The following is a 112278-nucleotide window of genomic DNA, read 5'->3' as shown; positions in this document are numbered from 1 at the left end:
CGGGGGGCGGGCCGAGCGCGGTCGCTTCAGCCATCCGCATCTCACCTTTCATCCGGCTACCGCGAAGCACGCCGCAGCGTTTCATAATGCGATATACGCACCGTATTGCGATAAACGTAGGGTGGCGCTCGTCTCACCGCCATGTCAAGAGGCTCTCCGCGCGGCGGCCCCGAGGTGATCGTCCCGGCCGTCCGCGGGCGGGGCGTTCCGGTGATCTCGCAGGTGCGCGGGCCGGGCGGAGTCTTGACAGCGGGGAGCGCGGCCCAGCATTCTCGAACCGTTCCGTTATACGGGGAAGATTCCGCGATACGGAACGCACGGTGCGGCCCGCCGCCACCGGCAACCCCTGGGCATCCTCTGGGAGGGACGAAGCGTGACATCCGACATCCGCCGCCGGGGCCGGTGGCTGGCCGCGGGGCTGTGCGCGCCGCTGCTCGCCTCCGCCTGCACCCTCGCCAGCGCCGAGAACCCCGTGGTCTTCGCCGGCACCGGCGGCAGCATGAACGAGGCGCTGCGCACCGCCGCGTTCGAGCCGCTGCGCGAGCGCGAGGGCGTCACGGTCCTGGACGACTCGCCGAACAACGAGGCCAAGCTGAAGGCCATGGTCGACTCCGGGCACCCGACCTGGGACGTGTTCTACTCCAGCCCGTACCGGTCGATCGCGATGTGCGGCAAGCTCTTCGAGAAGATCGACTACTCGGTGGTGGACCGGTCCGCGCTCGACCCGTCCACCGTCAGCCCGTGCGGCGTGCCGTTCATCAAGTCGGCCTTCCTGCTGGTCTACAACCGGAAGAAGTACGGCGACCGCCCGCCGCGGTCGTGGGCCGACTACTACGACACCCGCCGCTTCCCCGGCCGGCGCGGGATCATGAACTACGCCAAGGACGCCGGGATGGAGACGGCCCTGCTCGCCGACGGCGTCCGCCCCGACCGGCTCTACCCGCTCGACTACGCGCGCGCGTTCCGCAAGCTCGACACCATCCGCGAGGACCTGACGTTCTTCACGACCGGCGCCCAGCAGACCCAGGCGCTGGAGACCGGGCAGATCGACATGATGCTCGCCTGGCCCGGCCGCGCCTACGACGCCAAGCGCAACGGCGCCGACCTCGGCGTGACCTGGAACGGCGCGCTGCGCTACTCCGACACCCTCAGCGTCGTGAAGGGCTCCAAGCACAAGGACCGCGCGATGCGGCTCATCAACCAGATCGTCAGCGCCCCGGCGCAGACCGCCCTCGCCCAGGCCCTGCCGTACACGCCCGCCAACACCGCCGCCAGACCCGCCCCGACCCCGCTGCTGCGCGAGTTCATGCCGAGCTACCACACCGGCGGGACGGTCGTCTCCCGCGACAACGGCTGGTGGGCGCGCAACCTCGACGAGGCCACCCGGCAGTGGACCACCTGGGCCAACTCGTAGCACCGTAAGGAGACCACGTGAAGATCGTCGGCTATGCCGACCGGCTGTCCGCCGCCCCCGGCGACGTCGTCGAGTTCAAGATCAGCACCACCCTGCCGCGGTACCGCGCGCGGCTGGTCCGGCTCGTGCGCGGCGGCGCCCCCGGCCGCACCCACGACATGGTCGAACGGGCCGTCCCGTCCGCGCTCGACGGCGCCTACCCCGGCCGCGAGCAGACCGCGCGCGCCGGATCGTACGCGCGGGCCGCACTGCCCGAGCCGGTACCCGCGGACGGCTTCGGCGCCGCGGCCTGGATCTGGCCGACGCTGCCCGGACTCGACCGGCCGCAGGCGGTCCTCACGGCGTCCGCGCCCGGCGGCCGGTCGTTCTCGCTCGCGCTGACCCGCGACGGGCTCGCCCTCCTCGGCCCCGGCGGCGACGTCCTCGCCGCGACGGGCACCGCCCCGCGCGAACGCGAGTGGTGCTTCGCGGCGGCCGGGTACGACCCGTCCACCGGCGAGGCCGTCCTCCTCCAGGCGCCGCGCCGCGGACCGGCCGCCGAGACGCGCGTCCGGCTCACCGCCGCCGTCCCCGCGCCCGCGCCGGTCACCGAGGTGCTGGCCGCCGCGGCGCCCGGAGGCGGCGCGCCGTTCAACGGGAAGATCTCCCACCCCGCCCTGCTGACCCGCGCGCCGTCCCGCGACGAGGCCGAACGGCTCCGCGCCGGCGGCGACCCCGCCGCGGTCCTCGGGGACGCGCTGCTCGCCGCCTGGGACTTCTCCCGCGACCAGCACTCCGTCCGCGTCCCCGGGCGCGGGCCGCGCCCCGTCACCGCGACGCTGGTCAACATGCCGACCCGCGCCATGACCGGCCCGCACTGGACGGGCCGCGAGATGGACTTCCGGGCCGCGCCCGAGGAGTTCTCCGCGATCCACTTCCACGACGACGACCTCGCCGACGCCGGCTGGGACACCGACCTGCGCTTCACCGTCCCGGACGACCTGCCGAGCGGCGTCTACGCCCTGCACGTCCGCGCGGACGGCTCCGGGCCGGACGCCGAGGACGGACCGGAGGAGCGGACGGAGGACCGGATCCCGTTTGTCGTGCGCGAGGCGCCCGAGGCGGGCCCCGCGCCCGTGCTGCTCGTCCTGCCGACCTGGACGTACCTGGCGTACGCGAACTGGCGCACCTACGTCGAGCTGCGCGAGCAGCGCAGGGAGATGTACGGCGAGGACCGCGCCCCCGACCCGGTGGACGAGTTCCTCGTCGAGCACCCCGAGTACGGCCGGTCCCTGTACGACCACCACTCCGACGGCAGCGGCGTCGCGTACTCCTCCCGGCTGCGCCCGATCCCCAACATGCGGCCCACCTACTTCACCCCGACCACCAAGGGCCTGCGCCACTTCGCCGCCGACCTCTACATCGTGCACTGGCTGGAGGCGCTGGGCGTCCGGTACGCCGTCGCCACCGACGACGACGTGCACGAGCGCGGCGCCGAGCTGCTGAACCGGCACCGCGTCGTGCTCACCGGCACCCACCCCGAGTACCTGTCGGGCGCGATGCTCGACGCGTACGAGGAGCACACCTGGTCCGGCGGGCGGCTGATGTACCTCGGCGGCAACGGGTTCTACTGGGTGACCGGCCGCCACGCCGAGGCCCCGCACGTCGTGGAGATCCGGCGCGGCAACGCGGGCGTGCGCGTGTGGGACTCCGACCCCGGCGAGGTGCACCTGAGCACCACCGGCGAGCCGGGCGGCCTGTGGCGGTACCGGGGCCGCGCCCCGCAGCGCGTCGCCGGCGTCGGGTTCACCGCGCAGGGCTTCGACAAGGCGTCCCCCTACCGCCGTACGGACGACTCGCGCGACCCGGCCGTGGCGTGGGTGTTCGACGGCGTGGACGCCGACGAGTTCGGCGCGGTCGGACTCGGCCTCGGCGGCGCCGCCGGCGACGAGATCGACCGCGCCGACCCGCTGCTCGGCACCCCCGGCGACGCGTGGATCCTGGCGGGCTCGTTCGGCCACTCCGAGAAGATCGTGCTCGCGCCGGACGAGCTGACCCGCAAGGTGTCGGGGGCGGCGGCGCCCGCGTTCGGCGACCCGAAGGTCCGCTCCGACGTGGTCCTGCTGCGCCGTCCCGGCGGGGGAGCGGTGTTCTCCGTCGGGTCGATCGCCTGGATGAGCGCGGTCGCCTACGACGACTGCGACAACGACACCGCCCGCATCACCGGCAACGTCCTGCGGGCGTTCATCGACAAGGACGACCCCGTCCCGCCCCGCGACCCGCGCTGACCGCCACGGAAAAGGAGGCGCCCCCTGGTGGGGGGCGCCTCCTTTCGCGGTCGGTGCGCGGTCCTCGGGTCAGCGGCGGGCGAGCGCGGCGAACGCGTCGTCGGTGCGCTCCAACGCGTCGTCGATGTCGGCGTCGCCGTGCGCGGCGCTCATGAACCAGTTGTGCCACGGGTGCAGGTACACGCCGCGGCGGGCCGCCTCGTCCGTCCACGCCCGCGTGAGCGCGAAGTCCTCGTCGCCCGCGAAGCGCAGCACCGGCATCTGCACCGGCCCCGTCTGGACGACCTCGAAGCCGTGCGCGCGCGCCTGGGCGTCCAGGCCCGCGCGCAGCCGCGTCCCGGCGCGCTCGATGCGCGCCAGCGCGTCGGTGTCGCGCAGCTCGGTGATCGTCGCGATCGCCGCCGCCATCGCGGCCGCCGAGTACCAGAACGACCCGGTGGTGTAGATCCGCTCGGCGCCCGCCCGGAAGCGGTCCGAGCCGGTCACGGCGGCCAAGGCGTGCCCGTTCGCGATGGCCTTCGACCACGCCGACAGGTCGGGGCGGATCCCGAGCGGCTCCCAGCTCCCCGCCAGGTCCAGCCGGAACCCGGCGCGCACGTCGTCCAGGACCAGCGCGGCGCCCGTCGCGTCGCACAGCTCCCGCACCCCCTTGGCGAACGCCGGGTCGGGCGGTTCCTGGTCGCGCCGCAGGTCGTGCCGGAACGGGCACACCACGACCGCCGCCAGGTCGTCGCCGGCGTCGGCGACGGCGGCGCGCAGCGAGTCCAGGTCGTTGTACTCGAAGTGCCGCAGGTGCGCGCGGTCCTCGGGCAGCACGCCCGCGTCGCGCGGCGTGCACCACGGCGCCGCCCCGTGGTACGCGCCGCGCGCGGTCAGCACGCGGCGCCTCCCGGTCGCGGCGCGCGCGATCGTCACGCACGTGGTCGTCGCGTCGGTGCCGTTCTTGGCGAGCATCGCCCAGTCGGCGTGCGCGACCGTGCCCACCAGCAGCTCGGCCAGCTCGACCATCGGCGGCGACCCGCCGTTCAGGCAGTCGCCGAGCGCCTGCTGCGCCGCGACGGCCTCCTGCACGCGCGGGTGCCGGTGGCCGAGCACGATCGGCCCCCACCCGCACATGAAGTCCAGGAACGTGCGGCCGTCCACGTCGGTGATCCGGCAGCCGTCGCCGCCCGCCATGAACTGCGGGTGCGCGTCGCCGAACGCCCGCACGTCCATGTGCCCGTACATCCCGCCGGGGATGACGGCCTCGGCCCGGCCGCGCAGTTCGGCGTCGATCGTCGTCATCCGAGGACCTCCCTGGCGACGGCCGCGATCCCGGCGGCGTCCAGACGGTAGTGGGCGTACAGCGCGGCGGGCGGCCCGACCGGGACGTACTCGTCGGGGACGCCGTGCCTGCGGAACGGTACCCGCGGCGCGCCCGACTCCAGCAGCGTCTCGGCGACCGCCGTGCCGAGCCCGCCGGTCACGTTGTGCTCCTCCACGGTCAGCACCGCGCCGGTCTCGCGGGCCGCCGCGACGACCTCCTCGCGGTCCAGCGGCGCGATCGTGTGCATGTCCACGACGCGCGCCGCGATCCCGTCGGCGGCGAGCGCCTCGGCGGCGTCCAGGGACGGCCGGACCTCCGTGCCCGTCGCGATGATCGTCAGGTCGGCGCCCTCGCGCAGCCGCACCGCCCGGCCGATCTCCAGCTCCGGGACCTCCGGGTACACCTCCGGGTCGCGGCCCCGGCCGAGCCGGATGTACATCGCGCCGGGGCGGTCCATCGACAGCCGCAGCAGCGCCCGCAGGTGGTTGGCGTCGGTCGCGCACACCACCGTCAGGTCCGCCATGGTCCGCAGGATGCCGAGGTCCTCCAGCGCGTGGTGGCTGGTGCCGTAGAACCCCATCGACATGCCGGCGTGGTGCCCGACGACCCGTACCGGCATCTTCGGGTACGCGCAGTCGGTGCGGATCTGCTCGTAGCACAGCAGCGCCGAGAACGACGCGAACGTCGCCGCGAACGGCACCAGCCCCGTCGAGGCCAGCCCGGCCGCGGCGGTCACCATGTTCTTCTCGGCGATGCCGAGGTTGTAGAAGCGGCCGGGGTGCCGCTCGGCGAAGTCGCCCGCCCGGTTGGAGCGCGCGAGGTCGGCGGTCAGCACGACCACCCGCTCGTCGCGGTCGGCGATGTCGGCCAGCTCCTCGCCGAACACGAACGCCGGGATCGCCCGCGTGTCCGTCCCGTCGAACGACTTGGCGTCCTTCAGCGAGGTGACGCCGCTCGCCGTCCCCCGGAAGATCTCCGCCTGGTCCTGCGCGTCGAATCCCGCGGTCATCGCGCCGCCCCTTCCGTCCCGGCCGCCGCGGGCTCGACCGGGCGCAGCCCGGCGGCCAGCTCGGCGACCACGTCGTCGTAGTCCTGGCCGACGAGGTTGCCCACGTGCCAGTCGGCGCTGTACTCCATCCGGCGGACGCCGCGGCCCTTGACCGTGTCCGCCACGATCACCGTCGGCGGCCCGTCCGGCTCGTCGGGCAGCGCGCCGAACGCGTCGAGCAGCGCGTCGAGGTCGTGGCCGTCCACGCGCCGCGTCCGCCAGCCGAACGCCGCGAAGCGGTCCTCGATCGGCTCGACGCCCATGATGTCGTCGGTCAGCCCGTCGATGCACAGCCGGTTGCGGTCCACCAGCGCGACCAGCCGCCCGAGCCGGTAGTGCCCGGCCGCCATCGCGGCCTCCCAGATCTGCCCCTCGTGCAGCTCGCCGTCGCCGAGCATGCACCACGTCCGGTACGGCAGCCCCGCGCGGTGCCCGGCGAGCGCCATCCCGAGCGCGACCGACAGGCCGTGCCCGAGCGACCCGGAGCTGAAGTCGATCCCGGGGATCCGCTTCATGTCCGGGTGGTCGCCGAACGGGCTGCCGAGCCGGGTGTAGGTGTCCAGGTCGGACGCCGGGAAGAAGCCGACGTCGGCCAGCAGCGGGTACAGGCCGATCGCCGCGTGGCCCTTGCTCAGCACGAACCGGTCGCGTCCGGGCAGGTCGGGGCGGGACGGGTCGTAGCGCAGCGCCGCGTAGTACAGCGCCGCGAACATCTCCGCCGCGGAGAACGCCGCGGTGTAGTGGCCGGCGCCCGCGATCCGCGACAGCCGCACCGTCTCCAGCCGGACGAACCGCGCCCGCTCGGTGAGGCGGCCGACCAGTTCGGCGCGCCCGGCCGTGCCGGGGGTGGGATGGTCATCCTTCGAGCTCCTCCATCGTCGCCGTGTGGGCCTCGGCGAGCACGTCGCCGAGATGCGTCAGCTCCGCCTCGGACACGACGAACGGCGGCGCGAGCGCCACCGTCCCGCCGTCCGCGAGGGGCCGTACGATCAGTCCGAGCCGCCGGCAGTGCCCGGCGAACCGCGCCGCCGCGCCCGTCTCCGGCGGGTACGGCTCGCCGGTCGCCACGTCCTTCACCAGCTCCACGCCGCCGATCAGCCCGAACGTCCGGACGTCGCCGACGCCGGGCCGGCCCTCCAGCCGCCGCAGCCGCGCGGCGAACAGCGGCGCGAGCTCCGCGACCCGTTCGACCAGCCGCTCGTTCTCCAGCGCGTCGAGGGTGGCGAGCGCGGCGGCGCAGGACGGCGGGTGCCCGTCCCAGGTGTTGCCGGTCGGGAACTCGGCGCCGGCGGTGTCGCGGCCGGTGACGGCCTCGTAGACCGCGTCGGTGGTGACGGTCGCGGCGAGCGGCATGTAGCCGCCGGTCAGGCCCTTGGCCATCAGCAGCACGTCCGGGACGACCCCGAAGTGGTCGACCGCGAACCAGCGGCCCGTGCGCCCGAGGCCGGTCATCACCTCGTCGGCGACCAGCAGCACCTCGTGCCGGTCGCACAGCTCGCGCAGCCGCCGCAGGTAGCCGTCCGGCGGCGGGATCACCCCGCCCGACCCCATGACGGGCTCGACGATCACCGCGGCGATCCGGTCGCGGCCCTCCCGTTCGACCAGCGTCTCCAGCTCGTCCGCGCAGGCCAGCGTGCAGGACGCGGGGCGCGGGCCCGCGCAGGACCGGCAGCGGTACGGGTGCGGCGCGCCGATCCGCCGAACGCCGGGCAGCGTCGGCTCGAACGGCAGCCGGTTGGCCGCGATGCCCTGGAGGCTCGTCCCGCCGTACGCGGTGCCGTGGTACGCGCGGTCCCGCGTCACGATGATCGTCTTGTCGGTCCGGCCGCGGGCCCGCCAGTACAGCCGCGCCAGCTTCATCGCGGTCTCGACGGCCTGCGCGCCCTGGAGCGACAGGAACACCCGGTTCAGCCCGCCGGGCGACAGCGCGGCGATCCTCTCCGCGAGCCGCGCCGCCGTCGGGTGCCCCTGCCCGAACAGCGACGCCGACGGCAGCGTCTCCAGCTGCCGGTGGATCGCCGCGACGATGTCGGCGCGGCCGTAGCCGAGGTTGACCGACCACAGCCCGGAGAACCCGTCGAGCAGCCTGCGCCCGTCGAGGTCGGTCACCCAGGCGCCGTCGCCGGAGGCCACCATCCGGGCCGGGTCGTGGTCCCGCTGCCGGGTGAACGGATGCCACAGGTGCGCCGCGTCGGCCGCCACCACATCGCTCATAAGATTTCACAATCCGAAACGGAATCTGTAATACGGAACAGGATGAGGATGTAACGCCCCGACAACCCGTGTCAAGTGACGCCGAAACCGCCACCGCCCGCACACGCGCAGCGCGCGGCGGCCCATGCCGGGCCGCCGCGCGCGAAGCGTCGGGAACGTGTGTCGGTGTGCGTCGGAAGCGAAGGAGGGGAGCGGGGGAGGGGGTGCGGGTCAGGGGCGGGGCGGTGGCCCATCGCGGCGGACGCCTCGTCCGCCGCCGCCGCGACCGCGTCCAGGACGTCCGTCTCGGCCTCGTCGGCGATGTGCGCGGCCATCCCGCTCAGGCTGAGCGCCGCCACGACACGTCCGGTGTGGTCGCGCACCGGCGCGCCGAACGCCTTGACCCCCGGGACCACGTCGTCGCGGCTCACCGCGCGGCCCGCCGCGCGGATCCGGGTGATCTCCGGCCACAGCTCCGTCGCCGTCGCCGGCGTGTCGGGGGTGTTGCGCTCCAGCGGGCGGGCCAGGTAGGCGTCGACCTCCGCGTCCGGCAGGGCCGCGAGCAGCACGCGCGGCGCCGCGCCGATGTGCAGGGGCAGCGCCCCGCCGAGGCGCAGGAAGTGCGTCGAGGCGTACCGGCCGTCCAGCCGCTCCACGCAGACCGCCTCGCCGTCGCGCGGCACGCACAGGAACACGGTCTCGCCCGTCGTGCGGTGCAGGCCCTCCATCGCGGGCAGCGAACGCTCCCGGACGTCCAGGTGCCGGGCCATCGCGCTGCCGACCCGGAACACCCCGATCCCGAGCCGGTAGCTGCCGGGCGCCGCGCGCTCGACGAACGTCCCGCCGACGAGGGTGTTGAGGATCCGGTGGCAGGTGCTCTTGTTGAGCCCGAGCCGCGCCGAGATCTCGTTCAGCGGCACCGGCCCCTCGGACTCGGCCAGCAGTTCCAGGACGGCCATGGCCTTGGTGAGCACGCGGACCGAGTCCGGCTGGCCCTTCGGCTTGTCGGCGTCCATGGCCCGACCACCCCGGCTTCCCGTTCGATCCCGCTCGTCCGCACCGTCGTGTTTCAGCATACGGAACCTGAACCGTATAACGGAAGCGCCGTGCGGATGGCGGGAACGGGCGGGAACGGGGGCGGGCCCCGGGGACTGCCCATGCCCCGGGGCCCTGGGTCTCCCGCTCGACTGCACACGCCGGCGGCTTTTAAGGGAACGGATCAGTCGTCATGTCGCCGCGTCTTTCCTTTAGACCACCGCCGCACGAAGAGCGGCGAGCCAGAATTGAACTGGCATCTCGGCGAACCCCGCCCGTTCCCGTTCGATCCGGCGATGAACGGAAGGAATGCTGAATCTGGAGCGAGAGCCTGAAGTTGACCCGGCCCGCCTCTACCTGCTTGGGCTATCCGGGCCCGAATGCCCGGAGGAGGATTCGAACCTCCACTGACGGCCGTTGAATCAGACTGAGCCTCATCCTCAGCTTCACGCCCCGTGAATCCTGTGGGGCGCGCCCCCGCGCTCCAGCGGGGGAGTTCGTGGGTTCAGGAGAAAAGGTACGCGAACACCGCTTCGCCCACATGCCGTTCGGGCGCCTCGGCCGCGTTCGCCTCCTCCCTGGCGTACTTGACCGCCGACTGGAGCTTCTCGACGCGGTCGCGCAGCTCGTTGACGCGCCGCGCGGGCAGCGCCCCGGAGAACGCCACCTTGGTCCAGGTGCCGACGATGACGTCCTCGGTGTAGGTCTCGACCTGCGCCGGGTGCTTGTCGGTCGCCTCGTACAGCACGTGCGCCCGCGGGATCTTCTTGGTCCGCGCGGTCTCGACCGCTTCGGTCCGCCACACGTCCTGGCCCTCGTCGTAGGACCACGACTCGGCGGCGTCCAGCACGGGCAGCTTGCCGACCAGCGTGTGCAGGTCGGTGAGCTGCTTCTCCAGGAACAGCAGGTACGTCACGGGGACCGACTCCACGATCGTGCGGCCGTCGACCACCACGTCCGCCCGCGCCTCGCGGTTGGCCCAGTCCTTGGTCGCGACCACGTCGAACAGCCGGGTCAGCGCCTTCGCGGCGTCGCGCAGCGCGTCCTCCGCCTTCACCTGCACCTTGGTCGACTCGGGCGGCAGCGTCTCGCCCTCCTCGTCCTTCGGCCGGTACGTCCGCGAGATGCCCGACAGCAGCGCGGGCTTCTGGAGGGCGTGGTAAATGTCGGTCAGCTCGCGCTGGCTGCGCGTCTTGGCGCCCTTCTCCACCGCGATGATCTGATTGAGCCTGGCCATCGGCGACCTCCCCGTGATCGAACAGAGGAAACCGTACTGTCCCCGGCCCCACACCGCATTCCGAATTTCCAACGCCGAACCGGACACCGGGCGCGGAACGGCGCGTGACGGTCTGTAATGATCGGAACATGCAGCCCGACCACCCAGCCGGACCGCCCGCCGAACGGCCCGCCCGACCGCCCGCCGAGCCGTTCGCCGGATCGCCCGACGGACCGTTCGCCGAGCCGTTCGCGCAGGGGGCCTCCGACCCGTACGTCCGGGTGCGCGGCGCGCGCGAGCACAACCTGCGCGGCGTCGACACCGCGATCCCCCGCGACGCGCTCGTGGCGTTCACCGGCGTGTCCGGGTCGGGGAAGTCGTCGCTGGCGTTCGGCACCCTGTACGCCGAGGCGCAGCGCCGCTACCTGGAGTCCGTCGCCCCCTACGCGCGGCGGCTGCTGCACCAGGTCGCCGCGCCCGCCGTCGACGAGATCACCGGCCTGCCGCCCGCGGTCGCCCTCGAACAGCGCCGCTCCGTCCCCTCCTCGCGATCGTCCGTCGGAACGGTCACCACCCTGTCCAACTCGCTGCGGATGCTCATGTCCCGCGCGGGCGACCACCCGCCCGGCGCCGAACGGCTCGACTCCGACGCGTTCTCGCCCAACACCGCCGCCGGCGCGTGCCCGCGCTGCCACGGCCTCGGCGAGGTCCACGAGGTGACCGAGGAGTCCCTGGTGCCCGACCCGTCGCTGAGCATCCGCGACGGCGCGATCGCGTCCTGGCCCGGCGCCTGGCAGGGCAAGAACCTGCGCGACGTCCTCGACGCGCTCGGCTACGACATCGACCGGCCCTGGCGCGACCTGCCGCGGGAGCAGCGCGACTGGATCCTGTTCACCGACGAGCAGCCGGTCGTGACCGTCCACCCCGTCCGCGAGGCGCACCGCATCCACCGGCCCTACCAGGGCACCTACTCCAGCGCCCGGCGCCTGGTGCTGCGCACCTACGCCGAGAGCAGGAGCGAGCCGGCCCGCCGCCGCGCCGCCGGATACCTGGTCAGCGGCGTCTGCCCGCTGTGCGGCGGGCGCCGGCTGCGGCCCGAGGCCCTCGCCGTCACGTTCGCCGGGCGCGACATCGCCGAGCTGGCCGCCCTGCCGCTGTCCGAGCTCGGCGCCGTCCTGCGCCCGTTCACCGGCGGCGACGGCCCGGCCGGGGCGCTGGCGCGCGACCTGACCGCCCGCGTCGCCGTCCTCACCGAGCTCGGGCTCGGCTACCTGAGCGTCTCGCGCGCCGCCCCCACCCTCTCGTCCGGCGAGCTCCAGCGGCTGCGGCTCGCGACCCAGCTCCGCTCCGGCCTGTTCGGCGTCGTGTACGTGCTGGACGAGCCGTCCGCCGGGCTCCACCCCGCCGACACCGAGTCGCTGATGGAGGTCCTCGAACGGCTCAAGGCCGCGGGCAACACCGTCTTCCTCATCGAGCACGACATGGAGATCGTCCGCCGCGCCGACTGGATCGTGGACGTCGGCCCCGCCGCGGGCGCCGCCGGCGGCCGCGTCCTGCACAGCGGCCCCGTGCCGGGCCTGCGCGACGTCCCGGAGTCGGTCACGCGCCGCCACCTCTTCGGCGAGGTCCCGCGCCCCGCGCGCACCCCCCGCGAACCCGCCGGATGGCTCCGCCTGCGCGGCGTCACCCGCCACAACCTGCGCGGGCTGGACGCCGACGTGCCGCTCGGCGCGTTCACCGCCGTCACCGGCGTCTCCGGCTCAGGCAAGTCCACCCTGGTCGACGTCCTCGCCGAACGAGCCGCCGCCGACGACGGCCGACAGGACGAGCCATCGGACGGCGGGGAGGCCCGCGTCGAACGGGTCGTACGCGTCGACCAGCGGCCGATCGGACGCACGCCCCGCTCGAACCTGGCCACCTACACCGGGCTGTTCGACGCCGTGCGCAAGCTCTTCGCCGCGACGGACGAGGCCAGGGCGCGCGGGTACGGGGCGTCGCGGTTCTCGTTCAACGTGCCCGGCGGGCGCTGCGAGCACTGCCAGGGCGAGGGCCACATCAGCGTCGAGCTGCTGTTCCTGCCGACCACGTACGCGGTGTGCGACGTCTGCCACGGCGCCCGCTACAACCCCGAGACGCTGGAGGTCGCCTACCGGGGCGCGAGCATCGCCGACGTGCTCGGCATGACCGTGGACGAGGCCGCAGCGTTCCTGGACGACGTGCCCCCGGCGGCCCGCCCGCTCGGCACGTTGCGCCAGGTCGGGCTCGGCTACCTGCGGCTCGGGCAGCCCGCGACCGAGCTGTCGGGCGGCGAGGCGCAGCGCGTCAAGCTCGCCGCCGAGCTCCAGCGCGCCCGCCGGGGCCGCACCCTCTACCTCCTCGACGAGCCGACGACCGGGCTGCACCCCGCCGACTCCGACCTGCTGATGCGCCAGCTCCACACGCTGGTGGACGGCGGCGCGACCGTCGTCGTCGTGGAGCACGACCTGGACGTCGTGGCCGCCGCCGACCACGTCATCGACCTCGGACCGGGCGGCGGCGACGAGGGCGGACGCGTCGTCGCGCGGGGCACCCCGGCCGAGGTCGCCGCCGCGCCCGGCAGCCGCACCGCCCCGTACCTCAAGGGCCGCCTGCGGTGAACGCCGTCCGCCCGCCCGCCGGCCGTTCAGCCGACGGACGGGCGGCCGGCGGGCGGGCGGACGGCGGGCGGGCGGACGGCGCGCCGCTGGTCAGCGGCCGAACGCGATGGCCGTCCCAGCGCTCACCACGACCGCCACCACGACGAGGACGAGCGTGGTGCCGAGCGGGTCGCGGCGCTCCGGCAGCGGCTTCGCCGCGTGCGCCCGCGTGTGCGGGGTGGCCTTCGGCCGGGGACGCGGCTTCGGTTTCGGTTTCGGTTTCGGTTTCGGAGGGACGGGTGGGGGAGCGGGCACCGCCGCCGGGGGTTTCGCGGCGGGCGGAGGCTGCGGCCGGGGCGGGGCCGGCGGCGGCTGAACGGGCGGAACCTGCGGCGGCCTCGGAGGCTTGGGCGGAACGATGTGCGGAGGCTTGGGGGGCTTGGGCGGGACGATGTGCGGCGGTTTCGGAGGCACCGGGTGCGGCGGCTTCGGAGGCTTCGGAGGAACGGGATGCGGCGGCTTCGGCGGGACGGGCGGCTCGGGCTTGGGCGGCACCGGGACGGGCGGCGGCGGATGCCCGGGCCGTGCCCTCGACCGGCAGGCGGAGCCCGTACCGCCCAGTTCGACGTCCACGCTGAGGACGGAGCCGACGCCGAGGCACAGGCCCACCCCGCCCACCGCGCCGGAACGGGGCCCGGCCCTCTCGGCCGCCCCCGCCCCGGCACCCGTCCCCGCCGTCAGCGCGATGCCCGGCCGCGGTGACGCCCGGTCGCCCCGCCGCTCGCCCCGCGGCACGGCCCCGCGTTCAGGCCCGGCCGCGGGCGGAGCGGGCGCGTCCTGCGGCCTGACCACCGGCGTACGCCCCGAGGCGGCGCCGGACGAGGCGCCGGGCGGAGCTCCGGACGAGGCACGGCGCGGTTCGGGGGCCGGCGCGGAGGTGGACATCGCGAGGACGGCGGTCGGCAGGGCCAGCGCCCCCGCGAGGAACCCGGCGGCGACGAGCGGGACGGTGCGCCGCCTCGGGATGCGGCGCACGGTCAGCCACCCCCGGAGATGCGCCGCAGCTCGGCCTGGACGCCGTCGAACGCGTCCGGATGGACCGCGAGGGCCCCGGAGAACACGTGCGAGATGTCGATCGTCAGGTACGTGCCCGCGGCCAGCAGCGCCGCCATCAGCGCCAGCGGGATCAGCGCCATGCCGCGCGGCCGCGCCCCCGCCAGGAACGGCAGCAGCACCACGACGACGCCGGTCAGGATCGTCACCCAGAGCAGCGCGGACGGCGGCGTCACCCGGGCGTCCATCGCGCGCTGGTGCCGCGCGGCCGAGATCTCGGTCAGGTGGTCGAGGACGGACGCGCGCGCGTCCTTGGCCTCGTCCTTGTCGCCGGGGTCCACCGCGATCACCTCGCGGCGCATCCGGTCGATCCGCGCCCAGCCCTCCGAGCTGAGGTCGCCGTGCCGCATCCTCGGCCACTCGGTCTCGCGGACGAGCCGCACGTAGTCGCGCAGCCCCTGCTGCGTTCGGGTCGAGGCGGGCGCGGGCAGGCGCGACGCCGACCAGAACGCCTCCACGACGGCCTGGCTCTCGGAGTAGGTGTTGGAACGGGCCGAGTCGGCGTTGGTCCACGGCACCACGACCGCGATCGCGAACGCCAGCAGGAACAGCGCCGACAGCATCGCGCCGGTGTGCGCGGCGGTCGGGCCGTCCGGTTCGCCGTCGTCGGTCGCCTGCCTGAGCCGGCGCATCATGACGCTCGCGACCAGCACCACTCCGACCGCGCACGCGGCGGCCAGCAGATAGAGGAGCATGGCCCTCCCTTCGACTCGTTCGTGACGAGACGTGATTCTAGTTTTACTTACAGTGATCAACGGTGGGTTTGCCGTGACTCGTCCGTGGGGCAGGCTGAAGGGAAAAGAGCGGCTGGATAGTTCTTGCGGTTCGCGGCTTCCATACCGGAAGATCTTCCGTAAGGAACTCGCTAAGACGGACGATTGTTCGCGATCGTCCGCCGCAGTGCGCACGAGGGTGAGGGGAGGCGGCAATGGCGCCGCAGGGGAAGCTCGATCTCGATCCGGAGGCGGTGCGCGCCGCCCGGCGGCTCGCCGCCCGGGCCGCCGAACCGGTCATCCGGATGGCCCGCACCCACACGACCGTCTCCGTCGAACGGGCCCTGCTGCGGCTCGCCGGCCTGACCGGCGCCGACGACGGCGGCCGGCCCTGGGTCAACCACCTCGCCGACGCGGTCCGCGACCAGGTCGGCCTGGAGGGCGGCGTCGCCCTGCCCGTCTGGGACGCGCTGCTGAACGGCCCGTACGGCACGCTGCGCGACCTGGCGGAGGCGACCGCGCGCGGGCGCGTCACGTTCCGGCACCCCGGCGGGGCCGACGCCGGGCACGCCCGCGACGCCGCCCGCGCCGCGGCGCGGGGCGGCATGGACCGCGTCGACCGGCGCCGCGCCGAGCGCGACCGGATGCTGCGCGAGGTCGGCGACCCGCCCCAGCCGTGGATCTACCTCATCGTCGCGACCGGCGACATCTACGAGGACATCCCGCAGGCGCAGGCCGCCGCCCGCGAGGGCGCCGACGTCGTCGCGGTGATCCGCTCGACCGGGCAGTCGCTGCTGGACTTCGTCCCCGAGGGCGCGACCCGCGAGGGCTACGCGGGCACCTACGCCACGCAGGAGAACTTCCGGCTGATGCGGTCGGCGCTGGACGACGTGTCGCGCGAGCTCGGCCGCTACGTCCGGCTGACCAACTACGCGTCCGGGCTGTGCATGCCGGAGATCGCGACGCTCGCCGGGCTGGAGCGCCTGGACATGATGCTGAACGACTGCATGTACGGGATCATCTTCCGCGACATCAACCCGCGCCGCACGTTCATCGACCAGCGGTTCTCCCGGCAGATCCACGCGCGCGCCGGGATCGTCATCAACACCGGCGAGGACAACTACCTCACCACCGCCGACGCGGTGGACGCCGCGCACACCGTGGTCGTCAGCCAGCTCCTGAACGAGCGGTTCGGGCACGAGGCGGGCCTCGCCGACGGGCAGCTCGGCCTCGGCCACGCCTTCGAGATCAACCCGTCGGTGCCGCAGTCGTTCCGCATGGAGCTCGCCCACGCCCAGCTCGTGCGGGAGCTGTTCCCGGACGCGCCGCTGAAGTACATGCCGCCGACCAAGCACATGACCGGCAACATCTTCGCCGGGTACCTCCTCGACGCGTTCTTCAACCTCGCCGGCGTCATGACCGGGCAGTCGATCATCCTGATCGGGATGATGACCGAGGGCATCCACACGCCGTGGCTGTCGGACCGCGACCTGGCCCTGGAGAACGTCCGCTACGTCCGCGACGCGTGCGGGTCCCTCGCCGAGGACTTCGTGCCGCGCCCCGACGGGTTCGTCGCCGAGCGCGCCCGGCGCGTCCTCGCCGAGTCGGTCGACCTCCTCGAACGCGTCGCCGACGACGGCCTGCTCGACGCCATCGCCCAGGGCACGTTCGGCGTGACGCGCCGCCCCGCCGACGGCGGCAAGGGCCTCGACGGCGTCGTCGAGCGCGCCGACGGCTACTTCAACCCCGCCATCGAGATCCTCGACAGCGAGGACCCGCACACCGCGCACGCGCAGGAGGAGGTGCCCGCATGACGATCCAGAGCCCAGCGGGGAACGCCGCGGCCCCGGCCGGCTCGGGCGAGGCGCCGGCCGAGCCCGCCGACACCCGCCAGGTCATCCGCCCGTACGGGGACACCACCGGCGACGGCATGGTCCAGATGTCGTTCACCCTGCCCGTCCCCGCGGGCAAGCGCGCCGAGGCCGCCGCGCTGCAACTCGCCGGGAAGATGGGCCTCGAACCCGCCAGCGTCGTGCACGCCAAGCCGATGGGCCCCGACTTCACGTTCTTCATCGTGTACGGGCGCGCGCAGCACCTCATCGACTACGCGAGCATCCCGGCGCCGCCCGAGCGCGAGTTCCCGCTGCTGAGCGCGAAGGAGGCCGACCTCGCGATCCGCGGCGCCCTCAACCGGCGGCTCGTCGTGGTCGGCGCCTGCATCGGCACCGACGCCCACACCGTCGGCATCGACGCCATCCTCAACGTCAAGGGCTTCGCCGGGGAGAAGGGGCTGGAGTACTACCGGGAGATCGAGGTGGTGAACATGGGCGCCCAGGTCACCGTCGCCGAGCTCGTCGAGCGCGCCAAGGAGCGCGACGCCGACGCCGTCCTGGTCTCCCAGGTCGTCACCCAGCGCAACGCGCACCTGCACAACACCAAGCAGATGGCCGCCGCGTTCCACGCCGAGTACCCGACCGCCGTCGCCGCCGGGATGGGCCGCCCCCTCCTGGTCGTCGGCGGCCCCCGCTTCGACACCGTGTCCGCCGAGGACCTCGGCGTCGACCGCATCTTCGGCAAGGGCACCACGCCCGCCGAGGTCGCGAGCTACCTGGTCCACGCCCTGCTGCCCCGTGAGGAGAACCGATGACCGACGCGCCCGCGGACCGCGACCCGCGCGAGGGCCTGACCGTCACCCACCGCCGCTACGTGCCGTACTCCCACGCCCACTACGCCGGGAACCTGGTGGACGGCGCGTACGTGCTCGTCGCGTTCGGCGACGTGGCGACGGAGGTCTGCGTGCGGACCGACGGCGACGAGGGGCTGTTCGCCTCGTACTCCGACGTGCAGTTCAAGGCGCCCGTCCGGGCCGGGGACGTCCTGGAGACGACCGCGAGGGTCGTCCGGGTGGGCCGGCGCAGCCGCACCCTGGAGTTCGAGGCGCGCGTGGTGTGCCGGGGACGTCCCGACAAGGGCGAGTCGTCCGCCGAGGTGCTCGCCGAGCCGATCGTGGCGGTCACCGCGACGGGAACGGTCGTGGTCCCGCCCGCCGAGTGAGCCCCGCCGGACGCCCCGGCGCGTGCGCGCGTTCGCCGCGCGGGCGTGCGCGAACGCGCGGGACGGCTGTTGCCGGTGTGCCGCCGGGGATTTCCGGAGAAGGCTCGATCATGGCTCCGACCTGGTGAAACAGGGAGTCGCCGCAGGGCATGCGGCGGTTGACAAGGACGTGGAAGTCGGTAGTTTTGCTTGCAGTCCAGCACGGGACTCACCGATCGGCCGCTCCAGGCGCCACCGGACACCGCGCCGCGACGGGGGCGAGAGCGGGATTTCCACCGGATTCCCCGTCCGAGCCAGTGCGGCGACCGGCCGCCGCGTCGGAGCGGAGCCGCCCGATCGCGCGGGGGGTTGGACCCGGGAAGGGCCCGGACATCCAGTAGAAAACGGAGCACTGTTCTCACCGCCTGTGGGACGACTCCGGCCCGACGGATGTCACGGGCCCTCTTCCGCGCCTTCCAGGCCACCGCTTCCACGCCGCTCCACGCCGCTCCGGGGGCGCCGCCGAGCCGATGGCCCTCCCTTCCTCGTGCACCTGGCCCGCCCTCCCGTTCACAGGCGGAGCGAATGAACGACAATGGGCCAGGTCAGTCGCGGTCGGTCCCGGCCTACGGGGGCGCGGCCGCCGGCGATCATCGAATGGTCGCTCCGGAGGGCCCGGGCCGGTAGCGTTCCCGCCAGTGGCCCGAACGAACGAGGTGGCGAGTTGGCGCAGGAGACGCTCCCGGAACGGCCGCCGGCCGCCGAGCCGGCGGACGGCCGCGCCCGCCCGCCGCGAACGGTCCGCGCCGCCGCCTGGCTGAGGGCCGGAGGCCGCGCCGGATGGCCCCGCACCCTGACCGCCCTCGCCGCCGGCCTCGTCATGTGGCTGGCGTTCCCGCCCGCCGACCTGACCCCGCTCGCGCCGCTCGGCGTCGCCGCGCTCACCCTCGCGCTGCGCGGCCTGGGCGCCCGCACCGGCGCGTGGCTCGGCTTCGTGTCCGGCGCCGCGTTCTTCATCCCCGTCCTCGACGGCATCGTCAAGATCGGCCCGGACGGCTGGATCCTGCTCAGCCTCGTCCAGGCCCTCTACTTCGTCCCCCTCGGCGCCGGCGTCGCCCTGGTCGCCCGGCTCCCCGGCTGGCCCGTCTGGACCGCCGCGCTCTGGGTCGCGGAGGAGTACCTGCGCGGCCGGGTGCCGTTCGGCGGGTTCCCCTGGGCGCGGCTCGCGTTCAGCCAGACCGCCACCCCGCTCACGCCGTACGCCTCGCTCGGCGGCGCCCCGTTCGTCACCTTCCTCACCGCCCTGGTCGCGGCGCTCGCCGCGTACGGCGCGCTCGCCGTCTGGCGCGCCCGCCCCCGCCCCGCCGCGCCCGCCACCGGAACCGACGCGCCCACGCCGGCCGCCGACGGAGGCACGCCCCACGGACCGCAGGGCGCCAGGAAGGCGATCAAGCCCGTGGCCATCGCCGCGGCCGCCATCGCGGCGATCATCGGCGGGGGACTGGCGCTCCCCACGCCGACCGACGGCAGGCCCGTCACGGTCGCGGTCGTCCAGGGCAACGTCCCGCGCCTCGGCCTCGACTTCCAGGGCCAGCGCGAGGCCGTCCTCAACAACCACGTCGCCCGCACCCACGAGCTGGCCCAGCGGGTCCGCGCCGGGAAGCTCGCCAAGCCCGAGCTCGTCGTCTGGCCCGAGAACGCCAGCGACGTCGACCCCTACAGCGACCCCGAGGCGTACGGCCGCATCGACGGGGCGGTCAAGGACATCGGGGTCCCCGTCCTCGTCGGCGCCCTCACCGACACCCCCGACGGCGAGAAGGTCGAGAACCGCGGCATCGTCTGGGACCCGCGCACCGGCCCCGGCGACTACTACGTCAAGCGCCACCCGGTGCCGTTCGGCGAGTACATCCCGTTCCGCGACATCCTCACCAAGCTGATCACCCGGTTCGAGCGCGTTCCGCGCGACTTCGCCAAGGGCACCCGCAGCGGCGTCATGGGTCTCGGTCCGATCACGATCGGCGACGTCATCTGCTTCGAGGTGGCCTACGACGAGGAGGTCCGCGACGTCGCGGGCGGGCAGGTCCTGGTCGTCCAGACCAACAACGCCACCTACGGCCGGACGAGCCTGCCGCCGCAGCAGATCGCCATGTCCCGGCTGCGCGCCGTGGAACATGGCCGTACGATCTTGGTGGCGGCGACCAGCGGCATCAGCGCGATCGTCGCCCCGGACGGGCGGATGGTCGCGCGGTCGCGGGAGTTCGTGCCCGACATCCAGGTCGCGCGCGTCCCCGCCCGCACATCGCGTACGCTGTCCGACCGGTTGGGCGCCCTCCCGGAGTGGACGCTCGCCGCGCTGGCGCTGGGGGCGGCCGGTGCGGCCGCATGGTCAGCACGCAGGAAGCAGAACGAGGGGAACTGACACCGATGGAGATCCCAGCCGACCTCGGCCGGGTGCTCGTGATCATCCCGACGTACAACGAGCGGGAGAACATCGAGGACATCACCCGCCGAGTGCGCGAGGCCACCCCGTCGGTGGACGTGCTGGTCGTCGACGACAACAGCCCCGACGGCACCGGCGACCTCGCCGACGCCCTGGCGGAGGCGGACGAGCGCGTCAAGGTGCTGCACCGCACCGGCAAGAGCGGCCTCGGCACCGCCTACATCGCCGGTTTCCGCTGGGCCGCCGAGCACGGCTACGACGTCATGGTCGAGATGGACGCCGACGGCTCGCACCAGCCCGAGGAGCTGCCGCGGCTGCTGTCGGCCCTGGAGGACGCCGACCTCGTCATCGGGGCCCGCTGGGTGCCCGGCGGCCGGGTCCGCAACTGGCCGAAGCGGCGCGAGGCCCTCTCCCGCGGCGCCAACACCTACGCCCGCCTCATCCTCGGCATCCCCATCCACGACGCCACCGGCGGCTACCGCGCCTTCCGCGCCGCCACCCTCGACAAGATCGGCCTCGACGGCGTCAACTCCCGCGGCTACTGCTTCCAGATCGACCTCGCCCTGCGCGCCCTGCGCGAGGGCCTGCGGGTCGTGGAGGTCCCGATCACCTTCGTCGACCGCGCCCACGGCGTCAGCAAGATGAGCCGCGACGTCGTCGCCGAGTCCATGTGGCGGGTCACCGAGTGGGGCGTCAACGACCGGCTGGACCGCCTCCGCGCACGCCGCTGACCGGCGCTCCCCGGCGGGCTCTGCGCCCTGGGCGGAACGGCCCGCCCGCGCCGCCGCCGGGGAAACGTTCGGGGCGCCGGGGGCGTTGAGAAAGGCAGAGGTCACACCGCTACGCGAAGATGGAGCCATGCTGCCGCTCGTTATGGTCCTGGCGTTCCTGCTGACGCCGGTCCTGGAGATCTACCTGCTCGTCCAGCTCGGGCAGGTGATCGGCGGCTGGTGGACGGTGCTGCTCCTGCTCGCCGAGACCCTGCTCGGCGTCTGGATCGTCCGCCGCGAGGGCCGCCGCGCCTGGCGCGCGTTGCAGGAGACCCTGCAACGCGGCGTCATGCCCGAGAAGGAGATCGCGGACGCCGCGCTCGTGCTGTCGGGAGGCGTCCTCATCGTCGTCCCCGGCCTGATCACCGACGTCGTCGGCCTGGTGTTCGTGCTGCCGTTCACCCGGCCGCTCGTACGGTCGCTGATGTCCCGCTGGGCCGCGCGCCGAGTCCGGCAGGCGGAGGCCCGCGGCGTCGGCCCGATGTTCCCGCCCGGCCTCGGCCCGTTCGGGCCGCAGGGACGCGATGAGGGCTCCGCGGGCGTCGGCGTCCCCAAGGGCCCGGTCGTCCGCGGCGAGGTCGTCGACGAGGACCCGCCCAAGAACCCCTGACCACCGCCATCGGCCACCCCCGCCCCGCAGTCCGGGACGGGGGTGGCCGGGGCTGAGACGGGCGTGGGCGTACGAACGGGCCCGCACCGCCGTGGCGGTACGGGCCCGTCCCCCAAAAGCCCTCAGTCGATCATGCGGTCTTCCTGCGGCCAGCCCGCAGGATCGCCAGGCGCTCGGCGAGGACCTCTTCGAGGTCCTCGAGCGTCCGGCGCTCCATGAGCATGTCCCAGTGGGTACGCGGCGGCTTCCCCTTCTTGGCTTGGGGAAGTTCGCCGTCGACCCGCAGGGCCGTGGCGCCGCAGCTGCGGCATTCCCAGGTCATCGGCACCTCGGCCTCAGCCGCGAGCGTCACGGTGAACCGGTGGCCCTTCGTGCAGGTATAGTCCACCTCTTGCCGAGGGGCCAGATCGGTGTTGCGATCGTTCTCGTAGCTCGTCGCTCCGAGTCGGGTGCCGCGAAGTGCGCGCTCGGCCATCGTCACGTGCCTCCCAGACGGCTTGCGTTCTCGTCCTGACCAACGCTGTTGACCGTCACAAGATTCCCGTCCCCGGCCCGATCCAACCCTGCTCTTTGCGGCCCGCACGCGCCACCGGCGGGAAACCCGCGCCCGCCGTTCCCGGCGGGGTTCTCAGCGGGTGGTGAGGACCGCGTCGATCAGCCCGTAGTCCTTGGCCTCCTCCGCCGTGAAGTAGCGTTCGCGGTCGAGGTCCCGGCGCACGGTGTCCTGGTCGCGGCCCGTCGCCTCGGCGAGCATCGCCTCCATCTGGTCCCGCAGCCGCAGCACCTCCCGGGCCTGGATCTCCAGGTCGCTGGACTGGCCCCGGGAGACGTCGATCGCCGGTTCGTGCAGCAGGATCCGGGCGTTGGCGAGGGCCCCGCGCCGGCCCCGCGTGCCGACGGCCAGCAGGATCGCCGCCGCCGATCCGGCCTGCCCGACGCACGTGGTCTCGACCTCCGGCTTGATGTAGAGCATGGTGTCGGCGATCGCCATCATGGAGGTCAGCGACCCGCCGGGCGAGTTGATGTACAGGGAGATCGGCCGGTCGGGGTCCATGCCCTCCAGGGCCAGCATCTGGGCGGTGACGTCGTTGGCGCTGGTGTCGTCGACGGGCGTGCCGAGCCAGATGATGCGTTCCTCGAACAGCTTGTTGTAGGGCGAGCTCTCCTTGACCCCGTACGAGGTCCGCTCCACGAACGACGGGAGCACGTAGCGGGCCTCGGCCATCACGACCCCACCCGGTCGGTGCTCTCGACCACGTGGTCGACGAAGCCGTACTCGCGGGCCTGCTCGGCGGTGAACCAGCGGTCCCGGTCGCCGTCGGCCTCGATCTTCTCGATCGGCTGGCCGGTGTGGAACGCGGTCCGCTCGGCCAGGGTCCGCTTGAGGTAGAGCGACTGCTCGGCCTGGATCTTGATGTCGGACGCGGTGCCGCCGATGCCGCCGTGCGGCTGGTGCATCATCACCCGGGCGTGCCGGAGCGCGTACCGCTTGCCCGCGGTGCCCGCGCACAGCAGCGTCTGCCCCATGGACGCGGCCATGCCCATCGCGACGGTCGAGATGTCGTTCGGGACGAACTGCATCATGTCGTAGATCGCCATTCCGGCGTCCACGACGCCCCCGGGCGAGTTGATGTAGATCGTGATGTCCCGGCGGGCGTCCTGCGCGGCCAGCAGCAGGAGCTGCCCGTTGACCCGGTTGGCGACCTCGTCGTCGATCTCCTGGCCGAGGAACACGATCCGCTGCGCCAGGAGCCGTTCGTAGAGCTGCGCCTGCGCCAGCACCGGGGCCTCCGCCACCCGGGCCGTCGACCTGCCCACGTACGTCTCCGGCTGGAACCGCCCGAACTCGGGCCTTGGCTCTTCCCGCATGAACCCTCCTTGGTCAGAATAGGTAGAGCGTACATTTTGAGTGCTTGCCGCGGCGAGGGGGCGGGGGCGGCGTTCGCTATAGGATGAACGTGTGGAAATCGCGGTGACCAAGGCCCGGAAGATCTTCGCCGAGCTGCTCAACCGGGTCATCTATGGCGGTGAGGAGGTCGTGCTCACCCGCCATGGCAAGCCGGTGGCGGCGCTCGTCACGGCCGACGACCTGGAACTGCTCCGCCAGGTGCGGGCGGCGCGGATCGACCTCAGGTCGGCCTCGGCGCCCGCGGTCGACGACGGGACGCGGCAGCCGCCGGAGAGCTCCCCGCTGCGCATCGCGGCCCACTACCGCCCTCCGGGCCCGTCCGGCCCGCAGCGCCCGCCCGGCTTCGGCCGCTGACGCGAACGTCCATGGGAGCCGTTCCCGGGCTCCGGTGATCCATGCCCGGCGGGCGTCCGCGATGTTGGCGGGGGAGGGGCCGTTCAGGACGCGGTGGGCTGGGGCCAGAGGTCGCGGGCGGCCATGACGTGGCGGAGGGTGACCAGCTCGTCGGTCATGATGCCGTCGATGCCGAGGTCGAGGAGCCGGTCCATCGGGCCGGGCTCGTTGACCGTCCAGGCGTGCACCTTGAGGCCCAGCTCGTGCGCGTGCGCGATGAACGACTCGGTGACGAACGGGACGGGCCCGAGGCCGTAGGGGACCTGGGCGCAGGCGACGCCGGTGGCGGCGAGGCGCACGAGCTTCGCCGTCGGCCCGCCGTACGACCTCGCGCGCAGCGCCATCACGCCGCGGGGCCGAGGGCCGTGCACACGTCCTGGTCGGTGAACAGCGGGAGCCGTGCGCGCATCTGGGCCAGCCGCCGGGTCGAGAACGAGGTGATGCAGACCCGGTTCCAGGCGTTGGTGCGGTGCAGGGCCGCGGCCAGGGGGCCGATGACGGGGGCGTCCTTGATGTCGATGTTGACGCGTGCGTCGGGCCAGGCGCCGAGGATGTCCTCCAGGCGGGGATGGGCTCCAGACCGCCGATGCGGGCCTTGGCGACCTCGGCGTAGGGGAGGCGGGCGATGGCGCCGGTGCGGTCGGTGACGCGGTCGAGGGTGCGGTCGTGGAACGCCACGACGACGCCGTCGGCGGTGGCGTGGGCGTCGGTCTCCAGGTAGCGGTAGCCGAGCTCGCGGGCGCGCTGGAACGCGGCCATGGAGTTCTCGGGACGGCCTCCCGCGCCGCCCCGGTGGGCGAACGGGATCGGTCCCGGATGGTCGAGGAATTCGTACGAGCGCGGCACTCACCCGATTATGGCGGGCCACCGCGCCTCCCGCGATCCAGGGGCAACCTTACAATGTCAAGGCGGTCGGCCGAGTGCTATCGTCCTCGCACTCATCAACGACGAGAGGTGGCTCCCGTGGCCGACGTGAACGAGTACAAGGCGACCTTCGAGATGGTCGACACCGACGGGGACGGCTACGTCTCGACGTCCGAGCTGAAGGGCCTGATGCGCGCGCTCGGCCAGGAGATCAGCGACACCCGCGCCGTCGAGGTCGTGGTCGCCGCGGACCAGAACCACGACGGCAAGGTGTCCCTGGAGGAGTTCGCGGCCCTCATGGAGCAGCACAAGCACGCGTGACGCCGGCCCTGGCGTCGTAGTCGCTCCGGGCGTCACCGGCCGCGGCTCGCGGTCATCGATACGCGCGCAGGAACTCCCGCAGGAATTCGCGCAGATCGTCCGCCAGCAGGTCGGGCACCTCCAGCGCGAGGAAGCGGCCGCCGCGGTGGAACTCGGTCCAGTGCGCTGCCGACCCGCGCTGATGCCGGCCGTACTATTTCGGGCTTCTGGACGCCGACATGACGGTGGACGGCCCGCCTGAACTCGTGGCCGAGCTCGCGAGACTCGCCGACCGCTGCTGCATGCTGAGCCGGTTCGGCGCCCGCGTCGGCGCCGTCATGTTGGCGTTGCCTGAGTGCTGAGGCCGTTGTGTGGGCTAGGCGGTGGTCAGGGGGTGGTCCATTCGCGGCGGCGGGCTTCGGCCAGGGCTACGGCTGTGGCCACGGCGACGTTGAGGGAGCCGACGCGGCCGATCTGGGGGATGTAGGCGACGGCGTCGGCGGCGGCGAGGAGGGCGGGGGAGCAGCCGTGGTCCTCGCCGCCGACGGCGAGGCAGACGTCGCCGTCGAGAGGGGCCTCGTGCAGGGGAACGGCGTCGGTGGTGAGTTCGATGGCGACGAGGCGGAGGCCCTGCTTGCGGATCGCCGCGGCGGCCTCGGCGGGCGTGCCGGCGTGTTCCCAGGGGACGAGCCGTTCGGTGCCGAGGGCGGTCTTGCTGACGTTGCGGTGGGTCGGGGGAGTGGCGTTGCCGGCGAGCCACAGGTGCTCGACGCCGAAGACGGCGGCGCTGCGGATGATCGAGCCCATGTTGAACGGCTGGGTGACCGATTCGACGAGGAGGCCGAGGCGGTCGCACGTGCGGCGGCGCCAGTCGCGGTTGAGGCGCTTGACGTCGGTGGGGCGCAGCTGCCTGCGGCCCTGCGCCGGCTCTGACGGTTCGCCGGGGCGGCCGGGCTGCGGGGTGCTCATCGGGGCTGACCTTCCGTGCGGGCGGAGACGGCGAGGACTCGGTAGGCGGACCTGGAGGCGATCCGCTCGGTGGGGAAGCCCTGGTCGTTCAGCCACCGCTGGAGGGAGTCGGAGCCGAGGTGCTTCTGGACGACGAGGTGGGCGAGGCCGGTGGGGGTGAGGCGGGGGAGCCAGGTGAGGAGGAGGTCGTGCAGGGCGCTCTTGCCGATGCGGATCGGGGGGTTGGACCAGATCGCGTCGAAGCGGGCGCCGGCGTCGATCTCCTCCGCCAGTACGAACCTTACATTGTCAAGGTCGGCGGCTTGAGAGTTTTCCACAGCCAAATCCAGCGCTCGCTGATTCACGTCAACGCCCCATACACTCGCCCGAGGCGAGCGGCGAGCCATGGTGAGGGCGATCGGGCCGTAGCCGCAGCCCAGGTCGAGGAGGTCGCCTTCGGGCGGGGGAGGGGGAACGGTGTCGAGGAGGATGCGGGTGCCCGGGTCGACGCGGTCGGGCGAGAACATGCCCCGGTCGGTGGTGAGCCGCAGATGCAGGTCTCGCAGGACGAGGTCGACGGTGCCGCGGCGGCTGGCGGCCTCGGGCCGTTCGGCGAAGTAGTGATCCCCCACGTCGGCCGACCGTATCAGCGTCCGGTGAGTGTCGGTGCCGGGCGGCGGGTGCGCGGGGTGGGAAGGTGCCGGTGACGACGGGTCCATGAGCGCGGGGGCGTGATGGTCGTTGCGTGTGCGGTGGTCGTGGCGCTGGCGTGGTACGCGCTGTGCGGGCTCGGCGTGTGGTGGGAGCGCGCGGCCGTCCTGGTGGAGCGGTGGTCACCGCGTACGCGGGCGTTGCACGCGTGGGTGCTGTCGGCGCCGGCGACGTTCGTCTACATCGCGGTGTTCACGGCGTCGACGCTGGTGCAGGTGTCGGCGCCGCCGTCGCTGGTGGATCTGCTGACGACGCTGGCGAGCAGCAATCTCGCCAACCTGCATCGGGCGCCGTTGCGGGCGCTGCTGGACAGCGCGCTGTGGGTGGCCGACAAGGGCGAGGGGCTGAGCCTGTACATCCTGGCGTTCGCGACGGTGGTGGCGTGGGCGGAGCGGCGGTACGGGACGCCGCGGATCATCATCGTCGGGCTGTCGGGGCACGTGCTCGGTTCGCTGCTGACGGCGCTGGTGGAGAGGCGGGCGCTGGAGACGGGGCGGGCTCCGGCGCGGCTGGCGGTGCAGACGGACGTGGGTGTCAGCTACATCATGGTGGCGGGGTGCGCGGCGGCGGTGCTGCTGATGCGGGGCCGGTGGCTGTGGGCGGGGGTGTCGGCGCTGGCGGTGGGGTGCTGGGGCCGGTGGTGTGGAGCCGTACGTTGTGGGATCTCGGGCATCTGCTGGCGACGCTGTGCGGGTTCCTGGCGGCGTTGGCGGTGTTGCGGACGGGGCCGCCTCGGCCGCCGCCGGATCTGGCGGGTTGCCTGCCGCGTCCGTCGGAGGGGTCCCGGCGCCGGGGCGCGGGCTGACCCGTCCGGGAGGCTGGCGGGGCTGGCGGAGGGCCGGGTGTCAGGGGAGGCGGGAGAACCAGGCGAGGGAGACGCCGCCGGCGGCGAGGGCGAGAAGGAGGGCGATGCCGGTGAAGCGGGCGGCGACGTCGCGGTGCTCGATCTTGAAGCCGAGGGAGCTGCCGATGTTGGCGTAGACGTCGGTGAGCTGGCCGGCGTCGGCGGCTTCGTAGGACTTGCCGTCGGTGTTGTCGGCGAGGGTGCGCAGGGTCTCCTTGTTGACCGAGACGCTGGTGGTCTCGCCTTCGATGTCGACGGTGCCGTAGGGGGTGCCGAACGCGATGGTGGAGACGGGGATGTGGGCGGCGCGGCTGGCGTCGATGGCTTCCTGGACGGTGCGGCCGGTGGTGTTGTCCCCGTCGGACAGCAGGACGATGTGGGCGGGTGGCGGGTCCTGGCTGGCCTGGGCGTCGAAGGAGCGTACGCCTTGGAGGGAGGTGAAGACGGCTTCGCCGATGGCGGTGCGTTTGGCGAGGACGAGCTGGTCGATGGAGGCGGTGGCGGCCTCGCGGTCGGCGGAGGGGGCGGAGACGAGGTTGGCGTTGCCGGCGAAGGAGACGACGCCGACGTTGAAGCGGGAGGGCAGGTCGCGGATGAACTTCTTGGCGGCGGACTTGGCGGCTTCGAAGCGGGTGGGGGGGACGTCCTTGGCCATCATCGAGAGGGAGACGTCGATGGCGACCATGACGGTGGCGCGGTCGCGGGGGACCTTGACGGAGCTGGCGGGGCGGGCGAAGCCGACCATCATGAGGATGATCATGGCGAGGAAGAGGAGGGCGGCGACGTGGCGGCGCCAGCCGGGCCGTTTGGGGGCGACCTGGGCGAGGAGGGAGAGGTTGGTGAAGCGGACGGCGTACTGGCGGCGGCGCATCTGGAGGATGATGTAGGCGCCGGCGAGGAGGGGGACGAGGGCGAGGAGCCAGAGGCGTTCGGGTGACAGGAAGGTCATGCCGGCCCCCCGGGTGCGGCGGTGCCGGCGCTGACGGGTCGTCCGGCGGCGCGGCGCTGGCGGAGGGCGAAGCGGGCGATGTCGGCGATCCAGTCGCGGTCGGTGCGGAGGACGAGGTGGTGGGCGCCGCAGCGGCGGAGTGCTTCGCGGGTGCGGAGGCGTTGTGCGGCGGCGGCTTCGGCGTAGGCCTTGCGGACGCGTTTGTTGAGGACGATCTCGTGGACGGCGCCGGTTTCGGGGTCGGTCATCTCGACGAGGCCGATGTCGGGGAGGTCGAGTTCGCGGGGGTCGATGATCTCGACGGCGAGGACCTGGTGGCGGGTGGCGAGGCGGCGCAGGGGCCGTTCCCAGGCGGGTGGTGTGGCGGCGTCGGTGGTGGTGTCGAGGAAGTCGGAGATGACGACGCGGAGGCCGCGGCGGGTCTGGCCGCGGTGCAGGGAGGTGAGGCCGGTGGTGAGGCCGTCGGGGCGGGGGCGTGGGGGTGGCGTTCGTCGCCTGAGGGGGTGTCGAGGACGGTGTGGAGGAGGCGGTAGAGGTTGGCTTTGCCGGTGCGGGCGGGCCAGCGGCGGAGGCCGTCGTTGTGGAGGAGGTAGGCGCCGACGCGGTCGCCGAGGCGGACGGTGAGGAAGCCGACGGCGGCGAGGGCGGCGACGGCGAGTTCGCGTTTGACGCGGTCGGCGGTGCCGAAGTCCATGCTGGGGGTGATGTCGACGAGGGCCCAGGCTTCGAGTTCGTGGTCGGCGATGATGTCGCGGACGTGGGGGGTGGTGGTGCGTGCGGTGACGGCCCAGTCCATGTGGCGGACGTCGTCTTCGCCGGGTTGGTAGAGGCGGGCTTCGGCGAGTTCGGTGCCGGGTCCGGGGATGAGGCCGAGGTGTTCGCCGTTGAGGAGGCCGTCGAGGCGTCGGGTGACGGAGAGTTCGAGGCGGCGCAGGGTGCGTTCGGGGGCGAGTTCGGCGATCTTGGCGTTGCGGCGTGCGGGCGGGGGCGGGGCGCCGGCGGGTTCGGGGGCGACCATGTGGGGCGCCGGATGCTGCGGCGCCGGATGCTCGGGCGTGGGTTGCTGCTGCGGGTGCTGCTGCGCCGGGTGTGGGGGTGCCGGGGCGTTCGCCGGGCCGGTGGGGCCGGGGCCGCCGGTGGGGTCGGGGCCGGGGTGCGGGTCGGGCGTGGCTGGGCCTGTCATGGGCGGTCCCGTCATCCCTGGGCTGTCGCGGTGCCGTGGTTCCAGACCACGCGGGGCGGGGGGACGGCGGTGAGGATCTGGGTGATGATGTCGCCGGTGTCGACGCCGTCGGCGAGGGCGTCGAAGGTGAGGACGACGCGGTGGGACATGACGTCGCGGGCGACGGCGCGGACGTCGTCGGGCAGGACGTAGTCGCGGCCGGAGAGCAGGGCGAGGGCGCGGGCGGCGGAGACGAGGCCGAGGGTGGCGCGGGGTGAGGCGCCGATCTCGATGACCTGGGCGAGGTCGGGGAGGCGGTACTGGTCGGGTTCGCGGGTGGCCATGACGAGGCGGACGATGTAGTCGGCGACCAGTTCGTGGACGGAGACCTCTTCGGCGGCGCGCTGGAGGGTGGCGAGGCGGTCGGTGTCGAGGATCTCGGTGGCCTCGGGCGGGTCGACGCTCATCCGCTGGAGGATCTGGAGTTCCTCGTGGGCGGCGGGGTAGCGGACGTCGATCTTCATGAGGAAGCGGTCGCGCTGGGCTTCGGGGAGGGGGTAGACGCCTTCGGACTCGATGGGGTTCTGGGTGGCGAGGACGATGAAGGGTCTCGGGAGGCGGTAGGTGTTGCCGCCGAGGGAGACCTGGCGTTCGGCCATGACCTCCAGGAGGGCGGACTGGACCTTGGCGGGGGCGCGGTTGATCTCGTCGGCGAGGACGAAGTTGACGAAGACGGGGCCGAGTTCGACGTCGAACTGCTCGGTGGAGGGGTGGTAGATGCGGGTGCCGACGATGTCGGAGGGGACGAGGTCGGGGGTGAACTGGAGGCGGGCGAAGGTGCCTCCGACGACCTGGGCGAGGGTGCCGACGGCGAGGGTCTTGGCGACGCCGGGGACGCCTTCGATGAGGCAGTGGCCTTTGGCGAGGAGCGCGACGACCATGCGCTCGACCATGTGGTCCTGGCCGACGATGACCTTCTTGACCTCGGCCACGGTGTGCTGGAGCAGGGCGGCGCCTGGTCGACATCGTGGGCGGCGATGGTCATCTGGGCGTTCCTCACTGTCCTCCGGGTGCAGGTCGGCGCCTTCCGACCCTACGCGATCACTTGTACCCCGTCGTGCGGGAGAGCTGCGTACGCGGGGGGATCGGTTTGCTCGGGGGTGGTGCGGGCCTGGGCCTGGGGGGTCGGTTTTGGGTTGTGCGTGCGGGGCCGATGCTAGGGGTGGTTGTTAGTCTGGCGGCCATGTCGAGGCCGTTGCCCCCGGGGGATCCTGCGCAGTTGGGGCCGTTCCGTCTGTCGGCGCGGTTGTCGGAGACGCCGGCGGGGATCGTGTATCTGGGGGTGGACGGGGCGGGCGCCGGGCGTCGGTGGCGGTGTTGACGCGGGGTGCGGCGGGTGACGCGGCGGCGCGTGACCGGTTCCGGGCGGCGATCGCGGCGGCGGTGCCGCGTACGGGGCGGGAGCCGGATGTGGGCCGGGTGATCCGGCGCCGGTGGTGGCGGCGTTGCTGGAGGGCCGGCGCCGTGGGTGGCGACGTCGTACGAGTCGGAGCGGGTGGGGGCGGAGCGTTTCCTGGATTCGGTGGCGTTGCAGGGGCTTTGCAGGGTCGTTCCTGGGCGGTTCGGTCGGGGCGGGCGGCGGCATGGGCCGCAGTTCCAGCCGTACTGGCTGGGGTCGGGGAGCCGGCGTTGGCGCGTCCTCCGGTGGCGCCGGTGGTGGAGCCGGGCGGGGTGGCGGTGGGGAGCGTCCTCCCGAGCGCGGGTTGGTGGGGGCGGTTCTGACGTTGGCGGCGGTGCTGGTGGCGGTGGCGTTGCTGATGATGGTGCTGTTCGCGTGTCAGCCGAAGGTGAAGGAGCCGCCGCCGTTGCCGCCGGAGCCGACGCCGACGGTGCGGGTTCCGTCGACGGGTCCGGATCCGGGGGCGACGTCGGTACCGCCGTCTCCGCCTCCGTCGCGTGCGCCGACGTCTCCGGGGTCGCCCGGTTCTCCTGGTTCGCCGAGTCCTGGGCCGTCGGGGGGCGGCGGTGACGAGGGAGATCCTGTCTGACGAGGGAGATCCTGTCTGAGCCGGATGCGGCGCCGTGGGATGCGGGGGATGCGGGGGATGCGGGGGGATGCGGGGGGATGCGGAGGATTAAGTGTTGCGGGTGGGGTGGCGCGGGTGAGCATGGGGGATGCTGGGAACTCTGATCGCTTTTGTGGGCGCGGCGGTGCTGATCGCGGTGGCGCCGGGCCGAGCACCGTCGTCATCATGCGTCAGTCGTTGCGTTCGGGCGGCGTGCGGGACTGGCGACCGTGCTGGGGAACGAGACGGGCGTGCTGGCGTGGGGTGTGGCGGCGGCGGTGGGTTGTCGGCGCTGCTGTCGGCGTCGCGGCTGGCGTATGACGGGTTCCGGATCGCGGGTGCGGTGGTGTTGGTGTGGTTCGGTGTGCGGGCGTTGCGGGAGGCGCGGCGTGGCGGGCCGGGTGGGCGGGCGTGGTGGAGCGGCTGGTTCGGGTTGTCGGGTCGTTCGCGCGGGACGCGGGCGCGGGGCGGCCGGGTTGAGGGCGAGGTTGACGGTGCGGGCGGTGCAGCGGGTGCGGGCGGTGCGGAGCGGCCGCAGGTTTTGGGCGGACCGGGGACGCGGCGGCTCTGGAGGCCGCAGGTGCGGCGAGGGACGCGGTGGGTGTGGACGCTGCGAGGGATGCAGGGAATGCGGGGGATGCGGCGGGACCGGACGCTGCGGGCGTGGGTGTGGGTGGCGTGGGAGAGGGGCGTCGTTGTGGCGATCGTTCCGGCTGGGGCTGATCACGAACTTCGCCAACCCGAAGGCGGGGGTGTTCGCGGTGTCGTTCCTGCCGCAGTTCGTGCCGCCGGGGTGGCCGGTGCTGGCGACGCTGGTGGCGTTGTCGGTGCTGTGGGCGCTGATCGACCTGCTCTGGTACGCGGTGGTGGTGTGGCTGGTCGGCGCGGCACGGCGGCTGGTGGAGCGGCCGATCGTGCGGCGGCGGCTGGAGCAGGTGTCGGGTGTGGTGCTGGTGGCCTGGGCGTACGGCTGGCGGCGGAGTCGCGCTGAGTGGCGGAGTCGCGCCGAGTGGATGGCGGCTAGGGCCTGTTTTGCGGATCTGGATCTTTGGGCTGTGGCTTGATGGTGGCCATGGTGCGTCGACACGAGTTGACCGACGCGGCCTGGGCGCGGATCGAGCCGTTGCTGCCGGTCGCGTCCGGGCCTGGCGGGCGGTGGCGTGATCACCGGCAAGTGATCAATGGGATCTTGTGGAAGATCCGCACCGGTGCCGACTGGCGGGACGTCCCGGACCGGTACGGGCCCTGGCAGACCCTCTACCAGCGGTTCCGCCGCTGGAGCGCCGACGGGACCTGGGAGCGGCTGCTGGCCCACGTCCAGGTCCACGACGATGCGGTCGGTGCGGTGGACTGGTCGGCGGTATGCGTGGACTCCACCATCGTGCGGGCCCACCAGCACGCCGCCGGCGCCCGCAAAAAGGGGAACACCCGGGGACGAAACCGGCATCGCTCGCAGCAGAGCAGGCACTGGGGCGATCCCGCGGCGGGCTGACCACCAAAGTCCACCTGGCCTGCGATGGGCGCGGCCTGCCTCTGGCATTCACCCTCACCGCCGGCAACATCAACGACTGCACCCGGCTCATCGAGGTCGTCGAAGCCATCGAGGTCCGACGCGCCGGCCCGGGCCGTCCACGGGTGCGGCCCGGGCACCTGATCGCCGACAAGGGCTACTCCACTGGCATCATCCGCGGCTATCTGCGGCGACGGCGCATCCCGCACACCATCCCTGAGCGCAGCGATCAGCTGGCCGCCCGCGCTCGCCGCGGGCATCGCCGCTGCGGCTTCGACTCCGACCGCTACCGGCGCCGCAACGTCGTCGAACGCTGCTTCAACCAGCTCAAACGCTTCCGCGGTCTGGCCACCCGCTACGAGAAGCTCGCCGCGCACTACCGCGCCGTCGTCACCATCGCCAGCCTCGTCCTGTGGCTCAACCACGATCCACAAAACACGGCCTAGGCGGTGGGCTTGCCGGTGACCCTGGAGATGGGGTCGAGGGACGGGGTGATGGCTGGGACCTCGTTGCCGCCGCGCTGGGCAGGCCGCGGTCGCCTCCGCGCTGGGCAGGCCGCGCTGGGCAGGCCGCGCTGGGCAGCTCGTGGGAGGAGGGCCATGGGGGCAGCCCGTGGGAGGACCGTGGATGCGGTGGGTTCCCGGGGTGTAGTTCATGGGAGCGGGTCGCGGGGGAGCGGGCCGCGGGGGCGGATGGGGTGGATTTTGCGGAGGGGTTTCGGGGGGTGGATCACTAGGGTTGGTGCGGGATCGCTGAGACGTTGAGGAGCATCGCCATGGCCAGGCCCCGTGACCCGCATCGCCGTACGGAGCTGCTGGACGGGGTGATCGGGTATCTGGCGGAGTACGGGCTGCTGATGCTGTCGATGCGTCCGCTGGCCGAGCATCTGGGGCACAGCACGCGGGTGCTGACGCATCATTTCGCCGACAAGCAGGAGTTGCTGGGGCGGTGCTGGCGCGGCTGGACGAGCGGCAGCGCGCGTGGCTGCGGGCGATGCCGGGCTGGGACGGTGAGCGCGGGATGGGCGACATCGTGCGGGCGACGTGGGAGGCGCAGCTCGCGGAGGAGAACCTGCCGTTCACGCGGCTGGTGCACGAGATCGAGGGGCTGGCGGCCGGGGGCGGTTGGCGGGGCAGGTGACGACGCTGCTGGCCGACCGGATCGCGTTCGTGGCCGAGTCGTTCCGGGTGCGGGGGTGCCGTGGGACGCGGCGCGGCGGTACGCGACGGTGCAGAACGCGGCGTTCGCGGGGTTGCAGCTCGATTTCCTGAACACCGGGGAGCGGGAGCGGGCGGAGGAGGGTGTCGCGTGGCTGGCGGCGCAGGCCGACCGGTGGGTCGCGGAGGCGGCGGGGTGGCGGGTCTCGGTGCCGACACATGATCGTAAAGGCTTCGACAGGGTCGGGGACGGTCCGTAGCCTGGCCCGGTGAGCGCTCTGGATGATCTTGCCGATCGTTATGTGGACGACTTCGCCGCGCTGGAACCGTGCATGGCGGCGCTGATGGGGATCGCCGGTCAGGAGGCGAACCTCACCGACTACGGTCCTGAAGGCCATGCGGCCCGCGCGGACCTGGCGCGCCGTACGCTCGCCGAGCTCAACGCCCTGACCGCCGGCGACTCGGCCGCTGCGGACGGCAACGCGGCAGGCGGGGACGCGGCCGGGGGCGGTGTGCCGGGCGATGCGTCCTCAGGGCCGTCCGCAAGCGGCGCGCCGGGAGGCGGAGGCGCGGGCGGCGGGGACGGGGCGCGTGCGCGGGCGGCGCGGATCGCCGCGCAGGTGCTGCGCGAACGGTTGGAGACCGACCTCGCGTTGGACGCCGCCGGTGTACGCGAGGGGTATCTGGACACCATCGACGGGCCCGTGCAGCGGCTCCAGCAGGCGATCGAGCTGCTGGACCAGGGGGCCGACACGCCGTGGGAGGCGATGCGTTCGCGGCTGGCGGGGCTGCCGGGCGCGCTGGAGGGGCTGCGGGACGGGCTGGTGCGGGCGCGTGAGCACGGGCGGGTCGCGGCGCGGACGCAGGTGCTGCGCAACGTCGAGGACTGCCGTCACCTGCCGCGCTACCTGCGGTCGCTGCCGCCCCGGTACGGCGAGGGTCCGTTGCGGGCCGCGCTGGACGTGGCGGCGGACGCCGCGTCGGCGGCGGTTTCGGCGTTCGGGGCGTTCCTGCGCGATGACCTGGCGGCGCACGCGCCCGAACGCGACGCGCTGGGCGCCGACCGGTACGCCCTCGGCGTGAGGGACTTTTTGGGGACGCGGCTGGATCTGGAGGCCACGTACGCGTGGGGCTGGGAGGAGCTGGCGCGCGTGGAGCGGGAGATGGCCGCGGTCGGCGCGGAGATCCTGCCGGGCGAGCCGGTCGAGGCGGTGCGGGCGGCGCTGGACGCCGATCCGGCGCACCGGGTGCACGGCGCGGAGGCGTTCCGCGACTGGATCCAGGAGCTGGCCGACCGGGCGATCGCGGAGCTGGACGGGACGCACTTCGACATCCCGGCGCCGCTGCGGCGCGTCGACTGCCGCATCCCGCCGGCGGAGGCGGGGATCTACTACCTGGCGCCCGCCGAGGACCTGTCCCGGCCGGGGACGGTGTGGTGGACGGTGACCGATCCCGACATCGTGACCTGGACGGTCCCGGCGACGATGTTCCACGAGGGGGCGCCGGGCCATCATCTCCAGTGCGGCGGGGCCACCTTGAACACCGCGACGCTCAACCGGTACCAGCGGACCTCCAGCGAGCTGTATCCGGGGGCGTGCGAGGGGTGGGCGCTGTACGCCGAGCGGCTGATGGACGAGCTCGGCCACTACCGCGACCCGGGGCACCGGTTCGGGATGCTGGCCGGGGGGCAGCGGTTCCGGGCGGCGCGGATCGTGCTGGACATCGGCCTGCACCTGGAGCTGCCGATCCCGGCGGGGACGGGTTTCCACGAGGGCGAGCGGTGGACGCCGGCGCTGGCGCGCGAGTTCCTGCGGGCGCACACCGGTCCGGAGACCGACGCGATGATCGCGTTCGAGATCGACCGTTATCTGGGGCGTCCCGCGCAGGCCATCGCCTACAAGCTGGGGGAGCGGGTGTGGCTGGAGGCGCGTGAGACGGCGCGGCGCCGCGACGGCGCGGCGTTCGACCTCAAGGCGTTCCACCGCGACGCCCTGGATCTTGGCCCGATGGGGCTGGATCTGCTGCGCGCCGAGCTCACCCGCCCCTGACCTCCCCCGCGCGCCCCGCGCGGCCAGCGCGGCCCGGGTCCGCGCGGGGTCAGAGGGGTTGGAGGACGTCGAACTCCAGGCCGTCGGCGACGGCGAGGAACACCGGCTGGCGCAGGTGCCGGTCGCGGAGCTCGACCGGGCCGCGCGGGCCGTCGTAGCCGAGGCCGTCCGACACCGCGGTCATGGTGCGGGCGTCGACGGTGCCGGCGCGGCGGGCCAGGGCGTCCAGGAGCCGTACGCCCTCGTAGCAGGACTCGCCGAGGCTGTTGAGCATGGGGGCGTCCACGCCGAACCGGCGGTGGTAGCGGGCGCCGAAGTCCAGGCCGCCGGCGGTCGGGAGCGCCTCGAAGTAGCCGGCCGCCGCGTACAGGCCGCGGGTGCTGGCGGCGCCGGTGGCCAGCAGCATGTTCTCGTCCATCAGCGGGGAGAACCGGATCCGGTCGTCGTCGAGGCCGGCGGCGGCGAACGCGCGGTTGAACGCGACGGCGTCGTCGCCGACCAGCAGCATCAGCACCCCCTCGCCGGTGCCGGCCGCGATGCGGCGCAGCGCGCCGGAGAAGTCCTGCGTGCCGTAGGGGACGAACAGCTCCTCGCTGACCGTTCCGCCGACCTCGGCGAGGTAGCGGCGGATCGCGCGGGCCGAGCGGCGCGGCCACACGTAGTCGTCGCCGACGACCGACCAGCGCCGCACGCCGAGCTCGTCGGCGAACCAGCGCAGCGCGGGCCGCAGCTGCCGTCCGGGCGTCTCCCCGGCGAGGAACACCCACGGGGTCCGTTCGCCGCCCTCGTACAGCGGGGTGTAGACGTAGGGGACGCGGCCGGCGATGCGGGGCGCGACGACCTGCCGTACGGCGGAGATGTGCCAGCCGGTGACCGCGTCGACCTCGCCCGCCGAGACCAGCGCGCCGACGGCGGCGGCGACGTCGGGCGGCGGGGCGCCGCCGTCGACCACGCGCAGCCGCACCCGGCGTCCGAGGGTGCCCGCGCCGGCGTTGAGCTCCTCGACGGCGAGTTCGGCGCACAGCTCGCAGCTCGGCCCGAAGATCCCCGCCGGGCCCTGCAACGGCACCACCAGCGCGATCGTCAGCGTCTCCGGGGACGTCCGCACGGCCACCACCCCGGTCCCGAAGCTTTCCGCGGGAACAATTGGTCGGTGAACGGTAACCTGGGGCCACAGATGAAGGCAACAGACACCGCGCGCGGCGCCGACCGCACCCCGGCGCCCGGACCCGCGGACACCGGCCCAGGAGCTCCCCGGGTGCCGCTCCCGCACCGGCGCGCCCGCCCGCGCCCGACCTGGCGTACCTGCTGACCTCGCTGGAACGGCGGATCGCCGCCCGCCTCGCCGCCGCGCTCGCCGCGACCGGCTGCACCCCCGACGAGTGGCGGGTCCTGGCGCTGCTCGCCGACGGCGCCGGGCACCCGATGACCGAGATCGCCGAGTACGCCCTGCTGCCCCCGCCGACCCTCACCAAGCTCGTCGACCGGATGGTCGCCGCCAACCGCGTCTACCGCCGCGCCGACACCGCCGACCGCCGCCGCATCCTGGTGTTCCTGTCCGCCCGCGGCCGCCGCGAGCAGCAGGCCGTCGCCGCCGCCGTCGACGCCGAACGCGACGCCCTCGCCGCCCGCGCGGGCAAAGAGGAACTCGACCTCCTCGCCGCCCTCCTCACCCGCCTCACCGAACGCCTCACCACCGACTGACCCACCGACTGACCCGCCGGCTGGCCCCGCTCCGGTCCGCCCGCCCGCGCCTGAGCCAGCTCGTCCCGTCCGAACCAGCCTTGACCAGCTTTAGCCAGCCTTAACCTGCCTGAACGCGTCCGAATCGGCCTGACCGCGCCCGACTCCGTCCGGGCCGCGGCCCGGCGGGACCGCGGTCAGCCGGGCGGCGGAGCGGGCGGACCGGGGCGGAGCAGCCCGGGCGGCGGCGGGGCCGGGGGCTCAGCAGGGATGTGGCGAACAGAGGCGTGGCGAACAGACCGCCCGGCTGGATCGAGGTCAGCGGGACCTGCCAGCAAGGGCCGTCCAGCAAGGGCCGTCCAGCAAGGGCCTGCCCAGCAGGGACCCACTCAGCACGGGTGCGCCCAGCAGGGGTGCGCCCAGCAGGGACGGGACCGCGCGGGGACAGAACCGCGTAGGGACGGGGACCGCGCGCGTGGTCAGGAGGCGAGCAGGTCCCGCAGGGCCGCGTCGATGAACGCGGTGTCCTCCGGATTGCTGCCGTGCCCGGCGAAATGGCCCCACACGCCCGGGATCACCCGCAGTTCCGCGCCAGGGATGTGCCGCACGGCCCACGCCTCGTCCTCCGGCGGGAAGTACAGGTCCTTCTCCGCCGGCATCACCAGTGACCTGGCCTTGATCGACGCCAGCGCCTTGACCGTGTCGCCGCCGAACCCCGGTGTCAGGCCCACGTCGCCGTTCTGCCACGTGTCGGCCATCGTCACCAGGTTGTTGGCGTCCCGGTCGTCCAGGAAGAACCCCTCCCAGAACCCCACCAGGAAGTCCTCCAGCGACGTGTACCCCATCCGCTCGTACACCCGGTCCCAGTAGAACGCCTGCGAGAACCCCCACCCCGCGTACACGCGGGCCGCCGCCCGCAGGCCCCGCGTGGGCGGCGAGTCGTACCAGCCCTCCTGGAACGCCGCGTCCGCCCGCAGCGCCGCCTTCACACCCTCCAGGAACACCTTGTTGTGCAGGCTCGTCCGCGACGACCCGCAGAACGGCGCCATCCGCCGCACCATCTCCGGATGCGACACCGCCCACTGGTAGGTCTGCCCCGCGCCCATCGACCAGCCCGTGACCAGCTCCAGCCGCTCGATCCCGAACCGCTCGGTCACCAGTTTGTGCTGCGCCGCCACGTTGTCGCGCACCGTGATCGCCGGGAACCGCGCCCGGTCGTACGGCGGCGGCGTGTTGCTCGGAGAGCTCGACAGCCCGTTGCCCAGCATGTTGGGCACGATGATGAAGTACCGCTCCGGATCCAGCGCCATGCCGGGCCCGATCAGCCACTCGTTGTCCCAGTGCCGCCCCGAGTACCACGTCGGGTACACGATCGCGTTCCCGCGATCGGGCGCCAGTTCCCCGTAGGTCTGGAACGCCAGCCGCGCCCCGCGCAGCGTCGCCCCGCACTCGACGGTGAAATCGCCCAACTCGAACACCTGATGGTCGCCCACCGGCCACCCCTCCCCACGCGAACGAACACACACGCGCCCCTCCGCACCTGCGAAGACACGCCTAACGACCCTAAACACACCGCCCGACGGCCAGGAACGCCGGGGACCGCCCGGACCGTTCGGGGGACTGCCTGGAGGCCGCCCGCGGCTGCCCGGGGAGGCCCCGCACGGCCGCGCCCGTACAAGGACCCCCGGACACGCCCCCCGGACCTCGGCCCCGGCGGTGACTCTGACCCGGGCTCCGGCGGCGATCGGTGCCCGCGTCCGCTCCGTCCCACTGCGGGGCCGGGACGGAGCGGACGCGGGAGGCGACGGAGCGGCGAACGCAGCGGAGGGCGCAGCGGGCGCGCAGCGGCGAGGCGGAACGCGTCCGTCCCGCGCAGGAGCGGCCACGGCCCGCGCGCACCGACGGCCCGCGCGCACCGTTCGCCCGGCTCCCGCCAGCACCGGCGCCGCCCACCCGGGAGGCCGGGCCGCTGGTTGCCGTCCGACCGCCCCGGGGCCCGACCGGGACGTACCGGGACGCGTCGCCGGGCGGACGGACCGGGCCGGACGCGTCGCAGGGGCGCGACCGCCGGACAGTCCGCACGGGGCGCACAGGCCGGACGGTCCGCACGAAACGCACAGCGCCGGGCGGGACGGGGGTCAGGAGGAGACGGCGCACGTTCCGCGGTCGGCGCGGCGGGGGCCCTCGGCCGTGGGGCGGATGTCGAAGTCGAAGATGGCCGTCGGCAGGTACAGCGAGCAGCAGGCGTTGGGGATGTCGACCACGCCGCTGACCCGGCCCTCGATCGGCGCCGCGCCCAGCAGCAGGTACGCCTGCTCGCCGCTGTACCCGAACGTCTTCAGGTACTCCACCGCGTTCAGGCACGCGTTGCGGTACGCCACCGTCGCGTCGTTGTAGAGGTTGGTGTCGGTGTCGTGGTCGACCGAGATCCCGATGAACGACACGAACTCGGTGTAGCGCGGCTCGACGTTGCCCGGCATGAAGATCGGGTTGGTCGTGACGCCGTACTTGGCCATCCCGCCCTTGATGAGGTCGACGTGCATGTCGATGAAGCCGCCCATCTCGATCGCGCCGCAGAACGTGATCTCCCCGTCGCCCTGGCTGAAGTGCAGGTCGCCGCCCGACAGCAGCGCGCCGGGCACGTGCACGGGATAGAACACCCGGGCGCCGCGCGTGAAGTTCTTGATGTCGTGGTTGCCGCCGTTCTCGCGGGGCGGGACGGTGCGGGCGCCGTCGCGGCCGACGGCGGCCAGGCCCTCCCCGGTCAGCGACCCGCCCAGCACGCCCTCGGCGAGCGGCGGCAGTGCCAGCGGCGGCACCCGGTCCGGGTCGGTCGCGATCAGCGCGCGCTCGCGCGCGTTCCAGCGGGCCAGCAGGTCCGCCGACGGCGCCGTCCCGAACAGCCCCGGGTGCGTGATCCCGGTGAACCGTACGCCCGGGATGTGCCGGGACGTGGCCTGCTGTCCGTGGAAGTCCCAGATCGCCTTGTAGGCGTCGGGGAAGCGGTCGGTGAGGAACCCGCCGCCGTTGTGCTTGGCGAAGATCCCGGTGTACCCCCAGCCCTGGCCGGGAGCGGGCCCGCGCGCCGGCTCGTTCGGCCCGTGCGGCACCGGACCCAGGTCCAGGATGTCCACGATGAGCAGGTCGCCGGGTTCGGCGCCCTCCACCGCGATCGGCCCGGACAGCATGTGCGCGACCGACAGGTCGACGTCGCGCACGTCGTTGGCCGAGTCGTTGTCGCCGATCTGCCCGTCGGTCCACTCGCGGCACTCCACCCGGATCTCCTGCCCCGGCCGCACCGTGATCGCCGGGGGACGTCCGGATGCCACCGGTTGTGCCCGGGGCCTTCTGATCGCGCATCGAACGCGCCTGGTCGACGGTGAACACCACATCCGGCATGACGTACCTCCCAGAATCCCGCCGGCCCGCGCGGGCCGTACGGACAACCGAAACCCAACGATCGATCCACCCCGGCCGACGGCGCGGGGGCTCTTCCGCCGGGGCCGCCCCGCGCCCCGGCGGCGTTCCCTGGTCCCTGCGGATCACGGCGCTGGAGCCGCGCCCCCCGCCGCTCCCGCCTCGCCCGGCCCGCCGGCGCCCGGTGCGGTCGTGCGCGCCGGCCCGGCGAACCGCCACAGCACCGCGAACGCCGCCACGCACACCGCGCCCAGCCCGGCCGCGAACCACCCCGACGTCGTGTACCGGTCGGTGAGCAGCAGGAACGCGGGCAGCACCGCGGTCAGCCACGCCTCCACCAGCGTCACCCACGCCGCGTACCCGGTGAGGCGCTCGCGTTTGAGGCCGAACACCGCGAAGTACAGCAGCCACAGGAACGACCACAGCAGCCAGATGACGCCCAGCGGGTAGTCGTGCTCGTCCACGAAGCTGACCAGCCCGAACCCGACCGCGGCGACCGCGACGAACAGCGAGAACCACCCCACCCCGGAGGTGTCCAGCCCCGCCAGCGTCCCGATCCCCACGTACAGGTAGGTGAACCCGAACAGGTACAGCCCCGCCGACGCGCCGATCTGCCCGGTGTCGCCGTCCGCCGCCACCAGCAGCAGCGTGGGCAGCACCACCTGGAGCGTCCCGACGAACAGGTTGAGGACCGCCGCCGACCGCGGTTCGACCCGTCCCAGCAGCATCAGCGCGTTGACGAACAGCACCGCTCCGACGTACAGCAACCCCACGCTCGCCATCGCCGCCTCCAGTCCGCGCTCAGGGCCTGGGCAGCCGGGCGCGGCGGGGATCGGGCGCCGGGCCCGGCCGCCGCCGCGCGGGCGGCACCGCGTTCACCACCCGCGGCTCGTGCGCGGACGCCTCCTGCGCCGCCAGCGCCCGCCCGAGCGCGCCCGGCGTCCGCCGCACGCCCGGCGCGGTGAACACCCGCCGCGCCGCGCCCGCGCACGCCGGGCACCGCTCCGTCCCGCCCGCCTCGCCCATCGGCCTGGCCACCCCGAACGGCCCGCACTCCGGGCACCGGTACTCGTAGACCACCACGAAGACGCCTCCCGCCGGTTCCGGCACGACCGAATTACTTCCCGTAGAAACTATTTCCATGGGAAGCGTTCCGTCAATGCCCCGGGCCCCGCCGCTTCCCGCCCCGGCACGCGCGGCGGGAAGCGGATCAGGGCGGATCAGGGACGCGGCGGGGGAGCGGCGGGCAGGCCGAACAGCGCGCGGACGGCCGCGCCGATCTCCGCCACCGCCTCCGCCGGACGCCGCGCGAACGAACCCCACCCCAGGTAGCCGTGGTCCAGGCCCGTCCCCGCGACCAGCGCCACGGGAACCCCCGCCTCCCGCAGCCGCGCCGCGTACGCCTCGCCCTGGGGCCGCAACCGGTCGTACTCCGCGGTCGCGACCACCGCCGGCGGCAGCCCCCGCACCGTTCCCGCCAGCAGCGGCGACACCTCCGGCGAACCCCGGTCCGCGTCCCGCACGTACATCGCCAGGACCCGTTCGACGCCCGACGGCCCGAACACCAGCCCGTCCGGATCCGGAGCGGCGGGCGGCACCTCCCGCAGATCCAGCGCCGGATACACCAGCACCTGCGCCGCGAGGCCCTCCCCGCGCAGCCGCGCCGCCGTCACCGCCGCGATCTGCCCGCCCGCGCTGTCGCCCGCCACCCCCACGCGCCCGGCGTCGAACCCCAGCCCGGCGGCGTGCGCGGCCACCCACCGCGTCGCCGCCGCCGCGTCGTCCACCGCCGCGGGGAACGGATCCTCCGGAGGCCGCCGGTAATCCACCGACACCACCCCCACCCCGCACGCCGCCACCAGCGCCCGCACCACCGGGTCGTAGCACTCCACATCGCCCAGCACCCAACCGCCGCCGTGGAAGTACACCAGCCCCGGAACCGGCCCCGGCGCCGGACCGCCCTCCCGCCCGGCGGGCAGGTACGACCGCGCGTGCAACGGCCCCGCCGCCCCGTCCACGACCAGATCCCGAACGGCACCGACCGGCACCCGCGGAACCGCGGCCAGATCAGCGGCATGCGCCCGCCGCGCCTCCGCCACCGCCCCCCGCCCACCCCGCTCCGCGGCGCGCGCCCCCGCCTCGTCCCGTTCCCCCGCGTGCCCGTGCGCCTCTGCCTGCGCTTGCGCGGCCAGGCGGTGCCGCATGAACGCCAGGTACTCCGGATCCCGTCCCATGGCACTCCCTCCCACCCCACGCCCCCCACTCGGGACCGAGAACCCGAACGCCGGTGGCCGACTCCCGGCACCACACCAGTCGCCCCCTGTCGCGCACAAGACAGCAGGACACAAAAACCAAGCCCAGCAGCAGCACACCCCGCGCACGCGGCCTAGCTGACGCGGCCCCGCTGGACGAGCACGGCCACCACCCCGCACCGGCCCGGGGCAACCGCCAGGCCCGCTCGCCCCCTCCGACCTTGCCCAAGCCGCCCCCCTTCCGTGCCGGCACCGTCGTCCTCGCCGTCGCCTGCCACACCGAAGCCGACACCGACAACTCCGGCCTACGCCCGCACCGCTCCCGCTCCCGCGCTCGCAGGCGAGTGGCCTCGGCGCGAGGTGGGCCGCTTGGGGCGGACCGAGCAGAAGCGGACACTCGGTCATCCGCAGATGACGCGACGGAAACGCGTGCGCCGGGCTGCACGACGGCCCGGCGATCACCGTCGGGGCGACGAGAACCACGCCGTGGTCGCCTGGGCCTGCGAACCGGCGAGGTGCTCAGGAGGGGAAGGCGGACGACGACCCCGCCACCGCGGTGACGGCGGTGCGGATCGACGGACGCCTGAGTTTCGCCTCCGGCGGCACCATCGCCCTGTGGGAACCGTTTCAGGACGAGCCCGTGGAACTGGCCGTCGCCCCGACGAGGCCGTCCTCGACCCGAGCACCGAGACCGCCGACGACCGTCTCGCGCTGATCGCGAAAGGCAACGACGGGCGGGGTCTGGGACCCGCGATCCGGGCAGGGGACGGCCTGGTGGACGACCGTGCGACGGCCCCCGGGGAATCCTCACGTCGGGGGAGCCTCAGACCAGAGGGAGCGGGGAAGCCTCGGGCCCGGAGCCTCAGGGGGGAGAGGGGCGGGCGGTGGAGAGGGGCGGGTGGGAGGAAGGGCGTCGGGTGGAAAAGGGATGGCGCGGGTGGACGGGGCCGCCCTACGATCGGGCGCCATGTGTTCAAGCGTGACGAACCACGCGGTCCAGGCGACCGCGTGCGCCCTGCCGTTCATGCGGATGCGCGAGCGTCGCCCCGCCCTGGACCGGCCAGAGCGCGCCGGCGCCTGACACCGACCTCTCTCGCGGACCATTGCTGTCCGCCGCCGTGCCGCGCCGCGCCTGTGTGACCCGGCACGGCCGATACACCCGTGAATTCGATTCACGGGCCGTCGCGTTGTTGTGCCGCGCCACGCCCGCAGGGGCGCGTGTCCAGGGCCTCCGAGTGTTCCCACGACCAACTCGGACGGAACCCCACCGGGCACGCCCGCACGCCGCGCGTCCGCACGCGCGAACGCCTGCACAGGCTCGCTGAACACGCGCGCACGCCGTCTTCAAGGGCACGCCGCCCGGTGCCGGACCGTCCGGCAGCCCAAGGACGGCACCATGCCCCAGCGGCACCACACCACCACGCCCGCCGGCCGTACGGCGCAAGACCGCGCCCGACGCGCCCTGTCCCAGAACTTCCTCGCCGACCCGGCCGCCATCCGGCGGTTCGCACGCAGCGTCCCCGGGAATCCACCCGGCCTCGTCGTCGAGATCGGCGCGGGCGACGGCCGCATCACCACCGCCCTGGCCGAGCACGCCGAACACGTCATCGCCTACGAGATCGACCCCCGCCTCGCCCGGCGCCTGCGGGCACGCTGCGACGACCTGCCCAACGTCCGCTGCGTTCAGCAGGATTTCCTGAAAGTGCGTGCTCCGCGCGAGCCGTTCCACCTCGCCGGCAACATCCCCTACAGCGCCACGTCCCGCATCGTGTCCTGGACGCTGAACGCCCCCGGCGTCCTCACCGCCACGTTCATCACCCAACTGGAGTACGCGCGCAAACGCACCGGCGACTACGGGCGCTGGAGTCTGCTCACCGTCCAGAACTGGCCCGAGTTCACCTGGCGGCTGGGTGAACGCATCGACCGCGGCCGGTTCCGTCCCGTGCCACGTGTCGACGCGGGGATCCTGCGCCTGGACCGCCGCGCCCGGCCCCTCATCCCGCCGACCGCGCTGGACGACTACCGCGCCTGCGTCGCCCTCGGATTCCAGGGCAAAGGCGGAACCCTCCGCGCCTCCCTGCGCCGCGCCTACCCGCACGCCCGCGTGGACGCCGCGTTCCGCGCAGCCCGCCTGCACCCCGGAACGGTCGTCGCCCACGCCCACCCCGATCAGTGGATCACCCTCTTCCGCGCCCTCCACCAGATCGGACCATCGTCGGCCAGGGCGAGCGACGGCTAAGCCGATGTGACACGTGCGGGCACACACGAAACGTCCCGTACCCCTCGCACCGTACGCGTCGCCCGCGTTGGCTCACCCCCCGGCCCAGGTCCATGCGACTGCCTTCCGCAGGCGCACGGACCTGGGCATCCACGCCGCTGGCACCGGACGGCCACCGCTCCCTCGGCCACCGCTCCCTCGGCCATCGGCGGTTCGTGCTCCCGGTCGTGCGCAGGACAGGACGCACCACCGCCTGTTCGCCGGTCCGCCCGCGATGACCGTCCGGCCGTCCGGCCCGCCACGACCCCCGGCCCGCCGCGCCCCCGCCCGCGACGACCCGTCCGGGCCGTGATGGCGGGCCGGCCGCGGCAATCGGCCGGCTCACGGTGACCGGTTCGCCCGCAGGCATCGCCCGGCACGCGGTGGTCGACTGACCGGCGGGCGGGGCACAGCGGGCAACGCACGGCGGGAGATCAGCAGGAAGCGTCGAGGCCCGATTCGCGCAGGGTGAGGTTGAGGCGGCCTCCACCGTCCAGGCCGATACCGCCCGGCCCCGAACCCGGAACGATCCTGGTCACCCCGTGGTACGCCAGCCGCGACGGCCCGCCGAACACCACCAGGTCACCCGACTCCAGCTCCACGTCCACCCACGGACGACCGCGCGACTCGGTGTTCCCGAACCGGAAAACCCCGGTGTCGCCCAGGCTCAGCGACACCACCGGCGCGCGGCTGCGCTCGTCGCGGTCCTGATGCAGGCCCATCCGCGCGTCCGCGTCGTAGAAGTTCACCAGCGCCACATCGGGGGCGTACGAACGCGCGGCATCCCGCGTCCCGTTCGGCGAGCCGCCCAGGGGGCCGCCCGCCGGCCCGTCGTCGTTCGGTTCGTCGAACGGGACGGGCCCGGGGGCGTACGCCTCGGCGACGGCGCGGCGGCCCAGGTCCGCCAGCCATCCCGGGAACGCCTTGACCGGATGCCCGTCCACCTGCCGCACGTACCGGTACGGCTCCCAATGCCACCCGAGGCACACCGTCTGCACCGACATCACGCCACCGCCCGGCAGCCGCGTGCGCCGCATCCCCGCGGGCGGACGCGCCCACTCCCGGCACGCCTGCACCAGCCGCCGCTGCTCCCGCTCGTCCAGCCACCCGGGAACATGCACGGCCCCCGGCGCCAGAACCGACCGCGGGCGCGGAATCAGCGCTGTCATGGCCCCCACCGTACGACCCCGCCGCACCACCCCGCCGACCCGGACGAGGCCGCGCCCCGTCCACGCCACCCCTCAAGGCGGGCGGCGCCCTGCTCGACACCGCCAGCCAGCCGTACGGACAGAGAGCTCGCGAGGAAGCTCCGCCGCCGCGCCTTCCCTGGCGGTCACTAGCCCTCGTCCGCGTCCTGCACCGCCGCTCGCGGCGTCACCTCCGGCCAGCTCGACGCGGCATGGCTTCTCTCGGGCGGCGTCCGCGTCGTACCCGTTCCCGGCACTGCACTCCGCCCCCACATCCGCCTTCGAGGGCCGCACCGGGCGCGATGGCACCCGGACCGTCCGCGACGACGCCCTGGAAGAGGGACGCCGACGTCCGCGGTGCGCGGCCCCTCCCCGGAGAAGGCGCGAAGGGGACTGAAGATCGCGGGCGGGGAGCCATAGAATGCGGTTCGGTCTAGGAGAGGACGGACGGGATGCGGGAGATCGCGGCGGCGGTGGCGGGGCCGGTCGGACGGCTGGGCGGAGCGTTCATGGCCTCCAGGGAGGCGAAGGCGTACTCGGCGGAGACCGGGCTGACCGGCTGGACGCCGTACTTCCGAGGCCGCTTCGGAGTCCTCGGCGAGGTGGACGCGGACGTCGTCGCCTCCGCAGCCGGGTTCTTCCCGCTCGAGACCGTACGGCAGGCATGGGAAGCGGGCGCCGGCCTGCCCGCGGCGACCGCCGCCGACCGGTACGCCGCCGTGGCCCACGACTTCGGCCGCCGCACACTCGCCGACTTCGCCGAGTCGGCGCGCCTGGCCGACCTCCTCAAGCTCGTCGCGGACGGCGCGGACGTGGTCGGCGCGCCGCTGTTCGGCGGCTGGCGGGCGATGCCGCTGCCCGAGGACGACCGGGCCCGCGTGATCCACCTCGCCCACGTCGTACGCGAACTCCGCGGCGGCCTGCACATCGTCGCGGTCCTCGCCAGCGGGCTCAGCCCCCTGGAGGCGGTCCTCAGCGGCAAGTCGGCGATCCTCCCCGACGGCGAACCGAACGCCGAGTACTTCGGCTGGCCGCGCCCGTACCCCGAGGTCACCGAAGACGTACGCCGACGGCACGACGACGCCGAACGGCTCACCGACGAACTGATGGCCCCCGCCTTCACCGCCCTCGACAAGCCCCAGGCCGACGAACTGGTCACCCTCCTCGAAAAGGCAGAACGAGCCGTCTTCACCTGAGCCCCCACCAGAACGGCCCCAAGGCCGATGCATCCGCCCCACCGCGCCTACCGCGCCCGCGCACTGCGCACCGGCCGTCGACGGCCGCCTTTCGTCCGGCCGATGCCCGGCCGGGCATCGGCCGGGCCTGTGCGGCGATCCCGGCGGCGGCGCGGGAGGTGTTCGCCGGTCCGGTGGCGCCGATGAGCGAGGTGGGGCAGAGCCGCGCGGGTCGACGCAACGACGCTGTACGGCTTTCCGTCGGCCCGTCCCTACGCCTGCACAGGACGGCGCGTCCGCTGAGGCGGGGTGCTGGCCCTGGCGCGGCCCGGGAGCCAGGGCCGCCGTCAGCGCCACGCCGTCAGCGCCGGTCGCGGCGCGGAGCGACCGGCCGGTCGGTCGGCCGCGCCTCGGACTAGCGGCGGCTTGCGTACTGCCCAGCGTGGCTGCGCCGTGCGGCCCCGTCGCGGCATACGCGTCCCGTCGCCCCGCCGCGCCCGCCCGAACGTAGAGTCCCGCCGACCCGTCCGCGTCCGATCCCGTACCCGCATCTGCTCCCGTTCCCGGACCCGTCCCGCATTCGGCCCGCCGTTCAGGCATCGGGGCGGTCGGTGGTGTGAGGGCGGGACGGGTGTGGGTGGGCCGACAGTGGTCGGCGGCTGGATTGTCGGCGGGGCGCCGGGTGCCGGGTCGCGTGAGAGGAGTGGTCAGCGGGGAGTGGTGGTGGGGGAGGTGGGTGGGCGCCAGTTGAAGATGGCGTCGCCCTGGCGGATCACGGCGCCGGGGCCCAGGCGGCCGCCGAGCCACAGGGCGGTGTCGCGCGCCGTCACCGGGAGGACGCCGCGCAGGCGCGTGAGGCGGGAGATGGCGCTCGAACGTTGCATGATCCTGGTTGTTCGGGGCAGGCGCGCCGCCGTGTACGCGGGCAGGCCGCCGCCGTCGGTCACCTCGTGCGCCAGAACGATCGCGTCCTCGATGGCCTGGCAGGCGCCCTGGCCCAGGTTCGGGGTCATCGGATGCGCGGCGTCCCCGAGCAGCGCCACCCGCCGGTGGTGGAACTCGGGCAGCGGACGTTCCAGCGCGTAAACGTCGTTGCGCAGGATCGCTTCGGGCGACGCCTGCGCCAGCAACTCGGGGATCGGGTCGTGCCACGCGCCGAACAGGCGGCGCAGCAACGCCAGTTCGTCGTCCGCGCGGGCGTCCGGCGCGGACGGCGCGGTCGCGTAGCAGTACACGTTCCGGTCCGCCAGCGGCGTCACGCCGAAGACCAGCCGGCGGCCCCACGTCTCCGACGCCCGCCCGTTCACATCGACGCCGGGAACGACCACCCGCCACGCGGTCACGCCTGAGTACGCGGGCCGCGGATGGTCCGGGAACAAGGTGTCGCGCGTGGCGGAGTGGATACCGTCCGCCGCGACGACGAGGTCCGCCTGCTCGCGGTCGCCCGCCTCCGTGGTGACCGTTCCGTCGGCGGGGGAGACCGAGGCGATCGTCGTGCCGAGCCGTACCGAGTCGTCGGGCAGCCGCGCGGCCAGCAGGTCCACCAGCGCGCTGCGCAGCAGCGTCAGGATCGGATCGCCGAAACGGGCGGCCGCGGCTTCGGCGCTGGTGCGGTTGAGCCACGTCCCCCCGGGACGGCGCAGGCCCCCGTCGCCCCGGAATGCCGCCAGCGCCCGTACGGCGTCACCGACGCCCCCGAGCGTGTCCAGGGCGCGCAGCGCGTTCGGTCCCAACGCCAGACCCGAACCGATCGGCTCCAGCGACCCCGCCCTCTCGTACAGCGTGACCGTCCAGCCCTTGCCGCTCAGCGCGGCGGCGGCCGTGAGCCCTCCGATGCCCCCGCCGATCACGATCGCGTGCCGTGCCATCCCCGGAACCTCCGTAACTACATCCGTAGTGCGACCATACTACGGATGAAGTATCACTACGCCGGTAGTATCCACGGGTGATCTCCAGCCGTGCGGAACTCGTCGCCGAAGCCGCCATCACCCTGCTCGCCGAACGCGGCATGCGCGGCCTCACCCACCGCGCCGTCGACGAGGCCGCCGGGCTCCCCACCGGCTCCACGTCCAACCTGGCCCGCACGCGCGCCGCCCTCTTGGAGCTCGCGCTCGTCCGGCTCACGGAACTGGAGGAACGCCACTTCGCCGCCCTGGACGACCTCGTCCTCGGCCAGGACTCCGCGGCAGGGACCGTCACTCACGCCGGGACCGCCCCCCACGCCGCAACCGGGGCCGGGCCGGGGCCGCCGCAGACTCCGGGCCACGCAGCACCGACACCGGCACCGGTGACGACGACGAGACCGGCTCCGGTACTGGAACCGGTGCTGGCGCTCATGCCGGGGCCGGCTCCGGCGGCAGGTCCGGCACCAGCTCTGATCTGGCGGCGGCTGGAGGCGGGGCTGGGGCCGGCATCGGCAGGTCCGGCACAGATACCGGGCCTGGCGCCCGCTCCGGCCTGGCAGCCGGGGCCGGGGCCGGAGTCAGGGCTGGGACCGGAGCCGGGGCCGGGGTCGGGGACGCGTCCAACCTTCACTCCGGGGGCGGGAAAGGGCTCGGCGGGGGGACGGGGGCGGGGCATCCGGTGGGGCTGCGGCGGCCCATGCCGGTGGCGGAGGTCGCCGAGCTCGCCGCGCGGCTCGTGCACGCCGAGCTGCGCGAGGACCGGCGGCGGACCCTCGCCCGGTACGAACTGGCGCTGGAGGCCACGCGCCGCCCGGAACTGCGGGCCCTCTACGACGCGCGCGGCAGGCACTTCCGGCGGACCGCCGTCGCCCTCCTCGCCGCCGCCGGGTCCAACGACCCCGAACGCCACGGCGACCGCCTCGTCGCGTTCGCCGAAGGGCTGATGTTCTACGCGCTCGCCGGCGCCGGGGCCGAGCCCGGCCTCGACGACCTGCGCACCGCCGTCCGCGACTTCCTCAACGGCGTGCTGCGCTGAACGAGGCGTTCCAGCGCTCCGCGCCGATCCGCCACAGCACATGGGGGCGCAGCGGATGCCCGGCGGGCAGTCCCGGATGGTCGAAGTCGCCGTCGGCGTCGCGGACCATCCCGATGCGCCGCATCACGGCCTGCGACCGGACGTTCCGGGCGACGGTGAACGCCACGACCTCCTCCAGCCCCGCCTCCTCGAAGCCGAACGCCAGCGCCCGCCGCGCCGCCTCGGACGCGTACCCGCGCCCCCACGCCGACCGCGCCAGCCGCCAGCCGATCTCCACGCCCGGCAGGAAGGGGGCCTCGAACGCCGGCACCTGCAAGCCCGCGACGCCGATGAGCTCGCCCGACGCCTCCACCGCCCACAGCCCGAACCCGTCGCGCTCGAACCCCGCCTCGATCCGTTCGATCATCGCGTCGCTCTCCGCCCGCGACAGCGGCGCCGGGAAGTGCTCCATCACCTCCGCGTCGGCGTTCAGCGCCGCGAACGGCGCCCGGTCCTCCTCGCGCCAGCGCCGCAGCACCAGCCGTTCGCTCTCCAGCCGCTCAGCCACCATGCGCCCATTCTCCGCTCCCGCCCCCGCCCGCCACCCCGTCCCGCCGGGTCGTCCCAACCCGGCCGCCCCGTCAGAACGGGTGGGGGGCGATCTCGCCGCGCATCGTCAGCCACTGCGTCTCGGTGAACGCGTCGATGTTGGCCTCCGGGCCGCCGAACCGCGAGCCGTTGCCCGACGCCGCCAGGCCCCGAACGGCACGACCGGCTCGTCGTTCACCGTCTGGTCGTTGATGTGGACCAGGCCCGTCGGGACCGCGTCGGCGATCCGCATCGCCTGCCCCACGTCGCCGAGGATCCCCAGCGACAGCCCGTACTCGCTGTCGGCCGCCAGCTCGACCGCCTCGTCCACCGTCGAGAACGGGACCACCGGCGCCACCGGACCGAACACCTCGCCCGCGTACGCGGGCATCGACGGCGTCACCTCCGCCAGCACCGTCGGCCGGTAGAACAGCCCCTCGTGCGTGCCGCCCGCCGCCAGCCGCGCGCCCGCCGCCACCGTGTCGCGGACCAGCGCGTCCACGTGCGCGAGCTGCCGCTCGTCGATGATCGGGCCCAGCGCGACCTTCCCGGACGCCGGGTCGCCCACCGGCAGCCCGTCGGCCTTGTCGGCCAGCGCCGCCACGTACTCCTCGTGCAGGCTCTCGTGCACCAGGTGCCGCCCGGTCGTCATGCAGATCTGCCCCTGGTGCAGGAACGACCCCCACGCGCCCGCCGACACCGCCTTGGGCACCTCCGCGCCCGGCAGGACGATCAGCGCGTTATTGCCGCCCAGCTCCAGATGCGCGCGCTTAAGCAGCCGCCCGCACACCTCGCCGATCTTCCGCCCCGCCGCCGTGGACCCGGTGAACGACACCACCCGCACCTCCGGCGCCGCCACGACCGCCTCACCGGCCTCCGCGCCGCCCGGCAGCAGGTGCAGCAGCCCCGCCGGCAGCCCCGCCTCCTCGAAGACCCGCGCGAGCACCACGCCGCCGCACACCGCCGTCCGCGGGTCCGGCTTGAGCAGCACCGCGTTCCCCAGCGCCAGCGCCGGAGCCACCGAACGCATCGACAGGATCAGCGGGAAGTTGAACGGCGCGATCACGCTCACCACCCCGGCCGGGCGCCGCCGCGCCAGGCTCCACCGCGGCTGCGCCGACGGGAGCACCAGCCCCTGCGGATGCGACGCCAGCCCCGCGGCCTCGTAGCACAGCCCCGCCGCGAACCGCGCCTCCAGCTCCGCCTTCGCCGGCACCGACCCCGCCTCGCGGACGACCCACCCCCGGACCTCCTCGGCGTGCTCCTCGAACAGCCGCCCGGCCGCCCGCAGCACCGCCGCCCGCTCCTCGTACGTGCGCGCCGCCCAGTCCCACTGCGCCCGCGCCGCGGCCCGCGCCGCCCGCGCCACGTCCTCGCCGTCCGCCCGCCCGAGCACGCCGAGCGTCCCCCCGGTCGCGGGCTCGGTGACGTCGTACGACCCGTCCCCGCCCGCGATCCAGCCGCCATCGAAGATCTTTCCCGTCCAGATGCCGGGATCGAGCAGCGTCATCGTTCCTCCTCAAAGCACGCCCCGTCGGCGCACGCCGGACCGCCCGCCCACCCGGGCACAAGTCCCCCGGTAAGCCTCGCCACCCCGAGCCCCGCACGAAACCCTCCCCTTCCACTCACCGAAAACCCTCTGGCAGAGCGGCGGAACGGCGATCGCCCAGCACCACCGGGCCTCAGCCCCCGGAACGCCGCCGAGCGGACTGAGCGGGCCGGGCGGGACGGGCTGGGTGGGCTGGTGGAAGGGGAGGAGGAGAGCTGAGCGGGCTGGCGGGGGACCGGCGGGCGATGGCGCGGCGGGCCAGCAGGACCACGGCCGCGCCCGCCAGCGAGATCGCCCCGGCCACGACCGCGATCGTCCGCAGGCCCGTCACGAACGCGTCTCCCGACTCCGCGCCGCCGCTGCGCGCCGCCAGGACCGCGCCCAGCACCGCGATCCCCAGCGACGTGCCCGTCTGCCGCACCGCGTTCACCGTCGCCGCCGCAGCGCCCGAACGCTCCCGCGGGACGGCCGCCAGCGCCGAGGCGTTCAGCGGCGGCAGGACGACCCCGATGCCCGCGCCCAGCGCCAGCAGCAGCACCGCCACCACCCCGTACGGGACGTCCGCGTCCAGCAGCGCCCCCATCCCAGCAGCGCCGCCGCCATCAGCCCGAACGCGCCGCCCATCGGCCCGTACGGCCCGAACCGCGCGGTCAGCCGACCCGCCAGCGCGCCCAGCAGGCTCATCCCCACCGCCATCGGCACCATCCGCAGGCCCGCACCGGTCGCCGAGTACCCGCGCACGTGCTGGAGGTAGGGCGACAGGTAGAAGAACATCCCGTACGCGCCCAGCCCCAGCAGCAGCGCCCCCGCGTTCGCCGCCGCGAACGGCGCCCGGCCCAGCAGCCGGATCGGCAGCATCGGCCGTTCGGCCCGCAGTTCCACCGCCACGAACGCCGCCAGCGCGACCGCCGCGACCGCCAGCGCCGCCACCACCCCCGCCGACGACCAGCCGCGGTGGCCGCCCTCCACCAGCCCGTAGCTCAGCGCGCCCAGCCACGCCACGCCCAGCACCTGACCCGGCAGGTCCAGCGCGGCGTGCGACGGGTCGCTGCTCTCCGGCAGCGCCCACGCCCCCAGCGCGACCACCGCGACGCCCACCGGGACCACCACCCAGAACACCGCCGGCCAGCCGCCCGAGGCGTCCACCAGCAGCCCGCCCAGCAGCGGCCCCGCGCCCACCGACACGCTCGCCGTCACGCTCCACCAGCCGATGACCCGCGCGCGGGCCGCCGCGTCCGGGTACGCCTGCGCCAGCAGCGACATCGACCCCGGCACGATCACCGCCGCCGCCGCGCCCTGCACGACCCGCCCGCCGACCAGCGCTGCGGGCGACGACGCCGCCGCGCACAGCACCGACCCCAGCGTGAACGCCCCCACCGCCCCCACGAACACCCGCCGCCGCCCGTAACGGTCGCCCAGCACCCCGCCCGACAGCATCAACGCCGACAGGCACAGCGTGTACGCGTCCAGCACCCACCGCAGGCCCGCCGCGTCCGTCCCCAGGTCCGCCGCCATCCTCGGCAGCGCGACCGTCGCCACGCTCATGTTCAGCAACGCGACGAACGACCCGCGAACACCGCCGCGAGCACCGCCGCCCGCCGCCCCCCGACACCACGCATGCCCGTCCGGCCCCTTTCCGTTCCTCCAACCGGGATCGGACTTACCCTGGATGTTCCAGCGGACTTGAGGTCAAGCCCGAAGATCGGCCGGGGGAGCGGCGCATGGACGAGGAACTGCTGAGCATCGGCGAGGTCGCCCGCCGCCTGGGCACCAGCGTCTCCACCATCCGCTACTACGACGAACGCGGACTGGTCAGCCCCGAGACCCGGGCGTCCGGGCAGCGCCGCTACCGGCCCGCCGAGGTCCGCCGCCTGGCGTTCGCCCGGATGTGGCAGGAGACCGGCCACTTCAGCCTGGAGGACCTGCGGACGTTCATGGCCCCCGCCACCCGCGCCGAATGGCGCGCCGTCGCCCGCCGCCGCATCGCCGACCTGGAGGAATGCATCCGCGCCGCCCAGGCCGCCCAGCGCTACATCGAATGGATGCTGCAATGCTCCCGCCACGACATCACCGAATGCCGCGTCTGCGGAGAAGACCTCGACGGATGGCTCGCCCTCCGCGCCCGTGACGAAAACCCTGACGCGAATCGTGATGAAAACCCGGCCCCGCTCTGCGAGCACTGCCGCGCACCCCTCCCGACCGGAGGACGCGGCCGCCCCCGCCGCTACTGCTCGCCCCGATGCCGCCAAGGCGCGTACCGCCGACGCTGCGCCCCCGCACCCCACCCGCGCGCCACCACCGGAAAACCCGTTGAACCCGCCACCGCCCGTCCGCCACTCTGAACGAACACGACACCCCCACCCCACCATCCGCCGGATGCAGCGGACGGACCCGCGGACCGGACCCCGTCGGCCGGACGCTGCGGACCGCGAACCGACCGAGGCCGTGGACCCGCCCGTACAGGCAGGTCCACGCCCCGCCGCCCGCTCCGCCGCTCGCCCCGCCCATCCGGTTGAACGGTCAGACTCCCCGTAGCTCAGAGGAGAGAGCAATGGCCTCCGAAGCCGTGCGCGCAGGTTCGATCCCTGCCGGGGAGACGCCGCACCGCACCGCCCGCGAAAGTGACACCCTGATCCCGTGACCCGCCACAACAAGCCCCGCGCCGACGTTCCCCCTGAGATTCGCGACGACGCTCGCGCCGAGCCCTCAAGGACGCCAGCGCCGAGGCCCGCCCTGTTGCCGGCGCCGACGCACTCGTCGCGGCTCGCGTACGGATCGAGCCTTGGACGGACGGCGATCTGGAACTCCTGTGGCGCGTCAACACACCGGAGATGAAGGCCCACCTGGGCGGCCCGGAAACCGACGAGCAGGTCCTCGCCCGGCACCGCAAGTACCTCAACGGGCCCGTCCCGGGCGGCGTCGAGGCCGGGCAGATGTACCGCATCGCCCTGCTCCCGGGCGGCGAGCCCGTCGGGACGATCGGCTACTGGGAACGCCGCTGGGAGGGCGAGACCGTCTACGAGACCGGCTGGAGCGTCCTGCCCGAGCACCAGGGGCGCGGCCTCGCGTCCGAGGCGGCGCGCCTCGTCATCGCCGCCGCGGCGGGCCACCGCCGCAACCGCTACCTGCACGCCTTCCCGTCCGTCGGCAACCCGGCGTCCAACGCCATCTGCCGACGCGCCGGCTTCACGTTCGTGTCCGAATGCGACTTCGAGTTCCCGCCCGGCCACCACATGCGCTGCAACAACTGGCGCATCGACCTCACGGCCCCGGCGCCCTCAACACCGACGGCACCGCCCGCACCGCCCGAACCGCCAACAGCCCCGTCGCCGACCGCACACTAGACGTCCCGACCGCGCCTTAGCGCCCCCGGACGCTGGCGTTCCGTCGCCGGCGGTGGGCCTGGGGGCGTCCGTTGGTGACGTCGGGCAGGGGCGGGGGCAGGGCAGGGGCGGGGGCAGGGCGCGGGGCTAGGCGTGGCCGCCTACGGTTACCTCGCCGATCGTCAGGGTCGGGCGGGCCTCCAGGATCTCCCCGACGCGGGCGACCTGGTCGTCCAGGGCCGAACGCCGCGCCCGGGACAGCGGGGCCAGCGGCTCCACCGTCACCTCGATCCGGCGGCCCGAACGCCGCTGATGCCACAGCCCCGCGACCTCGCCGTCCACCAGCAGGACCTGGAAGTTGCCGCGCAGCACGCGTTCGGAGGCGCGTCCCGGATACAGCAGCGCGGGCGGCTGGTTCCCGACGCGGTAGGCGTAGACGTCGAAGTACGGCAGCAGCCGCACCCCGCGCGGGACGTCCGCCGCGACGTCCCGGGGCCGGGGGACCGCGAACGCCGAGGCGGACGCGTCGGGCGCCAGCCACTGCGGCGCGTCCACCCCCTCCACCTCGACCCGCTCCAGCTCCGCCTCCAGCGACGCGAACAGCTCCGACGCCCACGTCGCTGGCGCGTTCAGCCAATGCGCGAACCGCTGCGGCGTCGACGGCCCGTACGCGCGCAGGTAGCTCCGCACCACCCCGCGCAACGCGGCCTCCGGCTCCTCCGCGGCGAACCCCGGCAGGAAACGGCGCGGGCTGGTGTAGGTGACCTTGCGGCCCCGGCCCGCGCCGAAGCACAGCAGCCCCCGGATCCCCGCCTCGTGCATCGACTGCCGCCATCGCGGCCACATCCCCTGGAACGCCGGCATCACCAGGTCGCCCGCCCACGGCCCGGTCCGCGCCACGACCTCCTCGGTCAGCTCGTCGATCGTCAGCTCCGCGTCGCGCAGCGCGTCGCCGACCGCCGCGATCACCTGCTCGCTCTGCTCCGGCGCCATCCGGACCCCGTCGGCGTGGGGCGACGACGGCCGCGGCAGCGCCGACAGCGCCCCACCCACATCGGCAGCTCACGCGCGGGCAGCAGATGCACCGTCCCGCGCGGCCCGAACGTCTTGATCAAACTGTGCTCGCCCCACACCGCCTCGCGTACGTCCGCCCGCGTCGCGCCGTCCATCCGCAGCGCGATGCCGAGCTCGGCCGCCGACATCATCTGCGCGTGCGTGCCCGCCATCGCCGACGCGACGTCCGCCGGACCCGCGCCCTTCAACGGCTCGGCCAGCCCGTGCCAGGCCAGCCGCCGCGCCCGCACCTGCGCCCACGACAGCCTCCGCGCCTCCGCCGGACCAACGGTCATCGCACACCCTTCCCTCACCACGACCCGCACCCGCGACGGGCCGTTCCCCCGTCGCGCCACCAACTGAACGGTACGCGGCGTATAGGTCAGCTTCTGTCCTGCACTTCGGGCATGCTGGGACGCATGGCCGTCACCTCCCAGCGGTTGCTGAACCTGCTGTCCCTGCTCCAGACGCCCCGCGAATGGGCCGGCAGCGAACTCGCCGCCCGCCTCGGCGTCAGCGGCCGGACCATCCGGCGCGACATCGAACGGCTCCGCGAACTCGGCTACCCCGTCGAGACCGCCATGGGCCCCGACGGCGGCTACCGGCTGGTCGCCGGCACCGCCATGCCGCCGCTGCTGCTGGACGACGAGGAGGCCGTCGCCATCGCCGTCGGCCTGCGCACCGCCGCCGGGAACGCCGTCGAAGGCATCGGCGAGGCGTCCGTACGGGCCCTGGCCAAACTCCAGCAGGTCCTGCCGTCCCGCCTGCGGCACCGCGTCAGCGCCCTCAACGCCGCGACCGTCCCCCTGTACGCGGCGGACGGACCCGCAGTCGACCCCGCCGACCTCGCCGTCATCGCCGCGGCCGCCGCCAACCACGAACGCCTCCGGTTCGCCTACCGCGCCGCCGACGGCGCCGAGACCCGCCGCCACGCCGAACCGCACCGCCTCGTCGCCGCCGGACGCCGCTGGTACCTCATCGCCCACGACCTCGACCGCGGCGACTGGCGCGTGTTCCGCGCCGACCGGATCAGCGGGCCCCGCCCGACCGGCCAGCGCCACACCCCCCGCGAACTGCCCGGCGGCGACGCCGCCGCGTTCCTCACCGCCAAGCTCCACTCCCTCGCCGCCACCTACCGCGCCGTCGTCACTCTCCACCTGCCCGCCGCGCAGGCCGCCGCCCGGCTCGGCGCCGACCCACGCGACCTGCACCCGATCGACGAGAACACCTGCCGCCTCGACGGCCACGCCGACACCCTCGGCTGGCTCGCCGCCCGGCTGATCATGCTCGGCTGCGAGTTCCGCGTCCACGAACCCCCGAACTCATCGAACGCCTCCGCGACATCACCGCCCGCACCGCCCGAGCCACCACCCCACCGTCCACGGCGGACGCGCCGAACGCGACGTCCGCGGCGACCTCGACGTCCGCGGCGGACGCGCCGACCTCGCCGTCCGCGCCGGACGCGCCGTCCGCGCCGGACGCGCCGTCCGCGCCGGACGCGCCGACACCGACGTCCGAGCCGACCTCGCGCGCCTCGACGCCCGACCCGCCGCCCGCCGTCACCTGAGCCGCCCCGCCGCTCGACGCGCGCCCGCTGTGCGTAGGCGTTTCGCGTGCGCGCGTTCGATGAGGCGGCCCGGGACGCATCGCTGACTGCGAGGGCGCACCGGCCCCGGCGGCCCACGTCCCATGCGGCCCCTCGTCCGGCTACACGTCCAGTTTCGCGCCCGGGTTTCCGCTGCGGCCCGGCTCGCTGTCCGGGTCTGCGCTCGACTCGGCGTCCGAGGCTCCGCCGCCGCTCGGCTGTGCGCGGGCGCGGGCGCGGGCGTGGGCCGGGGGGCGGGGGTCGGTGGGAGGGCCGCGGCTATGCAGTCCAGGACGCGGTCCAGGCCGTACCGGAACTGCTGCTCGTCGTCCATGTGCGGCTGGCGCGCGTGGGTGATGACCCGCGCGAAGAGCGGATGGTCGCCGTCCGCCAGGAGCCGCTTGACGTACGGGATGCTGCGCCGCATCCACTCCTCCATCGTGAGCCCGGTGCGGCGGGCCTCCTCCGTGAACGCCACGCGGGAGCGCGCGACGCTCTCCACGTAGCCGTTCAGGACGCCCGCCAGCACCATCATCTCGTCGATCGGGATGCCCACGTCGAGCGCGCCGAGCTGGAACTCCAGCAGCCGCAGCTCGTTCGGGCCGAACGCCGGCCTGGCGCGCATCAGCCGCACCAGCCACGGGTGCCGCCGCGACAGCGCCAGCGACCGCTCCGCGACCAGCGTCAGGTCCGCCCGCCAGTCGCCGGACGGGCGGTCCGGGAGGTCCAGCTCGCCGAGCACCCGGTCGTGCATCAGGTCGACCAGGTCCTGGCGGCTCGGGACGTACCGGTAGATCGACATCGCGCCGGTGCCGATCTCGGCCGCGATCCGGCGCATCGACGCCGCCTCCAGGCCGTCGGCGTCGGCGATCCGCACCGCGGCCTCCACGATCTGGTCGCGGCTGTAGGCCGGGCGCGGCCCCTCGCCGGGCGCTCCGGGCGCATCCAGATGCTGATCTGCTCGGCGTCCCCCGGCTCGGTCTCCATCCCCGCATCCTAGTTGCGTACGGCGTACCCGGTTGTCTAGCCTGGGCCGCATCAACCGCGTACGGCGTACCCAGTGGAGGGCAGCGTGACCGCCGAACCCATCGTGGTCGCCGAGGGGCTGCACAAGCGCTTCGGCGACACCCGCGCGCTCGCGGGCCTGGACCTGGACGTCCCCGCCGGGACCGTCTGCGGCGTCCTCGGCCCGAACGGCGCCGGCAAGACCACCCTCATCCGCGTCCTCGCGACCCTGTCCGACCCCGACGAGGGCCGCGCCCGCATCGCCGGGCACGACGTCACCCGCGACGCCGACCGGGTCCGCGGCCTCATCGGCCTCGCCGGGCAGCACGCCGCCGTGGACGAGAAGCTCACCGGCCGCGGCAACCTGCGCATGTTCGGGCGGCTCTACCACCTGTCGCGCCGCGACGCGCACCGCAGGGCCGACGAGCTGCTCGAACGGTTCGGGCTCGCCGAGGCCGGCGACCGCCAGGTCCAGGGCTACTCCGGCGGGATGCGCCGCCGCCTCGACCTGATCACCAGCCTGATCCTGCGGCCCCGGGTGCTGTTCCTGGACGAGCCGACCACCGGCCTCGACCCGCGCAGCCGCAACGAGATCTGGGACAGCATCCGCGCGCTCGTCGCCGACGGCACCACCGTCCTGCTCACCACCCAGTACCTGGACGAGGCCGACCGGCTCGCCGACGACATCGCGGTGGTCGACCACGGCCGCGTCATCGCCACCGGCACCCCCGACCGGCTCAAGTCCTCGATCGGCGACCGCCTCGACGTCGTCGTGGAGGACCCCGGCATGACCACCGCCGCCGCCGGCGTGCTCGCCCGCCTCGCCGGAGCCGAACCCGCCCGCGGCGAGGACCCGCGGCGCCTCAGCGTCCCCCTGCTGCGCGGCCCCGTCCGCCTCGTGGACGTCGTCCGCGAGCTCGACCGCGCCGGCGCCGCCGCCGCCGACGTCGGCCTGCGCCGCCCCACCCTCGACGAGGTGTTCCTCCGCCTCACCGGCGGCCCCGCCGCACCGCCGCCCGACACCGGCATGGAGCCCGCCGCCGCGTCCGAGAAGGAGACCGCCCGATGACCGCACCGGCCCACCCGGCCCCGCCGGCCGTCCCGCCGCCGCCCGCCACGCTCGCCGGCCGCCTGCGCTGGACGGCCGCCGACGGCCTCACCCTGGTCGGCCGCGAGTTCTCCCGCCTGCGCCAGGAACCCGGCGAGCTCGTCGGCCAGCTCGTCTTCCCCGCCATCATGGTCGTGCTGTTCGGGTACGTGTTCGGCAGCGCCATCAAGGTCCCCGGCGGCGGCGACTACCGCGAGTACCTGATGCCCGGCCTGTTCGCCATGGTCACCTTCACCGCGCTCATGGGCGTCACGATGCGGATCGCCACCGACGCCTCGCGCGGCGTCATGGACCGCTTCCGCTCCATGCCGATGGCCCGCTCGGCGGTGCCGTTCGGCCAGGTCGGCGCCGACGTGCCCACCGCCCTGCTGGCCATGCTGATCATGGCGCTGATCGGGCTGCTGGTCGGCTGGCAGCCGCACCGCGGGGCGCTCCCCACCGCCGAGGCGTTCGCCCTGCTGCTGCTCATGCGGTACGCGCTGTGCTGGGTCGGCTGCTACGTCGGCCTCGTCGTCAAGAACGAGCAGACCGCTGACCAGCTCGTCCCGCTCGTCTTCCCCGTCGCCATGCTGTCGAACTCGTTCGTCCCGACCGGCGGGATGCCCGCCTGGCTCCAGTCGATCGCCGACTGGAACCCCGTCAGCGCCCTCACCGCCGCCTGCCGCGACCTGTTCGGCAACCCCGGCGCCCCGACCGGCGACCTCGCCTGGCCCATCGCCCACCCCGCCACGGCCGTCCTGCTCTGGTCGGTCGGACTGCTGATCGTGTTCGTCCCCCTCTCCGTCCGCACCTTCCAGCGCAAAGGCCGCTAACCCCGCCCCCGCGCCCCGGCCGGGCGGCCGACCGGGGCGCGGGGTCAGACGGCGCGGGCGCCGTCCGGCTCGGGAGGTGTCAGCGGTCTCGGCCGCGCAGCTTGTACATCTGGCGCTGCGAGCGCGAGATCGCCTTCCACCGGTTGGCCCGCTCCGAACGCAGCCGGGCGTCGCCGCGCGAGGCGATCCACTCGTTCTCGCGCACCAGCTTGCGGTAGCTGTCCAGCCGCCGGCGCGGCAGCGCGCCGGCCTCGACGGCGGCCAGCACCGCGCACCCCGGCTCGGCCTCGTGCGCGCAGTCGCCGAACCGGCACGACTCCGCCAGCTCCTCGATCTCGGCGAACGTCCGCTGGAGGCCGTCCGAGGCGTCGAACAGCCCGACCCCCCGCAGCCCCGGCGTGTCGATCAGCACCCCGCCGCCCGGCAGCGGCAGCAGCTCCCGCCGTACGGTCGTGTGCCTGCCCTTGCCGTCCTGCGCCCGCACGGCGCCGGTGGCCAGCGGCCCGGCCGCCGGGTCCGCGTCGCCGAGCAGGGCGTTGGCGAGCGTGGACTTGCCCGCGCCGGACGGGCCCACCAGCACCACCGTGCCGGTGAGGACGGCCGCCGCGACGTCCACGCCGTCGCCCGTCGCCGCGCTCACCGTCACGATCTCCACGCCCGGCGCGGCCTCGGCGACCCGCGCCTCGGCCTCCGCCGGATCGGGCACGGTGTCGGACTTGGTCAGCACCACCACCGGCCGGGCCCCGCTCTCCCAGCCGAGCGCCAGGAACCGCTCCACCCGGCCGAGGTCCAGCGGCGCCGCGAGCGACACGGTGATCGCGACGGTGTCGACGTTGGCGGCCAGGACCTGGCCGTGCGAGTCGCGCGAGGCCGACGACCGGACGATCGCCGTACGGCGGGGGAGCAGCGCCACCAGCGCCGGATGCCCACCGCCGCGCAGCGCGGCCCAGTCGCCGGTGCACGGGCCCAGCACCGGATCACCGGGCGACGCCACCGGCGCCGTGTCGGCCCGGACCGGGCCGTCCGCGGTGACGACGTCGCAGCAGCCGCGGTCCACGGCCACCACGCGGGCCGGGACCAGCCCGGCCCCACGGTGCGGGGCGAACGCTTCGTGCAGGCTCTCGTCCCAGCCATAGGCGACGAGAGCCGAAGAGAATTCTGAGGACAACGGATCGAACCCTTGCGTCTGAGGGGCCCGGCCGGCGCGGGCGCCCGCGCACGTCCCGAACGGAGACGGGACGGGAAGCGAGGGGCGGCGTCAGCCGACGGCCCGGGAAATGAGGGAGGCTCGGATGCTGCGCGCAGCAGCCATCACCGCGACGGCCATCGACCCCACCCCTCCCGTGACGCTCCTCGAAGTTCCGCTGTCGGCGGCAAGGCTACAGCGGCCCTCCGCCACCGCGCCAACCGTTTAAACCCCCGCCGGGAGCGCGGAAGGCCGGGCCGATGCCGAGGTTCGCGCGGCAGATCGCCTCGGCCGCAGGGGTCGATGCCCTTCACCCGGGCGGGGGAACGGGATCGGCCTCGCAGGGGAGGGGCCCGGCGGGGCTGCGCCAGCAGGATCGTCGGCATGGTCACGACCACCCGCGAACCACGTCCCCGCGCCCACGGCGCCCGCACGGCGCGGCCCGCCCGGCTGACGGCCGCCGCGCTCGCCCTCCTGGTGCCGTACGGGGCCGTACGGCTGTACTGGCTGCTCGGCCACCCGCCCGGCCGCATGTCGCCGATCGGCGGGGACCTCGTCGCGTTCACCGGATGGGGCGCCCTCGCGCTGTGCGGCACCGCCGCGCTCACCCTCGTCGCCCTGCGGGCCACGCGCCCGGCCAGGATGAACGGGCCCGCGGGACGGGCGCTGCGGGCGGCGGGCTGGGCGGCCGGGGGAGCGCTGGTGGCGTCCGGCGCGCTGCTGCTGCTCGACGTGGTCGGCGGCATCCTGCCGGGCCTGGGCATCCGCTTCTTCCCGTACGGCGCGCTGAGCAGGGCCGTGTGCGTCGGCGCGGGCGTCCTGACCGTCCTCGCGGCGCGCGCTCACCGGCCGCCCGGCCGGGGTCACTGTTGCGCGTGCGGACGCGACGCGTCCAGCCCCGGGGCGCTGACCCGCGTCCCCGCCTGGGCATACGCGGCGGCGTACGCGTCCGTCGCCGGATGCCTGGTCCGCATCGCCGCCCAGGCGGCCGTCGGGTTCGACGCCTCGCCGCTCGCCGCCGGACCCTCGGTCGTCCTGTTCGAGGCGGGCTTCGTGCTCGGCGGCAGCCTGCTGCCGCTCTCCCAGGTCCACCGGTGGGGCCGGACGTGGCCCGGCTGGGTCCCGCGCCTCGCGGGCCGCCGCGTCCCCCGCCCCCTGGTGCTCTGGCCCGCCGCGGGCGTCTCCGGCGGCCTGGTCGTCTACTTCGGGCTCATGCAACTCCAGATGATCTGGGAGCGCCTGACCGGCCGCGACCCGTTCCCGCCCGAAGGCGGCCTCGATCTGCCCGAGACGTTCTTCTGGTTCGCCGTCCCGGGCTACCTGGTCTGGGGGATCGGGCTGGCCGTCGCGAGCGCCGCCTACGCGCGCCGTACCCGCACGCCCTGCCCGGCCTGCCGCCGCTGAAGCGCCGCGCCCCGGCCGACAGGCGCGGGGCGGCCGGGCAGGGGATGAATCGGGTGAACGCCGGTTATGGTGATTTGAGTAGCTCGGACCGTGTGAGGGGCGTGGTCGTGGACCAGAACATCGGGGATGCCGACGGCGAGCCGACGCACGCGATCGAGCCGACCGACGTGATCAAGCCCGCCGACGCCGAGCCCGCCGACCCGGCCCGGCCCGCCCGGACGATCGAGCCCGCCGACGCGGCACGGCCCGCCGGCCTCGAACGGCCCGGCTCGGCGGTCGAGCCGGCGGCGGCCGAGCCGGGGCCCGGGCTCGCCGCGACGCTCGACCAGACCGCCGCCGCGTGGCTCGAAGAGGCGTGGAACGGGCTGGCCCCCACCGCCGCCGGAGCCGCCCGCCTCGCCGCGACCGCGAGCGGCCCCGCCCGGCAGGTCGCCCGCGACGCCGCCGAACGCGCCGCGGCGCGCATCGTCGAGCAGGTCTCCGGAACGCCCGTGATGAAGGCCGTCGAGCAGGCCGCCCGCGACGCCGCCGTCAAGATCGCCGTCTCGGCCGCCGAACGCGCCGTCGCCGAGGCCCGCGCCGCCGCCGGGACCAACCCCGTCACCGGCACCGCGTTCGAGATGACCACGACCGCGATGACGCTCGCCGAGCAGGCCGCCTCCCACCCGATGGCCGCCGCCGCGCGCCGCCTCGCCGCCCGCAACCCGTTCGCCCGCGCCGCCACCGCGACCGCGCTGGACGTCGCCGGGCGCACCGCCTCCGCGCCGGTCGTCCAGGCCGCCACCAAGGTCGTCGTCGACACCGCCCTGGACGCGGTCGCCGACGTCGCCGTGGAGGTCGCCCTCGACGTCGGCCGCCCCGTCGTCGTACGGGTCGTCAAGGAGGTCGCCCGCGAGACCGCCCGCGACCTCGCCGGAACGGCCCGCGACCGGGCCCGCGACGCCGCCGGGATCGCCGAGCTGGCGCCCCTCACCACCGCGGCCGCGGACCTCGCCAGGAGCGCCGCCGGAAGCGAGGCCGCCCGCTCGGTCGGCGGCCTGCTGACGGCCGCCGCGGGCAGCGCCGTCGCCCGCACCGCCCGCGGCCTCGCCGGCCGCGCCGCCGACCGCGCCGTCGCCGCCGCCATCGAGACGATCATGGCGGAGCTGATGCGCGAGGCCCTCAAGCTCGCGATGAAGGAGGCCCTGCGCGGGCTGATGCGCGATGTCGCCAAGGACGTCGTGGTCGACGTCATGCGCACCACCTGGGTCTCCGCCACCCGCCCCGCGCCGTCCACCGCGGACCCGCGCGGCGCGCGCCCACCGGCCGCCGACCCCGCGCCCGCCGACGCGGCCGCGAAGGCCGCCGCGGACGCCGCAGCGGACGCCGAGCCGGCCTCGTTCACCGCGCTGGTCGCCCGCGCCGCCCGCGCCACCGCCACCCTCGTCGTCGCCGACCCCGCCACCGGGTCCGTCTGGGAGTCCGCCACCGGCGCCGCCGCCCGCGTCACCGTCCGCGCCGCGCCCCGCGTCGTTCCCGAGGCCGCCGTCTCCACCCTCAGCAACGCCTCCCGCTACCGGCCCGGGACCCGCCGCGAACGGCTGCGCACCGGCCCCGGGCTCGCCGAGGCCATCACCGACGGCGCGGCCCGCGCCGCGGCCGGCCTCGGCCGCCGCGCCTCCTGAGACGCCCCTCAGAAGTTCCTGAAGGAATCATGAGAAACGCAGGTCGGCGGCCTGCGGCGGGACCGGCGGTGGCTACCGTTAACGCATGGAGCCTGGGACGCAGGGGGCGGCGCCCGCGCGGATACTGATCGTCGACGACGAGCCGGCCGTCCGCGAATCGCTCGCCAGCAGCCTGGAGTTCGAGGGCTACCGCGTCGCCGAGGCCGCCGACGGCGTCACCGCCCTCGAACGGGTCGGCGCCGAACCCCCCGACCTGGTCGTCCTCGACGTCCTGATGCCCCGCATGGACGGCCTGACCGCCTGCCGCCGCCTGCGCGCGCGGGGCGCCACCATGCCCGTGCTCATGCTCACCGCCCGCGACATGGTCGGCGACCGCGTCACCGGCCTGGACGCCGGCGCCGACGACTACCTCGCCAAGCCGTTCGAGCTGGACGAGCTGCTCGCCCGCGTCCGCGCCCTGCTGCGCCGCGGCGCCATGGCCGCCGCCGGACCGCCCCGCGAGGACGTCCTCGCGTTCGGCGACCTGCGCATGGACACCCTGACCCGCGAGGTCAGCCGCGCCGGCGCGCCCCTGGAGCTCACCCGCACCGAGTACATGCTGCTGGAGCTGTTCCTCGCCCACCCCCGCCAGGTCCTCACCCGCGAGCAGATCCTGGAGACCGTGTGGGGGTTCGACTTCGAACCCGCCTCCAACTCCCTGGACGTGTACGTGATGTACCTGCGCCGCAAGACCGAGGCCGGGGGACGGCCGCGCCTGCTCCACACCGTCCGCGGCGTCGGCTACGTCCTGCGCGCGGACGCGGCGGCGCCATGACGCCCCGCCGCCCCCGCCGGGCGCGCCTCGCCCGCGGGCTGCGGGCGCGGCTCGCCCTGCTGGTCGCGGCGGCGGTCGCGCTCGCCGTCGCCGCCTGCGCCGTCGCGAGCTGGTACATCACCCGCGACCGCCTCTACCAGGAGCTCGACCGCAGGCTCACCGCGATCAGCGGCCCCCTCGCGCCCGGCGACGGCGCCCGCCCCGGCGACGCGACCCGGCCCGGCGACGGCCCGCCGCCCCGCCCGCAGCGCCACACCCGCGAACTCCTCGGCGCCCTGGACGCCTGCACCCCCGAGCCCACCAGCACGCCCGTCGGGACGCGCCCGCCCGGCCCGTACGAGATCATGCAGGTCGTCGACGCCGCCGGGAACGCCTGCACCGTCCCGAACGCCGGATCCCTCACCGTCACCGCCGCCGACCGGGCCGCCGCCCGCGGCGAACGCGGCACCGCCCGCCACGACGGCGGCGGCGTCAACGCCGCCGGGAACCGGGTCGACGTCCGCGTCCTCACCCGCCACTTCACCGCCCCCGACGGCACCTCCGCCGCCGTGTCGTTCGCGCTGTCCCTGGACGAGGTGCGCGGCCCCCTCGACGGCCTCGCGCTGCTGCTCACCGCCGTCGCCGCGCTCGGCGTGCTCGTCTCCGCCGGAGCCGGACTCGCCGTCGCCCGCGCCGCGCTGCGCCCCGTCGACCGGCTCACCGGCGCGGTCGAGCACATCGCCCGCACCGGGGACCTGCGCACCCGCATCCCCGACGAGGGCGCCGACGAGATCGCCCGCCTCGGCCGCGCGTTCAACACCATGACCGCCGCGCTCGCCGCGTCCGACGACCGGCAGCGGCAGCTCATCGCCGACGCCGGGCACGAGCTGCGCACCCCCCTCACCAGCCTGCGCACCAACATCGACCTGCTGCTGCGCTCGGAGGCGACCGGCCGCCCCCTCGCCCCCGGCACCCGGCGCAACCTGCTGGCCAGCGTCAAGGCGCAGATGCGCGAACTGTCCAGCCTGGTCGGCGACCTCCTCGAACTCGCCCGCCCCGCCGAGGCCGAACCCGTCCGCGAGACCGTCGCCCTGCACGAGGTCGTGGACCGCGCCTTCGAACGCGCCCGGCTCCGCGGCCCCGGCCTGACCGTCCGCGCCCGCACCGCCCCCTGGTACGTCTCCGGCGACCCCGCCTCCCTCGAACGCGCCGTCGTCAACCTGCTCGACAACGCCGTGAAGTTCAGCCCGCCCGGCGGCGGCGTCGACGTCCGCCTCACCGGCGACGGCGAGCTGACCGTCCGCGACCACGGCCCCGGCATCCCCGCCGCCGACCTGCCCCACGTGTTCGAACGGTTCTGGCGCTCCCCGTCCGCCCGCAGCCTCCCCGGCTCCGGCCTCGGCCTGTCGATCGTCGCGCGCGTCGTCGGCGAGAGCGGCGGCGACGTCGACCTCCGGCCCGCCGACGGCGGCGGCACCCTCGCCCGCGTCCGCCTCCCCGGCACCCCCCGCCCCACCGACTGAACGGCCCGGCACCACGGGCCCGGCGGGGCCGAACGGGCCAGCCTGAACGGGCCGCCGCCATTTCTCATCCGGCGTTCATGAACGACTCAGCCCCCTCCCACACCCCCTGGCGAACGTTGCCGCATGAGTCACCTGGTCACCGAACGGGGCACCCCCGCGCCGCCCCCGCCCGAGCCGGAGCGCGGCGGGCGGGAACGGCTGGTCGAGGTGGTCGTGCCCGTCCACAACGAGCAGCGCGTCCTCGCCGCCAGCGTCGAACGCCTCCACGCCTACCTCACCGGCAACCTGCCCTACCCGTTCCGCATCACCATCGCCGACAACGCCAGCACCGACCTCACCTGGCACGAGGCCGAGGAACTGGCGGCCCGGCTCCCGCACGTCCACGCCGTCCACCTGGACCGCAAGGGCCGCGGCCGGGCGCTGCGGCGGGTGTGGGGCGCCAGCGACGCCGACGTGGTCGCCTACATGGACGTCGACCTGTCCACCGACCTCGGCGCGTTCCTCCCGCTCGTCGCGCCGCTCATCTCCGGGCACAGCGACCTGGCCATCGGCAGCCGCCTCACCCGCGGCTCCGCCGTCGTGCGCGGACCCCGCCGCGAGGCCGTCTCCCGCTGCTACAACCTGCTGCTGCGCGCCGCCCTCGCCGCCCGCTTCACCGACGCCCAGTGCGGCTTCAAGGCCGCCCGCACCGAGATCGTCCAGGCGCTGCTGCCGTCCGTCGAGGACGAGGAGTGGTTCTTCGACACCGAGCTGCTCCTGCTCGCCGAACGCAACGGCCTGCGCATCCACGAGGTCCCCGTCGACTGGATCGACGACCCCGACAGCCGCGTCGACGTCCTGCGCACCGCCCGCGACGACCTGCGCGGCATGGCCCGCGTCGGCCGCCGCATGCTGACCGGCGCGTTCCGCGCGCCCGTCGGCGGACGCCCCCGCCCCGGCATCCCCGCGACCGGCGGCCCGTCCGCCGGAACGGACCGGCTGCCCGCGGGGATGGCCCGCCAGCTCCCTGCCTTCGCGGCCGTCGGCGCCGTCAGCACCCTCGCGCAGCTCGCGCTGTTCGTCCTGCTGCGCACCGCCATGGGACCGCTGTGGGCCAACGCCCTGTCCCTGACCGCCACCACGATCGGCAACACCGCCGCCAACCGCCGCTTCACCTTCGGCGTCACCGGCGCCGAGCGCGCGTTCCGCCAGCACCTCGAAGGCGGCCTGGCGTTCCTGCTCGGCCTCGCCCTCAGCACCGGCGGCCTCGCCCTCCTGCACGCCGCCGCCCCCGGCGCCTCCCGCACCGTCGAACTCGCCGCGCTGGTCGGCGCCAACGCGCTGTCCACCCTCGTCCGGTTCCTGCTCATGCGCGCCTGGATCTTCCACCCCCGCCGCCTCCGCGCCCGCACCCGCGCCCGGCCCGAGCCGCCGACACCACCGACGCGGCGGTCACGCGCGAAGCGACCGCGGCGGCCGACACCGCCCGCGCGGCCGGGACACCCGACGGCGTACGAGAGGAGAACGCCTCGTGACGTCCGCCCCGACCGTCCCCACCGCCGCCTCGCCCCGCGAACGGCCCCGAACGCACGGCCGGGCGCGCCGCCTGCTCCTCGGCCGCCCCGAGGACCCGCGCTGGTCGCGGCCCGCGCTGTGGGCCGTGCTGCTGGCCGCGCTCGCCCTGTACGCCTGGGACCTGCCGTCCGGCGGCTACGCCAACTCCTACTACTCGGCGGCGGTGAAGAGCGGCACCCAGAGCTGGAAGGCGTTCTTCTTCGGCTCCCTGGACGCCGGATCGTTCATCACCGTCGACAAGCCGCCCGGCGCGCTGTGGGTGATGGGCCTGTCCGGACGGATCCTCGGATTCGGCACCTGGAGCCTGCTGCTCCCGCAGGCCCTCGCGGGAGTCGCCGCCGTCGCCGTCCTGCACGCGACCGTACGGCGCGCGTTCGGGCACCCCGCCGCGCTCATCGCCGCCGTCGCCCTCGCCCTCACCCCGATCACCGTGGCGATCGACCGCGACAACAACCCCGACACGCTCCTCGTCCTGCTCCTGGTGCTGGCCGCGTGGGCGTGCCAGCGCGCCGTCCAGGACGGCCGGGCGCGGTGGCTGCTCGCCGCCGCGTTCTTCGTCGGCTGCGGCTTCAACACCAAGATGCTCCAGGCGTACCTGGTCGTCCCCGCGCTCGCCCTCGCCTACCTGGTCGCCGCCCGGCCCGGCCTCGTCCGCCGGATCGCGCACCTGCTCGCCGCGGGCGCCGTGCTCGCGGTGTCGAGCTTCTGGTGGATGGTCGCCGTCGACCTCATCCCCGCCTCCCGCCGCCCCTACATCGGCGGCAGCACCGACGGAACGGTGTGGGACCTGGTCATCGGCTACAACGGCCTCGGCCGCGTCTTCGGCGAGCACAACGCCCCCGGACGCGGCGGGCCCGGCGGAGGCGGCGGGCCGGGCGGCGGCTTCGGCGGCGCTTCCGGAGCGGGACGGCTGTTCAACGACACCCTCGGCGGCCAGATCTCATGGCTGCTGCCGTTCGCCGCCATCGCCCTGATCGCCGGGCTGGCCCTGCTCGCCAAACGCCCCCGCGTCGACCCGGCCCGCGCCGGACTGCTGCTGTGGGGCGGCTGGCTCGCCGTGCACGCCGTGGTGTTCAGCTTCGCCGAGGGCACCTTCCACCCGTACTACACCACCGCGATGGCACCGGCCATCGCCGCCCTCACCGGCGCCGGAACCGTCCTGCTGTACGGCGCGTACCGGCGCTCCGCCGCATGGGCGTGGACACCTCCCGCCGCCGTCGCGATCACCGGCGCCTGGGCGTTCGCCCTGCTCGACCGCACACCGGACTGGCACCCGTGGCTGCGCTGGGCCGTCGCCGCCGCCACCGTCCTCGCCGTACTCAACCTGCTCGCCGGACGCCTCGCCCGCGCCGCCGGACGCCCCGCGACCGTCGCCGGGCTCGTCCTCGCCCTCGTCGCGGGCCTCACCGGGCCGTCCGCGTACGCGCTGTCCGCCGCCTCCGCGCCGACCAACGGCGTCAACCCGCTGGCCGGCCCCTCCACCGGCACGGGCTTCGGCGGACCGCGCGGACCCGGCGGCGAGCGCGCCCCGGGCGCCGGGGAACGGATGCGCGGAGGACCTCCCGGGCAACGCGGCGACACGCCCCGTTCCATGCAGCCTCCCGAAGCGCGGGCACCACCGCGCCCGGCGGACCCGGCGAACCCGGCGGGCGCGTCGACGCCAAGATGGTCTCCTACCTGGAGGAACGCCAGGGCGACGCCGACTGGCTCCTCGCCGTCGGCAGCGCGCAGGAAGCGTCCGCGCTGATCCTCCAGACCGGCAGGCCCGTCATCGCCATGGGCGGCTTCACCGGCTCCGACCCGGCCATGACCGTCCGCGAACTCCAGCGGTACGCCAAGGAGGGACGCCTGCACTACGTCCTGGTCAACGGCGACGGCGACGGCGACGGCGGCTTCGGCCCCCGCCGCGGCGGCTCCGAGGTCACCGACTGGGTCAGGAAGAACGGGACCGCGGTCCCCGCCACCGCCTACGGCGGGATCGCGACCACCTCAGGCGCGCAGCTCTACTACCTCGCATAGGACCCCGCATGACGTTGCTCGACACGCCCGCACGGCCCCGCCGGCCCCGCCGGCCACGTCGGCCCCGGCGGACGCGCCGCCCGCGCACCGCCCGGAACCCGTCCTGGGAACGGCCCGCGCTGGCCGCCCTCCTGCTCGCCACCGCCGTCCTGTACCTGTGGGACCTCGGCGGGTCCGGCTGGGCCAACTCGTTCTACTCCGCCGCCGTCCAGGCCGGGGCGACGAGCTGGAAGGCGTTCTTCTTCGGCTCCTCCGACGCGGCCAACTCCATCACCGTGGACAAGACACCGGCGGCGCTGTGGCCGATGGCGCTGTCCGCCCGGATCTTCGGCGTGAACGCCTGGAGCATCCTCGTCCCGCAGGCGCTGATGGGCGTCGCCGCGGTCGGTGCCCTCTACGCGACCGTCCGCCGCCGCTTCTCCGCCGGCTCCGCACTGCTGGCGGGTACTGCGCTCGCGCTCACACCGGTCGCCGCGCTGATGTTCCGCTTCAACAACCCCGACGCGCTGCTGGTGCTGACGCTCACCTTCGCGGCGTACGGGATGGTCAGGGCGCAGGAGAACGCGAGCACGCGGTGGCTGCTGTTCGCCGCGTCGTGCGTCGGGTTCGGGTTCCTGGCCAAGATGCTCCAGGCGTTCCTGGTCGTGCCGGTGTTCGCGCTGGTCTACCTCGCCGCCGCGCCCGCCTCCGTACGGCGCCGCGTCCGGCAGCTCGTCCTCGCCGGGCTCGCGCTGCTGGTCTCCGCCGGATGGTGGGTCGCGGTCGTCGCGCTCGTACCGGCCGGGTCGCGCCCCTACATCGGCGGGTCGCAGCACGACAGCGTCCTGGAACTCGCCCTCGGCTACAACGGCCTCGGGCGCCTCAACGGCGACGAGACCGGCGGCCTCGGCAACCTCGACCAGGACGCCGGATGGGCCCGCCTGTTCGGCGACGGCCTCGGCGGGCACATCGCCTGGCTGCTGCCCGCCGCGCTGATCCTGCTCGCCGCGGGCCTGTGGACGACGCGCCGCGCGCCCCGCGCCGACCCCGCCCGCGCGGCGTTCGCGCTGTGGGGCGGCTGGCTGCTGGTCACCGGCGTGACGTTCAGCCTCATGCGCGGGATCTTCCACGAGTACTACACCGTCGCCCTCGCCCCGGCCATCGCCGCACTGATCGGGATGGGCGCGGGCGTGCTGTGGGAACGCCGCCGCCACCCCGTGCTCGCGGCGGCCGTCGCCGTCACCGCCGTGTGGTCGTACGTCCTGCTGCGCCGTACGCCCGGCTGGCATCCCTGGCTCGCCCCGACCGTCCTGATCGCGGGGCTGCTCCTCGCGGCCTGCCTGCCGTTGCGCCATCGGCTGCCCGCCCGGGTCGGCGTCCCGATCGCCGCGTCGGCGTGCGCGGCCGTGCTCCTCGGCCCGGCCGCGTACGCGCTGGAGACCGCCGCGACCCCGCACACCGGCTCCATCGTGACCGCCGGACCGTCCACCGGACGCGGCTTCGGCCCCGGCGGCCGAGGCCCGCGCGGAGCGCGCCCGCCCGGCGGAACGCGCGGCGCCCGGCCAGGTGCCGCACCAGGTGCCCCGCCGGGCGCGCGGCCCGGGGGACAGGCGGGCGGGGCGCGGCAACCGTCCGGCGCGTTCGGGCCCGGCGGCCCGGCGCGGCCCGGCACGCGCCAGGGCCCCGGTGGAGCGCCCGGTGGAGCGCCGAACGGGGCGCGGGGCGGCGGGCCCGGCGGCCTGCTGAACGGCACCGAGCCCAGCGCGGCGGTCACCTCCGCCCTCAAGACCGGCGCGAACGCGTACACCTGGGTCGCGGCGGCGGTCGGATCCAACAACGCGTCCGGCTACCAGCTCGCCACCGGCAGGCCGGTGATGGCCGTCGGCGGGTTCAACGGCACCGACCCCGCGCCGACGCTGGAGCGGTTCAAGGCGTACGTCGCGGCCGGACGGATCCACTACTTCATCGGCGGCGGCATGGGCGGCCCCGGCCGCCCCGGAAGGAGCGGCGGCGGGAGTGACGAGGCGCAGCGGATCAGCGTCTGGGTCCAGCAGACGTTCACGGCCAGGACCGTGGACGGCACCACCCTGTACGACCTCACCCCCGGCAAGGCCGGGAAGGGGTGAGCCAGTCGCTCAGCGGTCGCCGGCCTCGCGCGCCGCGCGCTCCAGCCGTTCGAGGTAGTCCGCCCACCAGGTCGGGCCGCCGGGCGGCATGTTGCCGTGGCTCGGCCGCAGGCCCACGGTCCCGTCGACGAGCTCGCGGACGATGTCGGCGTGCCCGGCGTGCCGATGCGTCTCGGCGGTCACGTGCACCAGGACGCGGTGCAGCGTGACCTCGGCCCGCTCGGCGGGCCACCACGGCACCCGGCCCGCCGCCTCCAGCGGCAGCGCCTCGATCGTCGCGTCCGCGTGCGCCCAGGCCCGGCGGTAGAGGCCGATGACGTCCTCGCGGGACTCGTCCGCGGTGGCCCACATGTCCGCGTTCGGCTCGGCGCCCTCCGCGAGCTGCGGCAGCGGCTCGGCGGAGGGCCGCCCGAACGTCTCGCCGAAGTAGCCCAGCTCCACCCCGGCCACGTGCTTGACCAGCCCCAGCAGGTTGGTGCCGGTCGGCGTCATCGGGCGGCGCACGTCGTACTCGGGCAGGCCCTCCATCTTCCACAGCAGGGCCTCGCGGGCGTTCTGGAGGTAGCGGTGCAGGTCCGACTTCGCATCCGGCGCGATCATGGCCGCAGTCTCCCACGGCGCCGGCCGGGATCACATCTCGTCGAGAACGGCCTGGAGCGGGCGCAGGACGGCCGTCCGCCGGCCGCCGCCCATGATGCCCCGCGCCCGCCGCTGGACGGGGTCGTCCGGGTCGAAGCCCTCGTGCGTCAGGAACAGCCGCGTGCCCCGGCCCCCCGGTTCGAACGCCAGCACCTCCGCCCCGACCGTCCCGGAGAAGCCGGTGGCGGGCACCGCCATGCCGTCCATGGTCTCCTACCTGTCCAGTGGTGCGGGCGCGCGGCGGGTGTACGGGCGGGCCCAGCGGGAAGCGTTCAACGCAGAGGGGCGTACGCCCTGACCTGCGCGAAGGGTGGTCCTGTGGCCGAACTGCTGGATGACGCGGCGGTCTCCGCGAGGCTGGCGGGCCTGAACGGCTGGACCCGCGAGGGCGGCGAGATCCGCCGGACCGTGCGGGCCCCGTCGTTCATGGCCGGGATCGGGCTGGTCGGCGCGGTGGCCGGGGCCGCCGAGGACGCCGACCACCATCCCGACATCGACATCCGCTGGCGGACGGTGACGTTCGCCCTGTCCACGCACAGCGCCGGCGGGCTGACGGCCAAGGACTTCGACCTGGCCGGACGGATCGACGCCATGGCGGCCGAGCATGGGGCGGCGTAAGCAGGTCGCGGTCTGCGGGCCGCGCGAGTGCACCGAGGAGGAGTGGTCGCACGCCTACGAGGTCGGGCGGCTGCTCGCCGAACGGGACGCGGTGCTGGTCTGCGGCGGGCACGGGGGCGTGATGGCCGGGGCCTCGGCGGGCGCGCGGGCGGGCGGCGGGATCGTGGTCGGCGTGCTGCCCGAGGCCGACCGGGTCAACGCCAACGGCGACCTGACCGTGGCGCTGCCCACCGGACTCGGGGAGGCCCGCAACGCGCTGGTCGTGAACGCGGGCGACGCGGTGATCGTGGTCGGCGGCTCGTGGGGGACCCTCTCGGAGCTGGCCCTCGCGATGCGCGCCGGGCGCGTGCCCGTCGTCCAGCTCGGCGGGTGGCGGGTCCTGGACGCCCACGGGCGACCGCCGGGCGACGTGCTGCACGCGCGCGATCCGGGCGAGGCCGTCGCGATGACCGGGCTCTGGACCTGACGGGGGGACCACCTCATGAGCGTCGCGCACGCCACGTTCACGCTGGAGCGCTTCTACCGGACGCCGGTGGCGAGGGTGTTCGCCGCCTGGGCCGATCCGGCCGCCAAGGCCCGCTGGTGCGGCACCGGGGGAGGGGAGCGCCGGTTCGACTTCCGCGTCGGCGGGGTGGAGGTCGGCCGCGTGAACCGCGAGGACGGGACACCGCTGATCTTCGAGTCCCGCTACCAGGACATCGTCGAGAACGAGCGCATCCTCTACAGCACCACCCTGTCGGAAGGGGACGCCCTCGCCACGGTGTCGCTGACCACCGTCGAGTTCCTCGGCGCGGACGACGGCGCCCGGCTCGTCCTCACCGAGCAGGGCACGTATCTGGAGGGGCGCGAGGAGCCGGCCTGGCGCGAGCGCGGCACCGCCGACTGGCTCGACGCCCTGTCCGCCGAACTGCACAAGGACGACCGGTGACCGCCCCAGCCCGCCGCCGCGCGCCCGGGTCCGCGCGACCGGGCGGTCAATGGGCGGAGAAGCCGCCGTCCACGAACACCGCCTGGCCGGTGACGTAGGCGGACGACGGGCCCGCCAGGTAGACGGCGGCGCCCGCGAAGTCCTCCGTCCGGCCGTTGCGGCCGGTCATCGTGCGGGCCGCCAGCGCGCTCACCCGGTCGGGGTCCGACGACAGCCGCGCGTTCAGCGGCGTCATGACGAAGCCGGGCACGAGCGCGTTGGCCGTCACCCCGCGCGGCGACCACGCCTCCGCCTGCGAGCGGGCGAGCGCGACCAGGCCCGCCTTCGACACCCCGTACGCGCCGCTGGTGACGAACGCCCGGAACGCCTGCTGCGACGCCACGTGGATCAGACGTCCGTAGCCGCGCTCGGCCATGCCCGGCCCGAACCGCTGCCCGAGCAGGAACGGCGCGTCCAGGTTGACGGCCATCGTGGTGTCCCAGACCGCCTCGCCGATCTCCTCCATCGGGGGCCGCAGGTTGATCCCGGCGCAGTTGACCACGATGTCGGGCTCGCCGAACGGCCGCGCGGCCCGTTCTGCGGCCTCCCGGACACCCGGCCGGGAGGCGAGGTCGGCGCTGACCGAGGCCGCGCGGCAGCCGTACGACTCCAGCGCGGCGACCGTCTCGGCCAGCTCGGGCTCGCGCCGCGCGATCACCACGACGCTCGCGCCCGCGCGGCCGAGCGCCTCGGCGATCGCCCGGCCGATGCCGGAACTGCCGCCGGTCACCACCGCGACACGGCCTTCGAGCGAGAACAGCTCGGACAGGTAGGAGGACATCCCCGCAGCCTAGAGCCGTCCCGCCGTCATGTCCGTCCGGACCGCCGCGCCTGCGCGCCCTCCGCGCCGTCTTCGCCCTCCCCGGACGCCTGGTCGCCCCCGGCCGGACCGTTCTCGGAAGGGCCGTTCTCGGACGGGTCGTCGTCGCGGTGGCGGTCGCGCCAGATCACCACGGCGATCACCGCGACGACGACGAACGTGGGCACGAAGAACGGCACCGCGCTGATGATCGGATGGGTGGCGAGGACGCCGTCCGCCGCCGTCACGTGCCGACCCTCTCGCGCGGCGAGGACGGGAGGCCGGCCTCCTCCGGCAGCAGCCTGGACGCGCGCGCGACGCCCCAGCCGAGCGCGACGATCAGGATCAGCGTGCACGCCAGCACGACCGCCGAGCACGCCGCCCACAGCCAGCCCGGCACGTCCGACTTCAGCTCGCGCTGGAGGATGCGGCGCTCGCTCTGCACGTCGCGGGTGAAGCTCTGCGGGGCCGGGAGCCGCTGCGCGCCGATCGCCGGGTCCGCGGGCAGGTAGATCGGCACGCCCGACAGCGAACGGCCGTCATGCAGCCGGATCAGCGTCTTCCACTCGCCGTGCAGCGGCATCGGGGCGCTGGTGCGGTAGACGCCCTCGCGCTCCCTGACCATCGGCTCGACGTGCAGGCCCTCGCCCTGCCAGCCGGTGACCGCCACCCACGACGGGTCGGACACCGCGTTCGCGGGGGAGAACGTGACACGGGCGTCGGCGGTGCGGTCGTTCTCGCCGCCCCGGATCCCGGTGAGCGTCACGGTCGCCCTGGCGTGCTGCGGCACGTCGATCATCAGGCCGTTGGCGACGCAGGCGGCGACCGCGACGAGCGCGCCGGCGAACGCCGTGCGGGCCACGGCCGGGCGCGGCAGCCTGCCCTCCAGCCCCTCGGCGAGCAGCGCCCCGCACAGCCCGCCCGCGACCCCTCCCGCGACCGCCATGATCATGCCCTCGGCCGCGATGTCGCCCGTCCAGGGCAGCGTGAACGCCACATCGCTCCAGGCGAACTCCGCGCCGAACCCGGCCGTTCCGATCAGCAGCCCCGACACCGCCCCGAGCGCGAGCGGGCGGCGCGCCAGCGCGAGCGCCGCGAGCTCGACGCACAGCGCCTCGGCGAAGTACAGCGGGACCGCCGCCCACAGCTCCCCGATCACCGGGCCGACCAGCACCGACACCCCGCCGCGCACCACCATGTAGAACGCGACGGCGAAGACCGCGCCGCCGCGCCCCGTCCACAGCCGCGCCGCGACCAGCGCGCAGCCCGCCGCGAGCGCGATCAGCATCGGCTGGTGCACGAGCCTGAACTGCGGCACCCCGAAGTCGTACTCGGCCTGGAACACCGACAGCCCGATCAGCAGCCCGCCGCCGAGCATCCCGCGCCGCACGTACCGCGCCCAGGCGGGAGGCGGCTCGACGGCGGCCGGTCGTTCACCGGGTGCCCCGGACGGCCCGGACGAGGCGGCGGCGGAGGCGGCGAGGTCGCTTCCGGCGCGGCGGCCCTCGCGCTCCAGGATCATCATCGCGACCAGCGACAGCCCGGCGCCGCCGATCAGCATCAGGTGCGTCGGTCCCCACAGCGTGACGTCCTGGCCGAAGATCCGGTGCCACACGTCGTCGAGCGGGAAGCCGAGCAGCGCGTAGAACCCGGCGCCCGCCAGCAGCACCCCGCCCACCGGCGCGTACCAGTCGCGCGTGATCCGGACGGCGGCGCGGCCCGGCCGCTCGCCCTTCGGGAGCACCACGGCGAGGACGCCGGAGGTGAAGATGCCGAACAGCCCGATCAGGATCGGGTAGTGCGCGATGTTGGCGAGCGGCCCCTCGTCGCGTCCGTGCGAGATGTGCAGCGAGATGTCCCAGTACATCCCGAGCAGCGCGGTGAGCAGCGAGAGCAGCGCGACGACGGTCGGGAGCGCGGTCCAGCCGGGCAGCCCGCGCGAGGGTCCGCGCTCGGAGAGGCGTGCGAGCCGGGCGAGCAGGGTGACGCGCCCGCTGCGGTGGCCCCAGCCGAGCACCAGCAGCGCGGCCGTGAGCACGCCCGCCCCGCCCGAGGCGATGAGGATCTGGTCGAGCGCGGCGCCGCCCGCCGGCTTCGACTCCTGCTGGGCGGCGATCCGGAGGACCGCGTCGTTCAGCGCGTGGTTGCCCAGGGCGGCGTCCCAACCGGTATTCGTCACTCGGTCCAACACGGGTGCTCCCATTGCCGACAAAACGGGGTACAAACCACTTCCTGGGCGGAGTATGTCATCCTTTAATGTGTCATTGTCCAGTGTCACGTTCTGTGGTGCACGACACGGGCGGGAAGGGAGAGAGATGAGGCCACCCCTGTGGCGAACGGCTGTGGCGGTCGTGACGGCCGGGACCCTGGTGACGGCGGCCGGATGCGGCGAGCCCGCCGAGGATTCCGGCCCGTCCGCGCGCCCCTCCGGGAACGGCGCCTCTGAGCAGGCCACCTCCCCGGGCGGCGGCATCGGCCCCTCAGGTAAGAGTGCCGTTGCGATCGTCACGGCGACCGTGACCAAAGGTAAGGTCAGGATCGACGAGAGCCGCGTCAAGGTGGACCGCGGCACCGCCGTGCACATCACCGTCACCAGCGACGCCGCCGACGAGTTCCACCTGCACGGCTACGACCGCACCGTCGAACTCGCCCCCGGCCGCCCCGGCACGCTCGACCTCGTCGCCGACCGGCCCGGCGTCTTCGAGGCCGAGCTCCACCACTCCGGCGCCCGCGTCTTCGAGTTGCAGGTGAACTGACCCGTGCCGCTCCTCGCGCAGGCCGGCGCGCACGCCGCCGCGCTCGCGGACCTGCCGCGGCTCGCCGGCGGGCCCGGCGCCGCGCACGCGCCCGTCCTCGCGCACGGCCTCGGCGGGCGGACGGACCTGCCGCTCGACGCCGTCGCCGCGATCGTCGGAGGCGGCGCCGCGGTGGCCGCGTCGTTCCTCGCGCTCACCGCGGCGTGGAAGCGGCCGAGGCTGAGCCCCGACGGCGGACGGCCCCTGCCCGCGCGGCTCGCCGCCGTCCTCGACTCACGCGCCCTCACCTGGACGGGGCGCGTGCTCGCCCTCGCCGCGTCCGCGTTCGTCGTCGCCGTCGCGTTCGCCGGGCCGCCGGACGACACGTCCAACCTGGCGCCGTGGGCGCTGTTCGACACGTTCTGGGTCGGACTGGTCCCCGCCAGCGTCCTGCTCGGCCCCGTCTGGCGGCGCGTCAACCCGCTGCGCACGCTGCACGCGGGGCTGTGCCGGATCGCCCGCGCCGACCCGGCCGCCGAACGCCGCCCGCTCCCCGACGGCGTCGGCTACTGGCCCGCTGCCGCCTGGCTCACCGCGTTCGTCTGGCTCGAACTCGTCGCCCCCGACCGCTCCGACCCGCGCGTCGTCGGCGTCCTGATCCTGGCGTACGCCGCGGTCAACCTCGCGGCGGCCGGGCGGTACGGGCGCGACTGGTTCACCCGCGGCGACGGCTTCGAGGCGTACTCCAGCCTGCTCGCGCGCATGTGCCCGATCGGGCGGCGCGGCGACGGCGCGCTCGTCCTGCGCACTCCGCTGACCGGCCTCGTGCGCGCCCGCGCCGAACCCGGCCTCGCCGCCACCGCCTGCGCGCTGATCGGCTCCACCGGCTTCGACGGCATCACCCGCACCACGTACTGGCGCGACAACGTCGACCCGGGCAGCCTCGTCGCGGGCACCCTCGGCCTGGCCGCCGCCATCGGCGCCGTCACCGCCCTGTACGTCGCGGCGCTGCGGACCACCGCCCGCCTCACCGGCGGCGACCCCGCCGCGCTGCCCGGACGGTTCGCGGCCACGCTCCTGCCGATCGCGCTCGGCTACACCCTCGCGCACTACTTCTCGTTCTTCATGATCGAGGGGCAGACGACGTTCATCCTCGCCAGCGACCCGTTCGGCACGGGCCTGAACCTGCTCGGCTCCACCGGCAACCGCGTCGACTACGACCTGGCCGGACCCACCCTCACCGCTCAGGTCCAGGTCAACGCCATCGTCCTCGGCCACATCGCCGGCACCATCGCCGCGCACGACCTGGCCCTGCGCACCCAGCCCCCCGAACGCGCCCCGCGCGGCCAGCTCCCCATCGCCGCGGTCATGGTCGCGCTGACGTGCGCGGGGCTGTTCGCCCTGCTCAGCGGCTGACCTCGGCGTAGAGCGGCGCCCTTGAGATCACCTCCCGGCACGGTCCTTGGCGCTGGTGGCCGCGGACACCCACATCAGCACCACGGCGGACGGGTCGGATGCGGGCGGGCGGAGCGCGGTGTCCGTCTTCCCCCGGAGCGGGGTCGTCGGCCCCAGATCGATGACGTGGCCGATGAACGCTCCCACCGTCGGCGGTGACGGTCCCGCCGTCGTCGGCGTGACGGACCGTGGGAGCGCGTCGGCTCGCAGCAGCTCCGTGTGGATCTGACGGATTCGGGCGTCGGGCTCGGTGCCCAGCTCGTCGGCCAGGCGCTCGCGGAGCCGCTGGTAGTCGGCCAGGGCCTCGGCGCGCCGGCCGCTGCGCCCCAGCGCGACCAGCAGGCGTGCCCACAGCGATTCGCGCAGCGGGTGGCGGACGGCCAGTTCCCTCAGCTCCGCGATCACCTCCCTCGGACGGTCGCAGGCCAGGTCCAGGTCGACCCGTCGTTCCACCGCACCCAGGTACAGCTCCAGCAGGTACGCCGATTCGGCCTCCCAGCACTCCCGCACGTCCACACCCTGGAAAGGCGAGCCGCGCCAGAGTTCCAGAGCCCGCCGCAGCAGGAGATGCTCGGTGGCGGCGTCCCGCGCCCGGCCGGCCGCGGCCAACAGCCTGCGGAAGCGCAGCACATCGACCGCATCGGGCGCGACGTCCAGCCGGTATCCGCCGGGGACGGTGCGCACCGCCGCAGAGCCGAGGGCGCCGCGCAACCGGGTGAGGTTGGTGTGGACGCTGCGGCGCACGTTGACCGGCTCGTCACGCCCCCACATCACCTGTGCCAGGCGCTCCACCGGCAACGTCCGGCCGGCCGACAGGGCCAGCGCGGCCAGCAGCGACCGCAGCCGGCCCGCGGTCACCTCGATCGGCGCGCCGCCGTCGCGCACCTCCAGCGGCCCCAGCAGGGCGATGGTCAGTCCTGAATCGTTCACCGGGCCACCGTCGCCCGCCGGCACCGCCCCCCGCATCCGCCCGCCGGCGGCCGGCAATCTACGCCACCCGCCGCAGAACCCGCCTCACCGCCTGCCGCCGACGCGGTACATCGGCCGGGAGCCGGAGCCGCCCGGACGACGGGCCGCCGCCCGCGCGTCCCGCCCGGTGGTGGCCCCGCGCTCGCTCGACCCGGAGATCCCCACCTGCCGTGAAGCAGCCGTGAAACAGGCGTGAAAGAGAAATCGATGCGTGACTTGATATGCAGATACCGCGACCCGCCGAACATTTTCGAACGGAAAGGAAATACGGCAGGGCGCGTGCAAGCCCACCGGAACCGCGTCACGAAGGAGATCACTGACATGTCGCAGCAGACGCAAACGGACTCCGCCCGCCGCGCGCCGCACGGAGGGGGCCGAACGAGGGCCGCGAAGCGGTGGCTCCCCGGCGCCGCCGGCGCCGCGATCATCATGCTGGCGCCCGTCCTGGCGGCCGGCTCGGCCCAGGCATCGCCCTCCGGCTCCTCCACCGGCGCCGCCCGCCAGGCGGCGGCCGTCCGCGGCATCCACGTCTTCGACGGCGAGCACTTCACGGGCCCGAACACCTGGCTCAACGGAAACGTCGGCCAGTGCTACTACGTCGGCAGCGGCTGGAACGACGCGATCAACTCCGCCCGTACCGAGAGCGGCCGCCTGGTGGAACTGTGGGACAACGCCAACTGCACCGGCGGTGCGATCGTCGTCGACAGAACCGGCTACAGCAAGATCGGCAACTGGGTCAGCGCCTACCGCATCCGCTAGCACTTCAGCCACGGGGACCGCCTGACCCGCTGTGCCGTGGAGCGGCCGCGAGGCCGGCCCCCGCGGTAGCCGGGCGCTGACAGATCGTTCAGGTCGCCTGCGCGGGCGCACTCCGCCCGCGCGGGCGACCACGCAAAGACGCACCCCGCGCTTTTCGGCAGCTGCGCTGAAAATGAATTGAACGGCCCTGAGACTCGCCAGATCAACAGTTGCGGCAGAGGTCGTTCACGAAGCCGTCCTCCGGGGAGGAATTATCATGCAGGGAATCCAGAAACGGCTCGCCGGGCTCTCCGTCGTCGGCCTGGCGCTGGGCCTCGTCGCGGGTTCCGCGGGCACGGCCACGGCCGCCGGAGCCGGCGTCGCCCAGACCGGCTCAGTGTTCTTCTATGAGAACTCCGACTTCACCGGGCGGACGATTTCGATCAGGTACACCGGCTGCTCCATGGTGGTCCGTGATCCATTCCCAACGCACACGATCGGGTCCTTCGACAACCGCCCACCGGCGGGCTGCCAGGTCGCGCTGCTCGACCGGGTGGCCGGGTCCACGGTGCTGTGCGCGGGACGCGGGCAGGTCCCGGCCCCGTTCCGGCGGCCGTCCACGGTACTGATCAAGCCGGGGGTTTCACGCCCCTGCGGCATCGGCGCCTGAACGGCCGGAGAGGATCGGCCACCTCCGTCTCCTGCGCTCAGCCTCCCCGCGGGCTGCCCCCTCGGGCCCGTTCGGCCGCGGACTCCGGCCTCCCGCCGCCCGTCCCCGTGGCGCCGTCCTCGCGCTGTTCCGCGCGAACGGTCTCGGCGGCGCCCTCGCCGTCCGGCTCATCGCGGGCCTTGTCGGCGGGGGCGTCCTCGGCCTGCGCGCCGCGCTTGGCGCGCTGCTTCTTGCGGCGGCCCGCCTCCTGCATCGCGACCCCGGCCGCGATCAGGATCGGCAGCCAGAACTTGGTCGTGGCGAGGACCGCCTTCAGCCAGGCGGGCAGCGTGACGTCGGGGAACGGAACGTCGGGCCACGGGACGTCCGGCCACGGGATCGACGGAACGTCCACCTCGGGGAGGTCCACGCTCGGCCACGGGATGAGCCCGATCAGCATCCGGACCAGGAGCCCGACGCCGAGCAGGCCGAACACCACCTTGCCCGTGGCGGCCACCACGTGCCGCGACGCGTACAGGTTCGGATGCCTGCGCGCCAGCTCCTCGCGCTTGGCGGCCCGCGAGCCCTCCGGCGGCTCGAACCGGATCTTCTCGGGCTTCTCCTCCTCGCCCGCCTCGCCCTCGTCGCCCTTCTCGTTCGCCTCGCCTTCCGCCGCGCCCTTCGCGGGCTTTTCCTGGTCCCCCTCCTCCTGCTCGTCCTTCGGTTCGGGCGGGGCCAGCTCGCAGCGGGCCGCCTGCCCGTCCACCAGGCCGATCGTGTCGAACGCGACGTTCACGCTGAGGTCGCCGTACGGGAGTTCGGCCAGCAGGATCCAGCCGCCCTTCTCTCCGGCCTGCTCCCCGTCCACGAAGAGGCGCGCCGACCGGTGCCAACCGTCGCGCCCCGTCTCGACCTCCAGGCGGTGCCCGTCGTGGTCGAGCGTCCACCGGCCCTTCGGCGCGCCGTTCATCGAGATGCCCCACATGCTTCGAGCGTCGCCGACCGAACGAGACGCGGGCATCACCCGAAAGCCGACACCGCATAGACCAAAGTCGCCATCGCGGGCCGAGTCGGCGCTTCGCCTAGGGCAGCGGCGGGCGGCCGGGGGAGTAGAGCCAGGTGGTGAAGAACCCGCTGAGGTCCTGGCCGGAGACCTGCTGGGCGAGGGCCGTGAACTGCTCGGTCACGACGTTCCCGCCCGCGTTCTGGGCGTACCAGGTGCGCAGCAGCTTGAAGAACTTCTCGTCGCCGATCCTCTCGCGCAGGAACTGGAGCACCATGGCGCCGCCGTGGTACTCGCGGTTGTGGAACATCGTGTCGCGCTTCGGATCGGCGATGACCACGTTCCACCACGGGTCGTCCGCCGGGTGCAGGTTGTAGGTGTTGCGGGCCTCGGTCGCGACGGTGTTGCCGCCCTGGAGCTCGGTCCAGTACCAGTTGGACCAGCGGGCGAAACTCTCGTTCAGCCAGATCTGCTGCCAGTTCTTCGGCGCGACCGCGTTGCCGAACCACTGGTGCGCCATCTCGTGCGCGATGGTCCGGTCGGGGCGGATCGCCGAGTAGACCGGCTTGCCGTTGGTCTCCAGGGAGAACCCGAGCGGCTCCCCGTTGAACCGGGCGTCGTCGACGATCGCGCCCGCCGTGCTGAACGGGTACCTGCCGTACGTCCTGACCCACAGGTCCGTGGACTTGGCCGTGGTGTCGTAGTAGTAGTCGAGCGGGTCCACGCCGCCGGGCGCGGGCAGCTTGCGCACCTCGGGGTCGATCGCCACGTACATCGGCACGCCGCCCGGAGTCCTGCCCGTCTTGACGTCCCACTTCCCGATGTCGATCGTCGCCAGGTACGTCGCCATCTGGTCGGCGGAGTGCCAGCCGTACGTGGTCGCCTTCGTCGCGGCGCGGCGGCGGCTGAACGACGCCAAGCCCTTGCGCGGCTCGGCGGGCACGCCGTTCGCGACGGCGCCGAGGCCCTCCGGCACGGTGATCGAGAAGTCGTAGCTCGCCTTGTCGGACGGGTGGTCGTTGGACGGGAACCACGTCGAGGCCCCGTCCGGCTCCGCGCCGACGTACGCGCCGTCCTCGGTGTGCAGGAACCCGTACGGCGAGCCGAACACGATCGGCGACCCCACGATCGTCCGCGGCACGCCCCCGTAGGTGACGGCGACCGTGAACGTCGTGCCGGACCGCAGCCCGTGGCGCGGCGTCACGGTCAGCTCCGTGCCGCGCCGCTTGTGGTTCGCCTTCCGGCCGTCGACCGTGACCTTCTCGACGTCCATCCCGGACAGGTCCAGGTTGAACGCCGACAGGTCCTGCGTGGCCCGCGCGGTGAGCGTCGCGGTGCCGTCGAGCTGGTCGTAGCCGGGGTCGTACGCCAGGTCGAGCCGGTAGTGGCCCACGTCGTACCCGCCGTTGCCGAGGCCCGGGAAGTACGGGTCGCCGACGCCGGGCGCGCCCGGCGTGAAGCGGGCGGACGGCGCGGTCCCGGCGGACGCGGCGGGCGCCAGCGCGACGGCCGCGACGGCGGCGACCGCGACCGGCAGCAGCCGTCCGGGGAGGCGGCGGCGGGCGCGCGGGGGACGGGCGGGCGGGAGGTGGGGGACGCCATGCTCGGATCCTCTCCATGGAGTGATCGACACGCGCGCCCACGATCTCCCGGTAACGGCGGGTTGTCGATGATCGTGCCGCATCCGGTCACCGGCCGTCCGGACCCGGCCCGCCTCCCGCCCGAGGTGCACAAGCGTTTACCCTAGGAGGTGAACGCTCGTACACCCCCGCCCGCACACCCACGGAGACCCATGACCGGCCCGACGCCCGAGCCCGCCGATCCCGCCCCCAACGACCCGGCCCGCACCGATCCGGCCCGCGACGCCGCCGCCGCGTCCCCGCCCGAGGCTCCGTCCGAGACCGCGCCGCCGGTCGCGGCCGCGGCCGAGGGGGCGGGCCGCGGCATCCGCGGGCGTTCGTCGGCGTCCTGGCGTTCTGCGGGGTCGTCGTCGCGGTGATGCAGACGCTCGTCGTCCCGCTGCTGCCGCACGTCCCGGCCCTCACCGGCAGCACGCCGTCCGAGGCGAGCTGGCTGATCACCGTCACCCTGCTGACCGGCGCGGTCTGCACCCCGGTGCTCGGACGGGTCGGCGACATGTACGGCAAGCGGCGCGTGCTGCTCGCCTCGCTCGGCCTGCTGGTCGCCGGCTCGGTGCTGTGCGCGGTCAGCTCGCACATCGGCGTGCTCATCGCCGGGCGCGCGCTCCAGGGCGCCGCGATGGCCGTGATGCCGCTCGGCATCAGCATCATGCGCGACGAGCTGCCGCCCGCCCGGATGCTGTCGGCGGTCGCGATGATGAGCTCCACGATGGGCATCGGCGCGGCGGTCGGCCTGCCGATCGCGGCGCTGGTCATCGAGAACGCCGACTGGCACACCATGTTCTGGGTGTCGGCCGCCATCGGCGTGCTGGACGTCGTGCTGGTGCTGTGCTTCGTCCCCGAGTCGCCGCTGCGCACGCGCGGCCGGTTCGACGTGCTCGGCACCGCCGGGCTGACCGCCGCGCTGCTGGCCCTGCTGCTCGCGGTCACGCAGGGCGGCGCGTGGGGCTGGACGTCCGGCCGCACGCTCGGCCTGCTCGCCGCCGCCGCGGTCGTCGCCGCGCTGTGGGCCCGGTACGAGCTGCGCGTCCCGAGCCCCATGGTCGACCTGCGGGTCTCCGCCCGGCCCGCGGTGCTGCTGGCGAACCTCGCCGCGCTGCTCATCGGGTTCGCCTACTACGCCAACTCCCTGGTCACCGCGCAGATGGTGCAGGAGCCCACGAGCACCGGGTACGGCCTCGGCGCGTCCATCGTCGTCAGCGGCCTGTGCCTGCTGCCCGGCGGCGTGATGATGGTGCTGCTGTCGCCGGTGTCGGCCCGGATCTCCGCCGCGTACGGGCCGAAGGTCACCCTGGCGATCGCCTCGTCCTGCATCGCCGCCGGATACGTCGTGCGGTACTTCACCAGCCACCACCTGTGGACGATCATCCTCGGCGCGACCGTCGTCGCGGCCGGGACGGCGATCGCCTACTCGGCCCTGCCCGCGCTCGTGATGCGCGCGGTCCCGGTCGCCGAGACCGGGGCGGCGAACGGCCTCAACACGCTGATGCGCTCGATCGGCGCGGCGTTCTGCAGCGCGGTCGTCGCGGCGGTCCTCGCCAACATCACCTTCCGGGTCGGCGGGCGCACCGCGCCGACGCTGGACGCGTACCTGCTGGTCTTCCTGATCGCCGGGGCCGCGGCCCTGCTCGCCCTGCTCGTCACGCTGTGCCTGCCGGGACGCCGGGCGTCCGGCCCGGATAACGTTCGGGGCGAGCGCGCGGCGGCCGTGCCGGAGCGCACGCCGTCCGCCCTGGCCGAGGAGAGCACATGACCGGGCACGCCACGGACGCCGCACCCGCGGCGCCGGACCGCCGCGCAGCGTCCGACCCGCGAGCGGCGCGACCGCCGGGCCCCACCCGGAGGGCGGGGACGACGCCGCGACCGGGCGGGGCGCGATCCTGCGCGCGGCGCGGCGCGCGTTCGTCCGGCGGCCCTACGCCGAGGTGACGATGCGCGGGATCGCGGCGGACGCCGGGGTCAGCGCGTCGCTGATCGTCAAGCACTTCGGCAGCAAGGACCAGCTCTTCGCGATCGTCGCCGACTTCGGCGCGGCGGCCGACGAGCTGCTCGCCGCCCCCGCGGACGAGCTCGGCCGCCACCTGGTGCTGACGCTCGTGCGGAGCCGCCGCGTCCACCAGGCCGACCCGCTGCTGCGCGTGGTGTTCTCGCTCGGCAACACCGACGAGCGCTCGCTGCTGCGCAGCCGGTTCCGCGAGCAGATCACCGAACGGCTCGCGGAGCTGCTCACCGGCGCCGACCGGGAGCTGCGCGCCGAACTGATCGCCGGGCAGCTCATCGGCCTCGGCGTCACCCTCAGCCTGCACAGCGACGGCGCCGGAGCGCGGACGAGCCCGAACGGCTCGCCGACCTGTGCGCGCCCGCGCTCCAGCGCCTCATCACCGGCGCCACCGGCTGAACGACCCGGCCGCGCGCCTCACGCGGACGCGGCGGCAGGCCGGGCGGCTCAGGTGTTGGCGGGCTCCTCGGTGCCCGCGCCCCGCCGCCGGATGGCGACCAGGTCGCGGCGGGCGCCCGGCAGCGTCGCCTCGTCCGCGCCCTCGATCGTGAACCCCGCGTCGGCGATCATCTGCCGGTCGTCGGCCCCGGGCCGCCCCTCGCTGGTCAGGTAGTCGCCGAGGAACACCGAGTTGGCCAGATGCAGGGCGAGCGGCTGGAGCGAGCGCAGGTGGATCTCCCGGCCGCCCGCGAGCCGTACCTCCACGTCGGGGAAGCAGAAGCGGAACAGCGCGAGGATGCGCAGGCAGCGGTCCGGCGTCAGCTCCCAGCGGTCCCGAGCGGCGTCCCTCGAACGGGATGAGGAAGTTGACCGGCACCGAGTCGGGGTCCAGCTCGCGCAGCGCGAACGCCAGGTCCACGATGTCGCCGTCCGACTCGCCCATGCCGAAGATGGCGCCGGAGCAGGGCGACAGGCCGGACGCGGCGGCGCGCTGGAGCGTGTCCACCCGGTCGGCGAACGTGTGGGTGGTGCAGATCTCGCTGTAGCGCTCCTCGCTGGTGTTGAGGTTGTGGCTGTAGGCGTGCGCGCCCGCCTCGCGCAGCCGCTCGGCCTGCCCCTCCTGGAGCAGCCCGAGGCACACGCAGATCTCCGCCTCCGGCCGGCCGTTCTCCGCCGCGTCCTCGCGGATCGCGGCGATCGTGTCCTCGATGCGGCGGACGTCCCGGTCGCCCGGCCCGCGGCCGCTCGCCACCAGGCAGACCCGCTTGACCCCGGCGTCGACCGCCCGGCCCGCCGTCCGCGCCGCGTCCTCGGGCGTGATCCACGAGTACTTCAGGATCTCGGCGGTCGAGCCGAGCCGCTGCGAGCAGTACGAGCAGTCCTCGGGGCACAGCCCGCTCTTCATGTTGATGATCGTGTTGAGTTTCACCCGGCGGCCGAAGAAGCGGCGGCGGACGCGGGCGCCCGCCGCCACCACCTCCAGCAGCTCGTCCTCCCCGGCGAGCACGGCGAGCGCCTCCTCGCGGGTGGGCCGCTCGCGCCGCAGCGCCTTGCGGGTCAGTTCGTCCAGGAGATCAGCCATGGCCACGACTCTCGCGCCGGCGCGGCCCGGCGGCCATGAGCGCGCCCTACAAGATCAGCCCGCCGCGTTTGTGGCGGCGGCGGGAGCGGCCGGGCGAGCGGCGGCGCGGGCGTCGTCCGCGCGCAGGAACGCGCCGGTGATCGAGCCGGACGCCTCCAGCAGCTCGGCCGGCGTGCCGGTGAACACGATCTCGCCGCCGTGCTTGCCGCCGTCCGGCCCGAGGTCCACGACCCAGTCCGCGTGCCGCACCACGTCCAGGTCGTGCTCGATCACGATCACGCTGTTGCCCGCGTCCACCAGCCGGTCCAGCAGGGCGAGCAGCACGTCCACGTCGGCCATGTGCAGGCCCGTCGTCGGCTCGTCCAGCACGTACACCCGCCCGGTGCGGTGCAGCTCGTTCGCCAGCTTGAGGCGCTGCCGCTCGCCGCCCGACAGCGAGCTGACCGGGCGGCCGAGCCCGAGGTAGGTCAGGCCCACGTCGTTCAGGGCGCGCAGCCGCGTCGCGATCGTCCGCTCGCCGCGCTCGCCGGACCCGTCGAAGAACGCCAGCGCCTCCTCGGCGGTCATCGCCAGCACGTCCACGATCGAACGGCCCCGCAGCGTGTGCGCGAGCACCTCGGGCCGGTAGCGGCCGCCGCCGCACGCCTCGCACGTGGTGGTCACCGGGTCCATGAACGCCAGATCGGTGAAGATCACGCCGTTGCCCTCGCACGCGGGGCACGCGCCCTTGGAGTTGAAGCTGAACAGCCCCATGTCCACGCCGTTCGCCCGCGCGAACAGCCGCCGGACCGGGTCCATGATCCCGATGAACGTGGCCGGGCTGGAACGCCGCGACGCCCCGATCGCGGACTGGTCCACCACCACCGCCTCCTCGTGCGCCGCCGCGAACTCGCCCATGACCAGCGTGCTCTTGCCCGACCCCGCGACGCCGGTGACGGCGGTCAGCACGCCGAGCGGGAAGCTCGCGGTGACGTTCTTGAGGTTGTGCGCGTCGGCGTCCTTGACCGTCAGCCACCCCTGCGGCTCGCGGAACGCCTCCTTGACCCGCGGCGCGCGGCGCAGGCACCGGCCCGTCGGGGTGTCGGCGGCGCGCAGCCCGGCCACGGTTCCGGCGAACACCACCTCGCCGCCGCGCGACCCCGCGCCCGGCCCATGTCGATCACGTGGTCGGCGACCGCGATCACGTCCGGGTCGTGCTCGACGACCAGCACCGTGTTGCCCTTGTCGCGGAGCTGGACGAGCAGCGCGTTCAGCCGGTCCACGTCGCGCGGGTGCATGCCGACGCTCGGCTCGTCGAAGATGTAGGTCATCCCGGTCAGGCTGGAGCCGAGGTGCCGGACGACCTTGAGCCGCTGCGCCTCGCCGCCCGACACCGTCCGCGTCTCGCGGTCCAGGCTGAGGTAGCCGAGCCCGATCGCCTCCAGCCGCCGCAGCCGCGTCACCGCCGACGCGGCGATCGGCGTCGCCACCGGGTCGTCGATCTCCTCCAGCACGCCGATCAGGTCGCCGATCTCCATCCGGCACAGCTCGGCGATGTTGCGCCCGCCGATCCTCGACGCGAGCGCGGCCCCGTTCAGCCTCGCCCCGCCGCACACCGGGCATACCGCCTCGCTGGTCACGCCCCGCGCGACCTCCCGGTTGCGCTCGGTCAGGCCGCTCATGTCCCGCTTGATGTAGAGCCGGTCGAACCGTTCGACGATGCCCTCGTAGGTGTTGGTGCCCGTCGAGCCGTTCTGGCTGCGGCGCGGCACGCGGAACCCCTTGCCGTACAGCAGCAGATCCCAGTCGTCCTTGGAGAAGTCGCGCAGCGGCTTGTCGGGGTCGAACAGGCCCGACTGGGCGTAGATCTGCCACTGCCCCGTCCCCACCCCGAACGGCGGGAACCGTATCGCCCCCTCGTTGAGCGACTTGGACGTGTCGAGGAGCTTGTCCAGGTCGAGCCGTACGACGCGGCCGATCCCGTCGCACTCGGTGCACATGCCCTGCGGGTCGTTGAACGAGTAGACGGACGACTCGCCCGCGCTCGGCGTCCCGTACCGCGAGAACAGCACCCGCATCACCGAGTAGATGTCGGTCATCGTGCCGACCGTGGAGCGCGAGTTGCCGCCGATCGGCCGCTGGTCGACCACGACCGCCGGGGCGAGGTTCTCGATCGCGTCCGCGCTCGGGCGCTCGTACTTGGGCAGCCGGTTGCGGATGAACCAGGTGAACGTCTCGTTGAGCTGCCGCTGCGACTCGACCGCCACCGTGTCGAACACGATCGACGACTTGCCGGAGCCGGACACCCCGGTGAACACCACGATCCGGTTCTTCGGGATGCGCAGGGAGACGTCCTTGAGGTTGTTCTCCCGGGCGCCGGCGATCAGAATGCTCTCCTCGTGCTCGGTCATGCGCCCACGCTAGATATCAATGAGGCCAGGTTATGACCTCATTGGCGGGGCATACTGGGGGCGTGACCGACACCTCAGCCCGGCTGCTCCAGCTCCTGTCGATCCTCCAGACCCGCCGCGAGTGGACCGGCCCCGAGCTGTGCGAACGGCTCGGGGTCAGCGCCCGCACCGTCCGCCGCGACATCGAGCGGCTGCGCGACCTCGGCTACCCCGTGCACGCCACGCTCGGCTCGGTCGGCGGCTACAGCCTGGAGGCGGGCACCGCGATGCCGCCGCTGCTGCTGGACGACGAGGAGGCCGTCGCGATCGCGATCGGGCTGCGCGGCGCGGCCGGGGGAGCGGTCGAGGGCATCGAGGAGACCTCCGTGCGCGCCCTCGCCAAGCTCGAACAGGTGCTCCCCGACCGGCTCCGCCGCCGCGTGAACGCCCTGCACACCGCCACCATGCCGTTGAGCGCGCCGGCCGCCGGGCCGACCGTGGACCCCGAGACCCTGACCGTCCTCGCCTCGGCCGTCCGCGACCGCGAGCGGCTGCGCTTCTCCTACCGCGCCAAGGACGACACCGAGACCGGCCGCCTGATCGAGCCGTACGGCCTCGTCTCGGCCGGGCGCCGCTGGTACCTGGTCGCCTGGGACGCCGACCGCGAGGACTGGCGCACGTTCCGCGTCGACCGGATGGACGCGCCGCGGCTGACCGGTGTGCGGTTCGCGGTCCGCGAGCTGCCCGCCGAGAACGCCGCCGCCTACGTGACGCGCTCGCTCGGCGCCGCGCGCCCGCAGCTCCAGGCAGTGCTGACGGTGCACGCCTCCGCCGAACGGCTGACCGACCGGTTCCGGGTGACCGGGACCGAGGTCGAGCCGATCGACGAGCACACCTGCACGCTGCGCACCGTGGCCGACTCCCTCGAATGGCTGGCGATGCGGATCGCGTTCCTGGACCTGGAGTTCGAGGTCCGCGAACCGCCCGAGCTGCGCGACGTCCTGCGCGACCTCGCCCGCAAGCTCGTCCGCGCCGCCGGGCCGCCGGAAGGCGGGGACCAGGCCACCTGACCGTACGGCCGGCCGTCCGTCCGTCCGCAATGGCGTGCTCCGCCCGGCATGTTCCCAACCTCTGTGACGTGTGTTACACACGGATCAGTGATCGGAACGGACGGCGACGGGAGAGGGCCATGTCCACCAGGTCAGCCAGGTCTGTCACACGACGTCAGATCCTCGCCGGCACCGGCGCGGTGGGCGCGGGCATCGCGTTCTCCGGCGCGGTCGACGAGCTGTTCGCGGGCGACGGCGCCGTGGCCCGGGCCGACGGGCCCGCCGGGCTCGGCGACGCGGGCGCGGCGGCCGGCGCCGGGCGGGCCGGGTACGGGCCGCTCGTCGAGGACCCGGCCGGGATCCTCGACCTTCCGCACGGGTTCCGCTACACCGTGCTGTCGCGCGAGGGCGAGCCGCTGCGCTCGGGCGAGGGCCCCGTCCCGAGCCACTGCGACGGCATGGCCGCGTTCCCAGGCCGGCACGGCTCGGTCCACCTGGTCCGCAACCACGAGAACCGGCGCGACGCCGAACACCGCGTGCCCGCGATCCAGGACGTGACGTACGACCCCGAGGGCCTCGGCGGGTGCACGGCGCTGGAGGTCTCCGGCGGGCGGCTGCGCTCCGAACGCGTCGCGATCGCCGGGACGGCCGTCAACTGCGCGGGCGGCCCGACCCCGTGGCGGACATGGCTGACCTGCGAGGAGACCGAGGACCTGGCCGGCACGAACGGCTACACCAAGGACCACGGCTTCATCTTCGAGGTCGACCCGTACCGGCGGGACCGGACCGTCCCCGAGCCGCTCACCGCGATGGGCCGCTTCCAGCACGAGGCGATCGCGGTCGACCCGCGCGACGGCACGGTGTACGAGACCGAGGACGCGTTCGACAAGCCGTTCGGGCTGTTCTACCGGTTCCTGCCGAAGCGGCCGATGGGCGGGGCCGGGAGCCTGCGCGCGGGCGGACGGCTGGAGGCGCTGCGCGTCCCGGACGTCCCGGACCTGTCGGCCGTGCGGGAGCCGGGCACGGTGTTCGAACGCGTCGAGTGGGCGAAGGTCCCCGACCCCCTGGCGCGCCGTACGCCGATCCGGTTCCAGGACTTCGGCGCGCGCGGCATCACGCACGCGCAGAAGCTGGAGGGCTGCTACTGGGGCGGCGACCGCGTGTACTTCGTCTCCAGCTACGCCCGTACCAAGGAGGGCTCGCGGGCCGACCACTTCGGGCAGGTCTGGTCGTACGAGCCGCGCGCCCGCCGGCTCGCCCTCGTCATCGTGTTCGGCCCGTCCACCGACGTGGGCAAGCCGGGCGAGTCGCCCGACAACATCTGCCTCGCCCGCGCGGCGGGCTGATGGTGTGCGAGGACGGCGCGGGCGCGCAGCACGTGTTCGGCGTGACGCGGCGGCGCGAGGTCTACCCGATGGCGCGCAACCGGCAGAACATCGGCACCGGTTCCGACCCGGAGTGGGGCGAGTTCGCGGGCGTGACGTTCGCGCCGGACGGCCGCACGATGTTCGTCAACGTGTACGAGCCCGGCACGACGTTCGCGGTCACCGGCCCTGGCACCGCACCTGAGGCGGGCCGCGGGGGAGCGCCGCGTCAGTCGAGGACGAAGGCGCGGACGGTCTCGACCAGCTCGTCCGGCCGCTCGTGCAGCACCAGGTGGCCGCTGTCGATCTCGACGTAGCGGCTGCCGGCGATGCCCTCGTGCAGCGCGACCGGGCCCGACGGCGGCACGATCTGGTCCTGGGCGAGGCCGACGACCAGCGTCGGCGCGGTGATCGCGGGCAGCAGGCCGCGGATGTCGACGCGCAGGTCCAGGTCGATCTGCCGGTCCATGCCCGGCTCGGGCGCGGAGACGGCGAGGGCCGCGTCGATGGCCCGGCCGCCGAGCGCCTCCAGGAAGCCGGGGCTGAACCCGGTCAGCATCGCCATCCGGTTGAACAGCCCGAAGTCGGCGCGCGCCAGGTCGCTCCACAGCTCGAACATCAGGCGCTGGCGGGCGTCGCCGGTGTGCGGCCAGCCCGCGACCAGCACCAGCCGCCGCACGAGGCCGGGGTGCAGCGCCGCGGCGGCCGCGGCGACGACCGCGCCGAGCGAGAACCCGACGACGTCCACCGGGCCCTCGACGGCGTCGCGGGCCGCGGCGGCCACCTGCCCGGCGAGCGTCTCGACGGTCAGCGGCCCGCCCGGGTCGGCGGTCCGGCCGCTGCCGCTGTAGTCGGGCCGGATCACCGTGCGGTCGCCCGCGAACCGTTCGACCAGGTGCCCCCAATTGGTCGCGCCGCTGCCCTGGGTGCCGTGCACGAGCACCAGGCCCGTGCCGCTCCCGTCGGCCTCGTAGTGGACGGTGGCGTCGCCGGCGGCGATCGAGGGCATGGACGGGGTCCTTCCTGCTCGGCCGGAGGCGGGGGACCCTAGTGATCATAAGCGGGGGATCGATCGTAAGCGCGGGCCACCGCGACCAGCTCGTCCAGCAGGGCGGAGACGGCGGGCGGGCGCGGACCCGCCGGGACGAGCGCCGCGACGCGCCGTTCCTCCAGCTCGGGCGCGGGCGGCAGCGCGACGCCCGGCTCACGGTGCAGGGCGAACGCCAGGCCCGGCAGCGCCGTGACCGCGACGCCGCGCGCGACGAGCCGCTGCACCGCGATGTGGTCGTCGGTCGCGAACGCGACGCGCGGCTCGAACCCGGCCCGCGCGCACGCCCACACCAGGTGGTCGCGGCAGCGCTCGCAGCCCGACGCCCACGTCTCGTCCGCCAGGTCGGCCAGCGCCGCCTTCTCCGCGCCCGCCAGGGGATGGTCCTCGGGTACGCCGAGCCGGATCGGGTCCACGCCCAGCGGGATCTCCCGGAAGCGGGAGTCGGCGTCGGACGGGACGCCGGGATGGGCGAACACCACGGCGAGGTCGGCCTCGCCCGCCCGCAGCGCCGCGACCGCGCGCGGCGGCTCGGCCTCGACCAGCGTCACGCTCACGTCCGGGGCGCGGTCGCGCAGGGCGGCCAGCGCGTCGGGCAGCAGCGCGGCCGTCGCCGTCGGGAACATCGCGATCCGGACCCGTCCGGCGCGCAGCCCGGCCACGGCGGCGATGCGCTCCTCGGCGTCGGCCATCCGCGCGAGGACGTCCTCGACGTGCTCCACCAGGATCCGGCCCGCCTCGGTCAGCCGCACGCCCCGCCCGTGCCTGATCACCAGCGGCGTGCCCGCCTCGGCCTCCAGCCGCGCGATGTGGTGGGACACGGCGGGCTGGGTGTAGGCGAGGGCCTTCGCGGCGGCCGTCATCGACCCGAGCCGCGCGACCTCCCGCAGGACGCGTCCCCGTTGCAGATCCAGCATCCCCACAAGGTATCAACGGAATTTATGGGTTCTGAAGACATCTGTACTTTGTGCTATGGGCGGTGGGTGGCCGACCATCGGACCATGAGCAGTCTTCCGATCGAGGAGGCGCGGCGCGAGTTCGCCCACGACGTCGCCTACCTCAACACCGCGTCCTACGGGCTGCCGCCGCGGGCGGCGCACGAGGCGATGCTCGCGGCCGAACGCGACCGGGCCTCCGGCCTGCTCGCCATCGGCGCGATGGACGAGGCGGTCGCCCGTTCCCGCGCCGCGTTCGCCCGCCTGCTCGGCCTGCCCGCCGAACGGGTCGCGGTCGGCGCGCAGGTGTCGTACTTCGTCGGGCTGGTGGCCGCGTCGCTGCCCGAGGGGGCCACCGTCCTCACCGCCGACGGCGACTTCACCTCGCTGCTGTTCCCGTTCCTCGCGAGGCCCGGGCTGGAGGTGCGGTCCGTCCCGCTGGAACGGATCGCGGGCGCCGTCCGGGACGACGTGGACCTGGTCGCGGTGTCGGCCGTCCAGTCGGCCGACGGGCGGATCGCCCCGATGGACGACCTGATCGAGGCGTCCCGCGCCCAGCGCGCGCGGCTGCTGCTGGACGCGACGCAGGCGGCGGGCTGGCTGCCGCTGCCCGCCGACCGCGTCGACCTCATCGTCGCGGGCGGCTACAAGTGGCTGCTGGGGCCGCGCGGCACCTGCTTCCTCGCCGGTACCGACGAGGCCCTGGCCGGGCTGCCCGCGATCGGCGCCGGCTGGTACGCCGGCGCCGACGTCTGGGACTCGATCTACGGAGCCCCGCTGCGGCTGGCGTCCGACGCCCGCCGCCTGGACCTGTCGCCCGCCTGGCAGGCGTGGGCCGGGCACGCGCCCGCGCTGGACCTGCTCGAACGCGTCGGCGTGCCCGCCGTCCACGCCCACAACGTCGCGCTCGCCCGCCGGTTCCAGGCCGGGCTCGGCCTGCCCACGGGGGACTCGGCGATCGTGTCGGTCCCCGTCCCGGACGGGACCGCCGAACGGCTGCGGGCGGGCGGCGTCGTCGCCGCGGTCCGCGCCGGCCGCCTGCGTTGCGCGTTCCATCTGACGACGACCGAGGAGGACGTCGACAGGGCGCTGGATCTCCTCGCCCCGCACGTTTCCGTCGTCGCCTCGTAACCCTCACGCCCCTCCCGCGCGTCCTGTACGGGATGACGGCTCTCGCCCATGGGCCTAGGGAGGGACGCGGTGAAAGCGACCGTTCGGCAGAGCTGCCCCGACTGCGGCGGATCCGTCGAGGACGACCCCGGCTTCGTGACCTGGTGCACCCGGTGCGAATGGGGTTTGGGCGGCCCCGCCGAGGCCCCGCCGCCCGCCGGGCGCTCCGACCGCGCGGCGGCCCGCACCGTCACCCGGATGTACGAGGAGGTCGCCGCCTCCGGCGCGGAGCCGGCCTCGCGCCCGGCCGGCCGCGACCTCGCCCGAACCGCCGCCTGCGCGTTCGCCGTCGGCGTGCACGTCCTGTCGGTGGTTCCGGCGGTCGGCGGGATCGTGCTGGTCGCGTTCGTCCCCAACGCGGTCACGGCGGTCTTCGCGGCGCTCCTGCTGCTGAGCCTGGTCCCGCTGCGGCCCCGGCTGGGACGCGTCCCGGCGGGCGCGCTGACGGCGGACGACGCCCCCGAACTGCTGGGCCTGCTGGAACGGATCGCGCGGGAGGCCGGCGCGCCGCCCGTCCGCCACGTCGTCTTCTCCACCGGTTTCCACGCCGGGTACGCGGTCGTCGGGGCGCGCCGCACGCCGGTCCTCGTGATCGGCCTGCGGCTGTGGAGCGTCCTGCCGGGCCCGCAGCGGGTCGCGCTGCTCGCCCACGAGCTCGGCCACGGCGCGAACGGCGACCCCCGCCACACGGTGGCCACCTGCACGGCGCTGGACACGCTCGCCCGCCTGCACCACGCCTGCCGTCCCAGGGACCGGGACCGGCGCGGGCCCGCGGGCCCGGCCGGCTCGCTCGTACGGGCGGTCACGCTGCTCGCCTCCGGCGTCGCCGCCGCGGCCCGCTCGGCGGGACGCGGCGTGTTCGGCGTCCTGCGCCGGGCGCTGCTGCTGCTGACGCTGCGCGCCGCGCAGCGGGCCGAGTACCTCGCCGACGAGCGCGCGGCGCGGGTCGCGTCCGCCGCCGAGACCGCCCGGATGCTCGACGCGCTCGTGGTCGCCGGCGACACCTGCGAGACGGCGGCCCGGCGGCACGCCTTCTCCCGCGAACGCGGCGACCTGTGGGAGCACCTCCGCGACGCGGTCGCGGCGCTGCCGGTCGGCGAGCGCGAGCGCAGGCGGCGCATCGCCGAACGGCAACGGGCCCGCGTGGACGACTCCCACCCGCCGACCCACCTGCGGCACGCGTTCGTCGCCTGCCTGCCGTTCGAGGAGCCGGCGGTACGCGTCGAGCCCGCGCGTTGGGACGCGATCGAGCGGGAGCTGTCGGCCGAGTACCGGCGCGCCGCCGCCTGCCTGGCCGCCGACCTCCGCCGAACGGCCGGAACGTAGCCGTCCCGCCTCAGACCGGGCCCGCGTCAGACCGGGCCCGCGTCAGCGTGCGCCGGTGAGGTCGTGCCCGGTTGTGGCGTCCACGTGGCCCGGCACCGCCTCGTGCCGGTCGCCCACCGACGACGTACCCGACGGCTCGAACATCAGGATCGACGCCCCGTCCCGCGACGACGGCCGGTGCTCGACCCCGCGCGGCACGACGAACACCGACCCCTTCGGCAACGTCACCGTCCGCTCCCCGCCGCCGTTCTCGCCGCCGTTCCCGTTCCCGTCGCGCAGGGCGATCTCCAGCTCGCCCTCCAGAACGAGGAAGAACTCGTCGGTGCCGTCGTGGGCGTGCCACACGTGCTCGCCGGCCACCTTCGCGACCCGCACGTCGTAGTCGTTCACCCGGGTCACGATCCGGGGGCTCCAGAGCTGCTCGAACGTGCCCAGCGCCTCGGCCAGCGCCACCGGAACGGCCGGGCGCGCCGTTCCGGACGAGGCGTCCCCGCCCGGCCGCGCGCCGCTGTCCTGATCATGTCGTTCGCTCATGCCCCCATCCTTCCCAACTGCGGGTTCCGCCCGACAGTGATAGGAATCGCATATGCCGCAAGGATCCTCGCACCGCGTGGTGATGATCGTCGATGAGGGCTCCAACCCGTTCGAGATGGGCGTCGCGACCGAGCTGTTCGGGCTGCGCCGCCCCGAGCTGGACCGCCCCTGGTACGACTTCGCGCTCTGCTCCGCCGCGCCCGCCGTCCGCATGCACCACGGGTTCTTCACCCTCACCGGCGCGGGCGACCTCTCCGCCGCCGACGGCGCCGACACCCTCATCGTCCCGAACCGGCCCGACCCGCTGACCCCGCCCGCGCCCGCCGTGCTGGACGCGGTCCGCCGGGCCGCGGACCGCGGCGCGCGCCTCGTCAGCTTCTGCACCGGCGCGTTCACCCTCGCCGCCGCGGGCGTCCTGGACGGCCGCCGCGCCACCACCCACTGGCGCTGGGCGGACGAACTCGCCGCCGCGCACCCGGGCGTGCGCCTGGAGCCCGACGTGCTGTTCGTCGACGACGGCGACGTCCTCACCGCCGCGGGCAGCGCCGCCGCGCTCGACCTCGGCCTGCACCTGATCCGCCGCGACCACGGCGCCGAGACGGCCAACGCCGTCGCGCGGCGCCTGGTGTTCGCCGCGCACCGCGACGGCGGCCAGCGCCAGTTCGTCGAACGGCCCGTGCCCGCCGTCCCCGACACCTCCCTCGCGCCCGTGCTGGACTGGGCCCGCCGCCGCCTGCACCGCCCGCTGGCCGTCGCCGACCTCGCCGCCCGCGCCGCCGTCAGCCCCGCGACCCTGCACCGCCGGTTCCAGGCCGAGACCGGCACCACGCCGCTCGCCTGGCTCACCGCCGAACGCGTCGCGCTCGCCTGCCGCCTCATCGAACGCGGCGAGACCCGCATGGACGCCGTCGCCCGCGCCGCCGGCCTCGGCACCGCCGCCAACCTGCGCGCCCAGCTCGTACGGCGGACCGGCCTCACCCCGTCCGCCTACCGGGCCCGCTTCGGCCCCGCGCCCGCCGCCGTGCGATCGCGGCGCCCCCGCGGGAACAGCCCTTCACCCACGGATGTTGCCGTGTAACGATGTAATCATCGGGAGGTGCGATGAGCCCCCAACCACACGACCCCACCCACCCTGACCACCCCGCCCAGCCCGAACGGCCCGCCCAGCCCGAGCGGTCCGCCGACCGCGCGGCCGGGCAGCCGCCGCTGGACGCCTACTCCCAGGCGGTCTCCGCCGTCGCCCGCGAGCTCACACCCCGCGTCGCCGCCCTGCGCGTCCGCCACCGGGGCCGCGAGGGCGGCGGCTCGGCCGTCGTGTTCACCGGCGACGGGTTCCTGCTCACCAACGCCCACGTCGTCGGATCCGCCCGCGGCGGCCAGGCCGCGTTCGCCGACGGCACCACCACCTCGTTCACCGTCGCGGGCACCGACCCGCTCTCCGACCTCGCCGTCGTCCGCGCGGACGGCCCCACACCCGGCCCCGCGTCCCTCGGCGACAGCGACGCCCTGGTCGTCGGCCAGCTCGTCGTCGCCGTCGGCAACCCGCTCGGCCTCGCCGGGTCGGTCACCGCCGGCGTCGTCAGCGCCCTCGGCCGCTCGCTGCCCACCCGCAGCGGCAACGCCGTACGCGTCATCGAGGACGTCATCCAGACCGACGCCGCCCTCAACCCCGGCAACTCCGGCGGCGCCCTCGCCGACTCCGCCGGACGCGTCGTCGGCGTCAACACCGCCGTCGCCGGCATCGGCCTCGGCCTCGCCGTCCCGATCAACGCCACCACGCGCCGCATCATCGCCGCCCTGATGCGCGACGGCCGCGTGCGCCGCGCGTTCCTCGGCCTGGTCGCCGCGCCCGTGCCCGTCCCCGCCCAGCTGCGCGAACGCCTCGGCCAGAACGACGCGCTGCGCGTCGCCGAGGTCGTCCCCGACAGCCCCGCCGCCCGCGCCGGCCTGCGCCGCGGCGACCTGGTCCTCACCGCAGCCGGGGCCCCGGTCGACCAGGCTCAGAGCCTGCAACGCCTGATGTTCGCGGACGCCATCGGACGCCCGCTGGCCATCACCGTCCTGCGCAACGGCGCCATGGTCGACGTCATCGCCGAACCCACCGAACTGGACTCCGAGCACGCCTGACGCCGCGATCCCGCGCGCCCCGGCGTCCACCACGGCGCTCATGCGGAATCGTCGCGGCCGGAGCGGACGCCGCGGAACGTCGCGCGGTAGGCGCTGGGGGAGACACCGAGGGCCGCGTGCAGATGCTGCCGCAGCGACGTGCCCGTTCCGAAGCCCGCGCGTTCGGCCACCCGGTCCACCGGCAGGTCGGTCTCCTCCAGCAACTGCCGGGCGCGCTCGATCCGCTGCTCGGCCAGCCACCGCGCCGTCGACATCCCCGCCTCCTCCCGGAACCGCCGGGTGAACGTCCGCACGCTCATCGACTCGCGCGCCGCCAGCTCCCGCAGCGACAGCGGACGGTCCAGATGCTCCAGCGCCCACGCCCGCGCCGCCCCCGTCGAGGAGACCCCCGGCTCCGGCACCGGCCGCGCGATGAACTGCGCCTGGCCGCCCTCGCGGTGCGGCGGAACCACCGTCCGCCTCGCCACGTCGTTGGCGACGCCCGCGCCGTGGTCGCGGCGGATCATGTGCAGGCACAGGTCGATCCCCGCGGCCTCCCCGGCGGAGGTCAGCACGTCGCCCTCGTCGGCGTACAGGACGTCCGGATCGAGGTCCACGCCCGCGAACCGCTCCCGGAACCGTTCCGCCGACAGCCAGTGCGTCGTCGCCCGCCGCCCCTCCAGCAGGCCCGCCGCGGCCAGCACGAACGCCCCGGTGCAGATCGACGCGATCCGCGTCGCGCGCCCGTCCCGGCGCAGCTCGCGCAGGGTCCGCACCGCCAACGCGTCCGGGGCGCAGTCCTCGTCCTCGTCGTGCGACGCGGGGACGATCACTGTGTCGGCGTCCTCCAGCGTCTCCAGCCCCCGTTCCACCGACACCTCGAAATCGGCGTCCGTACGGACCAGGCCGGGCTTCGGTGCGCACGACACCACCTCGTACAGCCGTTCGCCGCCCGCCGACACCGCAGCCCCGAACAGCTGGTGAACGAGCCCCAGCTCCAGCGGCAGCACCCCGGGCCGCACCAGCACCGCCACCCGATGCCGCCCAGCGGGCCGTTCCGCCCCGGCGGGCCGCCGCGTCGCGTCAGCGCTCATGGCCCGATTCTTACACATGATGGCCAACGGGCCACTGGTGACCGGACGCCCCGCCTCGCAGGATCGGAACCATGAACGCACCGCACCCGGTTTCCTCATCCGCCCCTCGGCGCAAGGTCCTCTGGCTCTTCGCGCATCCCGAGCCCCGCTCCCTCAACGCCTCGCTGCGCGACGAGGGCCTGCACACCCTCAAGGAACTCGGCCACGACGTACAGGAGTCCGACCTCTACGCCATGGGCTGGAACCCCGTCGTCACCGCCGCGGACTTCGCCCGCGACCCGGCCGGCCGCCTCCGCGTCGGCGACGCCTCCGAACGCGCCCACGCCACCGGACGCCTCAGCGACGACATCCTCGCCGAGCAGCGCAAGCTCGCCTGGGCCGACACCGTCGTCCTCCAGTTCCCGCTGTGGTGGCACGGGCCGCCCGCCATCCTCAAGGGCTGGTTCGACCGCGTCCTCGTCCAGGGCTTCGCGTTCGGCCTCACCGACGGCGAGGGCCGTCCCCGCCGCTACGGCGACGGCGGCCTCGCCGGGAAGCGCGCCCTGGCCATCACCACCGTCGGCGCCCGCCCCACCGGCTTCGGTCCGCGCGGCATCCACGGCGACGCCGAGGAGGTCCTGTTCCCCCTCCTGCACGGCACCCTCTGGTACACCGGCATGGACGTCCTGCCGCCGCTGGTCGTCCCCGGCGCCGACCGCCTCGACGCCGACGGCTACACCGACGCCAGTGCCGAACTGCGCGAACGGCTCCGTACCCTCTCCACCGCCGAGCCGATCCCGTACCGCAGCGAACGCGGCGGCGACTACGGCTCCGACCTCACCCTGCGCCCCGGCCTGGCCCCGGGCGGCACCGGCCTCACCATCCACCGCCACGACCGCCCCGCCGGACCGGCGCGCGTCCCCGCGCGGCCGGTCACCTCCCGAGGCCGCGCCTGATCGCCGTCTCGACCGGCGAGTAGGCCCCGTCCGCGCGGTCGGTCCGGAGCGGCTCGGACGGGCTGAGCTTCGGCTGGCCCAGGAAGCGCGGCACCGTCCCGTGGTGCGGCTGCCCGGCGTGCACCAGGAACGGGTGGCACAGGTACACGTCGCCGGCGCGGCCCGTGGCGAGAGCCGTCGGACGGTGCGCGGTGGCTGCCTCCGCGCGCCGGGCCAGTTCCCTGGCGTCCAGGCCGTCGTCGCCCTCGGGTTCGAGGACCCGCGCCACGTCCAGGTGGGAGCCGGCGCGCAGGCGGGTGGGGGCGTCGCGTTCCCCCACGTCGGAGAGCAGGAAGAACATCAGCAGCGCGCGGTCCCTGGACACGGCGTTCGCCCGCCAGGTCATGTAGTCGCCGGGCACGGAGCCCTCGCCGGGAAAGCTCACATCGACGTGCCATCCGTCGACCACGGCCGGTTCGTCACCGGGAAAGCGGATCACGAAGCCGCCGAGGCTCGTGCGCGGCGTCCAGCGTCCCTTCCCCACCAGTACGTCGAACGCCGCGCGCAGCCGCGGCGTGTTGGCCGCGGCCACGAACGGCGCCTGCGCGCAGTCGGGCCGCGCCGCCACCGGCCGCGGCCAGGTGGCCGCGTCTCCGGGATCAGCGCCCAGGTCACGCCAGATGATCGCGCGGCACTCGTCCGCGAGCTCCCGGGGGAACGCGCCCTCGACCCGGACGAACCCGTCCTCGACGAAGGCGTCCACCCGCACGTCATCGAACATGATCACAGGATGGCCGCCCGCGCCGCACCCCCGCCAACCAATATCCGGGCCGTCCCCGCGGTGGGGGAGCGGTCAGGGGGCGGCGACCAGGGCCATGGCCTCGGCGTGCAGGGACGGGGTCGCGGCGGCGATCACGAAGCCGCCTCCGGACGGGGTCGAGCCGTCCGGGCCCGTGATCACACCGCCCGCCGCGCGCACGATCGGGATCAGCGCTCCGACGTCGTACGGCTCAAGGCTCGCCTCGACCACCAGGTCGATGTGCCCGAGCGCCAGCAGCCCGTAGGAGTAGCAGTCGCCTCCGAACCGTTGCAGCCGCACCGCGCCCGCCAGCCTCTCGAACGCCGCCCGCTCACCGTCCGCCGCGAACATCGAGGGATGCGTGCTGTACATGACCGCGTCGCCCAGCGCTCCGGTCCGCCGCGCCCGCAAGGGGACGCGCCCGCCCGGCCCCTCGAACGTCCCGTCGCCGCCGACCGCGCCGAACGTCTCGCGCAGGTACGGCTGCCGCAACCAACCCGCCACCGGCTCGCCGTCCACCGAGAGCCCGAGCAGCACGCCCCACATCGGGACCCCGCTGACGAACGCCTTGGTCCCGTCGATCGGGTCGATCAGCCACGTCCGCCCGCTCGTCCCCGGACCGCTCGTGCCCGCCTCCTCCCCGACGATCCGGTCGTCGGGGAACATCGCGGCCAGTTCCGAACGGAGCAGCCCCTCGACGGCGCGATCGGCCTCCGTCACCGGGTCGTACCCGCCCGGGCCGCCCTTGTCGAGCTCGCCCAGCCGCGCCGGATCGGCCCGGAACCAGCGAAGCGCCAGTTCCCCCGCCCTGACCATCAGATCCGGCACCGCCTCGATGCCGTCCAGAGAAGCGTCCACCCAGGGAGTAAACCAAACCCCTGCGGCCCCGAACGCCCGTACCGTCCGCTACACGCGCGGAGACAGCACGGCGAACGCGCGGTCCAGCAGCGCCGCACGGTCCGCCGTGCCACCGGCACGCAGCCACTCCCGGGACGCCGCGTCCAGCGCCGCGCCCGCCGCCGCGGTCAGCAGGTCCGCGGTGAACGCGTCGAGATCCGCACCCGGGCGTTCCCGCAGCGCGGCCGCGATCGACGTCCGCATCTCGTCGCGCTTGGCGTGCAGCCGCGCCCGCAGCGCGGGCGTCGACTCGATCAGCCGCAGCCCCGCCAGCTCCCGCTGGGAGGCGTGGATGCGCCCCTCCCACTCCCGCAGAACGACGCGCAGGCACGTCCACGCGGGCTCCCCGGCCGGACGGGCCCGTACGGCCTCGGCGATCCCGGCCGCCACCTCCTCCACGTCGCCGAACACCACGTCCTCCTTGGACGGGAAGTAGCGGAAGAAGCTGCGTTTGGACAGCCCCGCCGCGGCGGCGATGTCCTCGACGGTCGTCTCCTCGAACCCCCGTTCGGCGAACATCCCCACCGCAAGCTCCGCCAGCTCCGTGCGCACGGCCCGACGCGTCCGCTCCCGCAGCCCCGACCCGCCCCCGCGCGTGCCCGTGCCATCCCCTTGAGTCATGCACCGACACTACATTTATGCCCCTGATGCCTAACTTGGCACTCGGTGTCATAGCCTGGTGCCGTCCGCACCGCCCCGACCACACCCGCAGGGGGACTCCTATGCGCGCCGACGACAACCCGCCCACTCCCGCGAACGAGCCGTCATCCACGTCCGCACCGTCCATGCAGGGCAAGACCGTCCTGGTGACCGGCAGCACGTCCGGCATCGGCAACGAGACCGCGCGAACCCTCGCCGCCCTGGGCGCGCACGTGATCCTCACCGGCCGCGATCCCGACCGCGCCGCCGACGCCGTCCGCCGGATCACCTCCGTCGGCGGACGGGCCGAAGCCATCACCGCCGACCTCGCCCTCCAGTCCGGCCTGCGCGACCTCGCCCGCCGGCTCGCCGAACGGCACGGCAGGCTCGATGTCCTCGTCAACAACGCAGGCGGCATGGCGGCGTCCCGGACCCTCACATCCGACGGAGTCGAACGCACCTTCGCCGTCAACGTCCTCGCCCCGTACACCCTGACCTGCCTGCTGCTCCCGCTCCTCCGCGCCGCCCCCGCCGCGCGCGTCGTCAACCTCACCGGAGGCATCCCCGGCGGCCCCATCGACCCCGCCGGCCTCCAGGCCGAGAAACGCTTCCTCGGCTGGACGTTCTCGCAGTACAACCACGCCAAGACAGCCGTCCTGGCCCTGACCTACGACCTGGCCGACCACCTCGCCGCGACCGAACGGGCCAACGTCAACGCCGCTGCGGGCGCTTGCGCGGAGAGTGCCGGTGTCACTGTCAACGTGGCCTATCCCGGGCACGCCTACACTCCCGGCAACCGCTCCTTGGGATTCAGGGCCTTCCCCTACGCCTACCGTCCCCTCGTTCCCCTGCTCCACCTGCTCGGCCCGCGCCTGATGAACGACCTCTCCAAAGCGGCCCGGACCAGCGTCTACCTGGCCTCCGAACCGGCCTTGCGCGACGTCACCGGCGCCTACTTCACCACCAGGCTCCAGCGCGCGCCTTGGCCCGAGAGCGTCCTCGACCCCGGCAACCGCGCCGCCGTCTGGGACCTGTGCCAACGACTCAGCGGCCTGACCCCCTCCTGACCGGTACGGCCGGCCCGGGCGCGGCGGGGTGCGGGCAGCCGAACCCCGGATGCACGGGTTGCCCGCATTACGGGGCGGGAGGTCGGTGACGAGGATGAACTCCCTGGTGAGCTGGAGGGGGTTCGGATGTCGGAGCCGGTGGTTCGGCTGGTGGGCGTGTCCAAGCGGTACGGCGACGGGCCGGGGGCGGTGGACGCGCTGCGGGGCCTCAGCATGGACTTCGCCATGGGCACGTTCACGGCGGTGATGGGGCCGTCCGGGTCGGGGAAGAGCACGTTCCTCCAGTGCGCGGCGGGCTTGGACCGTCCGAGTTCGGGCGGCGTGCTGCTGGGCGGCGTCGACGTCGGAGCCCTGCGCGAGCCGGCGCTGACGAAAGTGCGGCGCGAGCGGGTCGGGTTCGTGTTCCAGGCGTTCAACCTCGTGCCGTCCCTGACGGTCTGGCAGAACGTGACGCTGCCGCTTCGGCTGGCCGGGGTCAGGGGCGGTGAGGCGGCGGCGAGGGACCTGATCGAACGGGTCGGGCTGGGCGGGCGCGCCGGGCACCGGCCCGCCGAGCTGTCGGGCGGGCAGCAGCAGCGCGCCGCGGTGGCGCGGGCCCTGGTCACCCGGCCGCGCGTGGTCTTCGCCGACGAGCCGACCGGCAATCTCGACACCCGCAGCGGCCACGGCGTGCTGCGGCTGCTCCGCGAGTCGGCGGGCGGAGCCGCGGTGATCATGGTGACGCACGATCCGGTGGCCGCGTCGTACGCCGACCGGGCGCTGTTCCTGGTGGACGGACGGTTCGTCGACGCGATGGAGCGGCCGGACGCCGCGGGGGTCGCGCACCGGATGGCGCACCTGGAGGAGGCCCGATGAGGCGCGGCCCGGCGGAACCCGGCTCGGCAGACGACGCCCCGGCGCGAGGCGCGACGTTCGGGCGCGGGGCGGTCGGGCGGTGGCTGAGGAGGCCGGGGACGGTCGGCTCCCTGGTCGTGGTGGTGCTGGCCGGGGTGCTGGTCGGCGCGTTCGCCTCGCTCGCCGGGGCGGGCCGCTACCTGAGGCCGGACGCGCCGCGTCTGGCGGGCGCGGTGGCGATGGTGCAGCGGGACGCGACGGTGACCAGTCCGGCCGCGCCCGGCTCCCGGCCCGGACGGGCGCGGCCGCCGCAGCGCCCGCGGATGGACGCCGCGCAGGTCGCGAAGGTCATGGCGGTGCCGGGCGTGGTCGCGGTCGCCGACCGTTCGGTGCCCGCGCAGGTGTTCGGACGGCACGGCCCGGCGGGCGCTCCCTCCTACGGTCATCCTTGGCCGAGTTCCAGGCTCACGCCGTCCCGGTTGAGGGGGCGGCCGCCGGGCCCGGGGCAGGTGGTGCTGGGCGCGGGGCTGGCGCGGCGGGCCGGTGTCGCGGAGGGCGGCCGCGTCCGCGTGCAGACTCCGGACGGGCCGGCGCGCTGGTACGCGGTCGCCGGGACGGTGACGCCCGAGCCGGACGGGCAGGAGGCTGTGTACTTCGACGCCGCGTTCGGCGGGCCGGGCGCCGACGCGGTCGGCGTGCTGAAGGGGCCCGGGATCCAGCGGCTCCGCGACGCGCTGAAGGGCACCGGCCTGCGGGTCCTGCCGCCGCGCGACGCGGCGCGGGCGGAGGCGCCGGGCGTGGCGGCCGAGTACTCGACGGCCGGCTTCGTCCTGCCCGCCGGCCTCGCGGGGCTCGTCGCGGCGCTGGGCGTGGCCGGGACGTTCAACCTCGCGCTCGCGCAGCGCCGCCGCGAGTTCGGGCTGCTGCGCGCGGTGGGGCGACGCCGAGGCAGGTCCGGCGGACGGTCGCCAAGGAGGCCCTGGCCGTCTCGCTCGCGGGCGGTGTTCCGGGCGCGCTGGCGGGGACGGCCCTGGCCGCCGTGATCGGCCGCGCGCTCGTCCGCGCGGGCGTGTACGAGGACGGCTTCCACGTTCGGCCGGACCCGGCGGCCTTCGCCGGGACGGTCGCGTTCCTGGTGGTGCTGACGCAGGCGGCGGTGTGGGCGACGGCCTCGCGGGCCGCGCGGGTGCACCCGGCCGAGGCGATGCGCGAGGCGACACTGGAGGGACGCGGCCTCACTCGGCGGCGGCTCGCGGCGGGGCTGGTAGCGCTCGCCGGAGCGGCGGCACTGCTGGTCGCCTCGCTGGTGACCGGCGGTGACCGCGGCGCCGAGCAGGGTTTCCTGCTGACGCTCGCGCTCATGCTCGCCTGCGCGCTGCTCGCGCCGCTCGCGGCGCGCCCGGTGACGGCGCCGCTGCAGGTCCGTTCGGCGGAGGGAATGCTCGCGGTCGCGGCGATCCGGACCGCGCCGCGCCGGCTCGCGTCGGCGGTCACGCCGATCGTCATGGTCGCGGCGGTGTCGGGCGCGCTGATGGGAGCGGGCGCGGCGGGCGCGCGCGCCGACCGGCGGGACGCGGCGGACCGCGTGACGTCCGACGTGGTGGTCCGCGCCGAGGGCGGGCTACCACCGGACGCGGCGGCCCGCGCGGCGGCGACGCCCGGGGTGCGGGCCGCGTTCGCGCTGAAGCGCAGCACCGTGCTGGCGGGGCAGGGAACGTCGCTACAGTCGGCGTCCGCCGTGGGCGTCGATCCCGAAGCGTTCGGGACGGTGCTGCGGCTGCGGCCGGCGGACGGCTCGGCGGAACGGCTGCGCGGCGACTGGATCATCGCGCCCGCCGCGCAGGCGAGCCTGTTCGGCTGGCGGGTCGGCCGTCCCGCGACGCTGTGGCTCGCGGACGGCACGACGTACACCGCTCCGCTGGTCGCCGTCACGCCGCGCAACGGCGGGTGGGCCGGCGCAATCGTGCCGAGGACGGTGCTCGCGAGGGTGAGCCCGATGGACGCCGAGATTCACGTGCGGACGTCCGGCGACGGCGCTCGGGCGCGGGCGGGACTCGCGGCGCTCGCCGAGGACTATCCCGGGCTGCGGACGTCCGACCGCGCCGCCTACCTGCGCGGGCTCGGCCGGGGCGATCCTGCCGCGGCGGCGTTCGGCTACCTGGTGCTCGGGCTGATCGTGCTGTTCGCGGCCGTGTCGGCGATCAACACGCTGGCGATGGCGGCGGCGCGGCGCACCGGGGAGTTCGCGCTGCTGCGGCTGTGCGGCGCGACGCCCCGCCAGGTCTCCCGGGCGGTACGGGCGGAGAGCCTCATCGTGACGGCCCTGGCGCTGGTCCTCGGCGGGGCCATCACGTGGCTGTCGATCGGGGCGGCCTCGTTCGCGCTGGGCGGCCCGTTCCTGCCGGTCCTCCCGGTCGGCCAGGCGGCGGCGCTGGTCGCCGGCTGCGTCGCGATCGGCGTGCTGTCGGCGGTCGTCCCCGCCCGCCTGGCATTGCGCGCGGACCCGCTCGCGGCCTCCCAGAGGACGTGATCGGACACAATGGGCGGATGCGGGACTGGGCGCGGGCGGCGGCGTACCTGCTGCTGGGCGGTCCACTCGGCGCGCTGTGGTGGGGGACGCTGACCTGCGGCGTGCTCGCCGGCGTCCTGCTCGCCCCGCTGTGGATCGGCGTGGTGTTCCTCGCGCTGACCGCCGTGGCCCTGCGGCTCGGCGGCCGGCTGGAGCGCGCGCTCGCCCGGCACCTGCTCGGAGCCGAGATCGCGGTGCCCTACCGGCCGTGGCCGGACGGCCTACGGGCGCAGGCCAGCACGCTCCTGACCGACCCCGCCACCTGGCGGGACCTGCTGTTCCTGCTGCTGCGGCTGCCCGTGGCGGGAGCCGAGGCCCTCCTGCTCGCACCCGTTGCGGTCGGGCTGACCCTGGCGGGACTGCCGGTACGTGCCGTCCTGACCGAGGGAGACGTGACCGCCAGGTTCAACGGGCGGCGGCTGTTCACGGTGGACGAACTGTCCTCGCTGCCGTACGCGCTGGCGGGGGCCGCCCTGCTGGTCGCGGTCGCGTACACGGTCGGGCCGTTGGGACGGGCGCACCGGCGGCTCGCCGAGAGCCTTCTGCGCCCGACGGCAGGTTCGCGGGCGCGGCGGCTGCGGACCGCGCTGGACGCCGAACGCGGACGGCGCGCCGCGACGCTGCGGATCGCGGCGGCCGAACGGCGGCGCCTCGAACGGGACCTGCACGACGGCGCGCAGCAGCACCTGGCTGGCCTCGCGCTGGACCTCGGCATGGCACTGCGCGCGATGGGCGACGACGCGCCGGAGGCCAGGCGGCTGGTCGCCGGCGCCCGCGACCAGGCCGTCCGGACGCTGGAGGAGATCCGCACGCTCGCCCGCGGCCTGCATCCGGCGATCCTCGCCGAGCAGGGCCTGGACGCGGCGATGTCCGCGCTCGCCGGGCGGTGCCCCGTACCGGTGGACGTGCGGGTGGACTGCCCGCACCGTCCACCGCCCGAGGCCGAGACCGTCGCGTACTTCGTGGTCAGCGAGGCGCTCGCCAACGTCGCGCGGCACTCGGGCGCGACCGGCGCGCGGGTGACGGTCGGATGCGC

The 112278-nt window shown here is 74.6% G+C and carries 98 protein-coding genes, 1 tRNA gene and 12 pseudogenes (1 of these 111 only partly in view); 59 read left to right on the top strand and 52 right to left on the bottom strand.

All coding sequences use genetic code 11. The annotated features are described in order from the left end of the window. Positions 1–373 precede the first annotated feature (373 nt). Complete coding sequence (locus tag GEV43_RS43440) at positions 374–1414, top strand: ABC transporter substrate-binding protein (protein WP_160826473.1); 1041 nt, start codon at positions 374–376, stop codon at positions 1412–1414. A gap of 17 nt (positions 1415–1431) precedes the next feature. Then, on the top strand, positions 1432–3681 hold the full coding sequence (locus GEV43_RS43435; protein ID WP_160826472.1) for a N,N-dimethylformamidase beta subunit family domain-containing protein: 2250 nt from the start codon (positions 1432–1434) through the stop codon (positions 3679–3681). A gap of 69 nt (positions 3682–3750) precedes the next feature. On the opposite strand, the gene GEV43_RS43430 is transcribed toward GEV43_RS43435, so the two are convergent. From GEV43_RS43430 to GEV43_RS43405, 6 genes are all read right to left on the bottom strand, one after another. After that, positions 3751–4965, bottom strand: coding sequence for an aminotransferase class III-fold pyridoxal phosphate-dependent enzyme (locus tag GEV43_RS43430; RefSeq protein ID WP_160826471.1), 1215 nt, complete (start codon positions 4963–4965; stop codon positions 3751–3753). Beyond that, positions 4962–5996 (bottom strand): transketolase family protein, encoded by a 1035-nt coding sequence (locus GEV43_RS43425; RefSeq protein WP_160826470.1) that lies wholly within the window; start codon positions 5994–5996, stop codon positions 4962–4964. Before GEV43_RS43425 ends, GEV43_RS43430 begins: the two co-directional genes overlap by 4 nt. Continuing rightward, the gene (locus GEV43_RS43420; RefSeq protein ID WP_206681687.1) at positions 5993–6808 is read right to left on the bottom strand and encodes a transketolase; all 816 of its coding nucleotides are present in this window, start codon (positions 6806–6808) and stop codon (positions 5993–5995) included. The genes GEV43_RS43425 and GEV43_RS43420 overlap by 4 nt, the downstream gene beginning before the upstream one ends. Before the next feature lie 82 nt (positions 6809–6890). Then, positions 6891–8249: an aspartate aminotransferase family protein gene (locus GEV43_RS43415; protein ID WP_160826469.1), complete on the bottom strand. Its 1359-nt coding sequence runs from the start codon at positions 8247–8249 to the stop codon at positions 6891–6893. A gap of 71 nt (positions 8250–8320) precedes the next feature. Next, positions 8321–9244: an IclR family transcriptional regulator gene (locus tag GEV43_RS43410; protein ID WP_160826468.1), complete on the bottom strand. Its 924-nt coding sequence runs from the start codon at positions 9242–9244 to the stop codon at positions 8321–8323. A gap of 524 nt (positions 9245–9768) precedes the next feature. Beyond that, a complete protein-coding gene (locus GEV43_RS43405; protein WP_160826467.1) occupies positions 9769–10500 on the bottom strand; it encodes a hypothetical protein in 732 nt (243 codons plus the stop codon). 128 nt (positions 10501–10628) lie between these two features. Between GEV43_RS43405 and uvrA the strand changes: the two genes are divergently transcribed. Continuing rightward, positions 10629–13115, top strand: a complete 2487-nt coding sequence (gene uvrA / locus GEV43_RS43400; protein ID WP_160826466.1) for an excinuclease ABC subunit UvrA — start codon at positions 10629–10631, stop codon at positions 13113–13115. Between the two features lie 90 nt (positions 13116–13205). Here the strand turns inward: uvrA and GEV43_RS43395 are convergent, their stop codons facing one another. Together GEV43_RS43395 and GEV43_RS43390 are read right to left on the bottom strand one after the other, a co-directional pair. Continuing rightward, the gene (locus tag GEV43_RS43395; protein WP_160826465.1) at positions 13206–14129 is read right to left on the bottom strand and encodes a hypothetical protein; all 924 of its coding nucleotides are present in this window, start codon (positions 14127–14129) and stop codon (positions 13206–13208) included. 2 nt (positions 14130–14131) lie between these two features. Beyond that, positions 14132–14902, bottom strand: coding sequence for a DUF4239 domain-containing protein (locus GEV43_RS43390; RefSeq protein WP_160826464.1), 771 nt, complete (start codon positions 14900–14902; stop codon positions 14132–14134). A 233-nt stretch (positions 14903–15135) separates the two neighbouring features. On the opposite strand from GEV43_RS43390, the gene GEV43_RS43385 reads away from it, so the two are divergent. The 6 genes from GEV43_RS43385 (at position 15136) to GEV43_RS43360 (ending at position 21773) form a co-directional block, all read left to right on the top strand. Beyond that, on the top strand, positions 15136–16734 hold the full coding sequence (locus GEV43_RS43385) for a lysine 5,6-aminomutase subunit alpha (RefSeq protein ID WP_160826463.1): 1599 nt from the start codon (positions 15136–15138) through the stop codon (positions 16732–16734). After that, the gene (locus GEV43_RS43380; protein WP_160826462.1) at positions 16731–17567 is read left to right on the top strand and encodes an OAM dimerization domain-containing protein; all 837 of its coding nucleotides are present in this window, start codon (positions 16731–16733) and stop codon (positions 17565–17567) included. The genes GEV43_RS43385 and GEV43_RS43380 overlap by 4 nt, the downstream gene beginning before the upstream one ends. Then, complete coding sequence (locus GEV43_RS43375) at positions 17564–17974, top strand: hotdog domain-containing protein (protein ID WP_160826461.1); 411 nt, start codon at positions 17564–17566, stop codon at positions 17972–17974. Before GEV43_RS43380 ends, GEV43_RS43375 begins: the two co-directional genes overlap by 4 nt. Positions 17975–18677: 703 nt before the next feature. Next, on the top strand, positions 18678–20372 hold the full coding sequence (lnt, locus tag GEV43_RS43370; protein WP_241684494.1) for an apolipoprotein N-acyltransferase: 1695 nt from the start codon (positions 18678–18680) through the stop codon (positions 20370–20372). A 5-nt stretch (positions 20373–20377) separates the two neighbouring features. After that, the gene (locus GEV43_RS43365) at positions 20378–21124 is read left to right on the top strand and encodes a polyprenol monophosphomannose synthase (RefSeq protein ID WP_160826459.1); all 747 of its coding nucleotides are present in this window, start codon (positions 20378–20380) and stop codon (positions 21122–21124) included. Positions 21125–21251: 127 nt separating this feature from the next. Then, complete coding sequence (locus tag GEV43_RS43360) at positions 21252–21773, top strand: FxsA family protein (protein ID WP_164717277.1); 522 nt, start codon at positions 21252–21254, stop codon at positions 21771–21773. A 130-nt stretch (positions 21774–21903) separates the two neighbouring features. Here GEV43_RS43360 and GEV43_RS43355 read toward each other — a convergent pair whose 3' ends face one another. From GEV43_RS43355 to GEV43_RS43345, 3 genes are all read right to left on the bottom strand, one after another. Next, complete coding sequence (locus GEV43_RS43355) at positions 21904–22248, bottom strand: RNA polymerase-binding protein RbpA (RefSeq protein WP_160827007.1); 345 nt, start codon at positions 22246–22248, stop codon at positions 21904–21906. 153 nt (positions 22249–22401) lie between these two features. Next, positions 22402–22998: an ATP-dependent Clp protease proteolytic subunit gene (locus tag GEV43_RS43350; protein ID WP_160826458.1), complete on the bottom strand. Its 597-nt coding sequence runs from the start codon at positions 22996–22998 to the stop codon at positions 22402–22404. Continuing rightward, on the bottom strand, positions 22998–23642 hold the full coding sequence (locus GEV43_RS43345) for a ClpP family protease (RefSeq protein ID WP_160826457.1): 645 nt from the start codon (positions 23640–23642) through the stop codon (positions 22998–23000). Before GEV43_RS43345 ends, GEV43_RS43350 begins: the two co-directional genes overlap by 1 nt. Before the next feature lie 91 nt (positions 23643–23733). Here GEV43_RS43345 and GEV43_RS43340 point away from each other — a divergent pair, with 91 nt between their 5' ends. Continuing rightward, positions 23734–24036 (top strand): type II toxin-antitoxin system Phd/YefM family antitoxin, encoded by a 303-nt coding sequence (locus tag GEV43_RS43340; protein WP_160826456.1) that lies wholly within the window; start codon positions 23734–23736, stop codon positions 24034–24036. A gap of 83 nt (positions 24037–24119) precedes the next feature. Here GEV43_RS43340 and GEV43_RS56805 read toward each other — a convergent pair whose 3' ends face one another. Beyond that, on the bottom strand, positions 24120–24446 hold the full coding sequence (locus GEV43_RS56805) for a glycerophosphodiester phosphodiesterase family protein (protein WP_375539147.1): 327 nt from the start codon (positions 24444–24446) through the stop codon (positions 24120–24122). A gap of 268 nt (positions 24447–24714) precedes the next feature. After that, positions 24715–24834 (bottom strand): annotated as a pseudogene (locus GEV43_RS56800) (glycerophosphodiester phosphodiesterase); the annotation flags it as partial. A gap of 204 nt (positions 24835–25038) precedes the next feature. Between GEV43_RS56800 and GEV43_RS43330 the strand changes: the two are divergent. Together GEV43_RS43330 and GEV43_RS54375 are read left to right on the top strand one after the other, a co-directional pair. Next, positions 25039–25260: an EF-hand domain-containing protein gene (locus GEV43_RS43330; RefSeq protein ID WP_164717276.1), complete on the top strand. Its 222-nt coding sequence runs from the start codon at positions 25039–25041 to the stop codon at positions 25258–25260. Positions 25261–25478: 218 nt separating this feature from the next. Next, a complete protein-coding gene (locus GEV43_RS54375; RefSeq protein ID WP_302931444.1) occupies positions 25479–25601 on the top strand; it encodes a hypothetical protein in 123 nt (40 codons plus the stop codon). Positions 25602–25626: 25 nt separating this feature from the next. Here the strand turns inward: GEV43_RS54375 and GEV43_RS43325 are convergent, their stop codons facing one another. Continuing rightward, positions 25627–26208 carry an RNA methyltransferase gene (locus GEV43_RS43325; protein ID WP_160826454.1) on the bottom strand — a complete coding sequence of 194 codons (582 nt, stop codon included), beginning with the start codon at positions 26206–26208 and terminating at the stop codon, positions 25627–25629. After that, positions 26205–26819: a methyltransferase gene (locus GEV43_RS43320; protein WP_160826453.1), complete on the bottom strand. Its 615-nt coding sequence runs from the start codon at positions 26817–26819 to the stop codon at positions 26205–26207. The genes GEV43_RS43325 and GEV43_RS43320 overlap by 4 nt, the downstream gene beginning before the upstream one ends. Positions 26820–26921: 102 nt before the next feature. On the opposite strand from GEV43_RS43320, the pseudogene GEV43_RS56795 reads away from it, so the two are divergent. Then, positions 26922–27449: pseudogene (locus GEV43_RS56795) on the top strand (rhomboid-like protein); the annotation flags it as partial. 294 nt (positions 27450–27743) lie between these two features. On the opposite strand, the gene GEV43_RS43310 reads toward GEV43_RS56795, so the two are convergent. The 3 genes and pseudogenes from GEV43_RS43310 to GEV43_RS43300 form a co-directional block, all read right to left on the bottom strand. Beyond that, positions 27744–28691 carry a VWA domain-containing protein gene (locus tag GEV43_RS43310; protein WP_160826451.1) on the bottom strand — a complete coding sequence of 316 codons (948 nt, stop codon included), beginning with the start codon at positions 28689–28691 and terminating at the stop codon, positions 27744–27746. Further along, positions 28688–29709: pseudogene (locus tag GEV43_RS43305) on the bottom strand (DUF58 domain-containing protein). Before GEV43_RS43305 ends, GEV43_RS43310 begins: the two are co-directional and overlap by 4 nt. A 176-nt stretch (positions 29710–29885) precedes the next feature. Beyond that, entirely contained in the window at positions 29886–30806 is a 921-nt protein-coding gene (locus GEV43_RS43300; protein WP_160827006.1) for a MoxR family ATPase, read from the bottom strand. Positions 30807–32614: 1808 nt separating this feature from the next. On the opposite strand from GEV43_RS43300, the gene GEV43_RS52750 reads away from it, so the two are divergent. The 6 genes and pseudogenes from GEV43_RS52750 to GEV43_RS43280 all read left to right on the top strand — a co-directional run bounded on the left by GEV43_RS52750 (position 32615) and on the right by GEV43_RS43280 (position 36634). Further along, a complete protein-coding gene (locus tag GEV43_RS52750; protein ID WP_241684491.1) occupies positions 32615–32983 on the top strand; it encodes a LysE family translocator in 369 nt (122 codons plus the stop codon). 11 nt (positions 32984–32994) lie between these two features. Continuing rightward, positions 32995–33875 (top strand): IS5 family transposase gene (locus GEV43_RS43290; RefSeq protein ID WP_309240252.1). Its coding sequence is split into 2 segments (ribosomal slippage): positions 32995–33348 and positions 33351–33875, totalling 879 coding nucleotides; the frame shifts between segments, so codons are not numbered across the junction. Positions 33876–34204: 329 nt separating this feature from the next. Then, positions 34205–34363 (top strand): annotated as a pseudogene (locus GEV43_RS54370) (TetR/AcrR family transcriptional regulator); the annotation flags it as partial. Positions 34364–34377: 14 nt separating this feature from the next. Continuing rightward, complete coding sequence (locus GEV43_RS52745; RefSeq protein WP_241684490.1) at positions 34378–34569, top strand: hypothetical protein; 192 nt, start codon at positions 34378–34380, stop codon at positions 34567–34569. Between the two features lie 55 nt (positions 34570–34624). After that, positions 34625–34846, top strand: coding sequence for a hypothetical protein (locus GEV43_RS52740; protein WP_241684489.1), 222 nt, complete (start codon positions 34625–34627; stop codon positions 34844–34846). Positions 34847–34855: 9 nt separating this feature from the next. After that, complete coding sequence (locus GEV43_RS43280; RefSeq protein WP_206681686.1) at positions 34856–36634, top strand: DUF885 domain-containing protein; 1779 nt, start codon at positions 34856–34858, stop codon at positions 36632–36634. Positions 36635–36683: 49 nt separating this feature from the next. On the opposite strand, the gene GEV43_RS43275 is transcribed toward GEV43_RS43280, so the two are convergent. Continuing rightward, positions 36684–37742, bottom strand: coding sequence for a substrate-binding domain-containing protein (locus GEV43_RS43275; RefSeq protein WP_309240293.1), 1059 nt, complete (start codon positions 37740–37742; stop codon positions 36684–36686). Between the two features lie 188 nt (positions 37743–37930). Between GEV43_RS43275 and GEV43_RS43270 the strand changes: the two genes are divergently transcribed. After that, positions 37931–38338, top strand: a complete 408-nt coding sequence (locus GEV43_RS43270) for a MarR family winged helix-turn-helix transcriptional regulator (protein ID WP_160827003.1) — start codon at positions 37931–37933, stop codon at positions 38336–38338. 458 nt (positions 38339–38796) lie between these two features. Here GEV43_RS43270 and GEV43_RS43265 read toward each other — a convergent pair whose 3' ends face one another. The 5 genes and pseudogenes from GEV43_RS43265 to GEV43_RS43245 all read right to left on the bottom strand — a co-directional run bounded on the left by GEV43_RS43265 (position 38797) and on the right by GEV43_RS43245 (position 43968). Continuing rightward, positions 38797–39810: an alpha/beta fold hydrolase gene (locus GEV43_RS43265; RefSeq protein ID WP_309240292.1), complete on the bottom strand. Its 1014-nt coding sequence runs from the start codon at positions 39808–39810 to the stop codon at positions 38797–38799. Positions 39811–40455: 645 nt separating this feature from the next. Beyond that, a pseudogene (gene fmdA / locus GEV43_RS43260) lies at positions 40456–41716 on the bottom strand (formamidase). A gap of 143 nt (positions 41717–41859) precedes the next feature. Next, entirely contained in the window at positions 41860–42516 is a 657-nt protein-coding gene (locus tag GEV43_RS43255; RefSeq protein ID WP_160826448.1) for an AmiS/UreI family transporter, read from the bottom strand. Between the two features lie 19 nt (positions 42517–42535). Beyond that, positions 42536–42844: an FmdB family zinc ribbon protein gene (locus GEV43_RS43250; RefSeq protein ID WP_160826447.1), complete on the bottom strand. Its 309-nt coding sequence runs from the start codon at positions 42842–42844 to the stop codon at positions 42536–42538. 110 nt (positions 42845–42954) lie between these two features. Continuing rightward, positions 42955–43968, bottom strand: coding sequence for an alpha/beta hydrolase (locus GEV43_RS43245; protein ID WP_241684487.1), 1014 nt, complete (start codon positions 43966–43968; stop codon positions 42955–42957). Between the two features lie 1414 nt (positions 43969–45382). Between GEV43_RS43245 and erm the strand changes: the two genes are divergently transcribed. Next, complete coding sequence (erm, locus tag GEV43_RS43240; RefSeq protein ID WP_160826446.1) at positions 45383–46225, top strand: ErmE/ErmH/ErmO/ErmR family 23S rRNA (adenine(2058)-N(6))-methyltransferase; 843 nt, start codon at positions 45383–45385, stop codon at positions 46223–46225. A 452-nt stretch (positions 46226–46677) separates the two neighbouring features. On the opposite strand, the gene GEV43_RS43235 is transcribed toward erm, so the two are convergent. Next, complete coding sequence (locus GEV43_RS43235) at positions 46678–47412, bottom strand: alpha-ketoglutarate-dependent dioxygenase AlkB (protein ID WP_160826445.1); 735 nt, start codon at positions 47410–47412, stop codon at positions 46678–46680. Positions 47413–47882: 470 nt separating this feature from the next. On the opposite strand from GEV43_RS43235, the gene GEV43_RS43230 reads away from it, so the two are divergent. After that, on the top strand, positions 47883–48626 hold the full coding sequence (locus tag GEV43_RS43230) for a hypothetical protein (RefSeq protein WP_160826444.1): 744 nt from the start codon (positions 47883–47885) through the stop codon (positions 48624–48626). A gap of 686 nt (positions 48627–49312) precedes the next feature. Here GEV43_RS43230 and GEV43_RS43225 read toward each other — a convergent pair. Together GEV43_RS43225 and GEV43_RS55675 are read right to left on the bottom strand one after the other, a co-directional pair. Further along, the gene (locus tag GEV43_RS43225; protein ID WP_160826443.1) at positions 49313–50473 is read right to left on the bottom strand and encodes an FAD-dependent monooxygenase; all 1161 of its coding nucleotides are present in this window, start codon (positions 50471–50473) and stop codon (positions 49313–49315) included. 56 nt (positions 50474–50529) lie between these two features. Further along, complete coding sequence (locus GEV43_RS55675; protein ID WP_160826442.1) at positions 50530–50808, bottom strand: hypothetical protein; 279 nt, start codon at positions 50806–50808, stop codon at positions 50530–50532. Positions 50809–51206: 398 nt separating this feature from the next. Here GEV43_RS55675 and GEV43_RS43215 point away from each other — a divergent pair, with 398 nt between their 5' ends. Beyond that, positions 51207–51545, top strand: coding sequence for a TetR family transcriptional regulator C-terminal domain-containing protein (locus GEV43_RS43215; RefSeq protein ID WP_160826441.1), 339 nt, complete (start codon positions 51207–51209; stop codon positions 51543–51545). On the opposite strand, the gene GEV43_RS43210 is transcribed toward GEV43_RS43215, so the two are convergent. The 4 genes and pseudogenes from GEV43_RS43210 to GEV43_RS43195 all read right to left on the bottom strand — a co-directional run bounded on the left by GEV43_RS43210 (position 51526) and on the right by GEV43_RS43195 (position 55206). Then, on the bottom strand, positions 51526–52095 hold the full coding sequence (locus GEV43_RS43210; protein WP_160826440.1) for a GNAT family N-acetyltransferase: 570 nt from the start codon (positions 52093–52095) through the stop codon (positions 51526–51528). The two genes, GEV43_RS43215 and GEV43_RS43210, sit on opposite strands and share 20 nt — an antisense overlap. Before the next feature lie 70 nt (positions 52096–52165). Further along, positions 52166–53622: pseudogene (locus tag GEV43_RS43205) on the bottom strand (benzaldehyde dehydrogenase). A gap of 172 nt (positions 53623–53794) precedes the next feature. Continuing rightward, positions 53795–54244 carry an MFS transporter gene (locus GEV43_RS43200; protein ID WP_160826439.1) on the bottom strand — a complete coding sequence of 150 codons (450 nt, stop codon included), beginning with the start codon at positions 54242–54244 and terminating at the stop codon, positions 53795–53797. Beyond that, positions 54148–55206 (bottom strand): MFS transporter, encoded by a 1059-nt coding sequence (locus tag GEV43_RS43195; RefSeq protein WP_160826438.1) that lies wholly within the window; start codon positions 55204–55206, stop codon positions 54148–54150. Before GEV43_RS43195 ends, GEV43_RS43200 begins: the two co-directional genes overlap by 97 nt. A 176-nt stretch (positions 55207–55382) precedes the next feature. Here GEV43_RS43195 and GEV43_RS43190 point away from each other — a divergent pair, with 176 nt between their 5' ends. The 3 genes from GEV43_RS43190 to GEV43_RS43180 all read left to right on the top strand — a co-directional run bounded on the left by GEV43_RS43190 (position 55383) and on the right by GEV43_RS43180 (position 57005). Then, positions 55383–56003 (top strand): MerR family transcriptional regulator, encoded by a 621-nt coding sequence (locus GEV43_RS43190; RefSeq protein ID WP_160826437.1) that lies wholly within the window; start codon positions 55383–55385, stop codon positions 56001–56003. Positions 56004–56186: 183 nt separating this feature from the next. Continuing rightward, positions 56187–56258, top strand: a tRNA-Arg gene (locus tag GEV43_RS43185). A gap of 177 nt (positions 56259–56435) precedes the next feature. Further along, complete coding sequence (locus GEV43_RS43180; protein WP_160827001.1) at positions 56436–57005, top strand: GNAT family N-acetyltransferase; 570 nt, start codon at positions 56436–56438, stop codon at positions 57003–57005. 126 nt (positions 57006–57131) lie between these two features. On the opposite strand, the pseudogene GEV43_RS43175 reads toward GEV43_RS43180, so the two are convergent. Continuing rightward, positions 57132–58153, bottom strand: a pseudogene (locus tag GEV43_RS43175) (winged helix DNA-binding domain-containing protein). Positions 58154–58456: 303 nt separating this feature from the next. On the opposite strand from GEV43_RS43175, the pseudogene GEV43_RS43170 reads away from it, so the two are divergent. Then, a pseudogene (locus GEV43_RS43170) lies at positions 58457–59412 on the top strand (helix-turn-helix transcriptional regulator); the annotation flags it as partial. 184 nt (positions 59413–59596) lie between these two features. On the opposite strand, the gene GEV43_RS43165 reads toward GEV43_RS43170, so the two are convergent. After that, positions 59597–60499 (bottom strand): TetR/AcrR family transcriptional regulator, encoded by a 903-nt coding sequence (locus GEV43_RS43165; protein ID WP_309240291.1) that lies wholly within the window; start codon positions 60497–60499, stop codon positions 59597–59599. Positions 60500–60694: 195 nt separating this feature from the next. On the opposite strand from GEV43_RS43165, the gene GEV43_RS43160 reads away from it, so the two are divergent. Both GEV43_RS43160 and GEV43_RS43155 read left to right on the top strand, forming a co-directional pair. Beyond that, complete coding sequence (locus GEV43_RS43160) at positions 60695–61696, top strand: ATP-binding cassette domain-containing protein (RefSeq protein WP_160826436.1); 1002 nt, start codon at positions 60695–60697, stop codon at positions 61694–61696. Then, on the top strand, positions 61693–62547 hold the full coding sequence (locus tag GEV43_RS43155; protein ID WP_160826435.1) for an ABC transporter permease: 855 nt from the start codon (positions 61693–61695) through the stop codon (positions 62545–62547). Before GEV43_RS43160 ends, GEV43_RS43155 begins: the two co-directional genes overlap by 4 nt. A 79-nt stretch (positions 62548–62626) precedes the next feature. On the opposite strand, the gene rsgA is transcribed toward GEV43_RS43155, so the two are convergent. Continuing rightward, positions 62627–63715 carry a ribosome small subunit-dependent GTPase A gene (gene rsgA, locus GEV43_RS43150; RefSeq protein ID WP_160826434.1) on the bottom strand — a complete coding sequence of 363 codons (1089 nt, stop codon included), beginning with the start codon at positions 63713–63715 and terminating at the stop codon, positions 62627–62629. A 402-nt stretch (positions 63716–64117) separates the two neighbouring features. Here rsgA and GEV43_RS43145 point away from each other — a divergent pair, with 402 nt between their 5' ends. From GEV43_RS43145 to GEV43_RS43115, 8 genes and pseudogenes are all read left to right on the top strand, one after another. Beyond that, complete coding sequence (locus GEV43_RS43145; protein ID WP_160826433.1) at positions 64118–65137, top strand: hypothetical protein; 1020 nt, start codon at positions 64118–64120, stop codon at positions 65135–65137. A gap of 107 nt (positions 65138–65244) precedes the next feature. Next, on the top strand, positions 65245–66801 hold the full coding sequence (locus tag GEV43_RS43140) for a hypothetical protein (RefSeq protein WP_160826432.1): 1557 nt from the start codon (positions 65245–65247) through the stop codon (positions 66799–66801). A gap of 85 nt (positions 66802–66886) precedes the next feature. After that, positions 66887–67615 carry a response regulator transcription factor gene (locus GEV43_RS43135; RefSeq protein WP_160826431.1) on the top strand — a complete coding sequence of 243 codons (729 nt, stop codon included), beginning with the start codon at positions 66887–66889 and terminating at the stop codon, positions 67613–67615. After that, the gene (locus GEV43_RS43130; protein ID WP_160826430.1) at positions 67612–69117 is read left to right on the top strand and encodes a cell wall metabolism sensor histidine kinase WalK; all 1506 of its coding nucleotides are present in this window, start codon (positions 67612–67614) and stop codon (positions 69115–69117) included. Before GEV43_RS43135 ends, GEV43_RS43130 begins: the two co-directional genes overlap by 4 nt. A gap of 123 nt (positions 69118–69240) precedes the next feature. Then, positions 69241–70503 (top strand): annotated as a pseudogene (locus GEV43_RS43125) (glycosyltransferase); the annotation flags it as partial. Positions 70504–70627: 124 nt separating this feature from the next. Next, on the top strand, positions 70628–72418 hold the full coding sequence (locus tag GEV43_RS43120; protein ID WP_309240290.1) for a glycosyltransferase family 39 protein: 1791 nt from the start codon (positions 70628–70630) through the stop codon (positions 72416–72418). Beyond that, on the top strand, positions 72337–72690 hold the full coding sequence (locus GEV43_RS52725; protein WP_241684720.1) for a hypothetical protein: 354 nt from the start codon (positions 72337–72339) through the stop codon (positions 72688–72690). Before GEV43_RS43120 ends, GEV43_RS52725 begins: the two co-directional genes overlap by 82 nt. Positions 72691–72698: 8 nt before the next feature. Next, on the top strand, positions 72699–74795 hold the full coding sequence (locus GEV43_RS43115; RefSeq protein ID WP_160827000.1) for a glycosyltransferase family 39 protein: 2097 nt from the start codon (positions 72699–72701) through the stop codon (positions 74793–74795). A gap of 9 nt (positions 74796–74804) precedes the next feature. Here GEV43_RS43115 and GEV43_RS43110 read toward each other — a convergent pair whose 3' ends face one another. Continuing rightward, positions 74805–75395, bottom strand: coding sequence for a DinB family protein (locus tag GEV43_RS43110; protein WP_160826429.1), 591 nt, complete (start codon positions 75393–75395; stop codon positions 74805–74807). A 30-nt stretch (positions 75396–75425) separates the two neighbouring features. Continuing rightward, positions 75426–75641, bottom strand: coding sequence for a hypothetical protein (locus GEV43_RS43105; RefSeq protein WP_206681790.1), 216 nt, complete (start codon positions 75639–75641; stop codon positions 75426–75428). Between the two features lie 111 nt (positions 75642–75752). Here GEV43_RS43105 and GEV43_RS43100 point away from each other — a divergent pair, with 111 nt between their 5' ends. Genes GEV43_RS43100 through GEV43_RS43090 form a run of 3 tightly spaced genes read left to right on the top strand, consistent with a single transcriptional unit; the run spans position 75753 to position 76980 of the window. Then, on the top strand, positions 75753–76052 hold the full coding sequence (locus GEV43_RS43100) for a 4a-hydroxytetrahydrobiopterin dehydratase (RefSeq protein ID WP_160826428.1): 300 nt from the start codon (positions 75753–75755) through the stop codon (positions 76050–76052). Next, entirely contained in the window at positions 76039–76518 is a 480-nt protein-coding gene (locus tag GEV43_RS43095; RefSeq protein WP_160826427.1) for a TIGR00725 family protein, read from the top strand. Before GEV43_RS43100 ends, GEV43_RS43095 begins: the two co-directional genes overlap by 14 nt. A 15-nt stretch (positions 76519–76533) precedes the next feature. Beyond that, positions 76534–76980: an SRPBCC domain-containing protein gene (locus GEV43_RS43090; protein ID WP_160826426.1), complete on the top strand. Its 447-nt coding sequence runs from the start codon at positions 76534–76536 to the stop codon at positions 76978–76980. A gap of 46 nt (positions 76981–77026) precedes the next feature. On the opposite strand, the gene GEV43_RS43085 is transcribed toward GEV43_RS43090, so the two are convergent. From GEV43_RS43085 to GEV43_RS43075, 3 genes are read right to left on the bottom strand one after another with little or no spacing between them, the layout of a single operon-like run. After that, positions 77027–77800, bottom strand: coding sequence for an SDR family NAD(P)-dependent oxidoreductase (locus tag GEV43_RS43085; protein ID WP_160826425.1), 774 nt, complete (start codon positions 77798–77800; stop codon positions 77027–77029). Positions 77801–77826: 26 nt separating this feature from the next. Next, complete coding sequence (locus GEV43_RS43080; protein WP_160826424.1) at positions 77827–78066, bottom strand: hypothetical protein; 240 nt, start codon at positions 78064–78066, stop codon at positions 77827–77829. Beyond that, complete coding sequence (locus GEV43_RS43075; RefSeq protein ID WP_164717275.1) at positions 78063–79997, bottom strand: hypothetical protein; 1935 nt, start codon at positions 79995–79997, stop codon at positions 78063–78065. The genes GEV43_RS43080 and GEV43_RS43075 overlap by 4 nt, the downstream gene beginning before the upstream one ends. Before the next feature lie 136 nt (positions 79998–80133). Here GEV43_RS43075 and GEV43_RS43070 point away from each other — a divergent pair, with 136 nt between their 5' ends. Together GEV43_RS43070 and GEV43_RS43065 are read left to right on the top strand one after the other, a co-directional pair. Next, positions 80134–80574, top strand: a complete 441-nt coding sequence (locus GEV43_RS43070) for a hypothetical protein (protein ID WP_160826423.1) — start codon at positions 80134–80136, stop codon at positions 80572–80574. Positions 80575–80577: 3 nt separating this feature from the next. Next, positions 80578–81969 carry a hypothetical protein gene (locus GEV43_RS43065; RefSeq protein ID WP_309240289.1) on the top strand — a complete coding sequence of 464 codons (1392 nt, stop codon included), beginning with the start codon at positions 80578–80580 and terminating at the stop codon, positions 81967–81969. Between the two features lie 27 nt (positions 81970–81996). Here GEV43_RS43065 and GEV43_RS43060 read toward each other — a convergent pair whose 3' ends face one another. Further along, on the bottom strand, positions 81997–82938 hold the full coding sequence (locus GEV43_RS43060) for an AfsR/SARP family transcriptional regulator (protein ID WP_160826422.1): 942 nt from the start codon (positions 82936–82938) through the stop codon (positions 81997–81999). A 360-nt stretch (positions 82939–83298) separates the two neighbouring features. Between GEV43_RS43060 and GEV43_RS43055 the strand changes: the two genes are divergently transcribed. Together GEV43_RS43055 and GEV43_RS43050 are read left to right on the top strand one after the other, a co-directional pair. Continuing rightward, positions 83299–83736, top strand: coding sequence for a peptidase inhibitor family I36 protein (locus GEV43_RS43055; RefSeq protein WP_160826421.1), 438 nt, complete (start codon positions 83299–83301; stop codon positions 83734–83736). Positions 83737–83992: 256 nt separating this feature from the next. Further along, positions 83993–84385 (top strand): hypothetical protein, encoded by a 393-nt coding sequence (locus GEV43_RS43050; RefSeq protein ID WP_160826420.1) that lies wholly within the window; start codon positions 83993–83995, stop codon positions 84383–84385. 37 nt (positions 84386–84422) lie between these two features. Here GEV43_RS43050 and GEV43_RS43045 read toward each other — a convergent pair whose 3' ends face one another. Then, a complete protein-coding gene (locus tag GEV43_RS43045) occupies positions 84423–85349 on the bottom strand; it encodes a hypothetical protein (RefSeq protein ID WP_160826419.1) in 927 nt (308 codons plus the stop codon). A 97-nt stretch (positions 85350–85446) separates the two neighbouring features. Then, the gene (locus tag GEV43_RS43040; RefSeq protein WP_206681684.1) at positions 85447–87000 is read right to left on the bottom strand and encodes a M1 family metallopeptidase; all 1554 of its coding nucleotides are present in this window, start codon (positions 86998–87000) and stop codon (positions 85447–85449) included. Between the two features lie 159 nt (positions 87001–87159). Between GEV43_RS43040 and GEV43_RS43035 the strand changes: the two genes are divergently transcribed. The 3 genes and pseudogenes from GEV43_RS43035 to GEV43_RS52720 form a co-directional block, all read left to right on the top strand. Further along, entirely contained in the window at positions 87160–87366 is a 207-nt protein-coding gene (locus tag GEV43_RS43035) for a hypothetical protein (protein ID WP_160826418.1), read from the top strand. After that, the gene (locus GEV43_RS43030; RefSeq protein ID WP_206681683.1) at positions 87366–88760 is read left to right on the top strand and encodes an MFS transporter; all 1395 of its coding nucleotides are present in this window, start codon (positions 87366–87368) and stop codon (positions 88758–88760) included. Before GEV43_RS43035 ends, GEV43_RS43030 begins: the two co-directional genes overlap by 1 nt. A gap of 178 nt (positions 88761–88938) precedes the next feature. Continuing rightward, positions 88939–89265 (top strand): annotated as a pseudogene (locus GEV43_RS52720) (TetR family transcriptional regulator); the annotation flags it as partial. 188 nt (positions 89266–89453) lie between these two features. Here GEV43_RS52720 and bioB read toward each other — a convergent pair. From bioB to GEV43_RS55665, 3 genes and pseudogenes are all read right to left on the bottom strand, one after another. Beyond that, positions 89454–90528: pseudogene (gene bioB / locus GEV43_RS43020) on the bottom strand (biotin synthase BioB). Positions 90529–90582: 54 nt separating this feature from the next. Beyond that, positions 90583–91647, bottom strand: a complete 1065-nt coding sequence (locus GEV43_RS55670) for an ATP-binding cassette domain-containing protein (RefSeq protein WP_309240288.1) — start codon at positions 91645–91647, stop codon at positions 90583–90585. After that, on the bottom strand, positions 91536–92918 hold the full coding sequence (locus GEV43_RS55665) for a hypothetical protein (protein WP_309240287.1): 1383 nt from the start codon (positions 92916–92918) through the stop codon (positions 91536–91538). Before GEV43_RS55665 ends, GEV43_RS55670 begins: the two co-directional genes overlap by 112 nt. A gap of 62 nt (positions 92919–92980) precedes the next feature. Between GEV43_RS55665 and GEV43_RS43010 the strand changes: the two genes are divergently transcribed. Then, on the top strand, positions 92981–93967 hold the full coding sequence (locus GEV43_RS43010) for a YafY family protein (RefSeq protein ID WP_309240286.1): 987 nt from the start codon (positions 92981–92983) through the stop codon (positions 93965–93967). Between the two features lie 29 nt (positions 93968–93996). After that, positions 93997–95627 (top strand): annotated as a pseudogene (locus GEV43_RS43005) (alkaline phosphatase PhoX). Here GEV43_RS43005 and GEV43_RS43000 read toward each other — a convergent pair. Further along, positions 95540–96319: an alpha/beta fold hydrolase gene (locus GEV43_RS43000; protein WP_160826416.1), complete on the bottom strand. Its 780-nt coding sequence runs from the start codon at positions 96317–96319 to the stop codon at positions 95540–95542. The pseudogene GEV43_RS43005 and the gene GEV43_RS43000 overlap by 88 nt on opposite strands. 38 nt (positions 96320–96357) lie before the next feature. Continuing rightward, positions 96358–97275: a LysR family transcriptional regulator gene (locus GEV43_RS42995; protein ID WP_160826415.1), complete on the bottom strand. Its 918-nt coding sequence runs from the start codon at positions 97273–97275 to the stop codon at positions 96358–96360. A gap of 84 nt (positions 97276–97359) precedes the next feature. On the opposite strand from GEV43_RS42995, the gene GEV43_RS42990 reads away from it, so the two are divergent. Continuing rightward, positions 97360–98424, top strand: coding sequence for an aminotransferase class V-fold PLP-dependent enzyme (locus tag GEV43_RS42990; protein WP_160826414.1), 1065 nt, complete (start codon positions 97360–97362; stop codon positions 98422–98424). Between the two features lie 69 nt (positions 98425–98493). Next, positions 98494–99789: a M48 family metallopeptidase gene (locus tag GEV43_RS42985; RefSeq protein WP_160826413.1), complete on the top strand. Its 1296-nt coding sequence runs from the start codon at positions 98494–98496 to the stop codon at positions 99787–99789. A 42-nt stretch (positions 99790–99831) separates the two neighbouring features. On the opposite strand, the gene GEV43_RS42980 is transcribed toward GEV43_RS42985, so the two are convergent. Further along, complete coding sequence (locus GEV43_RS42980; RefSeq protein WP_160826412.1) at positions 99832–100323, bottom strand: cupin domain-containing protein; 492 nt, start codon at positions 100321–100323, stop codon at positions 99832–99834. A gap of 52 nt (positions 100324–100375) precedes the next feature. Between GEV43_RS42980 and GEV43_RS42975 the strand changes: the two genes are divergently transcribed. Next, positions 100376–101401 carry a helix-turn-helix domain-containing protein gene (locus tag GEV43_RS42975; RefSeq protein WP_175251207.1) on the top strand — a complete coding sequence of 342 codons (1026 nt, stop codon included), beginning with the start codon at positions 100376–100378 and terminating at the stop codon, positions 101399–101401. A 23-nt stretch (positions 101402–101424) separates the two neighbouring features. Further along, positions 101425–102450 carry a S1C family serine protease gene (locus tag GEV43_RS42970; RefSeq protein WP_160826411.1) on the top strand — a complete coding sequence of 342 codons (1026 nt, stop codon included), beginning with the start codon at positions 101425–101427 and terminating at the stop codon, positions 102448–102450. A gap of 38 nt (positions 102451–102488) precedes the next feature. Here GEV43_RS42970 and GEV43_RS42965 read toward each other — a convergent pair whose 3' ends face one another. Next, positions 102489–103523, bottom strand: coding sequence for a GlxA family transcriptional regulator (locus GEV43_RS42965; protein ID WP_206681680.1), 1035 nt, complete (start codon positions 103521–103523; stop codon positions 102489–102491). Between the two features lie 71 nt (positions 103524–103594). Here GEV43_RS42965 and GEV43_RS42960 point away from each other — a divergent pair, with 71 nt between their 5' ends. Then, positions 103595–104458 carry an NAD(P)H-dependent oxidoreductase gene (locus GEV43_RS42960; protein WP_160826409.1) on the top strand — a complete coding sequence of 288 codons (864 nt, stop codon included), beginning with the start codon at positions 103595–103597 and terminating at the stop codon, positions 104456–104458. Here GEV43_RS42960 and GEV43_RS42955 read toward each other — a convergent pair. From GEV43_RS42955 to GEV43_RS42945, 3 genes are all read right to left on the bottom strand, one after another. After that, a complete protein-coding gene (locus tag GEV43_RS42955; protein ID WP_160826408.1) occupies positions 104436–105218 on the bottom strand; it encodes a phytanoyl-CoA dioxygenase family protein in 783 nt (260 codons plus the stop codon). The two genes, GEV43_RS42960 and GEV43_RS42955, sit on opposite strands and share 23 nt — an antisense overlap. Positions 105219–105290: 72 nt before the next feature. Beyond that, positions 105291–106094 (bottom strand): inositol monophosphatase family protein, encoded by an 804-nt coding sequence (locus GEV43_RS42950; RefSeq protein ID WP_206681679.1) that lies wholly within the window; start codon positions 106092–106094, stop codon positions 105291–105293. Between the two features lie 48 nt (positions 106095–106142). Further along, positions 106143–106754 (bottom strand): TetR family transcriptional regulator, encoded by a 612-nt coding sequence (locus GEV43_RS42945; RefSeq protein WP_175251206.1) that lies wholly within the window; start codon positions 106752–106754, stop codon positions 106143–106145. A gap of 101 nt (positions 106755–106855) precedes the next feature. On the opposite strand from GEV43_RS42945, the gene GEV43_RS42940 reads away from it, so the two are divergent. The 5 genes from GEV43_RS42940 to GEV43_RS42920 form a co-directional block, all read left to right on the top strand. Beyond that, the gene (locus tag GEV43_RS42940; RefSeq protein WP_241684484.1) at positions 106856–107839 is read left to right on the top strand and encodes an SDR family NAD(P)-dependent oxidoreductase; all 984 of its coding nucleotides are present in this window, start codon (positions 106856–106858) and stop codon (positions 107837–107839) included. Between the two features lie 126 nt (positions 107840–107965). Next, positions 107966–108694 carry an ABC transporter ATP-binding protein gene (locus GEV43_RS42935; RefSeq protein ID WP_160826407.1) on the top strand — a complete coding sequence of 243 codons (729 nt, stop codon included), beginning with the start codon at positions 107966–107968 and terminating at the stop codon, positions 108692–108694. Continuing rightward, positions 108691–109716: an ABC transporter permease gene (locus GEV43_RS52715; protein WP_241684719.1), complete on the top strand. Its 1026-nt coding sequence runs from the start codon at positions 108691–108693 to the stop codon at positions 109714–109716. Before GEV43_RS42935 ends, GEV43_RS52715 begins: the two co-directional genes overlap by 4 nt. Then, the gene (locus tag GEV43_RS42925) at positions 109653–111203 is read left to right on the top strand and encodes an ABC transporter permease (RefSeq protein WP_241684595.1); all 1551 of its coding nucleotides are present in this window, start codon (positions 109653–109655) and stop codon (positions 111201–111203) included. The genes GEV43_RS52715 and GEV43_RS42925 overlap by 64 nt, the downstream gene beginning before the upstream one ends. Positions 111204–111220: 17 nt before the next feature. Next, on the top strand, positions 111221–112278 hold the 5' portion of the coding sequence (locus GEV43_RS42920; protein ID WP_160826404.1) for a sensor histidine kinase. It continues 178 nt past the right edge of the window; the window shows 1058 of its 1236 coding nt (coding positions 1–1058); its start codon is at positions 111221–111223; the stop codon falls past the right edge of the window.

The organism is Actinomadura sp. J1-007 (assembly GCF_009793335.1).
Lineage (GTDB): Bacteria > Actinomycetota > Actinomycetes > Streptosporangiales > Streptosporangiaceae > Spirillospora > Spirillospora yumaensis.
Note: the sequence above shows the minus strand (reverse complement) of the source record. Positions and strands in the feature narration are given on the sequence as shown.

Bases quoted from the DNA above. Each gene is read 5' to 3' on its own strand.
- GEV43_RS43245 (WP_241684487.1), bottom strand. From the start codon at position 43,968: ATGGGACGGGATCCGGAGTACCTGGCGTTCATGCGGCACCGCCTGGCC.
- uvrA (WP_160826466.1), top strand. From the start codon at position 10,629: ATGCAGCCCGACCACCCAGCCGGACCGCCCGCCGAACGGCCCGCCCGA.
- GEV43_RS43035 (WP_160826418.1), top strand. From the start codon at position 87,160: ATGACCGGCCCGACGCCCGAGCCCGCCGATCCCGCCCCCAACGACCCG.
- GEV43_RS43345 (WP_160826457.1), bottom strand. From the start codon at position 23,642: ATGCGGGAAGAGCCAAGGCCCGAGTTCGGGCGGTTCCAGCCGGAGACG.
- erm (WP_160826446.1), top strand. From the start codon at position 45,383: ATGCCCCAGCGGCACCACACCACCACGCCCGCCGGCCGTACGGCGCAA.
- GEV43_RS43105 (WP_206681790.1), bottom strand. From the start codon at position 75,641: ATGGACGGCATGGCGGTGCCCGCCACCGGCTTCTCCGGGACGGTCGGG.
- GEV43_RS43085 (WP_160826425.1), bottom strand. From the start codon at position 77,800: ATGTCCTCCTACCTGTCCGAGCTGTTCTCGCTCGAAGGCCGTGTCGCG.
- GEV43_RS43050 (WP_160826420.1), top strand. From the start codon at position 83,993: ATGCAGGGAATCCAGAAACGGCTCGCCGGGCTCTCCGTCGTCGGCCTG.
- GEV43_RS52715 (WP_241684719.1), top strand. From the start codon at position 108,691: ATGAGGCGCGGCCCGGCGGAACCCGGCTCGGCAGACGACGCCCCGGCG.
- GEV43_RS43415 (WP_160826469.1), bottom strand. From the start codon at position 8,249: ATGAGCGATGTGGTGGCGGCCGACGCGGCGCACCTGTGGCATCCGTTC.
- GEV43_RS42965 (WP_206681680.1), bottom strand. From the start codon at position 103,523: ATGAGCGCTGACGCGACGCGGCGGCCCGCCGGGGCGGAACGGCCCGCT.
- GEV43_RS42990 (WP_160826414.1), top strand. From the start codon at position 97,360: ATGAGCAGTCTTCCGATCGAGGAGGCGCGGCGCGAGTTCGCCCACGAC.
- GEV43_RS42945 (WP_175251206.1), bottom strand. From the start codon at position 106,754: ATGACTCAAGGGGATGGCACGGGCACGCGCGGGGGCGGGTCGGGGCTG.
- GEV43_RS43000 (WP_160826416.1), bottom strand. From the start codon at position 96,319: ATGCCCTCGATCGCCGCCGGCGACGCCACCGTCCACTACGAGGCCGAC.
- GEV43_RS43145 (WP_160826433.1), top strand. From the start codon at position 64,118: ATGGTCACGACCACCCGCGAACCACGTCCCCGCGCCCACGGCGCCCGC.
- GEV43_RS43355 (WP_160827007.1), bottom strand. From the start codon at position 22,248: ATGGCCGAGCGCGCACTTCGCGGCACCCGACTCGGAGCGACGAGCTAC.
- GEV43_RS43430 (WP_160826471.1), bottom strand. From the start codon at position 4,965: ATGACGACGATCGACGCCGAACTGCGCGGCCGGGCCGAGGCCGTCATC.
- GEV43_RS43130 (WP_160826430.1), top strand. From the start codon at position 67,612: ATGACGCCCCGCCGCCCCCGCCGGGCGCGCCTCGCCCGCGGGCTGCGG.
- GEV43_RS43385 (WP_160826463.1), top strand. From the start codon at position 15,136: ATGGCGCCGCAGGGGAAGCTCGATCTCGATCCGGAGGCGGTGCGCGCC.
- GEV43_RS42955 (WP_160826408.1), bottom strand. From the start codon at position 105,218: ATGTTCGATGACGTGCGGGTGGACGCCTTCGTCGAGGACGGGTTCGTC.
- GEV43_RS43210 (WP_160826440.1), bottom strand. From the start codon at position 52,095: ATGGTGGCTGAGCGGCTGGAGAGCGAACGGCTGGTGCTGCGGCGCTGG.
- GEV43_RS43155 (WP_160826435.1), top strand. From the start codon at position 61,693: ATGACCGCACCGGCCCACCCGGCCCCGCCGGCCGTCCCGCCGCCGCCC.
- GEV43_RS43425 (WP_160826470.1), bottom strand. From the start codon at position 5,996: ATGACCGCGGGATTCGACGCGCAGGACCAGGCGGAGATCTTCCGGGGG.
- GEV43_RS43225 (WP_160826443.1), bottom strand. From the start codon at position 50,473: ATGGCACGGCACGCGATCGTGATCGGCGGGGGCATCGGAGGGCTCACG.
- GEV43_RS43030 (WP_206681683.1), top strand. From the start codon at position 87,366: ATGCAGACGCTCGTCGTCCCGCTGCTGCCGCACGTCCCGGCCCTCACC.
- GEV43_RS43390 (WP_160826464.1), bottom strand. From the start codon at position 14,902: ATGCTCCTCTATCTGCTGGCCGCCGCGTGCGCGGTCGGAGTGGTGCTG.
- GEV43_RS43090 (WP_160826426.1), top strand. From the start codon at position 76,534: ATGAGCGTCGCGCACGCCACGTTCACGCTGGAGCGCTTCTACCGGACG.
- GEV43_RS43195 (WP_160826438.1), bottom strand. From the start codon at position 55,206: ATGAGCGTGGCGACGGTCGCGCTGCCGAGGATGGCGGCGGACCTGGGG.
- GEV43_RS42960 (WP_160826409.1), top strand. From the start codon at position 103,595: ATGAACGCACCGCACCCGGTTTCCTCATCCGCCCCTCGGCGCAAGGTC.
- GEV43_RS54375 (WP_302931444.1), top strand. From the start codon at position 25,479: ATGACGGTGGACGGCCCGCCTGAACTCGTGGCCGAGCTCGCGAGACTC.
- GEV43_RS43045 (WP_160826419.1), bottom strand. From the start codon at position 85,349: ATGTGGGGCATCTCGATGAACGGCGCGCCGAAGGGCCGGTGGACGCTC.
- GEV43_RS43310 (WP_160826451.1), bottom strand. From the start codon at position 28,691: ATGACCTTCCTGTCACCCGAACGCCTCTGGCTCCTCGCCCTCGTCCCC.
- GEV43_RS43070 (WP_160826423.1), top strand. From the start codon at position 80,134: ATGAGGCCACCCCTGTGGCGAACGGCTGTGGCGGTCGTGACGGCCGGG.
- GEV43_RS43135 (WP_160826431.1), top strand. From the start codon at position 66,887: ATGGAGCCTGGGACGCAGGGGGCGGCGCCCGCGCGGATACTGATCGTC.
- GEV43_RS43350 (WP_160826458.1), bottom strand. From the start codon at position 22,998: ATGGCCGAGGCCCGCTACGTGCTCCCGTCGTTCGTGGAGCGGACCTCG.
- GEV43_RS42970 (WP_160826411.1), top strand. From the start codon at position 101,425: ATGAGCCCCCAACCACACGACCCCACCCACCCTGACCACCCCGCCCAG.
- GEV43_RS43200 (WP_160826439.1), bottom strand. From the start codon at position 54,244: ATGGGGGCGCTGCTGGACGCGGACGTCCCGTACGGGGTGGTGGCGGTG.
- GEV43_RS42980 (WP_160826412.1), bottom strand. From the start codon at position 100,323: ATGAGCGAACGACATGATCAGGACAGCGGCGCGCGGCCGGGCGGGGAC.
- GEV43_RS43190 (WP_160826437.1), top strand. From the start codon at position 55,383: ATGGACGAGGAACTGCTGAGCATCGGCGAGGTCGCCCGCCGCCTGGGC.
- GEV43_RS43365 (WP_160826459.1), top strand. From the start codon at position 20,378: ATGGAGATCCCAGCCGACCTCGGCCGGGTGCTCGTGATCATCCCGACG.
- GEV43_RS43300 (WP_160827006.1), bottom strand. From the start codon at position 30,806: ATGGTCGAGCGCATGGTCGTCGCGCTCCTCGCCAAAGGCCACTGCCTC.
- GEV43_RS43325 (WP_160826454.1), bottom strand. From the start codon at position 26,208: ATGAGCACCCCGCAGCCCGGCCGCCCCGGCGAACCGTCAGAGCCGGCG.
- GEV43_RS43095 (WP_160826427.1), top strand. From the start codon at position 76,039: ATGGGGCGGCGTAAGCAGGTCGCGGTCTGCGGGCCGCGCGAGTGCACC.
- GEV43_RS43375 (WP_160826461.1), top strand. From the start codon at position 17,564: ATGACCGACGCGCCCGCGGACCGCGACCCGCGCGAGGGCCTGACCGTC.
- GEV43_RS43055 (WP_160826421.1), top strand. From the start codon at position 83,299: ATGTCGCAGCAGACGCAAACGGACTCCGCCCGCCGCGCGCCGCACGGA.
- GEV43_RS43235 (WP_160826445.1), bottom strand. From the start codon at position 47,412: ATGACAGCGCTGATTCCGCGCCCGCGGTCGGTTCTGGCGCCGGGGGCC.
- GEV43_RS55665 (WP_309240287.1), bottom strand. From the start codon at position 92,918: ATGACCGAGCACGAGGAGAGCATTCTGATCGCCGGCGCCCGGGAGAAC.
- GEV43_RS43405 (WP_160826467.1), bottom strand. From the start codon at position 10,500: ATGGCCAGGCTCAATCAGATCATCGCGGTGGAGAAGGGCGCCAAGACG.
- GEV43_RS43410 (WP_160826468.1), bottom strand. From the start codon at position 9,244: ATGGACGCCGACAAGCCGAAGGGCCAGCCGGACTCGGTCCGCGTGCTC.
- GEV43_RS43115 (WP_160827000.1), top strand. From the start codon at position 72,699: ATGACGTTGCTCGACACGCCCGCACGGCCCCGCCGGCCCCGCCGGCCA.
- GEV43_RS42940 (WP_241684484.1), top strand. From the start codon at position 106,856: ATGCGCGCCGACGACAACCCGCCCACTCCCGCGAACGAGCCGTCATCC.
- GEV43_RS43255 (WP_160826448.1), bottom strand. From the start codon at position 42,516: ATGGCGAGCGTGGGGTTGCTGTACGTCGGAGCGGTGCTGTTCGTCAAC.
- GEV43_RS43360 (WP_164717277.1), top strand. From the start codon at position 21,252: ATGCTGCCGCTCGTTATGGTCCTGGCGTTCCTGCTGACGCCGGTCCTG.
- GEV43_RS43230 (WP_160826444.1), top strand. From the start codon at position 47,883: ATGCGGGAGATCGCGGCGGCGGTGGCGGGGCCGGTCGGACGGCTGGGC.
- GEV43_RS42935 (WP_160826407.1), top strand. From the start codon at position 107,966: ATGTCGGAGCCGGTGGTTCGGCTGGTGGGCGTGTCCAAGCGGTACGGC.
- GEV43_RS42995 (WP_160826415.1), bottom strand. From the start codon at position 97,275: ATGCTGGATCTGCAACGGGGACGCGTCCTGCGGGAGGTCGCGCGGCTC.
- GEV43_RS43215 (WP_160826441.1), top strand. From the start codon at position 51,207: ATGCCGGTGGCGGAGGTCGCCGAGCTCGCCGCGCGGCTCGTGCACGCC.
- GEV43_RS43110 (WP_160826429.1), bottom strand. From the start codon at position 75,395: ATGATCGCGCCGGATGCGAAGTCGGACCTGCACCGCTACCTCCAGAAC.
- GEV43_RS42975 (WP_175251207.1), top strand. From the start codon at position 100,376: ATGCCGCAAGGATCCTCGCACCGCGTGGTGATGATCGTCGATGAGGGC.
- GEV43_RS52725 (WP_241684720.1), top strand. From the start codon at position 72,337: ATGGTCTCCTACCTGGAGGAACGCCAGGGCGACGCCGACTGGCTCCTC.
- GEV43_RS43380 (WP_160826462.1), top strand. From the start codon at position 16,731: ATGACGATCCAGAGCCCAGCGGGGAACGCCGCGGCCCCGGCCGGCTCG.